Source organism: Bacillus sp. T33-2, assembly GCF_002860205.1.
Classification (GTDB): Bacteria; Bacillota; Bacilli; order Bacillales; family Cytobacillaceae; genus T33-2.
Genome location: NZ_PGVB01000010.1, coordinates 400798 through 516140 on the forward strand (window position 1 = coordinate 400798; position 115343 = coordinate 516140).

Annotated in this window: 104 protein-coding genes, 1 tRNA gene, 1 pseudogene, 1 riboswitch and 1 other annotated feature (1 of these 108 running past the window's edge); of the genes and pseudogenes, 24 read left to right on the forward strand and 82 right to left on the reverse strand. The window is 45.0% G+C overall.

Going from position 1 to position 115343, the window contains the following annotated elements; all coding sequences use genetic code 11:
• Nucleotides 1-481 carry the 3' portion of a ClpXP adapter SpxH family protein gene (locus tag CVD19_RS08970; RefSeq protein WP_257985081.1) on the forward strand. It extends 377 nt beyond the left edge of the window, so only the last 481 of its 858 coding nucleotides appear in the window; the start codon falls outside the window, past its left edge; it ends in the stop codon at nucleotides 479-481.
• 519 nt (nucleotides 482-1000) lie between these two features.
• On the opposite strand, the gene pepF is transcribed toward CVD19_RS08970, so the two are convergent.
• From pepF to CVD19_RS09000, 6 genes are all read right to left on the reverse strand, one after another.
• Entirely contained in the window at nucleotides 1001-2818 is a 1818-nt protein-coding gene (gene pepF, locus CVD19_RS08975) for an oligoendopeptidase F (protein ID WP_101581505.1), read from the reverse strand.
• A gap of 184 nt (nucleotides 2819-3002) precedes the next feature.
• Nucleotides 3003-4199: a competence protein CoiA gene (locus CVD19_RS08980; RefSeq protein WP_101581506.1), complete on the reverse strand. Its 1197-nt coding sequence runs from the start codon at nucleotides 4197-4199 to the stop codon at nucleotides 3003-3005.
• A 110-nt stretch (nucleotides 4200-4309) separates the two neighbouring features.
• Nucleotides 4310-5821, reverse strand: a complete 1512-nt coding sequence (gene cls, locus CVD19_RS08985; protein ID WP_101581651.1) for a cardiolipin synthase — start codon at nucleotides 5819-5821, stop codon at nucleotides 4310-4312.
• A 186-nt stretch (nucleotides 5822-6007) separates the two neighbouring features.
• The gene (mecA, locus tag CVD19_RS08990) at nucleotides 6008-6679 is read right to left on the reverse strand and encodes an adaptor protein MecA (protein ID WP_101581507.1); all 672 of its coding nucleotides are present in this window, start codon (nucleotides 6677-6679) and stop codon (nucleotides 6008-6010) included.
• 352 nt (nucleotides 6680-7031) lie between these two features.
• Nucleotides 7032-7427, reverse strand: a complete 396-nt coding sequence (gene spxA / locus CVD19_RS08995) for a transcriptional regulator SpxA (protein WP_101581508.1) — start codon at nucleotides 7425-7427, stop codon at nucleotides 7032-7034.
• A gap of 430 nt (nucleotides 7428-7857) precedes the next feature.
• Nucleotides 7858-8433, reverse strand: coding sequence for a GNAT family N-acetyltransferase (locus CVD19_RS09000; RefSeq protein WP_101581509.1), 576 nt, complete (start codon nucleotides 8431-8433; stop codon nucleotides 7858-7860).
• Nucleotides 8434-8614: 181 nt separating this feature from the next.
• On the opposite strand from CVD19_RS09000, the gene CVD19_RS09005 reads away from it, so the two are divergent.
• Complete coding sequence (locus CVD19_RS09005; RefSeq protein ID WP_101581510.1) at nucleotides 8615-8800, forward strand: hypothetical protein; 186 nt, start codon at nucleotides 8615-8617, stop codon at nucleotides 8798-8800.
• A gap of 77 nt (nucleotides 8801-8877) precedes the next feature.
• On the opposite strand, the gene CVD19_RS09010 is transcribed toward CVD19_RS09005, so the two are convergent.
• From CVD19_RS09010 to CVD19_RS09035, 6 genes are all read right to left on the reverse strand, one after another.
• On the reverse strand, nucleotides 8878-10077 hold the full coding sequence (locus CVD19_RS09010; protein WP_101581511.1) for a putative glycoside hydrolase: 1200 nt from the start codon (nucleotides 10075-10077) through the stop codon (nucleotides 8878-8880).
• A gap of 176 nt (nucleotides 10078-10253) precedes the next feature.
• Complete coding sequence (locus tag CVD19_RS09015; protein WP_101581512.1) at nucleotides 10254-11189, reverse strand: ABC transporter ATP-binding protein; 936 nt, start codon at nucleotides 11187-11189, stop codon at nucleotides 10254-10256.
• Entirely contained in the window at nucleotides 11189-12256 is a 1068-nt protein-coding gene (locus CVD19_RS09020) for an ABC transporter ATP-binding protein (RefSeq protein ID WP_101581513.1), read from the reverse strand. Before CVD19_RS09020 ends, CVD19_RS09015 begins: the two co-directional genes overlap by 1 nt.
• Before the next feature lie 14 nt (nucleotides 12257-12270).
• The gene (locus tag CVD19_RS09025) at nucleotides 12271-13194 is read right to left on the reverse strand and encodes an ABC transporter permease (protein WP_101581514.1); all 924 of its coding nucleotides are present in this window, start codon (nucleotides 13192-13194) and stop codon (nucleotides 12271-12273) included.
• 2 nt (nucleotides 13195-13196) lie between these two features.
• Nucleotides 13197-14132: an ABC transporter permease gene (locus CVD19_RS09030; protein ID WP_101581515.1), complete on the reverse strand. Its 936-nt coding sequence runs from the start codon at nucleotides 14130-14132 to the stop codon at nucleotides 13197-13199.
• Between the two features lie 103 nt (nucleotides 14133-14235).
• A complete protein-coding gene (locus tag CVD19_RS09035; RefSeq protein ID WP_101581516.1) occupies nucleotides 14236-15882 on the reverse strand; it encodes a peptide ABC transporter substrate-binding protein in 1647 nt (548 codons plus the stop codon).
• Nucleotides 15883-16378: 496 nt separating this feature from the next.
• Nucleotides 16379-16619 (forward strand) — a binding site (T-box leader).
• 91 nt (nucleotides 16620-16710) lie between these two features.
• Between CVD19_RS09035 and trpS the strand changes: the two genes are divergently transcribed.
• Complete coding sequence (trpS, locus tag CVD19_RS09040) at nucleotides 16711-17700, forward strand: tryptophan--tRNA ligase (RefSeq protein ID WP_101581517.1); 990 nt, start codon at nucleotides 16711-16713, stop codon at nucleotides 17698-17700.
• Between the two features lie 42 nt (nucleotides 17701-17742).
• Here the strand turns inward: trpS and CVD19_RS09045 are convergent, their stop codons facing one another.
• The 5 genes from CVD19_RS09045 to CVD19_RS09065 form a co-directional block, all read right to left on the reverse strand.
• Complete coding sequence (locus CVD19_RS09045; RefSeq protein ID WP_101581518.1) at nucleotides 17743-18489, reverse strand: YjbA family protein; 747 nt, start codon at nucleotides 18487-18489, stop codon at nucleotides 17743-17745.
• A gap of 94 nt (nucleotides 18490-18583) precedes the next feature.
• Nucleotides 18584-18796, reverse strand: a complete 213-nt coding sequence (locus CVD19_RS09050; RefSeq protein ID WP_101581652.1) for a hypothetical protein — start codon at nucleotides 18794-18796, stop codon at nucleotides 18584-18586.
• A 231-nt stretch (nucleotides 18797-19027) separates the two neighbouring features.
• Entirely contained in the window at nucleotides 19028-19789 is a 762-nt protein-coding gene (locus CVD19_RS09055) for a DUF2268 domain-containing protein (protein ID WP_257985067.1), read from the reverse strand.
• Between the two features lie 490 nt (nucleotides 19790-20279).
• On the reverse strand, nucleotides 20280-21518 hold the full coding sequence (gene fabF, locus CVD19_RS09060) for a beta-ketoacyl-ACP synthase II (RefSeq protein ID WP_101581654.1): 1239 nt from the start codon (nucleotides 21516-21518) through the stop codon (nucleotides 20280-20282).
• A 32-nt stretch (nucleotides 21519-21550) separates the two neighbouring features.
• Nucleotides 21551-22483, reverse strand: a complete 933-nt coding sequence (locus CVD19_RS09065; RefSeq protein WP_101581519.1) for a beta-ketoacyl-ACP synthase III — start codon at nucleotides 22481-22483, stop codon at nucleotides 21551-21553.
• A 217-nt stretch (nucleotides 22484-22700) separates the two neighbouring features.
• Between CVD19_RS09065 and CVD19_RS09070 the strand changes: the two genes are divergently transcribed.
• Nucleotides 22701-22976, forward strand: a complete 276-nt coding sequence (locus CVD19_RS09070) for a hypothetical protein (RefSeq protein ID WP_101581520.1) — start codon at nucleotides 22701-22703, stop codon at nucleotides 22974-22976.
• Between the two features lie 54 nt (nucleotides 22977-23030).
• Here CVD19_RS09070 and CVD19_RS09075 read toward each other — a convergent pair whose 3' ends face one another.
• The 4 genes from CVD19_RS09075 to CVD19_RS09090 form a co-directional block, all read right to left on the reverse strand.
• The gene (locus tag CVD19_RS09075) at nucleotides 23031-23231 is read right to left on the reverse strand and encodes a ComZ family protein (protein WP_101581521.1); all 201 of its coding nucleotides are present in this window, start codon (nucleotides 23229-23231) and stop codon (nucleotides 23031-23033) included.
• 14 nt (nucleotides 23232-23245) lie between these two features.
• Entirely contained in the window at nucleotides 23246-24202 is a 957-nt protein-coding gene (locus tag CVD19_RS09080; RefSeq protein WP_101581522.1) for a BMP family ABC transporter substrate-binding protein, read from the reverse strand.
• Between the two features lie 138 nt (nucleotides 24203-24340).
• Complete coding sequence (locus CVD19_RS09085; RefSeq protein ID WP_101581523.1) at nucleotides 24341-25183, reverse strand: hypothetical protein; 843 nt, start codon at nucleotides 25181-25183, stop codon at nucleotides 24341-24343.
• A gap of 103 nt (nucleotides 25184-25286) precedes the next feature.
• Entirely contained in the window at nucleotides 25287-26024 is a 738-nt protein-coding gene (locus CVD19_RS09090; RefSeq protein WP_101581524.1) for a hydrolase, read from the reverse strand.
• Between the two features lie 306 nt (nucleotides 26025-26330).
• Between CVD19_RS09090 and CVD19_RS09095 the strand changes: the two genes are divergently transcribed.
• The gene (locus tag CVD19_RS09095) at nucleotides 26331-26522 is read left to right on the forward strand and encodes a YjzD family protein (RefSeq protein WP_101581525.1); all 192 of its coding nucleotides are present in this window, start codon (nucleotides 26331-26333) and stop codon (nucleotides 26520-26522) included.
• A 52-nt stretch (nucleotides 26523-26574) separates the two neighbouring features.
• Here the strand turns inward: CVD19_RS09095 and clpB are convergent, their stop codons facing one another.
• The 15 genes from clpB to CVD19_RS09170 form a co-directional block, all read right to left on the reverse strand.
• Complete coding sequence (clpB, locus tag CVD19_RS09100; RefSeq protein WP_101581655.1) at nucleotides 26575-29169, reverse strand: ATP-dependent chaperone ClpB; 2595 nt, start codon at nucleotides 29167-29169, stop codon at nucleotides 26575-26577.
• Between the two features lie 138 nt (nucleotides 29170-29307).
• Nucleotides 29308-29487: a YjzC family protein gene (locus tag CVD19_RS09105; protein ID WP_101581526.1), complete on the reverse strand. Its 180-nt coding sequence runs from the start codon at nucleotides 29485-29487 to the stop codon at nucleotides 29308-29310.
• A gap of 87 nt (nucleotides 29488-29574) precedes the next feature.
• Nucleotides 29575-30534 (reverse strand): ornithine carbamoyltransferase, encoded by a 960-nt coding sequence (gene argF, locus CVD19_RS09110; protein WP_101581527.1) that lies wholly within the window; start codon nucleotides 30532-30534, stop codon nucleotides 29575-29577.
• Complete coding sequence (locus tag CVD19_RS09115) at nucleotides 30531-33644, reverse strand: carbamoyl phosphate synthase large subunit (protein ID WP_101581528.1); 3114 nt, start codon at nucleotides 33642-33644, stop codon at nucleotides 30531-30533. The genes argF and CVD19_RS09115 overlap by 4 nt, the downstream gene beginning before the upstream one ends.
• On the reverse strand, nucleotides 33637-34716 hold the full coding sequence (locus tag CVD19_RS09120; protein ID WP_101581529.1) for a carbamoyl phosphate synthase small subunit: 1080 nt from the start codon (nucleotides 34714-34716) through the stop codon (nucleotides 33637-33639). Before CVD19_RS09120 ends, CVD19_RS09115 begins: the two co-directional genes overlap by 8 nt.
• 75 nt (nucleotides 34717-34791) lie before the next feature.
• The gene (locus CVD19_RS09125; protein ID WP_101581530.1) at nucleotides 34792-35949 is read right to left on the reverse strand and encodes an acetylornithine transaminase; all 1158 of its coding nucleotides are present in this window, start codon (nucleotides 35947-35949) and stop codon (nucleotides 34792-34794) included.
• Nucleotides 35949-36719: an acetylglutamate kinase gene (argB, locus tag CVD19_RS09130; RefSeq protein WP_101581531.1), complete on the reverse strand. Its 771-nt coding sequence runs from the start codon at nucleotides 36717-36719 to the stop codon at nucleotides 35949-35951. Before argB ends, CVD19_RS09125 begins: the two co-directional genes overlap by 1 nt.
• Before the next feature lie 61 nt (nucleotides 36720-36780).
• A complete protein-coding gene (gene argJ, locus CVD19_RS09135) occupies nucleotides 36781-38016 on the reverse strand; it encodes a bifunctional ornithine acetyltransferase/N-acetylglutamate synthase (RefSeq protein ID WP_101581532.1) in 1236 nt (411 codons plus the stop codon).
• Nucleotides 38017-38171: 155 nt separating this feature from the next.
• Nucleotides 38172-39206, reverse strand: a complete 1035-nt coding sequence (gene argC / locus CVD19_RS09140; protein ID WP_101581533.1) for an N-acetyl-gamma-glutamyl-phosphate reductase — start codon at nucleotides 39204-39206, stop codon at nucleotides 38172-38174.
• Nucleotides 39207-39597: 391 nt separating this feature from the next.
• Entirely contained in the window at nucleotides 39598-41022 is a 1425-nt protein-coding gene (locus CVD19_RS09145; protein WP_101581534.1) for a sigma-54 interaction domain-containing protein, read from the reverse strand.
• 315 nt (nucleotides 41023-41337) lie between these two features.
• Nucleotides 41338-42123: a 3-hydroxybutyrate dehydrogenase gene (locus CVD19_RS09150; protein ID WP_101581535.1), complete on the reverse strand. Its 786-nt coding sequence runs from the start codon at nucleotides 42121-42123 to the stop codon at nucleotides 41338-41340.
• 49 nt (nucleotides 42124-42172) lie between these two features.
• Nucleotides 42173-42844, reverse strand: coding sequence for a 3-oxoacid CoA-transferase subunit B (locus tag CVD19_RS09155; RefSeq protein WP_101581536.1), 672 nt, complete (start codon nucleotides 42842-42844; stop codon nucleotides 42173-42175).
• An 18-nt stretch (nucleotides 42845-42862) separates the two neighbouring features.
• Nucleotides 42863-43564, reverse strand: a complete 702-nt coding sequence (locus tag CVD19_RS09160) for a CoA transferase subunit A (protein ID WP_101581537.1) — start codon at nucleotides 43562-43564, stop codon at nucleotides 42863-42865.
• Between the two features lie 37 nt (nucleotides 43565-43601).
• A complete protein-coding gene (locus tag CVD19_RS09165) occupies nucleotides 43602-45044 on the reverse strand; it encodes a GntP family permease (RefSeq protein WP_101581538.1) in 1443 nt (480 codons plus the stop codon).
• Nucleotides 45045-45414: 370 nt separating this feature from the next.
• A complete protein-coding gene (locus CVD19_RS09170) occupies nucleotides 45415-46134 on the reverse strand; it encodes a YwiC-like family protein (RefSeq protein WP_101581539.1) in 720 nt (239 codons plus the stop codon).
• Nucleotides 46135-46363: 229 nt separating this feature from the next.
• Nucleotides 46364-46470: riboswitch (SAM riboswitch) on the forward strand.
• A gap of 136 nt (nucleotides 46471-46606) precedes the next feature.
• Here CVD19_RS09170 and CVD19_RS09175 point away from each other — a divergent pair.
• Together CVD19_RS09175 and CVD19_RS09180 are read left to right on the forward strand one after the other, a co-directional pair.
• Nucleotides 46607-47665 carry an LLM class flavin-dependent oxidoreductase gene (locus tag CVD19_RS09175; protein ID WP_101581540.1) on the forward strand — a complete coding sequence of 353 codons (1059 nt, stop codon included), beginning with the start codon at nucleotides 46607-46609 and terminating at the stop codon, nucleotides 47663-47665.
• A 17-nt stretch (nucleotides 47666-47682) separates the two neighbouring features.
• Entirely contained in the window at nucleotides 47683-48633 is a 951-nt protein-coding gene (locus CVD19_RS09180) for an ATP-grasp domain-containing protein (RefSeq protein ID WP_101581541.1), read from the forward strand.
• A gap of 58 nt (nucleotides 48634-48691) precedes the next feature.
• Here the strand turns inward: CVD19_RS09180 and CVD19_RS09185 are convergent, their stop codons facing one another.
• The 3 genes from CVD19_RS09185 to CVD19_RS09195 form a co-directional block, all read right to left on the reverse strand.
• A complete protein-coding gene (locus CVD19_RS09185; RefSeq protein ID WP_101581542.1) occupies nucleotides 48692-49129 on the reverse strand; it encodes a respiratory nitrate reductase subunit gamma in 438 nt (145 codons plus the stop codon).
• Between the two features lie 133 nt (nucleotides 49130-49262).
• Complete coding sequence (gene mobB / locus CVD19_RS09190; RefSeq protein WP_257985068.1) at nucleotides 49263-49817, reverse strand: molybdopterin-guanine dinucleotide biosynthesis protein B; 555 nt, start codon at nucleotides 49815-49817, stop codon at nucleotides 49263-49265.
• The gene (locus CVD19_RS09195) at nucleotides 49805-51070 is read right to left on the reverse strand and encodes a molybdopterin molybdotransferase MoeA (protein ID WP_101581543.1); all 1266 of its coding nucleotides are present in this window, start codon (nucleotides 51068-51070) and stop codon (nucleotides 49805-49807) included. Before CVD19_RS09195 ends, mobB begins: the two co-directional genes overlap by 13 nt.
• Before the next feature lie 230 nt (nucleotides 51071-51300).
• Between CVD19_RS09195 and ric the strand changes: the two genes are divergently transcribed.
• Nucleotides 51301-52008: an iron-sulfur cluster repair di-iron protein gene (ric, locus tag CVD19_RS09200; RefSeq protein WP_101581544.1), complete on the forward strand. Its 708-nt coding sequence runs from the start codon at nucleotides 51301-51303 to the stop codon at nucleotides 52006-52008.
• Between the two features lie 300 nt (nucleotides 52009-52308).
• On the opposite strand, the gene aroD is transcribed toward ric, so the two are convergent.
• From aroD to CVD19_RS09225, 5 genes are all read right to left on the reverse strand, one after another.
• Complete coding sequence (gene aroD, locus CVD19_RS09205; protein ID WP_101581657.1) at nucleotides 52309-53079, reverse strand: type I 3-dehydroquinate dehydratase; 771 nt, start codon at nucleotides 53077-53079, stop codon at nucleotides 52309-52311.
• Nucleotides 53080-53085: 6 nt separating this feature from the next.
• Entirely contained in the window at nucleotides 53086-53595 is a 510-nt protein-coding gene (locus CVD19_RS09210) for a shikimate kinase (protein ID WP_257985082.1), read from the reverse strand.
• 408 nt (nucleotides 53596-54003) lie between these two features.
• Nucleotides 54004-54077, reverse strand: a tRNA-Arg gene (locus tag CVD19_RS09215).
• A 277-nt stretch (nucleotides 54078-54354) separates the two neighbouring features.
• On the reverse strand, nucleotides 54355-55371 hold the full coding sequence (gene moaA, locus CVD19_RS09220) for a GTP 3',8-cyclase MoaA (protein ID WP_101581546.1): 1017 nt from the start codon (nucleotides 55369-55371) through the stop codon (nucleotides 54355-54357).
• A 291-nt stretch (nucleotides 55372-55662) separates the two neighbouring features.
• Nucleotides 55663-57183, reverse strand: a complete 1521-nt coding sequence (locus tag CVD19_RS09225; RefSeq protein ID WP_101581547.1) for a nitrate/nitrite transporter — start codon at nucleotides 57181-57183, stop codon at nucleotides 55663-55665.
• Nucleotides 57184-57551: 368 nt separating this feature from the next.
• Here CVD19_RS09225 and CVD19_RS09230 point away from each other — a divergent pair, with 368 nt between their 5' ends.
• Nucleotides 57552-58250 (forward strand): Crp/Fnr family transcriptional regulator, encoded by a 699-nt coding sequence (locus CVD19_RS09230; protein WP_101581548.1) that lies wholly within the window; start codon nucleotides 57552-57554, stop codon nucleotides 58248-58250.
• 56 nt (nucleotides 58251-58306) lie between these two features.
• Here CVD19_RS09230 and CVD19_RS09235 read toward each other — a convergent pair whose 3' ends face one another.
• The 3 genes from CVD19_RS09235 to CVD19_RS09245 form a co-directional block, all read right to left on the reverse strand.
• Complete coding sequence (locus tag CVD19_RS09235; protein WP_101581549.1) at nucleotides 58307-59428, reverse strand: TIGR04053 family radical SAM/SPASM domain-containing protein; 1122 nt, start codon at nucleotides 59426-59428, stop codon at nucleotides 58307-58309.
• 226 nt (nucleotides 59429-59654) lie between these two features.
• Nucleotides 59655-59966 (reverse strand): metal-sulfur cluster assembly factor, encoded by a 312-nt coding sequence (locus tag CVD19_RS09240; RefSeq protein ID WP_101581550.1) that lies wholly within the window; start codon nucleotides 59964-59966, stop codon nucleotides 59655-59657.
• 78 nt (nucleotides 59967-60044) lie between these two features.
• Nucleotides 60045-60812 (reverse strand): alpha/beta fold hydrolase, encoded by a 768-nt coding sequence (locus CVD19_RS09245; RefSeq protein ID WP_101581551.1) that lies wholly within the window; start codon nucleotides 60810-60812, stop codon nucleotides 60045-60047.
• Between the two features lie 205 nt (nucleotides 60813-61017).
• Here CVD19_RS09245 and CVD19_RS09250 point away from each other — a divergent pair, with 205 nt between their 5' ends.
• Nucleotides 61018-61836, forward strand: coding sequence for a Cof-type HAD-IIB family hydrolase (locus CVD19_RS09250; RefSeq protein WP_101581552.1), 819 nt, complete (start codon nucleotides 61018-61020; stop codon nucleotides 61834-61836).
• Between the two features lie 284 nt (nucleotides 61837-62120).
• Nucleotides 62121-62312 carry a DUF3813 domain-containing protein gene (locus CVD19_RS09255; protein WP_101581553.1) on the forward strand — a complete coding sequence of 64 codons (192 nt, stop codon included), beginning with the start codon at nucleotides 62121-62123 and terminating at the stop codon, nucleotides 62310-62312.
• Nucleotides 62313-62409: 97 nt separating this feature from the next.
• Here CVD19_RS09255 and CVD19_RS09260 read toward each other — a convergent pair whose 3' ends face one another.
• Both CVD19_RS09260 and CVD19_RS09265 read right to left on the reverse strand, forming a co-directional pair.
• Entirely contained in the window at nucleotides 62410-63180 is a 771-nt protein-coding gene (locus CVD19_RS09260) for a BsuPI-related putative proteinase inhibitor (RefSeq protein ID WP_180953562.1), read from the reverse strand.
• A 27-nt stretch (nucleotides 63181-63207) separates the two neighbouring features.
• Nucleotides 63208-64050 (reverse strand): YitT family protein, encoded by an 843-nt coding sequence (locus CVD19_RS09265; protein ID WP_101581555.1) that lies wholly within the window; start codon nucleotides 64048-64050, stop codon nucleotides 63208-63210.
• A gap of 124 nt (nucleotides 64051-64174) precedes the next feature.
• Here CVD19_RS09265 and CVD19_RS09270 point away from each other — a divergent pair, with 124 nt between their 5' ends.
• The gene (locus CVD19_RS09270; RefSeq protein WP_101581556.1) at nucleotides 64175-65035 is read left to right on the forward strand and encodes a DegV family protein; all 861 of its coding nucleotides are present in this window, start codon (nucleotides 64175-64177) and stop codon (nucleotides 65033-65035) included.
• A gap of 88 nt (nucleotides 65036-65123) precedes the next feature.
• On the opposite strand, the gene CVD19_RS09275 is transcribed toward CVD19_RS09270, so the two are convergent.
• Nucleotides 65124-65987 (reverse strand): CvfB family protein, encoded by an 864-nt coding sequence (locus tag CVD19_RS09275; RefSeq protein WP_101581557.1) that lies wholly within the window; start codon nucleotides 65985-65987, stop codon nucleotides 65124-65126.
• A 158-nt stretch (nucleotides 65988-66145) separates the two neighbouring features.
• Here CVD19_RS09275 and CVD19_RS09280 point away from each other — a divergent pair, with 158 nt between their 5' ends.
• Complete coding sequence (locus CVD19_RS09280; RefSeq protein ID WP_101581558.1) at nucleotides 66146-66637, forward strand: YajQ family cyclic di-GMP-binding protein; 492 nt, start codon at nucleotides 66146-66148, stop codon at nucleotides 66635-66637.
• A 147-nt stretch (nucleotides 66638-66784) separates the two neighbouring features.
• Nucleotides 66785-67654: an SDR family oxidoreductase gene (locus CVD19_RS09285; protein WP_101581559.1), complete on the forward strand. Its 870-nt coding sequence runs from the start codon at nucleotides 66785-66787 to the stop codon at nucleotides 67652-67654.
• A gap of 208 nt (nucleotides 67655-67862) precedes the next feature.
• Here CVD19_RS09285 and CVD19_RS09290 read toward each other — a convergent pair whose 3' ends face one another.
• The 6 genes from CVD19_RS09290 to CVD19_RS09315 form a co-directional block, all read right to left on the reverse strand.
• Nucleotides 67863-68891: a LacI family DNA-binding transcriptional regulator gene (locus CVD19_RS09290; RefSeq protein ID WP_101581560.1), complete on the reverse strand. Its 1029-nt coding sequence runs from the start codon at nucleotides 68889-68891 to the stop codon at nucleotides 67863-67865.
• Nucleotides 68892-68930: 39 nt separating this feature from the next.
• On the reverse strand, nucleotides 68931-71291 hold the full coding sequence (locus CVD19_RS09295) for a glycoside hydrolase family 31 protein (RefSeq protein ID WP_180953563.1): 2361 nt from the start codon (nucleotides 71289-71291) through the stop codon (nucleotides 68931-68933).
• A gap of 14 nt (nucleotides 71292-71305) precedes the next feature.
• Complete coding sequence (locus CVD19_RS09300) at nucleotides 71306-72847, reverse strand: alpha-amylase family glycosyl hydrolase (protein ID WP_101581561.1); 1542 nt, start codon at nucleotides 72845-72847, stop codon at nucleotides 71306-71308.
• 71 nt (nucleotides 72848-72918) lie between these two features.
• Nucleotides 72919-73761: a sugar ABC transporter permease gene (locus CVD19_RS09305; protein WP_101581562.1), complete on the reverse strand. Its 843-nt coding sequence runs from the start codon at nucleotides 73759-73761 to the stop codon at nucleotides 72919-72921.
• Nucleotide 73762: 1 nt separating this feature from the next.
• Entirely contained in the window at nucleotides 73763-75046 is a 1284-nt protein-coding gene (locus CVD19_RS09310) for a carbohydrate ABC transporter permease (protein WP_101581563.1), read from the reverse strand.
• 134 nt (nucleotides 75047-75180) lie between these two features.
• A complete protein-coding gene (locus CVD19_RS09315; protein ID WP_101581564.1) occupies nucleotides 75181-76446 on the reverse strand; it encodes a sugar ABC transporter substrate-binding protein in 1266 nt (421 codons plus the stop codon).
• A gap of 270 nt (nucleotides 76447-76716) precedes the next feature.
• On the opposite strand from CVD19_RS09315, the gene CVD19_RS09320 reads away from it, so the two are divergent.
• Nucleotides 76717-78474, forward strand: a complete 1758-nt coding sequence (locus tag CVD19_RS09320) for an alpha-glycosidase (RefSeq protein ID WP_101581659.1) — start codon at nucleotides 76717-76719, stop codon at nucleotides 78472-78474.
• 122 nt (nucleotides 78475-78596) lie between these two features.
• Here CVD19_RS09320 and asnB read toward each other — a convergent pair whose 3' ends face one another.
• Nucleotides 78597-80444, reverse strand: a complete 1848-nt coding sequence (asnB, locus tag CVD19_RS09325; protein ID WP_101581565.1) for an asparagine synthase (glutamine-hydrolyzing) — start codon at nucleotides 80442-80444, stop codon at nucleotides 78597-78599.
• A 169-nt stretch (nucleotides 80445-80613) separates the two neighbouring features.
• On the opposite strand from asnB, the gene CVD19_RS09330 reads away from it, so the two are divergent.
• On the forward strand, nucleotides 80614-81174 hold the full coding sequence (locus CVD19_RS09330) for a DUF2777 domain-containing protein (protein ID WP_101581566.1): 561 nt from the start codon (nucleotides 80614-80616) through the stop codon (nucleotides 81172-81174).
• 41 nt (nucleotides 81175-81215) lie between these two features.
• Here the strand turns inward: CVD19_RS09330 and CVD19_RS09335 are convergent, their stop codons facing one another.
• The 4 genes from CVD19_RS09335 to CVD19_RS09350 form a co-directional block, all read right to left on the reverse strand.
• Nucleotides 81216-82940 (reverse strand): putative bifunctional diguanylate cyclase/phosphodiesterase, encoded by a 1725-nt coding sequence (locus CVD19_RS09335; protein ID WP_257985069.1) that lies wholly within the window; start codon nucleotides 82938-82940, stop codon nucleotides 81216-81218.
• Between the two features lie 120 nt (nucleotides 82941-83060).
• Nucleotides 83061-83417, reverse strand: a complete 357-nt coding sequence (locus CVD19_RS09340; RefSeq protein ID WP_101581567.1) for a YisL family protein — start codon at nucleotides 83415-83417, stop codon at nucleotides 83061-83063.
• Nucleotides 83418-83531: 114 nt separating this feature from the next.
• On the reverse strand, nucleotides 83532-84443 hold the full coding sequence (locus tag CVD19_RS09345) for a fumarylacetoacetate hydrolase family protein (RefSeq protein ID WP_101581568.1): 912 nt from the start codon (nucleotides 84441-84443) through the stop codon (nucleotides 83532-83534).
• Between the two features lie 52 nt (nucleotides 84444-84495).
• The gene (locus tag CVD19_RS09350; RefSeq protein ID WP_257985070.1) at nucleotides 84496-85707 is read right to left on the reverse strand and encodes a DUF418 domain-containing protein; all 1212 of its coding nucleotides are present in this window, start codon (nucleotides 85705-85707) and stop codon (nucleotides 84496-84498) included.
• A 142-nt stretch (nucleotides 85708-85849) separates the two neighbouring features.
• On the opposite strand from CVD19_RS09350, the gene CVD19_RS09355 reads away from it, so the two are divergent.
• The 6 genes from CVD19_RS09355 to CVD19_RS09380 all read left to right on the forward strand — a co-directional run bounded on the left by CVD19_RS09355 (nucleotide 85850) and on the right by CVD19_RS09380 (nucleotide 87785).
• Complete coding sequence (locus CVD19_RS09355; protein WP_101581570.1) at nucleotides 85850-86071, forward strand: spore germination protein; 222 nt, start codon at nucleotides 85850-85852, stop codon at nucleotides 86069-86071.
• 18 nt (nucleotides 86072-86089) lie between these two features.
• The gene (locus tag CVD19_RS09360; protein ID WP_101581661.1) at nucleotides 86090-86314 is read left to right on the forward strand and encodes a spore germination protein GerPB; all 225 of its coding nucleotides are present in this window, start codon (nucleotides 86090-86092) and stop codon (nucleotides 86312-86314) included.
• 13 nt (nucleotides 86315-86327) lie between these two features.
• On the forward strand, nucleotides 86328-86942 hold the full coding sequence (gene gerPC / locus CVD19_RS09365) for a spore germination protein GerPC (RefSeq protein WP_257985071.1): 615 nt from the start codon (nucleotides 86328-86330) through the stop codon (nucleotides 86940-86942).
• Entirely contained in the window at nucleotides 86939-87121 is a 183-nt protein-coding gene (locus tag CVD19_RS09370; protein ID WP_101581572.1) for a spore gernimation protein GerPD, read from the forward strand. The genes gerPC and CVD19_RS09370 overlap by 4 nt, the downstream gene beginning before the upstream one ends.
• Complete coding sequence (locus CVD19_RS09375) at nucleotides 87121-87504, forward strand: spore germination protein GerPE (RefSeq protein WP_101581573.1); 384 nt, start codon at nucleotides 87121-87123, stop codon at nucleotides 87502-87504. The genes CVD19_RS09370 and CVD19_RS09375 overlap by 1 nt, the downstream gene beginning before the upstream one ends.
• A 65-nt stretch (nucleotides 87505-87569) precedes the next feature.
• On the forward strand, nucleotides 87570-87785 hold the full coding sequence (locus CVD19_RS09380; RefSeq protein WP_101581574.1) for a spore germination protein: 216 nt from the start codon (nucleotides 87570-87572) through the stop codon (nucleotides 87783-87785).
• Nucleotides 87786-87826: 41 nt separating this feature from the next.
• Here CVD19_RS09380 and addA read toward each other — a convergent pair whose 3' ends face one another.
• Nucleotides 87827-91603: a helicase-exonuclease AddAB subunit AddA gene (addA, locus tag CVD19_RS09385; protein WP_101581575.1), complete on the reverse strand. Its 3777-nt coding sequence runs from the start codon at nucleotides 91601-91603 to the stop codon at nucleotides 87827-87829.
• Nucleotides 91572-95081, reverse strand: a complete 3510-nt coding sequence (gene addB, locus CVD19_RS09390) for a helicase-exonuclease AddAB subunit AddB (protein WP_101581576.1) — start codon at nucleotides 95079-95081, stop codon at nucleotides 91572-91574. The genes addA and addB overlap by 32 nt, the downstream gene beginning before the upstream one ends.
• Before the next feature lie 254 nt (nucleotides 95082-95335).
• Here addB and CVD19_RS09395 point away from each other — a divergent pair, with 254 nt between their 5' ends.
• Complete coding sequence (locus CVD19_RS09395; RefSeq protein WP_257985072.1) at nucleotides 95336-96493, forward strand: MFS transporter; 1158 nt, start codon at nucleotides 95336-95338, stop codon at nucleotides 96491-96493.
• 23 nt (nucleotides 96494-96516) lie between these two features.
• On the opposite strand, the gene CVD19_RS09400 is transcribed toward CVD19_RS09395, so the two are convergent.
• The 17 genes and pseudogenes from CVD19_RS09400 to CVD19_RS09470 form a co-directional block, all read right to left on the reverse strand.
• The gene (locus tag CVD19_RS09400) at nucleotides 96517-96888 is read right to left on the reverse strand and encodes a GNAT family N-acetyltransferase (protein WP_257985073.1); all 372 of its coding nucleotides are present in this window, start codon (nucleotides 96886-96888) and stop codon (nucleotides 96517-96519) included.
• Nucleotides 96878-97057: a hypothetical protein gene (locus tag CVD19_RS25395; protein ID WP_257985074.1), complete on the reverse strand. Its 180-nt coding sequence runs from the start codon at nucleotides 97055-97057 to the stop codon at nucleotides 96878-96880. Before CVD19_RS25395 ends, CVD19_RS09400 begins: the two co-directional genes overlap by 11 nt.
• Before the next feature lie 39 nt (nucleotides 97058-97096).
• Nucleotides 97097-98611 carry an acyl-CoA synthetase gene (locus CVD19_RS09405; protein ID WP_257985075.1) on the reverse strand — a complete coding sequence of 505 codons (1515 nt, stop codon included), beginning with the start codon at nucleotides 98609-98611 and terminating at the stop codon, nucleotides 97097-97099.
• 118 nt (nucleotides 98612-98729) lie between these two features.
• A complete protein-coding gene (locus CVD19_RS09410) occupies nucleotides 98730-99074 on the reverse strand; it encodes a hydrolase (protein WP_101581579.1) in 345 nt (114 codons plus the stop codon).
• Nucleotides 99075-99157: 83 nt separating this feature from the next.
• Nucleotides 99158-100066: an intracellular short-chain-length polyhydroxyalkanoate depolymerase gene (phaZ, locus tag CVD19_RS09415; RefSeq protein WP_101581580.1), complete on the reverse strand. Its 909-nt coding sequence runs from the start codon at nucleotides 100064-100066 to the stop codon at nucleotides 99158-99160.
• Nucleotide 100067: 1 nt separating this feature from the next.
• Nucleotides 100068-101081: a 3-oxoacyl-ACP synthase gene (locus tag CVD19_RS09420; protein ID WP_374702874.1), complete on the reverse strand. Its 1014-nt coding sequence runs from the start codon at nucleotides 101079-101081 to the stop codon at nucleotides 100068-100070.
• A 25-nt stretch (nucleotides 101082-101106) separates the two neighbouring features.
• Nucleotides 101107-101283: a hypothetical protein gene (locus tag CVD19_RS24665; RefSeq protein WP_180953564.1), complete on the reverse strand. Its 177-nt coding sequence runs from the start codon at nucleotides 101281-101283 to the stop codon at nucleotides 101107-101109.
• 2 nt (nucleotides 101284-101285) lie between these two features.
• Entirely contained in the window at nucleotides 101286-102299 is a 1014-nt protein-coding gene (locus CVD19_RS09425; protein WP_101581582.1) for a branched-chain amino acid ABC transporter permease, read from the reverse strand.
• A 5-nt stretch (nucleotides 102300-102304) separates the two neighbouring features.
• A complete protein-coding gene (locus tag CVD19_RS09430) occupies nucleotides 102305-103165 on the reverse strand; it encodes a branched-chain amino acid ABC transporter permease (protein WP_101581583.1) in 861 nt (286 codons plus the stop codon).
• 15 nt (nucleotides 103166-103180) lie between these two features.
• Entirely contained in the window at nucleotides 103181-103888 is a 708-nt protein-coding gene (locus tag CVD19_RS09435) for an ABC transporter ATP-binding protein (protein ID WP_101581584.1), read from the reverse strand.
• The gene (locus tag CVD19_RS09440; protein ID WP_101581585.1) at nucleotides 103866-104639 is read right to left on the reverse strand and encodes an ABC transporter ATP-binding protein; all 774 of its coding nucleotides are present in this window, start codon (nucleotides 104637-104639) and stop codon (nucleotides 103866-103868) included. Before CVD19_RS09440 ends, CVD19_RS09435 begins: the two co-directional genes overlap by 23 nt.
• A 71-nt stretch (nucleotides 104640-104710) precedes the next feature.
• The gene (locus CVD19_RS09445; protein WP_101581586.1) at nucleotides 104711-105946 is read right to left on the reverse strand and encodes a substrate-binding domain-containing protein; all 1236 of its coding nucleotides are present in this window, start codon (nucleotides 105944-105946) and stop codon (nucleotides 104711-104713) included.
• Between the two features lie 158 nt (nucleotides 105947-106104).
• Entirely contained in the window at nucleotides 106105-107106 is a 1002-nt protein-coding gene (locus CVD19_RS09450) for a 3-oxoacyl-ACP synthase (protein WP_101581587.1), read from the reverse strand.
• Nucleotides 107103-107519, reverse strand: a complete 417-nt coding sequence (locus CVD19_RS09455) for a MaoC family dehydratase (protein WP_101581588.1) — start codon at nucleotides 107517-107519, stop codon at nucleotides 107103-107105. Before CVD19_RS09455 ends, CVD19_RS09450 begins: the two co-directional genes overlap by 4 nt.
• Nucleotides 107520-109019: pseudogene (gene menE / locus CVD19_RS09460) on the reverse strand (o-succinylbenzoate--CoA ligase).
• A gap of 19 nt (nucleotides 109020-109038) precedes the next feature.
• The gene (locus CVD19_RS09465) at nucleotides 109039-109635 is read right to left on the reverse strand and encodes a TetR/AcrR family transcriptional regulator (RefSeq protein ID WP_101581589.1); all 597 of its coding nucleotides are present in this window, start codon (nucleotides 109633-109635) and stop codon (nucleotides 109039-109041) included.
• A 127-nt stretch (nucleotides 109636-109762) separates the two neighbouring features.
• Complete coding sequence (locus CVD19_RS09470; protein WP_101581590.1) at nucleotides 109763-110548, reverse strand: TraR/DksA C4-type zinc finger protein; 786 nt, start codon at nucleotides 110546-110548, stop codon at nucleotides 109763-109765.
• A 134-nt stretch (nucleotides 110549-110682) separates the two neighbouring features.
• On the opposite strand from CVD19_RS09470, the gene CVD19_RS09475 reads away from it, so the two are divergent.
• Nucleotides 110683-110892, forward strand: coding sequence for a YozQ family protein (locus CVD19_RS09475; protein WP_101581591.1), 210 nt, complete (start codon nucleotides 110683-110685; stop codon nucleotides 110890-110892).
• Between the two features lie 39 nt (nucleotides 110893-110931).
• Here CVD19_RS09475 and CVD19_RS09480 read toward each other — a convergent pair whose 3' ends face one another.
• Together CVD19_RS09480 and CVD19_RS09485 are read right to left on the reverse strand one after the other, a co-directional pair.
• Nucleotides 110932-111933 carry an LLM class flavin-dependent oxidoreductase gene (locus tag CVD19_RS09480; protein WP_308314863.1) on the reverse strand — a complete coding sequence of 334 codons (1002 nt, stop codon included), beginning with the start codon at nucleotides 111931-111933 and terminating at the stop codon, nucleotides 110932-110934.
• A gap of 117 nt (nucleotides 111934-112050) precedes the next feature.
• Complete coding sequence (locus CVD19_RS09485; protein ID WP_101581593.1) at nucleotides 112051-115314, reverse strand: BTAD domain-containing putative transcriptional regulator; 3264 nt, start codon at nucleotides 115312-115314, stop codon at nucleotides 112051-112053.
• Between the last annotated feature and the right edge of the window lie 29 nt (nucleotides 115315-115343).

Genomic DNA, 115343 nt, shown 5'->3' on the forward strand with positions numbered 1-115343 from the left:
GGAGGCCCTTTTCCTCGAGAAGCAGAATGTCTCAAATTTTGAGGTGCTCAAATCTTGTGCGAGGAGTGTCGGACTGGACATAGAAGAGTTTGTGACAGATATTCACTCTGAAAGTGCGGCAAAAGCATTCCAATGTGATTTAAAAATTACTTCAGAGATGGACGTACAGGAGATTCCTACCCTCGTGTTTTTCAATGCGAATGTGGAAGAAGAGGGCATTAAAATTACAGGAAGCTATCCATACGAGGTTTTTGTGCAAATCCTTGAGGAAATGCTTCCGGAAAAGCCTGTCGCAGCAGACCATCCCCCGCTGGAGGCATTTGTGAAGCACTATAAAATGGTAGCATCCAAGGAAGTCGCCGTTGTATATGACATGACCGTCAGCCAGGCTGAGATGGAAATGAAAAAACTGTTGCTCAAGCAAAAAGTTGAGCAAGTGCCAGCCAAGTATGGAATGTTCTGGAGATACAATCAAATCTGACCCGTGTTGTTCGGAACACGTTTTTCCAAAGTAACAATACAAATACATGAAAAAGGCCCTGCAGCCGTCATGCCGCAGGGCCTTTTTCTTTATTTAATACGAACAAAGGGGATGGGAGAAATTTTTCACGGTCAAACTAAAGGGTATATGTTTGTTTGTGATCAACTTCACGATTTAAATATACCATGATTGTCCCATTATAACAAGAGCTTGTGCGTTATTTCACAATATTGTCAAATCCAGTGCATGTTTGCAGTGATATTGGAATACATATTACTGAACTAATATATATGGAGGGAGTCCGCTTGAAAAAAATACTGGTCATTTTAATGGTCCCATTTGTGCTCTTTTCTTTCTGCCTTTATATTTTCGGGCTGATGCATATAGTCCCGATATTCTTTAGCGCCCCCGTCATGTTTTTTTCGCTGCTGGTGCTTGTAGCATACGTGAACGGCAGAAAAAAGTTTAAGGGGTTTTAAAAAGGATGGAGCCAAGAACCGCTCCATCCTTTGTTCTTTTTTATGACAGCATGCTTTCCATTTCAGACAACTTTTGCTCGAATACCTTGCACGCCTCGGCAATGGGCTCTGAGCTTGTCATATCGACCCCTGCTTTTCTCAGGACTTCGATAGGATAATCGGAGCTGCCTGCTTTTAAGAAATCAATATAACGTTTGACGGCAGGTTCGCCTTCTTCTAGGATTTGCTTGCTCAGCGCGGTTGCAGCGCTGAATCCGGTCGCATACTGATAAACATAGTAGTTGTAGTAAAAATGCGGGATCCTTGACCACTCCAGGCCAATTTCCTTATCGATTTCAATATCCTCTTCCCCAAAATACTTCTTATTCAATGCATAGTACTCATCTGTCAGCACTTCGGCTGTCAATGCTTCATTGTTCTGCACCTTTTGATGAATCAGGTGTTCATATTCCGCAAACATTGTCTGCCTGAACACGGTACCCCGGAAGCCTTCAAGATAGTGGTTCAACAGGTACAGGCGCTTTTGTTCATCGTCTATTGTTTTCAGGAGATAGTCATTCAGCAGTGCCTCATTGCAAGTGGAGGCAACCTCCGCAACGAAAATAGAGTAGTTGCCATAAGGATATGGCTGTGCCTTCCTTGTGTAATAGCTGTGCACTGAATGGCCGAATTCATGGGCAAGGGTGAACAGGTTGTTCACATTATCCTGCCAGTTCATCAGGATGTAAGGGTTTGTTCCATAGGAACCTGATGAGTAAGCACCACTGCGTTTGCCTCTGTTCTCGGGCACATCAACCCAGCGGTTTTCAAACCCTTCCTTCAGGACGCTAATATATTCTTCACCTAAAGGTGCAAGGCCGTTTAAGATAATATCTTGCGCTTCCTCATAAGGAATCTCCATTTTGACGTTTTTTACGAGCGGAGTGTACAGATCATACATATGAAGCCGGTCTACACCGAGGACTTTGCGGCGGAGCTTGACGTACCTGTGCAGCAAAGGCAGATGGTCATTCACAGTATTCACCAGGTTCTCATAGACGCTTTCCGGAATATTGTTCGCGGAAAGGGCCGCGTGCCGGGCCGATTCGTAATGGCGGACCCTCGCATTAAAATTATCCTTTTTCACGTTCCCGCTTAAAGTGCTTGCAAATGTATTCTTAAATTTGCCGTAGGTGTCATAAACACCTTTAAAAGCGTCCTTTCGCACACGGCGGTCCTCACTTTCAAGGAATCTGATATACCGCCCATGGGTGATTTCGACCTCTTCTCCGTTCTCATCCTTGATGGCCGGGAATTCAAGGTCGGCGTTGTTCAGCATCCCAAATGTATTCCCTGGAGAAGCCATTACCTCCGAAGCTTCCGCGAGCAGTGCTTCCTGCTCGGCAGACAGGACATGCGGCCTTTGGAGATTGATCTCTTCAAGCGCATGCTCATATAGCTTCAGATCATTATTTTCATTTAAAAAGCTTTTAATCTTCTGTTCATCAACAGCAAGGATTTCAGGAACAATATAAGCAAGTGCACTGCCGGCCTGGGAGTAGAGGTTTTTAATACGGTCGTCCAAACCCTGATAGAACGAATTGGTCGTATCCTGGTCATACCTCATGTGGGCGTATGTATATAGTTTTCCGAGACGCTCCAGCAATTGATCCTGATACTTGAGGGCATTGAAAAGCTGTCCGGAACTTTCGCCCAGCTTTCCTTCAAATTCCTTGATACCAGGAAGCAGTTGTTTAACCTCATTGAATTCACTTTCCCATGCCTGATCATCAGGGAAAATATCTTCGAGCCTCCAAGTATGTTCAGCTGGCACCTCACTTCGCGCCGGCAGTGTCTTTACCTTTGTTTCATTTGCCATTCCCTTGTCCTCCTTCTTTGTTTCGGTTGGCGAATATATTTAATACAATTCTTTCTTTTTTTCCAAAATCCTGCCCCTGCAGGCAAGAAAGTGGGACTTGCACCAGATGGCGGCTTCCGTTCTTCGGTCAGAAACACCATGTCTATTTTATGCTATTTTCCCGGGATTCATGAATGAAAACGGGTTAATAGGCATTTTCTATGATACTCCCGTATTTTTTGTAAAAATGATCCTCCAGCTCAATTTGCTCAGGGATTGAACCTGGCACTTGAAAGACATTTATAACTTTAAAGGTTGTTTGATTCAGCATCATCAAACAGCCTGTCTGCCCGAGGAGCAGCATATACTCATGGACTGCCCGTACGGCACTTTCGCCTTCAGCCAAGGGTATGGTTCTCAGCTTGATCTGCCGCTGTTTTATCCGGGTTCTAAAGGTTGATAATACATTGTGAAAAGGAACAATGTCTCCCGGTTTACAATATTGGAATATGTCAAAAAAAAGATAGCTTTGCCAGATAAGCGGCGGTGTTTCTATCAATGGATTGCTGGGAATTGGAAGGCCAATTTCAGGGGGAAGGCAGAAGATGTTCAGACGGTTATGGTAAAGTTCCTGCAGGAATAAATCTCTCCTCGTGCCGCGAAAAGCCGCGTATTTAGTTTTGAATTTTGTTAATTCAGTTCTCCATTTTTGAAATAAAGGGAATTTTTTTGCTTGCGGGGCCAGGAGGTCTCGAAGGGAGAGCTGTTTTGGAGTAAAAACCGCAAAACCGGAGATGATCCTGCGAGAAGAAATGGGGACTGTGTTATTCAAAAAAATAAACTGATTGGACTCAGGACAAAAAGCGGGAAGGAACCAGCCTGTATTCATTCGTTTGAGGAACAGGAATTGAAAACTGTTCAGGTCAGCCAGGGTTGCGCCAACCCGCTTAATTTGTTTTCCGCCAAGAATCCAAAGGGGGATGCAGCCGTTCCGCTTATAGTTATTGGTCCTCTTTTCAAAAATTTCTTCGGAAATCGGCGAACATTGGAATTCGACAGCATACCTGCAATCTTTCCTTACAAAGGCAATATCCGGCTTCTGCCGGCATAAAGGGTCAAATTTCTCCAGCACCGGGTTTACTCCCTGATTTATGAGCCATCTGTACATCGCCAGCTTTCCAGCAAGATGGTATTCCGATTCGCGCTCGAACTGCGATTCGCACCAGCTTCCCTGCTGGTGGGCAAAATGCCAGATCCGCTTGCTTCCCAGTTTTAGAACTACTTTTTCACCACATTGAGGGCAAAAAAACGGTTCCGTGTTTCTGCAGGCTGCGAGCACATTCCTGTCCCATTTATCTGCCAGGCACAGCTTTTCGCCATTTTGTCTGTTTGCAACTAACATTCACTTGCCTCCTTTCAATTGCTATATGTATCATTTCGCTATTGCTGAACATAATCCTCCACGAGAAAGAAAAAAAACCTGGCTCACACCGCCAGGTCTTTCAGCTTGGATTATAATAACGGTGACAGCAGCCTTGCCGTTGATTCTATGAGCCGGTAACCGAATCGCCGTGTTTTAAACTGCTCCAGTTCAATTTCTGTAGACACCGTTAAATCCTTTTCGTACTCTGCAACCAGATCACTGGTGCTGCCTGTACGGTAAAGGAAGGCGTTCACTTCAAAGTTTAAATGGAAGCTCCTCATGTCCATATTGGCTGTGCCGATTGATGCAAGTTCGCCGTCGACGATTACAATTTTACTATGCATAAAGCCTTTTTCGTATTCATATACTTTTACGCCGGCCTCAAGCAGCTCCGGAAAATAAGACCGGGACGCGTGGAACACAATGCGCTTATCCGGTTTTTTCGGGACAAGCAATCTCACATCCAAGCCACTTAAAGCTGACACTTTGATTGCGGAAAAAATATCATCATCCGGTATAAAATAAGGAGAAGCGATCCACACGGAGTGCTTGGCAGAAGAAATCATCGACAAAAAGATGTTTTTGATCACACTCCACTCGTTATCAGGTCCCCCTGCAATCAGCTGGACACCTCCATGAATGCTTTCCTCCAATACTGGCGACAGATATTCCGCTGTAATGAAGCTGTGGTTCGACATATAATACCAGTCCTGAAGAAAAATCAGCTGCAGGGTTCGCACTGCCTCGCCTTTCACCAATAAATGGGTGTCCCTCCAGAAACCGAATTTTTTATTCCTGCCAAGATATTCATCACCAATGTTCAGGCCGCCCACAAAACCAGCCGTTCCATCAATCACGATGATTTTCCGGTGATTGCGGAAGTTGAATTTACTATTTAAAAAAGGCAAACGGACAGGGCCGAATGCAACCACTTCAATTCCCGCACTTTTCATGTCATTGATATACTGTTTTGAAAGCTGCCATGATCCTACCGCATCATAAAGGAAACGGACCTTGACCCCCTCTTTTGCTTTAGCAATAAGTATATCTTTAATTTCATTCCCAATTTTACTATCCCGAACGATATAATATTCCAGGTGTATATGGTGGGTAGCTTTTTTTAGTTCCTCTATAATGTGGCTAAAGGTTTCCTGGCCATTGGTCAGCACTTTTGTAGAAGTGGCAAACGATATCGGGCTGTTGCCAAGCTTTTGGGCCAGCCTGAACAGCTTTTGCTGATGCTCGCCAGCTTTGCTTAGCTTCTCTTCATTTGCCTGGCCTCCCTCCCCTTCAATCTTCAGGAAAGCTTGCTTATCGAGAAAGTATTTACGGCGAAACATTTTTTCCTTTCGGTAATTGCGGCCAAATAATATATAAAAAATAAAGCCAAGCAGCGGAAAGCTTCCAAGTACAATCAACCAGGTCAAAGTCTGGGCCGGATGGCGGTTCTCGAGTGAGATCACGAATCCGATAAACACTACGGACAGTGTAATAAATAAACTTCCATATCCAAAAAACCCGCCTTTCAGTTGGCTGTTGAATAAATAATACACGGCTGCAAGAATTGCTATAAAAAGTAAAACTTTGACGGTATTCTTCATGTCTATCACCTGTATTTCTTTTACGGCCTGCATTTTCAGGCTCTCTCTTGGCACTTTTTCGATAAAACTAAAAGCCAAAATTCACCAAACATTAACTATATAATACCTAACTTACGGACGAATTCTCAAAAGGATTCACCTTTATTGCATGAAAAAACCGATTCCACTGCTGAAATCGGTTTTCAATCAAGAGAAGTGTTTTCTTAACACACTGAAAACATCCTGCTCGATTATCTTCTTCCCATACTCTTCAAGGCGGTATATTGTCATTGTCGATTCCTGGCCGTATTCAAGAAGGATGCTTAGAATATTATCTATTTCATCTTCATCCTCGAATGAATCTTCCGGGAACTCAATATATAAATAATACTTGCCATCAAGGTTATGAAGCGCTGTATTTAATGTTTCAAGCCCTGGCCGTTTTGAAAGGGCAATTACATCTTCAAAATCGTTAAAGACAAGAAGAAATTCAAGGCTTTCCTCTTCATCATATATTTCGTCCGCCTCAGCGTTAGGGTTGAAATGTTGGTCGAGCAATTCCTCGATCCGTTCGTCAACGGGAAGATCTTTCAGCTTGTCATCCGGAACGGGCAGCTCAAATTTCTGCCCATCCTTGGATAGCTGGGCCTTTGTCACCAGTACCTCCAGCCCCTTATCAAGAGCCTGGACCTGGATCCAGAGCGGTCCTTCCACAGCGAATTCTTCCTCCTGATGCACTTCATCCATCATTTCCCAGAAAAGTTCTTCGCTTCGTTCACGGTTATACCAGATTTCTTCCCGGTCGAAGCCTCTTTCCTCTATATCAAAATAAGAAATGTAAAACTTGACGGTATTCTCATTAATGCGTTCGATTTCCATTCGTTATCTCTCCCTTCCAGGCAAGAATTGAAGGGACAAAATACCCCCGTAAACAGCTGTATATATATTTGTTACCCTTTCTCCGGCAAAATGAACCAACTATGTTCCCTTTAAAGAAAAGGTAAATTATAATGATTATCTTGTACTTTTATTTTATGATAAATCTGCAATTATGGGAAATAAAATGCAACCTATTTTGCAAAACCATTACATGCCTACCACATAATGAAAGTATTCTACAAATTTTATCAGGTTTAGGCAGAAAACTCAAATTTATTCCCGTTCGTGGAATGTTTAATTATTTCCAAATAAAAAAGCCTTCAATCTAATTTATAATTGAAGGCTGAATTATTTAGTTTACTAAACGCTGTGCTTCCCTTAACTGATAAGTCCGGACTTTTCTTGGAAGGAAACGCCGGATTTCATCCTCGTTATATCCAACCTGCAAACGCTTCTCATCGATGATGATCGGACGGCGGAGCAAGCCTGGGTTTTCCTTGATCAGTTCAAACAAATCCTGGAGAGGCATTGTTTCAAGATTCACATCAAGCTTCTGGAACGTCTTTGAACGTGTAGAAATGATTTCATCTGTTCCATCCTCTGTCATGCGGAGGATTTCTTTAATTTCATCAATAGATAAAGGTTCAGAAAAAATATTTCTCTCACTGTATGGAATCTCATGCTCTTCCAGCCATGATTTCGCTTTTCTGCAAGAAGTACAACTTGGTGAAGTGTATAAAGTGACCATTGACTAATTCACACTCCCTTAATAATAACTTTATATATAATGCCCTGCAGCATTAAAGTGTTATTTAAAATTACTTTAATTTTGTAATTTCTATTAATAATTATACACCATATTGAAAGGATTTGGTATCCCCTTTTTTTAAAAAACTATGTAAGCATTTTTGGCTTTCCAAATAATAAGACGAACTGATTGGCTAAAATTTCATTTTTTATAAACTTTTTCATCGCCCTCTTTCACGGATTGTACAATATCATTCGTTTATATTTACAAATTTCCGACCGTAAGCCATAAAAATCTTTTTTTATAAATAATCTTTTTTTAAATACCCCTGTTATCGATCTTATAAACATAATTTTTAATCTTTTTTCATTCTCATCTGTAATCCTCAAAATGAAAACGTATCCATTATTACAGCGTACTTCGTTCCATCTTAAAGGTCGCGAAGCAAATTCCTGCTTTCCCTGTCCTCATCAAAGGTTAGGACCTCTTCTGCAGGCTGATAACGCTCCCCGTAAAATTGTTGATCTTTATAAGTGTGGATTAAATCGTAGGTTTTCGTCATTGCTTCAAAAACCGCTTGTTCCGTTTCCCCCTCTGGAGCCCAATAAAGAATTTCCATCGCATTTATTTCTTTGGTGGCCAGCGACCTTCGTTCATATCCTATCGCCCTTGCATGCTCGAAACCTTCCCGCTTGTAAAACCGGAGCCGCTTTTCAGTGTCCGAGTCCTGGTAGTTTACGGGTTCAACTTCAAGGATGATGGGCTTCCCTTTCTCCTTGAGCTTATCCAGTAATTGGTGTCCAAGTCCCTGGCCCCTTGCATTTTTTGACACAAACAGGTAATCGATAAAGACAAAGTCATCCAGCTCTGCATACATCAACACGTGGTGGGGACCTTCATCTTTATGGTAAATGTCGGACCTTTCCTTCAGCAGTGTCTCCATATGCTCCTTCGATTTCATTTCTTCAACAGGGAAATATTGATTTAATTTTTCATACCAATGCATGCCATATACTCCTTTTCCATTATTTGAGCAAGCTCATATAAGCTTGGGCCGTCCCTCTTTTGTAAAAAGTATTTGTTCATTTATTTCTTTTAATGCGGCTGAATATCTTTTAAAATATAAGTGTACGGGGATCATGCATTTCTTATCACATTGTTGTGAAATAGACTGATGGAGGGTTATCATGGGTGGCTACATATTGGATTTAACGATAGTTGCTGTGCTCGTTGTCGGAATTACTGCAGTCATGGGAGTGCTGACAAACGGAATCGGGGAAAAGTTCTTTGGCGGTAAACGCAAATCGGAATTTGTTGACCAGTCTGAAAGGGTTCAAACCGGCTGGAAAGCAGTCGGGGGGAACAAGAAATAAATTGCACCACAAGTATATGATACGTATGACAAAGCCTGAGATTCATTTATTCAGGCTTTGTCATTTGTTTCTGTTCTTTATGGCGAGTAATCCACCCCATCGGTGTAATTATTGCTTGCATTCCACAGCAGGAATTCCTTAATGCCCTGCTCGTTCAATGCACGAATCTGTGCTTCCACTTCTGCTTTCCCGTATGGCATGTAATTCCCATTCCCCAGCCAAGATGCGGTGAAGTCCTGGATCCAAGGGCGTGAAACCGGCGGAGACTTTAATTGCGACAGCTTTTCCTTCTCCAGTTTTGCATATTCATGCACTATCCGGTATGGTTGTGTATCAGGTTTCGCAATCCCAAAATAGGAAGTCCAGTGGCTCGGATAGATCATTGATGAAATCACATCAACGTTCTCTGATATTTTGGAAAAGTTTTGTCCGATACCTGGCGCTTCCGGCAAAGTCGCTGTATAGCCAAATATGTCCACCGAAACCTTAACTCCGTACGGCTTAAGCTTTTCCCTCGCATATGCCACAAAATCTGTAACGGCCTGCACACGTTTTTGCACGTTGTCCAGATTCATTTTGTCATAATCCCCACTGGAATATGTCAATGATGTATCCCGATTCTCAAACCCTTCCGGAAACCGGACATAGTCGAATTGAATCTCCTGAAATCCCAGTTTCGCTGCTTCAATCGCTACGCCCACATTATAATCCCATACTTCTTTAACAAACGGATTGACAAATGACTCGCCCCGCCCGTTTTTCCAGACTGCATCGCCTTCCTTGAATGACCATTCCGGTTTGTTGTTTGCCAGGACAGAATCCTTGAACACTACCACTCTTGCAATTGGATAAATTTGCTTATGTTCCAATGTTTTTATCATTTGCCGGGGGTCTTTTATATATGGCTGTGCTATTTGGTTAAATGTTGAAGCTTCTTCCGGGATGTATGTAAGGTTCCCCCTGTCATCTTTAATATCTATGACCATGGCGTTCAGGTCTGTTTGGTCTATCAGGGATGTAAGCCTCGAAAATTTCTCTCCTCCTGCCGAATGACCGGTAACGTATAGACCCCTCACAGCATCTGGATATGTAAAATTAACACCAGGATCGAACTTAAATCTTTCCGTTTGCTTCGGAAGCTCTTTTTCCATTGGCACTGATTCCCGCTTTACCTGCTGACCGGGTTCACTCCGGACCTCACCCTCCGCACCAGCCTGCCGGCAGCCTGATAAGCCAGCCAATAAAATCACTGCCGCCGCCGCATTGTAGAAGTTCATCCACTTGCCCCTTTCCACTGGATCCTTTTTTATAAAAACTCATAATCTCATAATCTATCATACCCACTTTCGACAACTTTAGATATGAAATCATAAATTGGCATATCATTCCATACATTATAAAAATGACCCATAAATGAAAAAAACGATCTCAAATGATTGAGATCGTTCATGAATTAATGTTTATAGCCGGCCTTATACTGCTTTAATTCCTTTTCCGAGCAAAATACAAAGTGTCCCGGGGCGACTTCGCGCATCTCTACTACTTCACCGTCTGCGTACTGGTGTACGTTCGGGTCGTATGATTTTCTCCGGCGCGAGCGTTCAGACTCTGGATCTGGACGGGGGATCGCTGATAATAGTGATTGCGTGTATGGGTGAAGCGGGTTCTTGTACAGAACTTCCGCTGGTGCCAGCTCGACCAGCTTCCCGTAGTACATTACACCAATCCTGTCGCTGATATATTTTACCATCGACAAGTCATGGGCAATGAACAAGTACGTCAATCCTTTTTCACGCTGCAGTTTTTTCATCAGGTTGACAACCTGGGCCTGGATGGACACGTCAAGAGCCGAGATAGGCTCGTCCGCAATGATAAATTCAGGTTCAACGGCAAGCGCACGTGCAATGCCGATACGCTGCCTTTGGCCTCCGGAAAATTCGTGCGGATAACGGTTGGCGTGTTCCTTGTTCAACCCTACAGTTGCGAGAAGTTCATATACCCTTTCCATACGTTCCTTCTTGCTTTTCGCAAGGCCGTGGATATCAATGCCCTCAGCGATAATATCGGCAACCGTCATCCGGGGATTCAGCGAAGCGTAAGGATCCTGGAAAATCATTTGCATCTGGCGGTTGAACTTTTTAAGCTCTTTTTTAGACTTTCTGCCATGCACATTTTCGCCATTTAACAATACTTCGCCGTCTGTAGCATCATAAAGGCGGATGATCGTGCGTCCTGTTGTGGATTTTCCGCAGCCGGACTCACCAACTAAACCGAGCGTTTCCCCTTTATAAATATCAAAAGAGATCCCGTCAACAGCCTTAACCATGTTAGGACGGCCTACATTAAAGTGTTGTTTCAAATTTTTTATTTCAAGCAATTTTTCAGCCATTATTTACCCTCCTTCACTAAAACAGGCTTTTCAAAGGTGGAGGATAGCTTGCGGATACGCCTTTGCACCGCTTCAGGCGGCTCGACTTTAGGCGCATCTGGATGAAGCAGCCATGTCTTTGCAAAATGAGTTTCCGAGATTTGGAACATTGGCGGTTCCTCTTCAAAATCGATTGCCAGTGCATATGGGTTTCTTGCAGCAAAGGCATCCCCTTTTGGCGGATTGGTCAAATCCGGAGGGGTGCCCGGGATTGCCGCAAGCTCAGATTTATCATCATTTTCAAGGCTTGGCATGGATGCAAGAAGGCCCCAGGTATATGGATGGCGGGGATCATAGAAAATCTCGTCTACTGTGCCCATCTCCACGATTTGGCCTGCATACATGACAGCTACACGGTCTGCTACGTTCGCTACAACGCCTAGGTCGTGTGTTATGAATATAATCGATGTATCCATTTTGGCTTGAAGGTCCTTCATCAGCTCGAGAATCTGAGCCTGAATTGTAACGTCAAGCGCAGTTGTAGGCTCATCTGCAATCAACAGCTTAGGATTGGCAGCAAGCGCAATCGCGATCATGACCCGCTGTCTCATACCGCCGGAAAATTCGTGCGGATACTGGTTTACACGCTTCTCAGGCATCGGGATTCCAACGAGGCGGAGAAGTTCAACTGCCCGCTCCTGGGCCGATGCAGTAGACATGTTTTGGTGCTTGATCAGGCCCTCCATAATTTGGCGGCCAACCTTCATTGTAGGATTTAAGGATGTCATAGGATCCTGGAAAATCATGCTGATTTCTTTTCCGCGGACCTTTTCCATTTGTTTATCCGTTTTACGAACGATATCATCCCCATTAAAGAGGATCTGGCCTTTTTTTATTTTGCCAGGCGGCATCGGAATCAGTTTCATGATCGTCTGTGTCGTAACAGATTTACCGGAGCCGGATTCACCAACTATCGCCAAGGTTTCACCTTTATACAGGTCAAAGTTGACACCGCGGACGGCTTTCACTTCTCCACCATATGTTTGGAATGAGACCTCTAAATCTTTTACTTCAAGAATTTTTTCCATTTTCTCTCACTCCCCTATTTCCGTAATCTTGGATCTAATGCATCGCGCATCCCGTCACCAATAACATTAAATGCGAAAATCGTTAAACTGATGAATATCGCCGGGAAGAACAAACGCCATGGATAATACCTGATTGCCGGCAGGCCGTCGGAAGCCATTGAACCCCAGCTCGCCAGTGGAGGAGTCAGCCCGAGGCCGAGGAAGCTTAAGAATGCTTCAGTAAAAATCGCAGATGGCACAGTTAAAGTCATTGTAACAAGAATTGGCCCCATCGTATTTGGGATTAAATGCTTGCTCATGATACGGTTTACGTCTGCCCCCAATGTGCGGGATGCCAAAACATATTCTTGATTTTTCAATGACAGGACTTGTCCACGTACAATCCTTGCCATGTTAATCCAGCCGGTTATGGTCATCGCAAGAATCATGGTTCCCAATCCCTGACCCAATACGACCATTAACAAGATTACTAGTAAAAGATAAGGGACACCCCATAAAATATCGGCAAAACGCATCATGAATTCATCAGTACGTCCGCCTTTGTACCCGGCAATGCCGCCCCATAACACTCCGATTATCAGGTCAGTAAGCGCTGCTGCGACCCCTATGAACAGGGAAATGCGGGCACCATACCAGACGCGGGCAAACACATCGCGCCCGAGGTCATCAGTGCCAAACCAATGTTCACTAGAAGGCGGCTTGTTAGTGTTCGTCAAATCGTTAGCCCTATAGCTGTGCTCGGTCATATATGGTCCAAAGATTGCCATGAAGATAAGGATGAAAAGCAAAACCAAACCAAACATAGCAAGCTTGTTTTTTCGGAATCGAATGGCCACGTCTTTCCAGAATGAAAGACTTGGCTTTGAAATTTTTTCAGCTTCTGAAGCTCTTGCGCCTACAATCTTAAATTTATCATTTGATAGTTGTGGTTGCTGCATGATTATTCTCCTTTCTTTCCGCCAGCCAGCTTAATGCGCGGGTCGATTAAACCATACGCAATGTCGACAAGGAGAATAGAGGCTAACAGGATAATTGAATAGAAAACAGTAACACCCATGATAACTGTGTAATCACGGTTAGCGATACTAAGTACAAAGTGTGATCCTAATCCCGGAATCCCAAAGATTTTTTCGATGACGAAGCTTCCTGTGATGATTCCGGCGGACAATGGCCCCATGTATGAAACAACTGGAAGCAGGGCATTACGGATTGTGTGTTTAACAGTAATCACACCCTGGCTGAGGCCTTTTGATTTTGCTGTCCTGATATAATCGTTGCTTAATACTTCGAGCATGCTGGAGCGGGTCAAACGCGCCACGAATGCCATAGGCGTGGATGCAAGCGCCAACGCCGGCAAAACTGAATGCATGAATGATTCTAATCTCGCAACCGGGAAAAGCCCCAGTTTTATTGCAAGGAAATACTGTAAAAATGTTGCCATGATAAAGCTTGGCACCGATATGCCTAAAACGGCGATGACCATTGCCGTATAATCCTGCCACTTATTGTGCCTTAAAGCAGCTATTACTCCTAGTAATACGCCAAAAGAGACTGCTATCAAAATAGCTTCTAAACCAAGTGCAAGTGAAATCGGAAAACCGTCACTGATTAAGTCATTTACTTCCCGTGATTTATATTTAAATGATGGACCAAAATCAAATTGGGCAACTTTCACCAAGTACTCGCCATACTGGACATACCACGGCTGGTCGAGTCCATAGTGGGCATTTAAGCTTGCCATGATTTCAGCAGACGTTGCCCTTTCTGATGCAAAAGGATTTCCTGGTGCCATTCTCATTAAGAAAAACGTTGCTGTAACAATCAAGTAGAGAGAAATGAGCATGTACAGCAATCGCCTCGCGATATACTTTGCCAATTGACACACCTCCATAACTGGATAAAGCTATAATCAGAAACGAAGGTATATGGGCAGAAAACCCCATATACCTCTGTTTCAAAACATTCAATTATTGCGGCTCTTATTCAATATGAGCCCACTTTAATTGCACATCGCCAAGACCGGATACAACTACATTCTTTACGCTTTCGTTCTGTACCCAAGCGTTAGTGTAGAAGTAAATTGGTGCAACTGGCATTTCATCGACAAAGATCTTTTCAGCGTCTTTCAGCATTTGAAGACGTTTGTCTGGATCACTTTCTTTTTGTGAATCGATCAGAAGCTGTTTGAATTCAGGATGCTCCCATTTAGTATCGTTGTTACCGCCGTCTTTGTCGCGGAACAATTCAAGGAAGTTGATCGGGTCGTTAAAGTCTCCCAACCAGCCCATACGTCCAACCTGGAAGTCACCTTCGTGCAGCTTGCTGATGTAAACCTGCCATTCAGCATTGTCAAGTGAAACTTCTACGCCAAGCTCTTTCTTCCACATATCCTGGATTGCCTGGGCAATCTTCTGGTGTGCTTCGCTTGTGTTGTAAGAAATCTTGATTGGCGGCAGTTCAGAAGCGTCTTTTAGGCCAAGTTCTTTCAAACCTGCGTCAAGGAATTCTTTTGCCTTTGCAGCATCATTATCCTTGAAATAGCCTTTTTCGTTTTCTTTGATCATGGATGGAGGAACAGCAGCCATCGCAGGAATCTGTCCGCCCTGAGTGATATTTTCAACGATTGCCTTACGGTCGATCGCATAAGACAAAGCTTTACGGATATTTTTGTTGTTCAATGGCGGCTTTTCAGTTTGGAACTTGTACCAGTAAGTACCGGCGATTGGTTTGATATTCAGGTTGCCCTGGTCTTTCAACTGTGGAAGGACGTCTGTCGGCAGTGTTCCGAATGGAGAACCAGCCCAGTCCAACTCACCGTTTTCGAACATGGAAAGCTCGGTGTTAGGATCGTTGATCATGAACATTTCTACTTTTTCAAGCTTTACGTTCTTGGCATCCCAATAGTTTTCGTTCTTTTCAATGACGATTTTGTCGCTGTGGGACCATTCAGTCATTTTGAAAGGACCGTTGGAAACATAGTCGTCACCAGCTTCAGTGTGCCATTTTGGATTAGCCTGGGCAACCTTGCTGTTGACTGGGAAATAAGTATAGAAAGCTGTCAGCTCAAGGAAGTAAGGAGTTGGGTTTTCAAGCTCAACTTCCAGAGTTTTGTCATCGATAGCCTTTACGCCAACTTGATCAAGAGGTGCTTTGACTTCAGGATCATTAGCAGCCTGGGCTCCTTTTACATAGTACAGCTGGTAAGCATATTGTGATTCATTTGCCGGGTCAAGGGCCCATTTCCAGGCATATTCAAAATCCTGGGCTGTTACAGGGTCTCCGTTGGACCATTTAGCATCACGAAGTTTGAATGTATATTTCTTCAAGTCTTCTGACGGAGTGATTTCCTCTGCCATCGCTGGCTGCGGCTTTCCGTCCTGGTCAATACGGGTCAAACCTTCAAAAGTTTGTAATAATACACCACCAGAAGTTGCATCATTCGCTAAACCTGGGTTTAATGAAAATGGCTCAGAGTTGATGTTTACGCGCATTTCCTGTGGCTTGGTGCTTTCCTTGCTTCCTTCGCCTTCTCCGCTTTTACCAGCCTCGTCACCTCCGCTGCACGCAGCAAGGAACATGCTGAGAACTAGCAACATGCTGAAGAAGATAGAAAACCTTTTCTTCACGGTATTACCCCCTTATATATTTTTACGCCAAACGAACCACCGTTGTCCATCCTTCCACAAACAACTGTACATCTCAGGTATATTGCTTAAATAATCTGTCAATTTAAGTTATGTGAATTGGCTGACTATTTAAAAGTAACAAAAAAAAATAGGTTTATATTGTTTTTAAATCTCCTAGCAAAATATAAACCTATAATACTTCCTGAGTAATACAGTTTTTTGAGGAAATGTTACAAATACGTTAAGATTCGTTTGTTACGTTTATTATAATGAGTTTAAAAATTTATTGCAAGTAGGATTTTGCGAATAAAATTATAATTTCTGAAAATGATTTTTAATAGAACCCGGCATAATCAGCTTTTAGCCATGAAGTAATCTCTATCACCCTATTCTGAAATAATTTCTGGAACACTTGAAAAGGCAAATTGTCCGTTTTTGCATCGGCTCCTTGATTTTTGGAAAAAAATCGGTTATTTTATTTTATAATAAGTTTAGTAAATCGGCTGAGAGAAAGAGGAGTACATTCGCCCATCGGTTATCAGAGAGTTTGTGGCTGCTGGAAACAAACAACCAGGCGGATGGAATGGACTTTTGAGCTCCAGGGAAGAAAATTTTTTTTTACTGAGTAAGCCCTGGCGTTTAGCCCGCGTTATGAGGCTCCCCTGGCAATGTCCAGTGGAACAGAGTGACTCTTTATGGAGTAATTAGGGTGGCAGCACGGACCATTCGTCCCTATTTAAGCGGGCGGATGGTTTTTTTATTTCACAAAATTACTCTGTCCCGATTCCAAAATCTTGTCTGCCGATATACAACAATAGGAGGATTTAAATGAAGACCATTTTTTCCGGCATCCAGCCCAGCGGCACAATCACACTTGGGAATTATATCGGGGCAATGAAACAGTTTGTCGAGCTGCAGAATGAATACAATTGTTATTTCTGCATTGTTGATGAACATGCGATCACCGTCCCGCAGGACCGGCTCGTTTTACGGAATAATATCCGCAGCCTGGCAGCATTGTATGTTGCGGTTGGAATTGATCCTGAAAGGGCGACCCTGTTCATCCAGTCGGAGGTTCCGGCCCATGCCCAGGCAGGATGGATGATGCAGTGTGTCGCGTATATCGGCGAACTGGAAAGAATGACCCAGTTCAAGGACAAGTCCGCAGGAAAGGAAGCTGTGTCAGCAGGGCTGCTGACGTACCCGCCGTTAATGGCAGCAGATATCCTTCTCTACAGTACAGACCTTGTGCCTGTAGGCGAGGACCAGAAGCAGCATCTTGAGCTCACGAGGGATCTGGCAGAGCGATTCAACAAAAAATATAACGACATTTTCACTATTCCTGATGTACGGATTCCCAAGGAGGGCGCGCGGATCATGTCCCTTCAGGATCCAACGAAAAAAATGAGCAAGTCAGATCCCAACAAAAAAGCCTTTATTAGCATTCTTGATGATCCGAAGACGATTGAAAAGAAAATCAAAAGTGCGGTGACTGATTCTGTCGGCACGATAGCGTTTGACAAAGAAAACAGGCCGGGGATTTCCAACCTTCTCACCATCTATTCAATCATTGCAGGCAAACCGGTTTCCGAACTTGTAAACCAATATGAAGGCAAAGGATACGGGCAGTTTAAAGCAGACATGGCGGAAGCGCTGATCAATGAGTTCCTGCCAATCCAGAACAGATACAATGAATTGATGGAATCCGAAGAATTGGATGAGATTTTGGACCGCGGAGCAGAGAAAGCGAATCGGACAGCGCAAAAAATGCTGAAGAAAATGGAAAATGCCATGGGGCTTGGGAGGAAAAGAAAATAGTGTTTCACAACCAAAAGGAGCTGATCCCAATCAGCTCCTTCTTTAATTCACCTTCGGGCCGTGCTCCATCTCCCATAATTTTTCGAAGAATGGCTGCCCTTTTATTAAGTTTTCGCAGAAGGTGGCGTGTCTTTGGGACCATCCTGACTTTGCATCTGCATATAATTGCTGCCATGCCTCCTCAAAGCTCATCTCCTGGATGTCCCTGTAACGTTCAGGGCTCCATTCGGTATACCAGTACCTTATTTCGGCTACGTTTTTCGACGAATGAAGCTGGTCGAGAGCCATGAATAACAGCTGCTTCAATTGCCGTTCCTTTCTGGTGAGTCCTGACATGAGTCTAGGCTCTGGTGAGAGTATATGGAAATCTTTCGGGGCTGATGCCGGGTTGAATGAATAGCGGGTTTTGTCCTGATTTTCCAGCATTTCATACACCAGTTGTTCCTGCCTGGGAATGAGGCGGCTTTTCCTGATGGGAATATTGTAACCGATTGTATCGACTGCAAGGATTCCAGTCCCGTCCGACGCTACGAAACAATAATCAAGCTGGGTCCGTTCATGATTTTTCCTGAGGTAAGCCTTTTTGTAAATATCATCCAGAAGTTGTTGAGGCAAATCTGCCAGGTCATTCTCAATATAGTTAAATAAAAGGCTGTCAACATGAAGGAGAGGAACCTGGTCCAGAAGTTCTACCCCGTCCTCTTTTCTCCATTCATGAAAATGGCACACATTGTATCCGTTTTCTTCCCCTTCAAACCAGTTCACCCAAACATCATGAAGATATAACATGAATCTAACCCCTCACTTCCAGAAACTGTTTGTCAATCAGTATGGTCAGACGGAAGTAAAATTATTCCTTATTTGAGCGCTTTAAGAATCACTCCTATTGCCGCCGTTTTCCGGAAGGGAAAATGCTCGTCCCAATGATCACAATCCCTGCAGGCAGCGCATAGCACTCAGGTCTTGAGACAATGAATGAAAAAAGCTCCCTAAATTCATGCCCAGCAATGAGAAAGTTTAAATAGGCAATGATGGTAACGCCACCGAATACAGCCACACTAAAGCCGATAAAAAGCATGACAATCCTAAAACCCATGGCTCTTATAATGACGGCAACAGTTTTTAAAATGCCGATACATGTACCCCACTCCAGCCTGTACATTTTTTACATATATATGAAGGATAATTTGATGATATGTATGGGAGTATCGTTCCATGATGACAAACACTATGTTAGGATCCGAAAGAATTGCGGATCTCTGTTTCAATCTGGCCGTGAAGTCCTATCCATCTCTTAAAATAAAAAAAGCCCTTATTTCCGGGCACGCTACAAATTTAATGATTTTATAAACTCGGTTGCAGGGACTAAAAAAGATGCTTTATCTGAAATATTTTCCCGGCGTTTGTATTGCTTCACGATTTCAAAGCCGGCTGCATATCCCAGCAGTTTCGGATAGGTTGCAAGGCCGAAAAGAAGCTCATCATGCAGGCGTGTGTCTTTTTTTACTGACAGATTCGGGGCAAGGTCCTTTCGCCAGTATCGGGCAATCTCTTCCACCGGGATAGAGTCGCACCATTTTGCCTGATATTGTTTCCCGCAGTTTTTTCCTACAGCGTGCTCTGCGAGTCCTTCCATCACCATTGAATCAAGTAGTGTGTAATCACTAATTTCTCTTTTTTGTTTGTTCATACGGCACACATGGTGGTATTCATGCACAAACAGGGCCTCCAGCTCTTTTTCATCCTCAAGCGGTGTTAAAAACAAAAATAATTTATCCTTAAAAGAAACACCTGATTTGCTGTTTCCAGCTTTGACAAGCTGTTTGTTTGATGTGTCCAGCGGAAAAATGTATACAGGTATATCGGGGCCTTTCCATTGTGCCTGATATTTTTTAAAGAGTTTATCGACGGTTTGCCAAATATTGTTCTCTTTCAATTTTTTATAAACTTCCCAGTTGCTCCTGTTCGGCTTGTACATGCCGAATTTGAGCAGCTGGTGATATACAGCGCGCGGATGTTTTTCTTCAAAGCCTTGCATCAGGCTGTTACATATCCTCACCGGATTTTCAAATTGACGGTCCAGCCACAATTCCGTTTCTTCTACCCCAATTTCTTCCCTCCCTTCCCATAATGAATATTTCCATGGATATTTTATGGGATTTTTGCTCGTTTCGTTCTTGCTAAATGGTCAGAAAAAGCTGTCTTCCTCTTTTTCCACAAACAGTGGGGACCTGCTTGAAGGCTGTCAAACTTTTGTGGGATTTTTGGCATAAATCAGCGGAAATTTTGATGTTTTTGCTTAAATAAATTTAGTTGTCAGCAGATTTATGATTATATGCCGCGAAACAGCTACAAATACATCGAAAATTGCATACCTGATTGCACGGTGAAAAATTATTATCCCGGCAACTGCACATTTATTCCCGGTAAATCGCATTATAATCCCGGTAATTTTTTTATAATCCCACTAACTGCTGTTTTATTCCCAGTAGCTGTTTTTATTTGGAACTGAAAGGAAATATTACCATAATTAATACGGCCACAGTACAAATACTGTGGCCGGGAAAGTTATTCTTATTTTATTCATATTTCCGGAATGCAATTGTTGCGTTATGGCCGCCGAATCCAAGGGAATTGCTGATGGCTGCTTTAATTTCCTGCCTCCGGGCTTCGTTCGGCACGTAGTCGAGATCACACTCTGGATCGGGAGTTTCATAATTGATGGTTGGCGGAAGAATTCCTTCTTTTAATGCAAGCACCGTAAAAATGGCCTCGATGCCTCCAGCCGCCCCGAGCAGATGCCCAGTCATCGATTTTGTGGAGCTGACAGCAAGCTTGTAAGCATGTTCACCGAATACGGCCTTAATTGCCATCGTCTCAAATTTATCATTATACTCTGTACTTGTACCGTGGGCATTGATATAGCCAACTTCTTCGGGCTTCATCCCCGCGTCGTCAATCGCCATTTTCATTGCCCTGGCACCACCTTCGCCTTCAGGGGCGGGAGCCGTAATGTGGTAGGCATCGCCAGTTGCTCCGTAGCCTACGATTTCGGCATAAATTTTTGCTCCTCTTGCAAGGGCGTGCTCAAGTTCTTCAAGTACGACGATTCCAGCGCCTTCCCCCATCACGAAGCCATCCCGGTTTTTATCGAACGGGCGGCTCGCCTTTTGCGGGTCGTGATTGGTAGAAAGGGCTGTATTAGCACAAAAACCTGCAAAAGCCATTTTCGTAATCGGAGCTTCTGCACCGCCGGAAATCATCGCATCGGCATCCCCCCGCTGGATAACCTTGAAGGCATCGCCAATGGAATTTGTTCCTGTCGCACATGCTGTAACGGTACATGAGTTGAATCCTTTTGCACCAAGCGTAATTGATACTTGGCCCGCTGCCATATCAGGTATCATCATTGGCACAAAGAATGGGCTGACCCGCCGGTAGCCTCTGTTCAGAAACGTTTCATGCTGCTGCTCGAACGTTTCCATCCCGCCGATTCCAGAGCCGATCCAAACCCCTACCCGGCCGGCATTCTCATCAGTGATTTCAAGGCCTGCATCTTTAACAGCCATCAATGAGGCCGCTATTGCATAATGTGTAAACCGGTCCATTTTTCTTGCTTCTTTTTTTTCTATAAATTGTTCTATATTAAAGTCTTTTATCTCTGCAGCAACTTTTGCCGGATAATCATCGGCATTCAATCTAGTAACAGGCCCGATTCCTGAAACTCCGTTGATCACATTGTTCCAGGCTGTTTCGGCATCATTGCCGACTGGCGAAACTGCCCCGATGCCCGTTATTACAACTCTACGTTTTTCCATTTCCCACATCGTCTCCTTCTCGTGTTCGAGTGTTATTTACCCCATCGCAAAGCTATGGCCCCCCACGTCAAACCGCCGCCAAAGCCTACCATTACAATCAAGTCACCGTCTTTTATCTTGCCTGCTTCCAGTTCTTCCACTATTGATATTGGTATTGATGCAGCAGACGTGTTGCCGTATTTATGGACTGTTTTGGACATTTTTTCAGGCGGCAGTTCCAGCCTTTGCCTGGCAGCTTCCATAATCCGGATGTTCGCCTGGTGAGGAACGAGGAAATCGACGTCTTCTTTTGACAGTCCTGCTTTCTCAAGAACGTTGACGCTGCTTTCTCCCATCTGGCGCACAGCGAATTTAAATACTTCTCGTCCGTTCATTACTATGAATTCGTCCTGGTACAGGTATTTTCCTCCTGAACCGTCTGCACCAAGCTCAAAAGAGAGGATCCCCCTGCCTTCTGCTACGGGCCCGACAATGACTGCACCGGCTCCGTCACCAAATAAGACAGCTGTATTCCTGTCGGTCCAATCAGTGATTTTGGACAATTTTTCTACCCCTACAATTAAAACATATTTATAGGCACCGGTTTCAATAAATTGCTTGGCAGTCACCATGCCGTACATGAAGCCTGCACACGCCGCGCTTAAATCCATCGCAGCCGCTTTCCTGGCGCCAAGCCGGTCCTGAAGCATGCATGACACAGTTGGGAAAGGCGTGTCAGGCGTAACCGTGGAAACCAGGATTAAATCTATTTCTTCAGGTGAAATGTTGGCATTCTCAATCGCTTTTAATGCGGCTTCATAAGCCATGTCAGAAGTGTCCTGGCCTTCTGCAGCAATCCGCCGCTCTTCGATCCCAGTCCTTGTGCGGATCCATTCATCAGAAGTATCCATCTTTTTTTCTAAATCATGGTTTGTAACCACTTTATCGGGCAAGCAACGGCCAATCCCTACAATCCCTGCATTCATGGAGCCATCTCCTTTAATCTTTATGATACCGGGCAAATTTCGCTGCCCAACAATTGTTATCAAATATTATGACTTGGTGCTAATTTTATCAGAAGGAAAGGAAATGATGCAACAGCAAAATTAAATTCCGCTATCCATATACGGCTCTTGTCTAAACAGATATCATCCAAATTTCATACACTGAAACGGGAATGGTCAAAAGAAAGGTGAAAATGAGATGGCAAATGAGGAACGTATAGAATCAGAGAATTCTTCCATGGACAAACATGAAAAATTCCAGGAAACAGACCCTGTCTTCCGCTTTATGTTTGGCGGGCCTAGGGGCACGGGAAACCGCCCTAAAAAGCAAAATACCGGAGTGGAGGGTTTCTTAGAACAGATTGATCTTGAAGAATTGATGGTCCAGATTGATACACTGCTAACATCGGCAAAGGAACTGAAACCGCTTGTAAGTAAAGTCCGTCCGTTTATTGACCAGTTTTTTAGAAAATAAAAAAGCTGTGGCAATCGCTACAGCTTTTCATGCAGGCCATTGGGCGCGGCCAGCCTATTCTCCCTGCAATTCTTTTTTTGCATCTGCTTTCCCCAGCTCATACGCTTCGTTCATTACATTTGTAAAAAGTGACAGAAAAGGCTGGAGCATTACCATCGAAACTTCGATGCCTGCCTGGTCAAGCTGTTGTTTTACTTCCGGAAAATATTTCATTGCTATTTGCATGAATTCCATTGATTTGTCATTGGTTTGCATACTGTTCGCTCCTTTTACTCGATTTCATTCGGCAATTTGCCCGATTTTTCGTATGTATTAATATACTTCTCCAGGGTGGTCCTGAATTTTTCATCTACCTTTGGACTGAATTTGCCCATAGAGATGACACCATCTTTAAAATCAAAAGACAGGTTACCTGATTCCAGCTTTCCTTCGTTAAATCTCTCAGCTGCAAGCTCATAAAGAACATCAACATGCTGGACGGTACTCGTCAGTACAGTCGACTTCCCCAGGTCGGCCTGGTCCGAGATGTAGCCAATTACGTACAATCCGCGCTCTTTCACTTTTTCAATTACAGGTACATTGTATCCATCCCCTGCGGGATATACGACATCCGCACCGCTGTCAAGCACGTTATCCAGCACTTGCAATGCTTTTTCATCGTCATCCCAGTGCCCAATGTACTGGATATCAACTTCAATATCTTTGTTTTCAAAAATGGCGCCTTCATAAAACCCTTCCACTTCAGGCTGCCATTCATATGCGGCAAGGATTGCCACCTTGTTGGACCTGGACATATGCGCGGCAACCATGCCGCCAAAGAATCCCATTGCATAAGATTCAAAATTCAAGCTCGTCGTGTTTTTATTTCTGGCATCTCCATTGAAACTGACAAAGTGAATATGGGGATAGTCTTTCGATAATCGGTTAAAATATTCCGTGTACTCACTTCCGTGTCCAAAGATAAAGTTAACGCCCTTTTCCTCAAATTCTTTTACTGCCTGTGCAACAATCAACTCAGAATTCATGCTTTCTTTATAATAGACATTAACATCATAGTTGCTCTGGATTTTCAGCAAACCGTTATAACCTTTTGTGCCCCAAGTCTGGTCATTGATAGTTTCAGGGACAAGCAGGCCGACCTTTTCGATTTTCTCGGTCGATAGAGGTTGTCCACATCCGCCAAGCAAAAGAAGGCATAAAAATATCAGGCTAAGTCGTTGCAACATTATATGCATCTCCTTATCAAAACACAACAAAGGTAACGAATCTTCGCGCTGTCTTTCTCATTCGTCCCGGTAACTTTCACAATCTTTTATATTTTACTCCGGGGAGCATGGATTTGAAAAGAAATTTCTCCAGTATTTTCAAATATCCATGCCGGCTATTCTTTCAAAATGAGTGATCTGTTTTTCTAAACCGGTAAGGAAATCGGTCTGGCTGGCAACAGCAACGATGTTGATGGACGGACTCCAAACTACATTTTTTTTGTTTGTGTCAGCATTTCCTTCGTAGCCGGGGAGGATAGAACGTGTGCACTTATCCCACAAATTCGTTTCCATGCTTTTTAGCAAAAACCGCCCCGTTTCTGGCTCTTCAATCAATTTTATCAATGAATCGACTGCATCATCAATAAACATGGCATCGCCAGTCCATTCCTTTTCGCTTAAAACCGGTGCATCCAATTTCTGTTTCTCTTGTAAAATTAACTGCTGAAAAAAATATTCCTCAGGCTGCCAAGGCCCGAAAATGGTAGGTAAATAAATTTCCTTATGCTGAATTCTGCTTTCTTTTAAAGATTGGATAAACAGTTCGATAGGAGGCATGTCGGTTTTCCCGTCAAATTGAGCCAATTGTGCCGGCAATAACAACGTCAAATTGCCATTGATGCCGGACCATTCTTTCAATTTGCTGATGATACCCGGTTGTTCCAGCAGCCGATCCTCTGAATTTTTCATATATATATCATAAAATGACAGGATTATAGGAGCTTCTTGTTCAAGATTTTCCCCTTCCAAGAGCCATTGTTCAAATGACATTTCTGAAAAATTGGCATTTCTGCCTATCTCCATGCGCATTTCTTCAAAAAAAGCACCTTGATTTTGCTCTGTTTGATTTACGCCTTTCACCTGTATTCCTCGTTCAAGTAAAGCAGTACAGAGGCTGTAGCCTACAAATCCAAAAACACCCACGATCGTTGCCCTGTCCATCATTTCCCCTCCCTGCAATCTCTTCAGTGTATCCTATGACGGCAAAGGCAAAATTATATTTAACTTTCCAAGGCGATTGTACTTGGTAATCAGCGGGTTTCCCTTACAATATATGTTCATGGCTGTTAAAAAAGCGAATCGCCTGGCTTCCAAGCTGCTGTTTTTTCTCGGGCACCACATAACTTAATGAAACCGGCAGTTTTTGCTGCTCCCAGCGCCTGGATAAATATCTTAAATACTCAGACTGTTTATAGGAACGGTTTCCAGCCAAAACTTGAATCACTTTTACCGGAATTTGCGGATTGAGTTCCGGCCCAGCCGGGGAGCCGGCGAGAACTTCTTCCAGTTCCCGGCCGTCTTCCCTGAACGCATCACCAAGTTCTTTCAATATTTTTTTATAAAAAAACTTATGTTCTTTTTCATGTTCAAGATGCTTCTTCAATGAAAGGACAGGATTGACCAGCAGCATAGAGCGGATATGTAAATCCGGATCGTTCACAAGTTGGAAGGCAGTAAGTGCTCCCATCCCTTCAGCTATTATATGGATTTTATAATTGAGAATTTCGTTTTTGAGGATATGATGGCATAGATGTTTTACAAGTGTTACCGCTTTTTCGCTTCCCCAGTTTCTTCCGTACAGGTTTGAATAAAAAATAGTATAACCCGCGTCTCTTAATTTATTGATGAAGACAAGCTTCCCTTCGTTTTGGATCCAAAAACTGCTCTTTCCATCCACAAAATGCCTTTCGTCCCCAATGATTAAGATACCGAAACCATTTGGCTTCGCAGGATAATGGACCATGTTCCATTCGGTATCCAGTTTGAAGTTTCGGCTCTCCATTCTAAAAACTCCTTTTACCTGAAATTGTTCATATTAATGTATGAAGTTTCACATAAAATGAAAGGGACTTTGCCTATTATGGAACAATAAGCGAATTGGATTATCTGCCCAATGTTTATACAAGCATTATACCAGCGATTATGGATGATGAATAAGCGATATATCGGGCAATCAGTCTTTAAGGAAAACATGCGTATTTCCATGCAGGGCTTTTATGGAATAAATCATTCATGATAAATGCTTTTATTATGTTTGCTTCCTATGATAAGATGAAAAGGGATTCAAATATGTTTGAGGTGAAAATCTATGAAATACTTCTGGACACTGTTTTGGACATTCCTTCTCGTCCAAATGCTGACTTATGTTGCGAGTTCCATGCTCGGAGTTGCATTCGATTTTGAGACAGGCAGCATTCTGGCTATTATCGCTGCGATTCTCATTTTCGCCGTACCTTTTGTCATACCAAATGAACCTTCTGACAAACAAGGATTACACTGAGTAAAGGTAAAAAGTCATCCCGAACGAGGGGATGACTTTTTTGTGCCTACTTTTACTTCAGAGCGATTTTTCCCTCATCAACAACAATTTCAAGCTGGCTTTTTTCTTTTATATTACCGGAAATGATTTCTTTCGCAAGCATTGTCTCAATATTCCTCTGCATATACCGTTTTAGCGGCCTGGCCCCGTATACAGGGTCAAACCCGTTTACCGCAATAAATTGTTTCGCCCCTTCACTGATTGTCAGCCTGATATGCTGTTCAGACAGCCGATTTTGCAGATCGGCCACAAGCCTTGCAACGATTTGTTTGATTTCATCCAGTTCAAGGGGCTTGAACATGATGATTTCGTCTACCCTGTTTAAAAATTCAGGCCTGAAATGGCTGCGCAGCTGTGACATAACCCTTTCTGCCGCGGCATCAGGTATTTTCCCAGGATTATCGTAACCTTCCAATAGAGACTGGGACCCAATATTTGAAGTCATGATGATCACGGTGTTTTTGAAATCGACAACCCTCCCCTGCGAATCTGTGATCCTGCCATCATCAAGCATCTGGAGGAGTATATTAAATACATCCGGATGAGCTTTTTCAATTTCATCAAGCAGTATAACGGAGTAAGGCCTTCTTCTCACAGCTTCGGTCAGCTGGCCGCCCTCCTCGAACCCTACATACCCAGGTGGCGCGCCGATCATTCTTGATACTGCATGCTTTTCCATGTATTCCGACATGTCAATCCGGATCATCTGGTCTTCGCTGTCAAACAATGAATAGGCGAGTGTCTTGGCAAGCTCTGTTTTCCCAACCCCGGTAGGACCAAGAAAGATAAGCGAGCCGATTGGCCTGTTCGGGTCTTTTATTCCGGCACGGGCCCTTAACACAGCATCTGCCACAAGCGATACCGCCTCATCCTGGCCGACAACCCTTTCGTGGAGAATGGACTCAAGGCGAAGCAGCTTTTCACGTTCGCCTTCAACAAGCCTGGACACCGGAATGCCTGTCCATCTGGCTACAATTGAAGCAATCTCCTCTTCGGTGACCTCTTCCCTTAACAGCCTGTCCCCTTCTTTTTCACTTACCTGCAACTCAAGATTGTGTAATTCCTTTTCAACAGAAGGAATTTGGCCATGCCGTAATTCCGCCGCTTTATTTAAATCATAATCATTCTCTGCTTTTTCCAGCTCGCGGCGCAGCCGTTCCAGCAATTCACGATGCTCCCGCACTCTCTGGATCGCTTCTTTTTCAGCCTGCCATCTCGCTTTCATTGAGCTGGCCCGGTCCCGCAGGCTTGCAAGTTCCTTTTGCAAAGATTCAAGCCTTTCCCTGCTGGCTTCGTCTTTTTCTTTCCGAAGGGCGGCTTCCTCAATTTCCAGCTGCATAACCTTCCTGGTCACTTCGTCGAGTTCTGAAGGCATCGAATCAATTTCGGTCCTGATCATCGCGCTTGCTTCATCGACAAGGTCGATCGCCTTGTCCGGCAGAAATCGGTCGGTAATGTATCGGTCAGACAAGGTTGCCGCTGCCACGATGGCCCGGTCATGGATATTGACGCCGTGGTGGATTTCAAATCTTTCTTTTAGGCCACGTAAAATCGAAATCGTATCCTCGACATTGGGCTCCTGCACGAGGACCTGCTGGAACCTCCGTTCAAGCGCAGGGTCCTTTTCAATGTATTTCCGATGTTCATCAAGGGTAGTCGCACCAATGCAGTGCAGCTCGCCGCGGGCAAGCATCGGTTTCAGCATATTGCCGGCGTCCATGGCGCCCTCTGTCTTTCCGGCCCCGACAATCGTATGAAGTTCATCAATAAAAAGCAAAATTTTCCCTTCGCTTTTTTTCACTTCATTTAAAACAGCCTTCAGCCGCTCTTCAAATTCACCGCGAAACTTTGCCCCGGCGACGAGGGCACTCATGTCGAGAGCGAATATTGTCCGGTCCTTCAAGCCTTCCGGGACATCCCGGCGGACGATCCTCTGGGCGAGGCCTTCAACGATGGCTGTCTTTCCAACACCAGGTTCTCCGATGAGAACTGGGTTATTTTTTGTTTTTCTTGAAAGGATGCGGATCACATTCCGAATCTCGCCATCCCTGCCAATGACAGGATCGATTTTTCCTTTTTTAACTTCTTCAACAAGATCCCGTCCATATTTCTTTAATGCGTCGTATGTTGCTTCCGGATTCTGTGAGGTCACCCGCTGATTCCCCCTTATGTCTGTAATGACGGTTAATAGGCTGTTTTTATCCAATCCATGCTTTTTTAAAAGTTTTCCGGCGTCTGTTCCTTCTGTACCGAGCTCAGCCAAAAGAAAATGCTCGACTGACAGGTATTCGTCGTTGAAACGTTGCATTTCCACTTCAGCTCGGGCCAAAACACGCTGAAGCATAGCAGTTATATACAATTTTCCGGTTTCCGCGCCGCTCAGTGTGACCTGAGGCTTTTTTTGCAGAAGTGTCGTCAGTTCGGATGTGATTTCGTTAACATTAATTGCCATTCTTTGAAGGATAGAAGCTGCAAGGCTTTCCTCCGCTGAAAGCAAGGACAGGAAAACATGAATGTCATCCACTTCCTGGTGATTATTCTTTACCGCAAGCGTCTGGGCATCTGCAAATGACTGTTGCATACGCTCCGTCATTTGGTTCAAGTCCATTTTCCCTCTCACCCCTTTGACCTTTTTTGACCATTTAATTAAATTATAGAAATTTTTTACCAAAAAGTAAAGCCATCCAGGTCGGATGGCTTGATTTGTAATTATTTGAATATGCTGCACCGGTCTTTATATAATAATTCACGGTTTTGGCTCGTAAGTCCAGATCCGGTTGTGGTTCGATGTCTCTGGAAACCGGTCACCCGCCTTCATTTCAAGCCGTTTTGGATTGATGACATTGCTGCCGGTTTCCCCGATTTCAATATACACTCCGTTGTTCGGAGCCTTCTGTCCAGGACGAAATTGGCGGTTTTGCCCCATTTCAAATGCCTCCTTAGATTGATGGCCTACATGGGGATATTATTTCCTTTATCATTGAATTTTATCGGGCAGACTTCCTTGTCTGTATCAATCGGCCAGTATTTCCGCCAACAGGGCTTTCTGGGCGTGGAGCCTGTTTCCTGCCTGTTCAAAAACAACAGAATTTGGTCCGTCTATGACAGCTGCAGTTACTTCCTCCCCGCGGTGGGCCGGCAGGCAATGCATGAATAAATAATCTCTTTTTGCAAGCCGGGTCAGGCCATCATTTACCTGGAAATCTTTAAAGGCTTCCAAGCGCACTGCATTTTCCTCTTCCTGGCCCATGCTGGTCCAAACATCCGTATAAATGATATCCGCATCCTTCACTGCGGAATAAGGATCTTCAGTAATTTCAATCTTTGATCCTGTATTTTGGGCAAAAAGCTCCGCCTGTTTTACGATATTCTGATCCGGCCAGTAACTCCCGTGTGCCGCGAGCACCATATCCATACCCGTTTTAGCTGAAGCGATCAACAATGAGTGGGCCACATTGTTGCCGTCGCCTATATATGCCAGTTTAAGCCCCTTAAGCCTTCCCTTATTTTCAATTATTGTTTGCAGATCCGCCAGTGCCTGGCAAGGGTGAAATTTATCTGTCAAGCCGTTAATCACCGGGATGGTCGCATATTCAGCAAGCTCTTCAACTATTGCGTGTGAAAAAGTCCTGATCATGATCGCATCTAAATACTGGGACAATACACGCGCCGTGTCCGCCACCGTTTCACCGCGGCCGATCTGCAGGTCATTGCTGTTCAAATATAAAGCGTGGCCGCCAAGCTGGATCATGCCGGCTTCGAATGATACTCTCGTCCGGGTTGATGGTTTCTCGAAAATCATTCCGAGAGTCTTTCCTTTCAAAGGCTCACTTTTCGTAAATAATGATTTATTTTTCAACTGCCCGGCCTTGTTTAATATGAGTAAAATTTCTTCACTTGAATAATCAGCCAAGGTCAACAAATCTTTGCCTTTTAATCCTTTATCGATCACATTCTGCTGGACGGCGCTCATTTTACCACCACATTTCTTTGTATTTGTTGAAGCCATTCACCCATCGGTTTAACTTCCCAACCCAGAGCCTTGCCGCCTTTCAAGTAGGCAAGAAGGGTTTCTTTCTCAGTGAATACCAGCTTTCTATTTTTAACAGCCCACTCACGCAGGAACAGATCTTTCGCGGAGCTGCCGCAGCAATAAACACCTGAGATTTTTGCAGGATCAAGCCTCTTAACGTCGGCACGGGTAAAATTGATGCCGTCTGCGGGTGACAGGTCCAATATTCCTTCGATATCCCCTTCATTCGTATAAAGAATATCTCTTGTATAATTTTCTCCAGTAACCGAATAGAAAGATTTTTTAAGCGCTTCTCCTTCCGACGCAGCTATGCTTATCCCCTCGCCTGTTGAAATCATCTGCGGACTGGTCTTCAAATCCAGTCCCTTCAATGCAAAATTTGAGAATACCGGATGCTTTATGCAAGTAAATGGAACCTCGTATTCCTGCTGCCATAAAACTTCTGCTTTCGACAAACTATATTTCCCGAGCAATATTTTCGTAGCTTTTTCGACAAGCGGAATGCCGGTAATTTTGCTTACAATCGGCATTGTCCGGCTGGAGCGGGGGTTAACCTCCAGAATGTAAACCTTCTCGCCATCAATGATATATTGAATATTCATGAGTCCCCTGTAACCTATCCCCCTGACAATTTTCCCTGCATACTCCAGCATTTTCGCTTTTGCAGCTGGTGAAAAATTCTTGGCCGGAATGATGCAATAACTGTCGCCGGAATGGACCCCGGTCTTTTCGATATGCTCGATAATGGCTGGAACGAGAATGTTTTCTCCATCTCCTGCAAGATCCAGCTCAGCTTCTTTTGCTTCCAGGTACTGGTCAACCAGTATCGGGAACTGAATGCTTCCACTTTTGAGTACATCCATCAACGTAATTTCGTCTTCGGTGACCATCATGTTCTGTCCGCCAATTACATAGGATGGACGGATAAGGACAGGATAGCCAATCGACCCGGCAGCTGTCACGAGACCACTTTCATCTTCTGCAGTTACACCCTTTACACGCGGAATTTCCAAAGAATCAAGCAGCTGGTAAAAATGATCCCTGTCCTCAAACAGGTCAATCATTTCGGAAGATGTCCCGAGCAGCTTGATGCCATTTTCCTCAAGGCCTTTTGCCAGGTTCAATGCAGTTTGCCCGCCCAGCTGGACGATGGCCTCCTCAATTCCTTCCGCTTCAATGACATTTAATACATCCTCAAGCGTTAATGGTTCAAAATAGAGCCTGTCGGATATCGCAAAATCAGTGCTTACGGTTTCGGGGTTATTGTTGATCATGACAGTTTCAACATTTTCATCCCTGATGGCGAACACACCGTGAACCGCGCAATAATCAAACTCAATGCCCTGGCCGATGCTGATTGGCCCGCTGCCTATGACCAGCACTTTCCGGTTTGCCGTTTTTGGCGCTTCGTTTTCACCGAAAAAACTGGAATAAAAATAGTTTGAACCGGATTCGAACTCCGCAGCGCAGGTATCAACCATTTTATACGCCGGCCTTACTCCATGCTGCTTTCTTAAATTACGAACGTCTGATTCGCTCACTCCCCACTCGCTTGCCAGAAATAAATCGCTGAAGCCTTTTTCCTTTAGTTGAAGGAGCTCGGACGTGGTAATATCGTGCATGCTGGTTGCTGACACTTTCGTTTCTAATACTTGCAATTGTTTAAGCTTTGTCAGGAAAAACATATCTATTTTGGTCAGGTCATGAAGTGAAGCCGGACTTACTCCCCGCCGCAGCAGCTCCATCAGCACAAAAAGCCTTTCGTCCGTCTGTTTTTTTACCAGATTGGTTAACTCTGCAGTTGTTTTGCCTTTCAGTGCCGGTTTGTTCAGGTCCACTGTTTTTATGTTCAAGGAACGGACCGCCTTCAACAGGGCCCTTTCAAAATTGCGGTCAATCCCCATGACTTCGCCTGTAGCCTTCATCTGGGTCCCGAGAGTGCGGTGGATGCCCGGGAATTTATCGAACGGCCATTTTGGTATTTTGACGACTACATAATCAAGGGCCGGTTCAAAGCTGGCAAAGGTATTGCCCGTAACAGGGTTTTTCAATTCCGAAAGTTGATAGCCCACAGCAAGCTTGGCAGCCATGCGCGCAATCGGGTAGCCAGTTGCCTTCGAGGCGAGCGCCGACGACCTGCTGACACGGGGATTGACCTCAATCAAATAGTAATTTTTGCTCTCGGGGTCAAGTGCAAACTGGATATTGCAGCCCCCGACGATCTCGAGCGCGGAAATGATCTTGACCGCGGCTGTCCTCAGCATCTGGTATTCACGGTCAGTAAGTGTCTGCGATGGCGCAACGACAATGGAGTCACCAGTGTGGATGCCAACGGGATCTATGTTTTCCATATTGCAAACCGCAATGCATGTGCCGCTTGAATCTCTCATCATTTCATATTCAATTTCTTTAAAACCGGCGATGCTTTTTTCAATCAGGCACTGGCTGATCGGACTTTCATTCAAGCCGCCACTAACAAGGCTTTTCAATTCTTCCGCCGAGTGTGCAATGCCGCCGCCAGTTCCCCCAAGTGTATAGGCTGGCCGTACGATTACAGGGAATCCCGTATCTTCGGCAAAAATAAGCGCTTCTTCAACAGAGTGGACGATTTCACTTTCAGGCACTGGTTCATTCAGCTCATGCATCAAGCTTCGAAACGCCTCCCTGTCTTCCCCTTTCTTGATTGATCCGATGGAAGTTCCCAGCAGCTTCACTCCATGTTTTGCGAGGATGCCCTGCTCACTAAGTTTTAATGCAAGGTTTAAGCCCACCTGTCCCCCCAGGGTGGCAAGCAGACCATCAGGACGCTCCCTTAAAATGACCTTTTCAACACTTTCAACCGTCATTGGCTCAAAATAAACAGCATCAGCAAATACATCATCAGTCATGACGGTGGCTGGGTTATTATTCATTAAAATGACTCTGTACCCTTCCTCTTTGAGGGCAATGCACGCCTGTGTGCCGGCATAATCAAACTCCGCGGCCTGGCCAATGACGATCGGCCCTGAACCAATGACCAAAACTGTACGGATATTAGTATCTTTAGGCATAATTAACAACTCTCTCGCTTAATGACTTTACATTCTCAATAAATTCAGTAAAAACAAAAGCACTGTCCTCTGGCCCCGGATTAGCTTCAGGATGAAACTGGACTGTGGTCAGCGGAAGTGACGGGTGGGAAAGTCCTTCCACTGAGCCGTCATTGCTGTTGTAAAAACGTATGGATAACCCTGTTTTTTCAAGGCTTCGATCATCAACGACAAAGCTGTGGTTTTGTGATGACATAAACACTCTTCCTGTCGCTTTGTCTGTCACAGGGTGGTTGGCGCCCCTGTGGCCAAATAACATTTTTTTCGTATCGGCCCCAAGTGCAAGGGCAGCCAACTGGTGCCCAAGGCAAATGCCGAGGACGGGATAGCTTTCAATCACTTTTTTGATTGACTTCAATTGTCCTGCGACATCCTTGGGGTCGCCGGGTCCGTTTGAAAGCAGCACACCGTCAGGCTTGAGCGCCGAGATTTGTTCAAATGTTGCGTTGAAGGGCACAACCGTCACCTTACAATCTCTTTTTAGCAGCGATTCAACAATTGATTTTTTACAGCCGTAATCAATGAGGACGATATGGGTACGTCCGGTACCGTACGATATTTGCTGCTTCACTGAAACACGGTTGACTTTCATTTCTTTGACAGGATCAGCAATAAATCCAGCTTCCCTGTCAGATGAAAGGAGAGCAGGCATCGACCCATTTTCACGGATCCGTTTCGTTACTGCTCTTGTGTCAACATGGCACAAAATAGGAATATTCCAGTGTTGTAAATAATCGCAAAACGTCGTCTTTGCTTCATAATGGAACGCAGCCTGGGCACCTTCATAGATAATCACAGCTTTGGCATGCGGCTTTTGGCTTTCAAAATCATCTTTATTAATTCCATAATTCCCGATGAGCGGGTATGTGAATACAATAATCTGGTCTTTGTATGACGGGTCGGTCAAGACTTCCTGATAGCCGGTCATTCCGGTATAAAATACAACCTCTCCTGAAAGTTCGGCTTCAGGCGTATTTCCAAGCCATTTCCCTTGAAATGTTTTTCCGTCAGCCAGATGTAGATATCCTTCCATTTGGCACCTCACAAAAGATGTATATTTATATATATTTATTAATATTTATTCATTAGTCTCGAAAAAAGATACAGCTCAAATCGTTGCAGCTGCAAAATTTTTCATTGTTTGTGCCAGTAATTGAATGGCTTCATTAATCTCTTCTCTTGTAATGTTCAGCGGCGGCAGAAGCCTGATTACATTTTCACCAGCCGGTAATACGAGCAGCCCTTGACTGCGGACCTCCGCAAGTATCGGCATTGCACTGCCGGCTACTTCAATTCCCGCCATCAATCCAAGTCCCCTGATTTCCTTTACATCCTCAAAACCACTGAGGGCCGTTTCGGCCTGTTCAATCAAGTATTCACCACGAGCGGAAACTTCTTTTAGAAAGGATGGCTGAAAAATTGTCTCCATCGTGGCAACTGCGGCTGCAGTGGAGATGGGGTTCCCTCCAAAGGTGGAACCGTGGCTGCCAGGCCCGAATACCTCCCGCAGGCCTGATTTAGCGACGACAGCCCCAATTGGAAGGCCGCTGCCCAACCCCTTGGCGACTGTAATGATGTCGGGGTTGATTCCGAAGTGATGAAAGGCAAAAGGTTTGCCTGTACGCCCGATGCCTGTTTGGATTTCGTCAATGATCAGCAAGGCTCCATTCTGTTTGCATGCTTCTTCAACTGTTTTAAGGAACACCTCACTCGCAACATTGATTCCACCCTCTCCCTGGATTATTTCCAGGATGACCGCAGCGGTGTCTTTGTCGATTTCATCCATTAGTGCCTTCGTATCATTAAATGGAAGATGAATGAATGTTTCCAGCATCGGCCCAAAGCCAGTCTTGATTTTATCCTGCCCGGTTGCAGCCATTGTCGCAAAAGTCCGCCCGTGAAAGGACTTAATGAAAGATATCACCTTTGACCGTCCGGTCGCTTTCCTGGCAAGCTTGAGGGCAGCCTCATTTGCCTCGGCCCCGCTGTTGGCGAAGAATACGCAATCCAGGCCTGCTGCTGTTCCCAGCAATTGTGCGGCTTGCTCCTGCACATGCTGCGGAAACAGGTTGGATACATGCCAGAAGCTGTCCAACTGTTTCGCTACAGCCTCTTCGACTTGTTTAGGCCTGTGCCCGAGATTGCATACTCCGATGCCGGAAGTAAAATCAAGATATTCCTTTCCATCCGTTCCGGTAATCCGGGATCCGGATGCACTTGCCGGCTCAACCTCCCAGCGCTGGTATGTGGGGAATAGGTAGCTCATTATATCACCCTCTCTTTTTGGACAATGGCGGTTCCGGCCCATTTTCCATTTTGATAGAATGCTTTTTTTCCAGAAACGATCATGACTTTGTCCAATCCTGTTTTTAATGCGGAAATCGCTGATTCCACTTTCGGTATCATTCCGCCATATATTTTTCCGGCTGAAATATGCTCATTGATTTCTTCCTGGGTCACTTCCTCCAGTATCTCTCCTTCTATCAAAATACCATCGACATTGGTGACGAACAGGCACCGTTCTGCCCGAAGCGCCTTTGCTACTGCTGCTGCTGCATAGTCGGCATTGATGTTAAGCCTCGCTCCATCAGCAGTTACCGCAACAGGTGTGATAACCGGGATAAATCCTTCCTTTGCGACCATAAATATCATTTCTTTCTCGACAGATGTAATGCTTCCTACATATCCAAGTTGATTTTTATCAATATACTCGGCCTTCAAGCATTCACCGTCACTGCCGTTCAAGCCGAAAACTTTGAATCCTTTTCTGGAAAGGAGTCCGCACAGCTGCCGGTTGGTTTGCCCTGACAGGACCATCTCCACAATTTCCATCGTCTTTTTACACGTGACTCTCAGGCCATTGTGGAATTTAGAAGGGATTTGATGGAGCTCCAGCATCGCATTGATAGCCGGGCCCCCTCCATGGACAATGACCGGGAAGTATCCGTTATCTATAAGGCTATTCAGGCTTGAAATAAATCCGTCTGCCAACTCATCAAGGACACTTCCGCCACATTTAATGACGACGAGTTTCATCAATCTCTCTCCTTGCCTAAACTTTTTGACTTATATTCTGTAGCTTGCATAATTTTTAGATTCATGTCCTGTAGCTTGCATTAATTTTCACGTAATCATATGACAAGTCACAGCCCCAGGCAATTCCTTCCCTTTCGCCTACGTGGAGATCAACCAAAATCTTGACCACTTCATTTTGCAGATAGGTAAATGCTTCCTCTTCGGAGAACGGCACCGGGTTGCTTTGATTTAACATGCTTATCGCTCCCAGATAAACATCTACTGTATCGGGATTAACATAAGCCTGACTCTGGCCGACCGCCCCGATAATTCTTCCCCAGTTGGCATCTGTACCGAATATGGCTGTTTTGACCAGATTCGAGCCGACTACCTGCTTTGCGACAGCCCTTGCCTGCTCGTTATCCACCGCACCTTTTACCTGTACCTCAATCAGCTTTGTGGCACCTTCACCGTCACGTGCTATTTGTTTGGCCAGGCTCTCGCAATTTTCCTTTAATAACTGCACAAACAATTGCCAATCAGGATGATCAGGTGAGAGCGGGTCATTGTTGGCGGCGCCGTTTGCCATTACGAGGACCATGTCATTTGTGGAGGTATCCCCGTCAACGGTAATTTGGTTAAAAGTTATATCCGTTACCTGTTTCAATGCTGTTGCCAAATGTTCGGGGGCCACGGCTGCATCAGTGGTGATGAAGGCCAGCATTGTGGCCATATTTGGATGGATCATCCCCGACCCCTTTGCCGTTCCGCCTACATGCACCAGTTTTCCGCCAATTGTGGCTGCAAAGCAGCTATGCTTCATCACTGTATCGGTCGTTAATATAGCCGTCTGGAAATCCTCTGCATCCATTTGCTGAGTCCCCGGTGCCAGTTGGTTAATTCCTGCTTCAATTTTGTCCATTTGCAGGTATTCCCCGATGACGCCTGTTGATGCAACTGCGACATAGTGTTCTTTTAAGCCGAATTTTTGTGCTGCAAGGGATCTCATTTTCAAAGCGTCCTGCATGCCTCTGGCTCCTGTGCACGCATTTGCGCAAGCACTGTTCACTACCACCGCCTGCAAAAGTCCTTCTTTGGCGATACTTTGCTGTGTCACATGCAAAGGAGGAGCCTGAAAATGGCTTGTTGTATAGACAGCGGCACTGCTTGCAGGTATTTCGCTTAAGATAACACCCAAATCCTGTTTATTATACCTGAGCCCGGCATGGACCCCGTCTGCCTTGAAACCTTTTGGGGTCAAGATTCCCCCGGCCGCAATCTTTTTTATCAGTGCTTTTTCCGTTAACGCCTGTTTCATGTTACCCTCCTTATGCTATGGAAAAGGGGCGAGCGGCTCTGCTGATCACCCACAATCGTGCTTTTTGTAGCCAGGCGGACAGCTTTCCTCATGCCGCCTTCTTTGTTATCGTATCTCCCGAACTACAGTTTTATGGATTTAGCTGCTTAAATTTGCTATGGATATAACGGTATCAGCTTCAGCCCTGCTTTTTCATCCAGGCCGCACATGATGTTTGCATTTTGGACTGCCTGCCCGGCAGCCCCCTTCATTAAGTTGTCGATGACAGAGACAATCGTTAATCTCCCCGTGCGCCTGTCTGCATGCAGCCCAATGTCACAGTAATTTGAACCACTTACTTCTTTAACAGCCGGAAACTGGCCCTCAGGCCTGATTCGTACAAACGGCTCGTTTAAATAGGTTTCCTCATATAGTTGCAACAGCTTCTTGGTATTCAGATCATTTTTCAGCTGGACATAGATGGTGGCCATGATCCCTCTCGTAATCGGAAGAAGGTGGGTGCTGAACGTGATTGCTCCTGCCGCATCATCCCATCTTTTGATCTGCTGTTCGATTTCTGGAATATGCTGATGCTCATTCACTTTGTAAATTTTGAAGTTTTCATTTATTTCGGGAAACAATGTCCCTCTCGAAGGTGACCTGCCAGCACCTGATACACCTGATTTTGCATCTATAATGATAGATTTGGAATCAATCAGTTTTTGTGAAACAACGGGGGCAAGGCCCAGCAACGTTGCTGTCGGATAACAGCCTGGATTTGCGATTAAGTTAGCTGTTGCAATTTGCGTCCTGTTCCATTCACACAATCCGTACACCCCTTGCCCCAGCACGTCCTCATTTACTGGCTCATGGTGATACCATTCACGGTAAATTTCACCATTTTTAAAACGGAGGTCGCCAGAAAGGTCGATAACCTTAATATCCCTTCCTGCAAAAGCTTCCACAAGCTTTCCAGATACGCCGGATGGGGTTGCCAGAAAAACGAGGTCTGCACCCTCGGCAATTTTCTCCACATCCAGTTTTTTCAGTGTCTGTTCAAAAATGCCGGATAGATGAGGGTATTCCTGGCTAATGCGAATTTCATCTCTTGTTGTATGGATTGAATGGATTTGAAACACTGGATGTGAATGCAATATCCTGATTAATTCGCCTCCGCCATAGCCCGTTGTCCCGATAATGGAAACTTTCATTAGTTCCTCCTTCCAGCATAGATGTATATTTACTCATAAATATACATATTTATAAATTCGATTTATCTTATTATAAGAAGCTGTTTTCAGAATTGCAACCCATTTAACAACTTTTTGTGAAATATTTTATTTGATTATGGGTTTCATATAATACATAAAAAACCGGGTCTCACCTCTTCTATTGAATTAAACTACTGTCCAAATTTTGTATGTATTCCAAAAATCTTATGGAGAAGGGACGTTATAGCCATTTCTTATTCCCCGTTTTAAACATGCAATAAACTAAAATCACTAAATGTTATAAATACGTTATATAAAAAAACAATGGCTCTTGTACCAAAAGCCATTGTCTTTGCTATTCATGCCATATAATCAGCTGGTTTTCCACAGGTCATTCTAAGCCAGGGTATGCAATATCATGGATTTTGCATTTTTCGTAAAAACTCGTTTTGCTGATGTGCAGCAATCTTGCTGCCTCCAATTTATTCCCCTTTGTCACACGCAAGGCATGCAGGATGGATTGCTTCTCTACAAGGGCCATCGTTTCTTTTAAAGGCTGCACCTTTATCACGGCTTCATTTTTCGACGAAATAAACTCGCAAATGCTCTCTGTTTCAGTATCCTGGTCCCGAAGATACAGCGGCAAATGGGCTATCCTGACAATATTGCCATCCAATACGTTTATTGCCCTTTCCAATACATTTTCAAGCTCACGAATATTTCCCGGCCAGTTATGCTGCTCCAATTTTTCAATTACTTCTGCTGACAATTCAATTCCCTTGCGGTGAAATTTCCGTTCCAATTTCTTTAATAAGCTCGCAGAAATTAACCCAATATCTCCCCGTCTGTTTCTAAGGGGAGGAATTTCGATTTTAATGACATTTAAACGGTAATATAAGTCCTTGCGGAATTTGCCGTCTTCGACCATTTTTTCCAGGTCTCTGTGCGTTGCCGCGATAACCCTTACATCGACAGGAATGGAATTTTGCCCCCCTATCCGCTGTATTTCTTTTTCCTGAAGGGCCCTCAGCAGTTTACTCTGCATAGAAAGCGGCATGTCCCCTACCTCATCAAGAAAAATGGTCCCACAATTGGCTATTTGAAATTGTCCCTTTTTCCCGCCTTTTTTCGCCCCTGTGAAGGCCCCATCTTCATAGCCAAACAATTCCGATTCCAGTAAATGCTCCGGAATTGATGCGCAGTTAATTGGGACGAATGGAAAAGATGCGCGGGTGCTGTTGTTATGTATGGCATGTGCGAACAGTTCCTTGCCAGTTCCGGACTCGCCAAGCAACAATACGGCAGATTGGCTGCCAGATACCCTTTCTGCCAGGTCTTTCGCAGAGGAGAATGCTGGGCTGTTCCCGATTAAATCATTGAAACTATACTTGCTCTTCAGCTCTTTTTCAAATTTTGTTTTGTAGTACTTAAGCTCTTCTAACAATGGCTGGATTTTTCGTTTGTATTCCCACCAATCTTCGGGATTCCGGAACATTACTGTGCCAAGTGCCCCTACGAGCTGGCCATCAACAATCAGTGGAAAACGGTTGGCAATCATCTCACTCCCGTTGATAGGCTGGACGGATGCCAATTCAGCAAGCCCGGTTTTTGCCACAATATGCATGCGGGTATTTTCTATTACCTCGGTAACATGCCGGCCTATGGCATACTCGACCGTCGTCTTCAAAAACTCGCAGTATGCCTCGTTGATGTAGCGTACAATCCCCCCACGGTCAACCACGACAATCCGCTCCGCTGAAAGATTAATGATTTCCTCAAGCCATTTGTACGGTATATGATCTATTCCAAGCTTCATTGCCATCACCTTTTTAGCCTAGTTACACTCATTATATCAAATTCCTGCTGTTACCTTTAAAAAATTTCCAAAAATTTAAAAAACAGGTTCTTTTGCTTCAGTAATGGTAGGAAGCAGTGTTTGCGCCGTCTCACGATTGGGAATTTTGAATCTATCAATGTTATGATGGACAGTTTCAGCGCACTCGGGAGCATTTTGTCTTTCATAGCCGTTAATGATGTACATATTCCGGCCCTTGGAAGCAAAAAACCCTGTTCGAACATCAAACAGGGTTTAATGACTAATCATTGAACTGCATATCTCTGCAATCAATAATCACTGAATTGTATATCCGCCGTCCAGCACCACAGCCTGGCCGGTAACGCCGCTTGCTTTGTCACTCGCCAGGAAGACGGCATAATCGGCAATCTCGGAAACTGTCAATAACCGTTTCTGCGGGACAAGCGGATAAATGACTTCCTCCAGCACCCGCTCAAGCTGGACATTTCTTGTGGCAGCCAGGTCTTTCAGCTGGTTTCGTACAAGCGGAGTATCTACATACCCCGGACAGAGGGCATTGACGGTAATCCCATGCTCTGCCCCCTCCAATGCTGCAACTTTTGTCAATCCGATGACACCATGCTTCGCACTATTATATGCCGCTTTCCCGGCGAACCCGATCAAACCGTTAATGGATGCCATATTGATCACCCTGCCAAAGCCCTGCTGTTTCATGATTGGAAAGACCGCCTTAATCCCTGTAAACGGTGCGGTAAGCATGACTTTTATTAAAAGCTCGAATTTTTCTGTCGGGAATTCTTCAAGTGGTGAAACATATTGAAGCCCGGCATTGTTTACAAGTATATCCAAACGGCCTAGTGACTGATGGGCTTTTTCAAGGCTGTCCCTGAATGCCTCCTCATCAGTCACATCACATGGCGCACTTAGCGCTTGGAATCCGGCTTCAGTGAGTTCGGCAACCACCTGCTCGCTTTTTTTCGTGTTCAAATCCGAGATGACCACTTTCGCCCCCTCTTCCGCAAAGCCTTTTGCGATTGCCAATCCTATTCCGCTTGCAGATCCTGTAATAAAGGCAGTTTTTCCTTCAAGAAGCTTCCCCATACTATTCCTCCCTGATAAAATCTAATAAAACAATACGATTTTCAATCTATTAATCTTGTATAGCCGGTTCATTTTGGTTAGCCAGCAACCCCGGTGCTATTGTAAAAGCCGCCTCAGTTTTTTCGCGAACCTCCTCAATGGTCGCACCTTCCTGAAGTTCTGTTAAGACCATCCCGCTACTGATAAAATCAAATACAGCCAGGTCCGTTATCAAGCGATGTACAACCCGCTGCCCAGTAAGCGGAAGCGTGCATTGTTTCTTCACTTTTGATTCTCCGTGTTTATTGACATGCTCCATTACTACAATGACTTTTTTCGCACCATTGACAAGGTCCATCGCCCCGCCCATGCCTTTGACCATTTTTCCTGGGATCATCCAGTTGGCAAGGTCCCCGTTTTCGGATACCTCCATCCCGCCCAGGATCGCCAAATCGATGTGCCCGCCGCGAATCATCGCAAATGATTCGGCGCTGTCAAAATATGACGCACCCGGCACCGCTGTAACAGTCTCTTTGCCCGCATTGATCAGGTCTGGGTCTATCTTATGTTCAGTCGGGTATGGCCCGATTCCGAGCAGCCCATTTTCCGACTGAAGCATGACAGTGTAATCCCGTGGTATTTCATTGGCTACGAGAGTGGGCATCCCGATCCCCAGATTCACATTCATTCCATCCTCAATTTCGAAAACGGCCCGCTTGATAATTTTAAGCCGAACATCCATGCTGCTGTTTCCTCCTTTCTACACCTGGGCAACCGTCCGCCGTTCTATTCTCTTTTCGTAGTTTGCACCCACAAGCACCCGCTGTACATAAATGCCCGGAGTATGGATATTGTCCGGGTCGAGTTCCCCGATCCCGAGCATTTCCTCTGCTTCCGCAATCGTTATTTTTCCGGCCATGGCAGCAAGCGGATTGAAATTCCTGGCGGTTTTGTTATATACGAGGTTCCCAAAAGGATCCGCTTTCCACGCCTTCACGAGTGCGAAGTCGCCAACAATTGCTTTTTCGAGGATGTATGTTTTTCCGTCAAACTGTTTATGTTCCTTGCCTTCAGCCACCGGAGTCCCTACACCGGTTTCGGTATAAAATCCTGGAATACCGGCACCCCCGGCACGGATCCGTTCGGCAAGGGTCCCCTGGGGAACGAGTTCCACCTCCAATTCCCCGCTTAAAAATTGCCGTTCAAAAATTTTATTCTCCCCGACATATGAGGAAATCATCTTTTTAATCTGTCTGTTCGCGAGCAAAAGTCCCAATCCCCAATCATCAACACCGCAGTTGTTGCTGACAATCGTCAGGTCCTTTACTCCCTTGTCGCGTAACGCGATGATTGCCTTCTCCGGAATTCCGCAGAGCCCGAAACCGCCAACGATCAGCGTGGCGCCGTCATGGATGTCGTTTATTGCATCCTTAAAAGAAGTTAATACTTTCCCCTGCCTCACTCAAAACTCTCCTTTCAAGCCACATAATGCGGCGTTTTTACACAAGACCGGTCAACGAATAAAGGGCGATGATGAAGAAAACAGCGAGAGTTTTAATTACAGTGATCGCAAAAATATCCTTATATGATTGCCTGTGAGTTAACCCTGTAACCGCAAGGAGAGTAATGACAGCTCCGTTATGCGGGAGTGTATCCATTCCGCCGGATGCCATTGAAATGACTCTGTGCATTACTTCAGGGGGGATATTGGCCGCAGCGATCGCCTTATTGTATGTTTCAGCCATCGCACTTAACGCGATACCCATTCCCCCAGAAGCCGAACCTGTGATACCTGCAAGGGTAGTCGTGGTGACAGCTCCATTGACGAGCGGGTTTGTAAAAGTCCCGGAAATTCCGTTACTGATCAGCGCAAACCCCGGCAATGCAGCAATGACACCGCCAAAACCATATTCTGCCGCAGTATTCATTGTAGCGAGCAACGAACCCCCGATGCTTGTATTCAGGCCCTCTTTAAAGTTTGCCGTCACCCGTTTCCAGTCATATAATATTGTGGCGATGATACCAACAATCAAAGCCATTTCAACTGCCCAGATTGCCGCAAATGCGGAAACATCGACAACACCGAGGGCATCCATTCCTACTTTCGTAAAATCAAAGCCGTCCGGATACCATTGCGGGATATAGGTTACAAAGACTTTATTCATTACCCCAACAAGGATGAGTGGTACAAATGCAAGTATCTGGCGGCTCAGAGGCTGGCTCGTCGACAGGTCAGGGACCGGTTCTTCTTTTGAAGCCAAATTTGGAGCTTCAGCTGCAGCGGCTGTCTCTGAATCAAACCCATAGTAGCCCTCTCCTGCTTTTTGTGCCTTTTTACGGCGGGACTCAAGATAAATCAGGCCAAGAATCAGGACAAAAATCCCGCCAACAATACCCAGTATCGGTGCTGCATAAATATCGGTTTTAAAGAATGAAACAGGAATGACGTTTTGGATTTGCGGCGTGCCCGGCAACGCATCCATGGTAAAGGTGAAGGCTCCCAAGGCAATCGTGCCGGGAATAAGCCGCTTTGGGATGTTTGCTTCTCTGAACAAATGCGCGGCAAATGGATAGATTGCAAAGACTGCTACGAATAAACTTACACCGCTGTATGTGAGTACAGCACCGAGCAGCACGATAGCCAAAATTGCCCGCTTTGCCCCAATCGCGCGTACAATCGTTTTTGCAATCGACTCCGCGAGCCCGGACATTTCTACCACCTTGCCGAAAATCGCCCCTAATAAAAATACTGGGAAATAGTTCTTGATAAATCCGACCATCTTCTCCATGAAGACGCTTGAAAAAAACGGCAATACATGGCTTGGTTCAGTCAATAGAACAGCAAAAAGTGCACAAATCGGCGCGAACAAAATAACAGAAAAACCCCTGTATGCCACAAACATTAATAGGCCAAGTGCCAGCAGAATGACGATTAAATCCATGTAAATCCCCCTTGTTCAACTTTTAATTAAAGTTTCAACTCCTTATAGAAAACGTTTACAAAACTCCACCCTCCTTACTAATCAAATTACTAATACATTTGTATTAAGTTGCAATAACCGTGCCAAAAACGCTTTTTATTCTAAATTATATAAATATTTAATTTAACCCTTGTGCTAATGGAGTTTCTCAGTTTTCAACCGTTTTAATATCAATAATAACGACAATTTACCATTCAATCATTTCCGGGATTCTGGAATTTAACCTGAACTTCATTCCTGAAATGCGGAATATTCCGTATTTCAGGAATGTCAATTTTTTGTGCATGCAAAAAAAATAAGCAGTGCTTGTGAAGACTGCTTAAATATAAATCTATTGAACTATAGCGAATATCATACTGACAAAGAACAATGCTGCGTTGATAATTTCATAAATACCTACCTTCATGATGGAAAGTGGTTTACCGTAAAAAACGAATGCCCTGACGAGACTGGCAACGAAAGCAACTGCGGCAACAGGTTCGCCGAGAAGCAGCCATAGAAGCGGCACCAAGATATGGTACGTCCAGGAAATCCATTTGAATTGCTGATTCTTCTTTTCCCTTATCATTGTTTTTACATAAAATGTACTTCCTGTAAAAAATAACACCGAAGCTGCAAAAACCAGTACAGCCTCTTCCTTCACCTCCGCACCTGGCAAATAGCTGCTCGCCAGTCCTGCAATTCCAAAAACAAAAATGGCACTAAAATCGTTTAATAGGGCACGGTCCCGGTTTTTACTTGAAAAATATGCATTCACGATGAAGAACGGGACCATGGCAAATCCGAAATAAATAATGGATGGAGCCACAAAGAGCGGGAACAACAACAGCAATAGCGCTGGAATTATATAGACCAAAGTCCACTTTCGGTAGAATGGTATCTTTTTCTTTTTAAATGATAGCAGCATTGGGTATGTTGCTAAATATAGTAAAAGCCAGCCAAAAAAGAAGGGTATGTGCACCCATGTGAATTTTGACGCAATCACTCCAAGCCAGAAAGGGATGATCAGCATAGCCCATGCGCCGTGCTGTTTTGGCAGGAATAATTTCATAGTTCTCACTCCTATATATTTTGCCTATCCTCAATATAAACGACTGCACGCTTCAAAAAAGTGAAACACATCACATATTTTAAACTGACAAAAAACCGTAACAAAAAACTAAAGTGCGCTCGCTCCGCTGGTAGTACCATTGTGCCTCCCCTTGAATTTTTTAGGATTGACTTTTACACCAATTTAAAATATTATCACTTTAGCAAACTAAAATTTAATACATATGATCTTCTTATCAAGAGAGGTGGAGGGAAAGGCCCTATGAAACCTCGGCAGCAGGTTCTGTTTGAACACTGTGCCAATTCCTGCAGACCTTTGTGTTTGCAAAGATGGGAAGAGAGTGATAAATAAAACTCTCTTCATCATGAAAGGGAGTTTTTTTGTATATTGAGGATTATAGAAATATCTTTTAGTAATACACCAACTTAATTGCTTGGAAAAGTTGCAATAATTTAGCGGAGGAGAAAACAAAATGAAGTATGGATTTTGGCTGCCGATCTTCGGCGGATGGCTGCGGAATATAGAGGATGAAAATATGCCCCCCACTTTCGAATATGCGAGGAAGGTGACCCAGTCGGCTGAAGAATGGGGCTACTCGACCACGTTAATTGCTGAATTGTATTTGAATGACATTAAAGGACCCGAGCAGGATTCACTTGAAGCATGGACAACCGCGGCGGCACTTGCTGCGGTGACTGATAAAATCGAAATCATGACAGCGGTCCGTCCCGGCTTCCATAATCCAGCCATCACAGCGAAGATGGCAGCAAATATTGACCAACTGAGCAATGGCAGGTTCACACTTAATGTCGTGTCTGCCTGGTGGGAGGAAGAAGCGCGCCAATACGGAGGCATTTTTACCGAACATGATGAGCGCTATGACCGCACTCGGGAATTTATCGATGTGTTAAAGGGCCTTTGGAATGAAGAAAGCTTCTCTTATGAGGGGAAATTTTATCAGCTGAAGGACACAAAGCTGTTCCCTAAACCTTTCCAGCGTCCGAATCCCATCCTTTACGCCGGTGGCGAAAGTGAAAAAGGAAAACAGACGATCGTGGACAAATGCGATGCCTATGTCATGCATGGCGGCACTGTTGAAGAAATAGAAACAAAAATAGCGGGCATGAAGGCGCGCCGTGCCGGCACTGGCAATCCGGAACTGGCTGAATTCGGAATGGCTGCCTATGTCATATGCCGCGATTCACCGGAGGAAGCTTTTGCGGAGCTCGAGAGAATCACTAATGTAAAAGAATCCAGCGCATATGCCGGATTCAAGGATTTTACAAGCAAGTCGCAGCTCGAGCAGCAACTCCAGCTTCAGGATTATTCAGTATCAAACCGGGGCTTGCGCCCTAATCTGGTAGGGACGCCGGAGCAGATTGCCGACCAGATTTTGAAATATGAAGAGGCGGGACTAGGGCTGCTTCTGCTCCAGTTTTCTCCACAGCTCGAAGAAATGGAGCGGTTCGCGAAACAAGTCATGCCGCTCGTTGAAGAAAAAAGAAATCAGCAGCATGGTGTTGCCCTCTAACGAAAGGTGTGAAGAATATGAGTAAAATTTATATTATCCACGAAAATAGTGAATGGACCATCCACTTGACAAAGCGCCTTGAAGAATTGGGGCTCCCGTTTGAAGAGTGGCATCTTGATGAAGGATTGCTGAATCTGGGGCAGGAACCGCCGGAAGGTATATTTTATAGCAGAATGAGCGCTTCATCCCACACAAGGGGGCACCGTTTTGCCCCCGAATATACAACCCAGGTCCTGGCATGGCTTGAGGGCCATGGCCGCAAGGTGTTTAACGGATCGCGCCCACTCGAATTAGAGATAAGCAAAGTCAAGCAATACTTAGAGCTTAATAAGCATGGTGTCAAAACACCACAGACGATTGCTGCGGTTGGGACAGCCCAAATATTGGACGCAGCCAGGGAGTTCGACGGAAAACCATTCATCACAAAGCATAACCGTGCCGGAAAAGGGCTCGGAGTCCAATTATTCTATTCTGTTGAGGCATTGAAGGAGTATGTCGAAGGCCCAGATTTTGAGGAACCGGTCGATGGCATTACCTTAATCCAGGAATACATCCAGTCCCCGGAAAGTTATATAACACGATGCGAGTTTGTCGGCGGGAAGTTTGTGTACGCAGTCAAGGTTGATACTTCGGAAGGCTTTGAATTATGCCCGGCAGATGCCTGCCAGATTGGCGACCTGTTCTGCCCGGTTGGTGAGGAAGTTGAAGAAAAGCCAAAATTCCAGGTTATCGAAGGTTTCAGCGATCCGATACTTGAAAAATATGAGAAAGTGCTCCAGGCAAACAACATCCATGTGGCCGGAATCGAATTTATCCGCAATGCTGATGGAGAAATCTTTACCTATGATATCAACACGAACACAAACTATAATTCAGATGCCGAAGCAAAGGCTGGTAAATATGGCATGCTTGAATTAGCAAAATTTTTAGGCGAAAAGTTGAAACAAGAGGAATTAAAACTAGGTTAAGACTAGGTTAAAAAACCCCGAATAAGGACATTTAAATGCCGTCCTTATTCGGGGTTTACTATGCCCTTTTGGCATATTGGATTTTTATCAATAATTTTTTTACATATTCATGGGGCTTCAAAAGGTACGATACTTTATTGGTAAAAGCCAATCCCATTAAAAAAGAAAGCGCGATGATGAAATGGGCTTGAGAAAGAATGGAAATATTTGAAACCAACTCCATGTCCGGCTTCAGTTGAACCAGGCTCAGCACCCAGCGCAAGATCCGGACCGGCTCATCTGCGATGCTCCCAAACAACAGCATCCCCATTCCAGTCAGTGTACTAAGAATCAACAAGGCTTTAACTGCATTCACCAAAATCCGGCGAGCTTTGGTAATCACGTCAGGCTCATCGAATTCCTTCGCAGGATCATATTGCCAGACGAGTCCCATTACGACAGTCGCCGCAACAGTATATGGGTATATAATCCATATAAATATTTGAAGCATTCCCATTCTTTTCCCACCTCAAGCCCATCGATATCAAACATTAACCCCATAAATATTTTAACGTCGGGGTCGGGCGTCCACAGTGACAAAAGTCGCTCTTTTACCTGATTTGCGACTTTTTATACATTCTATGTCCAAATTAAGAAAAATCATTCTGTTCACAATCTTTCCACTTGCCTTTTAAATACTCAACTATCCACATGCATCCTTGCTCATCGTCCGCAAAAAAAACAGGTTGCTCCTGCCATGACTGTAGCTTTTCAGTCAGATCACTGTCACGGCATAAAACCACCTCGATCTGCTGTAATTCTTCAAGCAGCTTAAGATCTTCTTCTCCCCTGATCAATACAGCTTTTGGATAGTTCTCATATTTATAGCCTTCTATTAAAATCAGATCAGGTTTAAAAAATGACATCAAGCTTATCTTTTCCTCGAGCGTCCAATCATCCTTTTCTGCCTGGAGGAGTATCCTCCCTTCCCCTTCAACAAGGGAGGCAGCAGCTCCGGCGGCGACATGGCGGCCTGAATCCTTTTTTAATGGCAGGTCAGGCTGCCCGCCGTGGCCATGGTGCTTTATTGTAGCCGTCTTGATGTTCATATATGACAGTCTTTTGATGAGATCAAGGATAAGTGTCGTCTTGCCGCTGTTTTGGAAGCCTGAAACTTGAAAGACTAGTGGCTTCACCAAGGCCATTCACTGCCATCCTGGTCCTCAAGCATCAAAACGTCGACTTCCATCCCCTGCTCAAATCCCCTGGTCCCGCCAGGCAAAATCATCAATGAATTTGCACCAGCCAGGCTCATGATGATATTGGATTTATCGAGTCCGCTTGGAGATGCAACAAGCCTTCCATCTTCAACCTTTAGGGAACTTCTCACAAACCGGGTAAAAGGGTTGGCCTTTGGAAAGTCGGCTTTCAGGATAGCTTTTTCCTTTCGCAAATGCGGTTTTGCTGAAAACAGCATTTTGCGGATAACAGGCCTGGCGAACAGCTCAAAACCTACATAGCACGCAGACGGATTGCCCGATAGGCCAAACAACAGCTTTCCATCAAGCTGTGCCACAGTTGTCACACTGCCCGGCCGCATCGCTACTTTATTGAATAGCACTTCCGCTCCGAGCTTTTCATAAATCGCAGGCAGATAGTCAAAATCCCCTACTGAAACACCTCCTGTTGTAATAAACAAATCAACTTCACCTATTGCCTTCTGTACGGCCTCGAAGCATGTGTCAAAATCATCAGGCAACTGGCCAAAATACCTCACCTCGGCCCCGGCCCTGAGAATTTGTGCAGCGATCATATGTGAATTGCTGTTCCGGATTTTTCCCGGAACAAGGGGTTCATCCACATCAAGCAATTCGGTACCAGTTGCGTACAGACCGATTACTGGTTTTCTTGCAGCAGGCACTTCACCATAACCAAAAGTTGCCAGCATCGCCTGGATTCCAGGGTTGATGAGGGTCCCCCTTTGGACTAGAATTTCTCCTTCTTTTGCATCTTCACCACGGAAAGAAACATTCTCCCCTTGTTTATGCCGCCTTTTTGTAGTCATAAAGTTTTTTCCGTCCCGCTCCGACTGTCTGGCCAATTCAAGCATGACGACAGCATCAGAGCCCTCAGGCATCAGGGCGCCTGTCATGATCCGGACTGCCTGGAACGGGCCGACAATTTTATCCGAAACCGCACCGGCTCCAATATGGTCGATTACTTCAAATTCAACAGGATTTATTTGTGAAGCCCCGGACGTATCTTCAGCCCTTACTGCATAACCATCGTAAGGCGCACGGTCAAAATGTGGCACATCACTTGTCGCCGTCAAGTCCTCCGCAAGAAAGCGCCCATAGCTTTTATCTATAGAGACGAACTCTGTCGATCCTGGTCTTATGAATTGCATCACCTTTTCAACTGCTTCACCAACTGGAATTGGTGTTCTTTTTTCAAGCATTTAATCAGCTCCTTGCACTGCTCTCAAGTATGTATCTGCTTTACATTATAAGAGTATATTAATCGGCCCAACATGACAAACATCAGAAAATCGGAAACAGTAAGTTCACAAAAAGTATATATCTAAAAAAAACACATCCAAAGTGTGATGCAAATCACCAACTCTTTAGTCCCTTTCCTTTAAGATATGCTTATAAACAGCCATAAGGCTAAATAAAGGAGGATTTTCAAATGACTCTGCCATTTAATGAAGCTTCGTTAGTTAAAGATATTGTAAATATTTTCCCGAAATCCAGTGACCTGTTTAAAAGGAACCGAATCGACTTTTGCTGTGGAGGGAACCGTCCGCTTGCAGAAGCAGCGGCTGAAAGGGAAATTAATATACAAGATTTCATGGCCGAACTCACCGGGTTATACGAAAAAAATGCAAGTATTCCTGAAGATATGGAAGTATGGACTGATTCTGATTCAGTGATCCTGGTCAACCATATAAAAGAAAAGTACCACCGCACTCTTGAAGAGGAACTTGGACTGTTAAGCCCGTACATCACCAAGGTAGCCAAGGTGCACGGCGACCGGCATCCAGAGCTTTTAAAGGTTTATGATTTGTTCTATGAACTGAAAAAAGACCTGCTAGAGCACACTGAAAAGGAAGAAGAAAGTGTATTCCCGCTGCTTCTCCAACTCGAAAATGCAGATGCCCAAAAACGCGGGGAAATAGTAAACCACATCCGCGAGCTCGAAAAAGAGCATGACCATGCCGGTTCTATCCTTAAAGAACTTCGCAACATAACATCAGATTTCGTTCCGCCGCTGGATGCATGCGGAACATACCGTCTCGTCTATAAGCGCCTGGAAATGCTTGAAGAACATACTTTCATGCATGTTCACCTGGAAAATAACATCCTGTTCCCTAGATATATTGAAGCAACAGCATAAGAACTGATTATAAACAGGCCTCCAATGAGAGGACTTTTCTTCATTTCCAGGGGAATGCTGGATTTGTTATTTATATTTTTACGATTGATACCTGTCTATTGGACAATATCGAGGGCCTGCTTTCCGTAAAGTCCATTAGAACCCTTCTATTGGGCATAATTCAAAGCTTCCTCTAGTCCATTAGATTCGCTTTATTGGACAAAATAAAGGATTTCCTTTCACTAAAGTCCTTTAGAACTGCTCTGCAGAAAAAGAAGGCATCTATGTTGGTCCTCCCAACAAAGGTGCCTTCTTGATCTATTATTTTGATAAATTTTTGTGCACCAGAGATATTACATTCCTCAGTTCTGTAATGTCCAACTGGCCTGGGGCGGACGCTTTCTTAGCCGCTCCAAACGTAATTGCCGAGCCAAACACCTCACCTGCAATACGGCTGATGACACCCTTTCCGGCCATCGACATCGTAATGATTGGCCGGTCAGCGTACAGCTCAGACATTGTATAGGTTGCTTCCAATAAAGTCAGCACGTCTGCAGTATTGGCTGGCATTACAGCAATTTTCGGCAAGTCTCCGCCAAGTTCTTGGGCTCTGCGGAGCCGGGAAATGATTTCTTCTTTTGAAGGTGTCTTTTGAAAATCGTGATTGGAAATGATTACATGCACTTTATTGGCATGCGCTGCTTCCACTAATGTTTTCACATCTTTTTCATCATTGAAAAGCTCAACATCGATGATATCGGCCTGGCCGGTTTCAGCAATAGCCTTGTTCAATTGCACGTAATACGTCGTGCTAACTTCCCGTTCACCGCCTTCTCTTGCACTGCGAAACGTAAATATAAGGGGAGTTTGCGGTAGCATCCTACGGATTTCTTCCAGGGTGGCTGTCACTTTGTCAATATCTGTCACATTTTGAAAAAAATCAGATCGCCATTCTACAATATCGAAGTCGAGATTACGCAAATACGAGGTTTCTTCTACTATTTGCTCCAGCGTTTCTCCGGCAATGGGAACGCAGATTTTCGGAGCACCTTCTCCGATTATTATGTTTTTAACCTTGACAGTTTTTTTCACGCCCACTCACCACTCATTCTTTTCTTCATCCTTTATTACAGGCTGCTTCAATAAATGAATAATACATTCGGCAACTTCACACGCATCCCGATTGTCAGTTTGTACTTTCAAATGATGGTGGGAGTAAATCTCCTGCCTGTCATCGAAAAGCTGTTTTATTTCTCCGGCAGACTTTCCTTGTAAAACAGGGCGGCTGTCAATGAGAAGGCTTATACGTTCTTTCCAGTTCTCCCAGGATATATCGAGAAACAAGACGATACAGGAGGACAAACAGATTTTCCTGATTTCGTCTTGCAGGAAAGCTCCTCCTCCCAATGATATGACGAGTGATTTGTTTCGGGATATTTTTGTTATGAAATCTTTTTCTTTTTCCCTAAAGGCTTTTTCACCAATTTGAGAAAATATTTGTGAAACCGGCATATTATATTCCTTTTCAATTTCTGCATCTACATCAATGAACTTTCTGTTTATTTTTTGTGCTATAAGTTCACCTACAGTTGTTTTGCCGGCACCCATAAAACCAATCAATATGATACTTTTTTCATCTATACAAATACCTTGGTCCACTGCAAAATATCCCCCTAAGCTCAGAACGTACATGGAATACTCAATTTTCCAGCATTTTTAACAATAACTTGTTATCATTATAAAACTTCTTTCTTAGTAGTTGAATATATATCCTTTACTTAATAGAAGACGTATTCGAACAATGCTACGAGGCACATCCGGCTTTTGCCTTGATCAACGCTGTGAACGCATTAAAGTAATGAAGCTGAAAAAGCGGAGAAATTTTTTCTCCGCTTTTTTGTTTATATTACTCTTATTTACGCTTTGTTCAGCTTAAAATTTACAGTGCTCAAAACCTGCCCAAGTGTCATCTTCTAACTTTGACAAAAAAACCTTGAATGATCAAGGTTTTCAGAGCGTCCCAGAAGAGATTCGAACTCCCGACCTACAGTTTAGGAAACTGTTGCTCTATCCTACTGAGCTACTGGGACATATATTTTAAAAAATATAAATTGTACACACACATTCAGTGCTACCGTCCTGATTTCAGAAAGTTCATTCAAGGAGCGGCTCGACCAGTACGCTGATACCTTTGCTTCCCAGCTTATTCGATCGTACTGAGCTACTGGGACAAATATGCGACTTACATATTATATGCCGGATCAATATAAATTTCAAGTACTTCCTTAAAAATTTTGTTCTATGTGCTTAACCCCATAACAGGCTGCTTAATATAAGAGCAGAAAAGGCTCCCAAAGAAGCCTCAACTTAACCGCCGATATATGACATTTCGATCTTTTTCCGGTGAGCCGCTGTTTCGGCAGTCCTTTCCTCTGAATAGCGGTCGTTTCTGCCATTCCAAATATTAACTACTTTGGCCCTGATGTCTTCATCCGAAGCACCATTTCTCATGAAATCACGAATATCGTGGCCGTTGCCGTTGAACAGGCAGGTGAATATTTGTCCGTTTGCAGAAAGACGTGATCTTGTGCAGCTTGAGCAAAACGACTCGGACACCGAAGCAATAAACCCGACATCTGTGTCTGTTCCTTTATAACGGTATCTTTTGGCAACTTCGCCAAAATACGCAGGTTCAACTTGCTCCAATTCATAATGCTCGTTGATGATATCGTAAATCTGCTTTTTGGTGATCACGTCGTCCATTTTCCAGCCATTTGTACTGCCGACGTCCATAAACTCGATATACCTGAGTTCAAGACCTTCCTGTTTGCAAAACTCTGCCATCGGCAGAATTTCTGAATCGTTGAGGCCTTTTTTGACAACCATGTTTATTTTTACCCCGAAACCAGCCCGTTTTGCGGCTTCAATCCCTGCCATGACCGGTTTCACACCGACTTTACGACCGTTTATCTGGCCAAAAAGTTCATCATTCAGGCTATCCAGGCTGATGTTGACACGTTTTAATCCTGCTTCCTTTAGCTGGTCGGCCAATCTTGGCAACAGGACGCCGTTTGTCGTCAAAGCAATGTCCTTCAAGCCTTCAATGTTGGAAAGCATTTCGACAAGCAGCGGAAGGTCTTTGCGGAGCAGCGGTTCTCCTCCGGTAAGGCGGATTTTTTCCACCCCCATCCCGACGAAAATTTTGGCAAGCCTTTCAATTTCCTCATAAGTGAGAAGCTGGCTTTTTGGCAGGAACGCAAAATCGGGTCCAAAGATTTCTGCCGGCATGCAGTATTGGCACCGGAAATTGCAGCGGTCAATGACCGAAATCCTTAAATCCCGGAGAGGCCTGTTCAATTGGTCTTTAACAATTTGTTTATCCATCATCGTCAACTCCATTTAAAGAAGTCCTGTTATTGACATTGTAACAATTAACATATCTCGGAACTGTTAATATTCTCGCACTTATTTTACAGGCAACATAAACTGATCATTACTGTGGGCATTTTATTAATTGTACCATAACATCGAACAATAATTATACAGCTGCTTCCTACATTACAACATAAAAACAGCATCGATAGTGTTATTTATCCTGATTGTCATGATGTTGTCAAAAAATAAAAATACTGCATTCCATCTATTTGAAATGCAGTATTTTTGGGGTTTTATTTTTCAGCTTGAGCGCTTGTTGTTCATCTGTTTATTCTTGGGAATCTCACTGAACATGCCGACATAGTTTTTTACTTCTCCAGCCTCGTTCTTGACGGGGCTGATTGTCAGCCAATCCGGATAGATTTCGCCAGTTTTCTTCTTGTTCCAGATTTCTCCCTGCCAACACCCGTTCTCTTTAATTGCTTTCCACATGTCCGAATAAAATTCTTCCTCATGTTCACCGGATCTCAACACACTTGGATTCTTTCCAATGACCTCCTCTGGGCTGTAGCCTGTTACCGTTGTAAAGGCAGGATTGACCTTTTCGATATTTCCTTTGATGTCAGTAACCATAATGCCTTCTACAGTGTGGTCTATTATGTTTGATGCAAGGCTCAATTTTTCCTGATAAAACATCCAGATAACAATGATCAAGCTGGCCAGTGCCACTTCTGACAGCGCCATAAATCCAATTGCATAATGTCCTGTCAAATTGAAAAGGACTGACAGCATCAATGGCGGGAAGAAACCGCCCAGGCCGCCCATGGCGGCGACTATGCCGTTTACGATACCAGCCTGTTTCGAGAAATACAACGGAACGAGTTTGAAAATTGCCCCGTTACCGGTACCTGCACATACAGCAACGGTTAAACAGCCAACGGTATATACATTTAAATCCGGCGTGAACGAAAGCAGGATGCCGGAGATTGCCAGTCCGGCAAACACGAACATCAAAATGATAAACGAGTTGAATTTGTCACCGAGCCAGCCGCCAATTGGCCTAAAAAAGGTAGCCAGGGCAATGAAGCCTGCTGTCCTTAAACCTGCATCCACTTTTTCCAACCCAAAATGAGATACGAGGAAGTTTGGCAAATAAATCGTGAACGCTACAAACGCCCCGAATGTCAGGAAGTAAAACAAACATAAAGCCCAGAGTTTTTGATTTTTATATACGCTCTTAATTTGATCCTTCAAAGGTGTGATCACTTTTGGTTCATGCCTGTCGCCTAAAAAGAAATTCAGTAAAGCAAAAACGAGCAGCAGCACGAGGTAAAGCTTTACAGCGAGCTGCCAGCCAAACTGAGTTGCGACTACCGGGGCAGAAAATGTAGAGATGGCAGTCCCTAAATTACCTACGCCATAAATTCCGTTTACAAATCCATGACGTTCTTTCGGGTAATATTTAGGCAATGATGTGACACCAACCGAGAATACCGCCCCGCCAATCCCGACAAGCAATCCGCCCAGCAAAAGGTCTGAATAACTGTCTGCCAGACTGATATAATACACCGGGAATAACAATAGCAAAAAGCTGATGAAAAATAATTTTCTTGCGCCGAATCTGTTGGTCCAATATCCAATTGGGATCCTCAGCAGCGACCCGAGCACAACCGGGATGGCCGTTGCCATTGCTACCTGGTTTGCGGACAGTTGTATATCTTCTTTTATAAACGGCATCAATGATGACAAAATCACCCAAACCATAAAACCTGCAATCAGACTGAGGGTTTGCAGTAGAAGCTGAAGCTTTTGTACCTTCATCAATTATTCTCCTCCCAACCATTTATTCGTATTGAACCGCCATGTGTTCTTTGTGTAAGGCGTTTCCTTTGGCTACATAGTAAAAAATATCTCACCGAATAGATGTGAGGTACGTCACACCTAAACTGAAGTTCAAAAATCCGTCACACAATGATCGCTGAATATGAATAACTGCCCGAAAAGAAAATATACAGTAATGTGCAGATGTGTTTACTTACAATAAGTTACGAAAATGTGAACAATTGCGGCTAAAAAGGTGACAACATTTCAACAAGTGTCGGCTGCTCATACATTAAACACTATGATGGTGTTATTATTGGGGAAGCAAAAAGGATTCGGCCAACTTTTATTAAAGGGTGATGATTAAAATGCCAGCAACAAATAAAGCCACTCATTCAATCGAAATAAGAGAATTGCTGCAATTCGCAGACCGGAAAATACACGCGGAAAAGGGAACATATCTGTTTCAGGAAGGAATGGAAGCTGAGGAGCTTTACCTTATCCTTTCAGGTAAAGTGCAGATAAGCAAGGTGACAAAAGACGGGCGGGAGTTGGCACTCAGGATTTGCGGACAAAATGATATCTGCGGAGAATTGACTCTCTTCACAGACTCACCAAAATACTTGTTAAGCGCCTTTGTGATTGAAGGCGCTGAAATTGCCGTTATTAAAAAAGATGTGATTGAGAAGGAAATTTTCCAAAATCCTGCCCTTGCTTTTGAATTCATGAAGTGGATGAGCGACCATTTCCGCAAAACACAGACGAAGTTCCGGGATCTTGTCTTGAACGGAAAAAGAGGGGCACTTTTTTCAACCTTGATTCGGATGACCAACAGTTATGGCGCCCAAAAACAGGACGGGATCCTTATCGATCTCCCGCTTACAAACCAGGAACTGGCCAACTTTTGTGGCACTTCCCGTGAAAGCACGAACAGAATTTTGAATGAATTAAAGCGAGAACATGTCATCTCCATAAAAAAAGGCAAAATCATCGTGCATGACCTTGACTTTTTACGGGATGAAATCGGCTGCGAAAACTGTCCGGCAGTATTTTGCAGCATTGATTAATAAGCATTTCTTTAATGAGAGTGAAACCGCAACAGAGTTTCACTCCCTTTTTATTGTTATGCCTGTTTTTGTTTTCGCATTGCTTTTGGAATGTACATACAGAATGGCTCGCTTTCAAGGTAATCTCCGGTCATGGCATAAGCACGTGAACGGGATCCGCCGCAAACATACCGGAATTCGCACAGGCCACATTTCCCCTTGTAACCATCCGGATTTCTCAGTGCCTTGAACACTGGTGATTCACGGTAAATCTCAGAAAGCGGCTGCTCCTTCACGTTTCCTGCTTTTACAGGAAGAAGCCCGCTCGGATAAACATCACCGATATGGGAAATGAACAAAAATCCGTTTCCATCATTGACGCCTTTTGGCGCGCGGCCAAGCCCGTCGATTGAGCCGGTGAGCCCTTGCTGTGTCAGTGCATCTAAATACTGGATTTCGTCGAGATGCTCTTTAGTTTCCCGCATTTTTTGCTGGATGACCACCCGGCGGTAATGCTGTGCGGCAGTCGTTTTGATGTCAAAACTTACCCGCTTGCTCAATTCGTACAGCCATGTAAAGACTTTTTCATGCTCTACAGGGGAAATCATGTCCTTTTCCTGTCCTCTTCCGGTTGGGACGAGGAAAAACACGCTCCACAGAACACAGTTCAATTCTTCAATCAGCTTAGCCATTTCATCCAGGTAGCCAATGTTGTAACGGGAAATGACCGTGTTTATTTGAATTGGTATTTCGAGTTCGTGCAGATACTTAATTCTTTCGATCGTCAAGTCGAAAGACCCCGCCGTTCCGCGGAAGTGATCATGGATTTCAGCGGTCGGACCGTCAAGGCTGAATGCCCACCGTGACAATCCCACTTCTTTAGCCTTCTCAATGGCTTCCTTTGTCACATTGGGAGTGGCACTTGGTGTCATCGATACACGGACACCCTTTTTAACCGCGTACGCAGCTATGTCAAAAACATCCTCCCTCATTAAAGGGTCCCCGCCCGTAAACACAAGCATTGGATTATTCATTTCATATATCTGGTCGATCAGCGCTTTTCCCTCTTGAAAGGAAAGCTCTCTCGGGTCTCTTCTGTACTGTGCTTCGGCGCGGCAATGCAAACATTTCAGTTGGCAGGCTCTAGTCAATTCCCAGATCACAATGAACGGGTCTTTATTAAAATCACTCGAAAACATCCTTCATGCGCCTCCTAAAAAACATCATCTCTTATGTAAAAGTATAGGAGGGTTTTCATCATAATGAAGTGAACTACCTCACAAACAATCAAGTTTAATTGACAAATTTGTGAAGGGAGCCAGTTCCCTGAAAAAAGATAAAAACAGCAGAAGCCTGCTGTTTTGTGGTTAAGATATCGTTATGACCTCATATTCGGAAGTGAGTTCAATTTTTTTGACCTCCGCGTTAGTCCCTGACGCCAAGGGCGATTTTAGCATAGCGGGACATTCTGTCCTTTGACCAGGGCGGGTTAAAAACAATGTTTACCTCTGTATCCTTGACCTCTGGCAGGTCGGCGAGCGCTGTCTTGACCTGGTCTACGATTGTGCCGGCAAGCGGGCATCCCATCGACGTGAGCGTCATTGTCACTGTCACAATCCCATCTTCGTCCATTTCCACGTCATAAACCAATCCCAGATTGACAACATCGATGCCAAGTTCCGGATCAACTACCATTTCGAGTGCACCCATGATACTGTCTTTTAATTCCTGGTCCATTTTTGTTTCCTCCTTTTTGATTCGCTAATCTCAGTGAATAGCATAGCAATGAAAATTTCTTTTTTAAAGTAAATCCCCCTACAAATGCTTTTCAAACCATTCTACAGTGCTGTAAACCCCTTCCTGGGATACTTTATGGCCCGCTTTATGGTCTGAAATGAAATGAAGCTTGTCAGGATTGCCTTCATAGAGCGGCCTGATTTTTTCGTAAAATTGATGCGCCTGCCAGTATGGCACGACGGGATCCAATTCTCCATGCCAGAATAATAATGGGCGGTTTTCAAGCTTTTCCGGGTGAAGGCTTAAATCGTATTCCCTCAGTTGATGAAGCAATTTGGATATTTCACCTTCAGAAAAAGGAAGCTGGAAGCCCCTCTGATGCACTTCCTCAATCTGAAGCCGGGCGTATTCCTCATACGCAGGGTTTCCCATCAGGCTGACTGCAGCCTTGATCCATGGATATTTTGTCAAGGCTCCAAGTGTGACAATGCCTCCCATTGAAGTGCCTGCAACACCGATGCGTCCAGGATCGGCAAGGTCCTCCCCAGTAAAATGCTCTTTTACGAGTTTCAGTTCCCTTATAGTCGATAATACAATTTCCCAAAAGCGAAAGCTTAATTCCCTTTCGCCCATGCCTTGCCTGCGTTCCCCGTGGTGCTTTGCATCCGGCAGCACAACGCGGAATCCTTTTTCAGCCATGAGATAGGCATAATGCATGTTGTTTTCCTTGGCGCTAGTGAAGCCGTGGATGAAAATGATGAGCGGAAGTTTTTCAGACAGAAGATCCTGTTTTGCCATGTGCAGCACGGGAATATCTATTATTTGTTGATTTTCTATACAAATCAAGCCTTTTACCTCCTGTTGTACGCAAGTGCATTCAAATGATTTTTTTACAATAAATATGTAAAATAGATAACATAGTAATAATAAGATGTACTTATGCAACATATAACAAGGAATAGTCATCCTGTATAAAGTCTACCAAATTGACCCTTGTTTTCCTAAAGGTTTACACTGAAACACTAAATAAATTGCTGACGAAGGAGTATTTATGACAGAGAAACATTTAATTGCATTGGATTTGGATGGAACATTATTAACAGACGACAAAACCGTTTCGGAAACCAATAAACGGGTGCTCCGAAAGGCCAGGGAACAAGGGCATGTCGTCATGATTGCGACCGGACGGCCGTTCCGGTCAAGTGAAATGTATTACCATGAACTGGAGCTTGATACCCCGATTGTCAATTTTAATGGGGCATTCATCCACCATCCCCTTGACCAGAAATGGGGCGTCCATCATTCACCATTGGCGATCGAAGTGGCCAGGGATGTCGTGGAAGCACTCCACGATTTCCATTTCCACAATATCATTGCCGAAGTCATTGATGACGTGTATTTACACTATCATGACGAAAAGCTGCTGGACATTTTCAGCTTCGGCAACCCGAATATTACAACGGGCGACTTAAGGAAATACTTAAAGGAGTCCCCTACAAGCATGCTGATCCATACTGACGAACAGCATGTAAAAGAAATCCGAAACCATCTTTCCGAAGTTCATGCAGAGGTAATCGACCACCGCAGCTGGGCTGCACCGTGGCATGTCATCGAGATTGTTAAATATGGCTTAAACAAAGCGGTTGGATTGAAAAAAGCATCTGAATATTTTCAAATTCCTCCCGAACGGATCATTGCGTTCGGTGACGAAGACAACGACCTTGATATGCTCGAATATGCCGGGCGAGGAATTGCCATGGGCAATGCGATAGACGAGGTTAAAGCGATTGCCAATGAAGTGACTCTTTCAAACGAAGAGGACGGAATCGCCGTGTATCTTAACGACGTTCTTAATTTGAAGGCACTATAAATAACGCCGTTTATGTTATGTTTCGCCTTTTTGCGGCTGGGGATACAGACTTAATCCGCGGCAAATAGAGCATACTACAGGGGAAGCAGGACAACTGTTTCAAATCACAGCTCGCATATGGAGGGATTTCAATGGGTAAACGGAACAAATCCAAACGTTTTGTGCAACAGGGTGTAGACACTGTGACCATGCACGACCAACGTATCCCCTACCACACGACATATGCCGAAGCAGAAGCACGGAGACTGGATAAAGTACGCGATTCCTCATTGGGGGGGATATAAATGGCGAACAGGCTGTTCCGGGAAGCGAAACGATTTGTTGAAATCGCCGGAGAAGCTGAGCCTGTGGACCAGCGGAAAGCCGTGTACCGCGCTAAGAATTCCCTTTCTTCCGCGTATGCCAATTCCACCACCGCAGAGAAAGAACAGCTTCGGATATATCAAAACGAGCTTGATTCCCTTAAAAAACGTTGAACAAAATTATGAGCTGGCACGATAATGTGCCAGCTCTATTCATTTTTTTCAAAAAATCTTCTTTTTTCAGTTTTTCCAAAAAAACCCCATTAATATATTAATAAAATCTTTCAAGTACCACCGGATAGGTATGAATAATCTTTCCGTTTTCCTTGCTGCGCTCGTAAAGGTTAAACATAAGTGTTCCATTTTGCGGAAGCTTGTCCTCAGGAATGGTGAGTTGAATCGTAAAAGGGCTCCACCCAGCCTGTGTCGCCACCTTCACTTCTGCCTCTTGTATTTGTTCATTATGCCCGTCCTCGACAGTAAAATAAATTGCACCAGCTTCAGGCCTTGCTTCACCAGTAACCTTGTATGTCCCTTTTTCCCCTTCCGATTTTACATTCCGAAAGAATGGATTGGCAGCGGGAATATGCATCTTTTTCACGTCGGTCAGCTTTTTCATCGGTTTGCCATTCGCCATGCTGGCCTTCAGCTCAGCATAAACCGTATATTCCCCCTGTTTTAAGCGTGTTCCGCCTTGAATGTAATCCCATTCTTCCTTCCAGGTTATATCCTCACCTGGTCGAAGGGTCAAAGAACCCAATACTTGTGCGAACGCTTTTCCTTCCGAAAATTGAAAAACTCTGTTGCCAGTTTCATCTTTAACGACAATCTCATATCTTTGTGAAGTTGGAAATTGTAATTCAATGCTATTCTGTCCATCGCTCCTTAAAGTCAGGTCAAACTGAGCCTTATCTGGACCAGCGATTGGATCCACGATAAATATAATTTCCTCTTTAACTGGCACCGGGCGTTCCTCTCCCATCGCAAATACGGATGTTATGGCGAATCCAAGCAAAAGAATTGAAAGCAACAGTTTTTTCATTTGCATACCTCTTTTTCATTCCCGGCGTCATTCACGCCGGAAAAATCCGAATACCCCGGTTGTCTGCACAATGTTGGTAAACGCTTTTGGATCAACTTCTTTTATGATCCGCTCCAAATCAAATAACTCGTACCGGGTAATGACAATCATCATCACTTCCTTTGGCTCATTCGTAAACGCTCCCTTCGCTGGTATCGTCGTTATGCCCCGAACGAGCCGTGAATGTATCGCTTCTTTCATTTCTTCTGCCTTCCGGGTGATGATCATTGCGGTCAGTTTTTGATGCCTTGTATGGATCGAATCAATGACTCTTGTGGACGCATACAGAGCCACAAGGGTATACAAGGCATTTTCCCATCCGTACAGATAGCCTGCAGTGATGATAATGATTGCGTTCAGTGTGAAGAAATATGTACCTACAGGCCTGTCCTTCATTCTTGAAAGCACCATCGCAACGATATCCATCCCCCCGGTCGATGCCCCCCATTTTAAGGTTATGCCGACACCTACTGCTGCTATGACCCCGCCGAACACAGCGTTCAGCAAAATATCCCTGGAGACCCTTTCAATTGGTACAACCTCAAGGAAAAAAGACATCAGCAACACGGAAATAAAACTGTAGAATGTGAAGGATTTCCCGACCTTTTTCCAGGCGAGAATTGTAACAGGGATATTTAAAAGAAGCAGCAGCACCCCGGTGGAAATATTCACAGGTGTGTATTCGCCCAGCACCCGCGAAAGCAGCTGGGCCGCTCCGGTAAATCCGCTCGCATATACATTTGCCGGGATTAAAAAGAAATTCATGGCTATGGCATTTAAGAGTGCGCCAATGATGATAATGATGATTTTCTTGGAGTGAAGCCAGACCATAAAAAACCCCCTCGCGTTCTCTATTATCCATACCCTTTTTTGTCGAATATCAGTACTGCTAATTGTTTTTTTATATTGAAACAGCTAAACTTATAGCATAAGTTGGTGAAAGCGGGTGAATTTAATGCCAGTTAAAATTTTGGCGGATAGTGCTTGTGATTTGCCTCTCAGTTTTTATGAAAACAATAATGTCACGTTCTTTCCTTTAAAAGTTCAAATTGGTGGGAAAGAGTTTGATGATCTTCAAACCATCCAGCCGAAAGAGGTTTATAATTTCATCAGAGGCGGTCAGCGGCCCACAACCTCCCAGGTGTCTCCTGCCGGTTTTAAAGAGGTGTTTACCGAGATGGCCAGGAACGGTGAAGAAGGTATTTACATAGCTTTCTCTTCAGAACTATCCGGAACATACCAGACGTCGGTCATGATTTTGGAACAGGTGAAAGAAGAGTATCCTGATTTTAACCTTTCGATCGTGGACACGAAAGGCGCATCATTGGGGTATGGGCTCGTCGTCATGGAAGCGGCCAAGCTCGCAAACGACAATATGTCAAAGGAAGAAATCCTTGAGGATGTACGCTTCCGTTCCAGCCATATGGAACATTTATTTACAGTGGATGATCTGGATTATCTCGCCAAAGGTGGCCGTGTCACAAGAACATCGGCATTCCTCGGCGGATTGCTTAACATCAAGCCTCTGTTAAATGTGGAAGATGGAAAATTGGTTCCGATTGAAAAAATCCGGGGAAGGAAAAAACTTCTGCGGAGGATCATTGAAGTGATGAAGGAACGGGGTGCCCGCCTGGAAGACCAAAACATTGGCATCAGCCATGCGGACGATGAGGACACAGCTTCGGAAATGAAAAACTTGATCGAGGAAGCGTTCAATCCACGTGAGATCACAATCACCCCTATTGGCGCGGCAATCGGCTCCCACACAGGGCCCGGCACTATCGCCATTTTCTTTTTAAACAAAATGCCATCATGATTATTTTATCTTAAGCGGCTATTCTTCTGTTTTGAAGGATAGCCGCTTTATTTTGATAAAGGAGAGCTGGCGTCTTTTAACGCTCGCTCTACTGCTGCTTTTTATAGGTCCAGCCTTCCTCCTGATATACTTTGCCCTCTTTCATCAGCCTGCCAAGCGCCCTTTTAAATGAGCTTTTGCTCATCCCAAACCTTTCATTGATGTCCTCGGCCATGCTTTTATCACTGAATGGCATGGCACCGTTCCTTGCATCCAAATAGGCGAGGATTTTTTCAGCATCTTCATCGAGTGCCTCTTGCTTCCTAGGCAGCAACGAAATATTAACAGATCCGTCTTCTTTTACATCAATGATCCTGCCCTCTACCTTTTGGCCGATTCGTGGTTCCCTGTTCCGCTGCGACTCGTGGATAAACCCTTTGAATCCTTCAGCAGTATAAACCCAGCTTCCAACTCTTGCAGTGCGGTAAATGTATCCGTGGACATTTTTATTAGAATCTTTCCTCGTGGCCGGGACAGCTATTTCGTTGATGACTGGGTCTGTCGCCATCCTCACAAAAATTCTGTTATTCCTGTTTACCCTCAGTGTGACATACAGCAAATCACCTTCTTGCGGCCAAACTGACTTGAGGGCGGGCAAGTCTTCCTCACCGAGCAGGACATGTTTATTAATTCCGATGTCCAGGAAATACCCGATTCCAGGCTTATAATCAACGACTGGCACCCAGTCATACTTCCCAACCACAACTGTCGGGATCGTGGTGGTTGCAGCGAGCCTTCCATGTGAATCCACATAAAGAAACACCTTTACCGGTTCATCTACCTCTAAAATTTTATCCGTATCATTTGAATGCAACAGGACATCTTCGTTCCCATCTGTCAGGAAATATCCGAACTCTGTCTGTCTTGCGACGGTAAGTTCGATTTCCTTCCCTGTATAATCTATTAGGGGCATGTTTTTCCTCCTGGACTAATTATTATGATTTGAACTGGATTTTTCCGAAAAGTTGTTTGGACTGCTACATTTTACTATAATGAATGCATAAAGTGAACCATCCGGCAGTGTAAGTTTTCCCGCCGGCTGGCCAAATACTGATGTTTCGGAGGTTGTATATGTCAAAAGAGAGCTCATTTGATATTGTATCCAAAGTTGATCTTGCGGAAGTCACAAATGCGATCAATATTGCAATGAAAGAAATCCAGACCCGCTATGATTTTAAAGGAAGCAAAAGTGATATTTCACTGGACAAGGAAGAGCTTGTACTGGTTTCTGACGATGAATATAAGCTTGATCAGTTAAAGGATGTCTTGCTCGGCAAGCTGATTAAAAGAGGCGTGCCAGTTAAAAATCTCGACTACGGAAAAATTGAAAAAGCATCGGGTGGCACCGTCAGGCAGCGCGCTAAGCTTGTCCAGGGAATCGACAAGGAAAATGCCAAAAAAATCAACACCCTCATCAAAAATTCCGGATTAAAGGTGAAAAGCCAGGTCCAGGATGACCAGGTGCGAGTAACTGGCAAAAACAGAGATGATCTCCAGAAGATTATTTCTGCCGTCCGCGACGCAGATTTGACGGTTGATGTTCAATTTGTGAATTACAGGTAAGCTAAATAAAAAAGTAACGGACAGAGCACCTGGTTCTGTCCGTTTTTTCATGGTAAGGATCCCCTGCTTCTAATTTTTCCCATGTTTTGTCTTAGTGAATTTATGGAATTTAAGTAGTGTTGGAAAATATGACGGGAGTGATCAGATATGAGTAATGAACAGGAAAACAAAAAAGGATTTCCTCCCCAGCATCAGGACCATCAGCCAGGAACAGAGGACGAAATGAAACCGGAGCCGGTTTCGGTTGATAAAAATTATCAGGGATCAGGAAAACTTAAGGGGAAAGTAGCCTTAATCACTGGCGGTGACAGCGGAATCGGGAAGTCGATCGCTATTTATTTTGCCAGAGAAGGTGCCGATGTGGCGATCGTCTATCTAGAGGAAAATGAGGACGCTCAGGAAACAAAACAGTTGATTGAGGCAGAAGGAAGCACTTGCCTGTTAATGTCAGGCGATGTAGGCAGTGAGCTGTTCTGTATGGAAGCTGTGGAAAAAACGATTGAACGGTTCGGTAAAATTGACATTCTTATTAATAATGCCGCCGAGCAGCATCCACAGAAGAGCCTGCTTGATATTACCTCAGAGCAGCTTGAAAAGACATTCCGGACTAATATATTCTCAATGTTCTATTTGACGAAGGCCGTTCTGCCGCATCTGCAAAAAGGGAGCTCCATCATCAATACCTCATCGATTACGGCTTACAAGGGTAATGAGCAGTTAATTGACTACTCATCGACAAAAGGAGCGATTGTGACCTTCACCCGTTCGCTGGCAATGTCACTCGCCAGCCAGGGTATCCGGGTGAACAGTGTAGCACCCGGTCCTATTTGGACGCCGCTCATTCCATCTACTTTTTCAGCGGAACAGGTTGCCAAGTTTGGCAAAGATACACCAATGGGACGCGCAGGGCAGCCATATGAACTCGCCGGAGCTTACGTCTACCTTGCAAGCGAAGATTCAACATATGTAAGCGGACAGACGATCCACGTTAATGGCGGGACGATTGTTAATGGTTAAACGTGCAGCAATACGAAAAGGCAAAGCAGAGAGACCACTCTGCTTTGCCTTTTTATGAAGGACAGTTTTAACACTCTAGTCAGGAATTTTGTCCTTTAGACGATATATGAAGGACACTTTTTTACGCAAACTTCCAGAATTCTGTCCTTAAGAACCCTTATGAAGGACACTTTTTACGCTTGCTTCCAGAATTTTGTCCTTCAGACTGTTATTTTGCGGATGCTTCTTGGCAGGAGTACCTTTTTACGATTTGGAAAGGGACAATGATCCGTTTGGTTGGTTCTTTTGGGTTTTCGATTTTTTGAATCAGGCTTTTGGCTGCTTCATAGCCAAGGTCGAAGATATTGATATCTACAGACGTTAGCGGCGGGCGGGCCATTTCGGCAATCAGCACATTGTTGAAGCTGACGACCGAAATGTCTGCAGGAACAGCAATGCCCATTTCATCAAGTGTATTTAACACCCCGAGGGCCATCAAATCATCCGAAACAACCATAGCAGTCGGCGGGATTTCAAGGGAGAGGAGTTCCTGTACCGCACCCTGGCCCCCCTCCCGAAGGAATTCGTCGTGGATGATATATTCATCAACCAAATGAATTCCCGCTTTCCGAAGCGCTTTTTCATAGCCGAGCAGCCTTTCGACCGTCACAACGAGGTCCAGACTTCCTCCGATGAAACCAATCCGCTTGTGGCCAAGCCCGATTAAATATTCCGTGACTTCTTTTGAAGCCTTAAAATTGTCATTGTCAACATGGGTGATTTCTTCGACATGCTTAAAGGGCTTTCCTATCACGACAAACGGGAATTCCCGCTCCCGCAGGTATTCGAGCACCTTGTCTTCAATCTTGGAATAAAGCAGGACGACACCATCGACTCTCCCGCCCTGTACCATTGCAACAACACCGTCGAAGATTTCGGCTTCCGTCTTGCCAGTTGTCATATGAAGGGCATATTGCTTTGCATTTGCACCTTCACTTAATCCCCTGAGGACAGTCGGAAAGAAGGGGTTTTGGAACACCACATCTGTCGAACTCGGCATGACTAGCCCTATCGCCCTGGTGGACTGGCTCGCGAGGCTTCGCGCGATAAAATTCGGGTGGTAACCAAGCTGGTCCATCACTTCCCTTACCCGCTCTTTTGTTTTTTCACTGATCCTCGGGCTGTTGGCAATAACCCGGGAGACCGTTGAAGGTGCTACCTTGGCAATTTTCGCAACATCTTTGATTGTTACAGCCATAAATTCCCCTCCCCTCATATTTATAGGTCATAACTCTTATTATAAAATAATTGCCAACTTGTTATTGGGTGTTTTATGGATTTTTCTTGCTTCTCCATTTACCTTCACTTGTGTATCAGCCGGCGCTCCGTGAATGACCAGTTCCAGCTCTGTCCACTCAGGCCTATAATCCCCTCTCAATTCAATAGACACTATAATATCCTTATTGGAGGACTGTATCTGAACTGCATGTTCCAGAAACTCGCCGTTTTCATATGCGAATGTTTTACCATCGTCATCATACATTTTAAAGGCAAAAGAATCTCCTTCAGAGAAATAATAATGGATGGTCCGCTTGCTATCAATTGCTTCTGTTGACTCCCGTACTTCAGAGTGCACAATCATCGAGCCTTGTTTGATGAAAATTGGAAGCGTCTCCAGATCGGCATGGACCATATGGTGCTTTCCGCCCTCATAAACTTCTTCTGTCCAATAAGAGACCCAGTTTCCTTCTGGTAAATAGACAACTCTGTGTTCAACGGATGGCTGCATGATCGGGGCAATGATGACATTATCACCGATCATATACTGGTCTGAGAGATTATAGGTTTTTTCATCATCAGGGTATTCCATCAATAATGGGCGCACAACCGGGATTCCGCTCCTGTACGCTTCAGCAAAAAGTGTATACAGATGCGGCAGCCATTTATAACGAAGCTCGATATATTTTTTGATGACCTTTTCGTACTTCTCGCCAAATGACCATGGTTCCTGCCGCACGAAACCGATTGCACTATGGTTTCTGAAGTAAGGCGTAAAGGCACCGACCTGGGTCCAGCGTGCCAGCAGTTCCCCATTTGAATCATGGGCGAAACCGCCGACATCCGGCCCCGCAAAGCTGACCCCAGACATTCCAAGGTTCATGACCATAGGGAGCGACATTTGCAAATGCTCCCAAAAGCTCCGGTTATCACCAGTCCAGACAGCAGAAAAGCGCTGGACCCCGGAAAAGCCTGCCCTGGTCAGTAAGAACGGCCGCTTGCCGCCAAGCTGCTTTTTCATTCCGTTGTAAGTGGCATCACCCATCATAAGGCCGTAAATATTATGGAGTTCCCTATGGCTGCGGGGATCGCCATCATTTTCATGCATAACCTTTAGATCCATCGTTTTCGTCTCGTTAAAAACAGCCGGTTCATTCATGTCGTTCCAGATGCCCTCAATTCCAAGATCAGTATAAAACTTATGCTTCTCCCCCCACCATTCACGAACTTTATCGGAGGTGAAATCAGGGAACGCACTGTTGCCGGGCCAAACATCCCCGTAGTAAATATTGCCTTCGATATATTTGCTGAAGTGGTTGCCATAGATGCCTTCCTGGTAAATCTGGTATTCCGGATCCTCTTTTACACCGGGGTCGACAATCGGCACAATGCGGATCCCCTGTTCTTTTAAATCCGCAACCAGCTTTTTTGCATCTGGAAACCGTTCACGGTCAAAAGTAAAAACGCGGTATTCATCCATATAGTGTATATCCAGGTAAATAACGTCAAGCGGGATTCCCTTCTCTTTGAAGATCGCCGCAAGTTCCCGTACTTCCTGTTCTGTTTCATAGCTGTAGCGGGACTGATGGTAGCCGATTGCCCACTTTGGCGGAATGGGTGCCCTTCCGGTTAAATGGGTATATTGCTCAAGGACCTCCTTCGGGCCCGGACCTGCCATCACATAGAAGTCCATTTGGCCGCCTTCAGCACCGAACGAATAATGATCGGTATCTGACCGGAAATCGAATGTCGATTTAAACGTATTGTCAAAAAAGATTCCATGTGCCTTCCCGTCCCGCAATGTCATGTAGTATGGAATTGATTGGTACAATGCGTCGGTTTCAGGATTGTGGGGAGCATAGACGTCCGTGTTCCACATTGTCATTTTCTCGCCGCGCTTATCCAGAAAGCCTGATTTTTCCCCAAAACCATAAAAATGGTCGGATTCATTCATTTCATTCACACAGATTACTTCTCCGGAATGCTTAAAGCCGATGCCCTTGGTATTCTGGCGGATAATCACTCTGCCGTTTTTGTCGGTCACTGTAATCCTGGCAGGGGCCTTGCTGATTGCCACCGTTAATATGGAAGACGAAAGTGAGACTAAATCATCGCCTTCTGAAATGGAAACTTCAACCGCCGCAGCAGAGGCTATAAGTGCCGGACTGCTTTTCAGACTCGTTTCACCGGAAGGCTTAACCACAAAACGCACGATGTCATCACGATAAAAAACAACCTTCAGTATTCCCTTTTCGGCCGACAGGGCAGCACCATTTTCTATCAACTGAACATCGTTTACATTTCCGATATCAAGATATTCATGTACATCTTTTCCACTTTTTTTGCCTGGATGTATGGCAAAGCTAGTATCTTCCAACATATCCATTCCCCTTATCAAGTCTCGGAGTTTTTTCGTTTTGCTTTTTTCCAGATCAAGAAAATAAAAATGAAGAAGGCAGCATATATAGAACCCATGACGCTTAGATAGCGGATATTTAATCCTGTTTTGTCAGCCAGCACATAAATTTCGGCATCTTCGCGTTCTAATGTGAGGGTGTACTCATTATCCCCGCTTCTGGCCAAATCGTCAGACAACAGTCCCCGCAGTTCCTTGCCTCCTTCTAAATGCTCGGCAGTCAATTTGATATTCTGCGTTTTAGAAGTGTTGTTAATCGCGATGACGGAAGTTTCATCTTCATATCCCCGCTTATAAACTGCCATCCCATTTTCTTCAAACAGTTTTTCAAAATTCCCTCTCGTTAATGAAGGAAGCTGCCCACGAAGTTCTCCCAGTTTTGTAATATAATCAATTAAATCCTTGTCAGCCCGGAAGTCCATTTGCCTGCGGTTGTCCGGGTCTTCTCCGCCGTTAAGGGCAATTTCACTGCCATAATAGACAATTGGAATCCCCGGAGCCGTATATAAATATGTAAGGGCAAGCTTCCATCTTGTTCCGGGATGCTGGTTGTTTGCGACCGCATCCCTTGTGAACCTCGGTGTGTCGTGGTTATCCATGAAGGTGCCCATCAAGTATGGATCTTCATAAATTGCCTCGTTCCTCTCACTCACTGTAAACAGCCAGTCCAGTGTCTGGTCAGGCTTTGCAAATGCTGTGCGAAGATGCTCATTCAAAGGATAATCCACAAATCCGTCTATCCCGGCTTTATCGTATTCAGCTATATAATTTGGATCATTTGACCAGACTTCGCCGATCAGGTAAAAATCTTTCTTGACACTTTTTACTTCTTTTGAAAAGTCGGTCCAGAAATCAACCGGCACATGCCTGACTGTATCCAGCCGATACCCGTCAACGTCCGTTTCAGTTATCCACCATTTTGCTGCATCAAGCAGGTATTTTTTCACTTCAGGGTTTTCTGTTGCGAAATCAGGCAGGCCGTACAGCCAATTGTTTTCAAGTTCCTCCTGGCTGTTCCAGTTCACGATATCCTGCCGTGGATGGAACCAGTCTTTCTTTGCCGGGTCCTCCAGCCACGGATGCCCGGGTGCGGTATGGTTTACAACAAAATCCAGAATGACCTTGATGTCTTTTTTGTGGGCTTCTTTTACAAGCTTTTTAAAGTCCTCCATGCTGCCAAAGTGTTCCTCGGTTTTATAAAAATCGGTAATCCAGTATCCGTGGTATCCTTTTTCGGCGTTGTCAAAAACCGGGGTCAGCCATATCGCTGTAAAACCCATATCTTTAATATAATCCAGCTTATCAGTGATCCCCTGGAAATCACCGCCATGATAAGCTTTAGGATCCTTGGTATCGACTTTAAAATCATTTTTTGTATCTCCGTTATTGAAACGGTCGACCATTAGAAAATAAATCGTTTCATCCTGCCATTTGCGCTCTTCTTTTTCTGCTGCTCCCGCAGGGAGGGCGTAAAAAAGAAGAAACGGAATTAAGATGAAAGTGATCAGCCTTTTTTTCATCTCCGCTCCTCCTAAAAAATTTCAAGCAAAGGCAACGAACACCTTTGCTTAAAAGTATTTGCCCTTTTAGATTAGCCCTTTGTTCCGCCCGCCGTCAATCCGGATACGAAATAACGCTGGAACGACAAGAACAGGATGGCAATCGGAACCGCGATCAGTACTGCCCCCGCTGCGAAAGTCGTAAACTCTGCACCAAATTGTTTAGCAACCATATCATACAGGCCGACAGCCAGCGTGTATTTCTTTTCATGTCTCAGCAAGATGCTTGCGATGATGAAATCCGCAAATGGAGCAATAAAGGCAAATAAAGCAACTACTGCGATGATTGGTGTCGCCAGCGGCATGACGATTTGGAAAAAAATCCGGAAGTGGCCTGCGCCATCAATTTTAGCAGACTCATCCAGCTCTTTTGGAATGGTGTCAAGATATCCTTTCATCAGCCACGTATTCATTGGAATCTGGCCGCCTACATAGACAAGGATGAGTCCCAGATGCGTATCCAGCAAGCCTGTAAGGAGAGCCAGGATGAATATCGCAATCAACGCAGCAAAGTTAGGGATCATTTGCAGGATTAAAAATGTCATCAAACTATTTTTTCTGCCCACGAAACGATACCTGGAAAAAGAGTAAGCAGTTAAACTGACTAAAATAACTGTCAATATCATTGTCAGCACACTGACTTTGAGCGAATTCCAATACCAGTGCAAATAATTGCTGCGGTCAAGGTCAAACAATTCTTTATAGTGTGCAAGAGTTGCATTTTTTGGAATGATGCTTGAACCTGATAAACTTTGGCCCGGGTTAAAAGATGAACCGATAATCCATGCGAGCGGATAAAGAATGATGGCAAACATGGCCAAAATAACAAGGTATGTCAGCGTTAGTCTGATAAATTTCTGTCTCTTTATGCTCATATCACATCATATCCTCTTCCTGGAATGATTTCGTCCGCTTGAACTGCCATAGCGCAACGCCGATTACGACAAGTGACAGCAGCATGGTAATCGCGGCTGCTTTTGAATATTGGGCAGATACCATGGTGAGGCGGTAAATCCATGATATCAGGATATCTGTTCCGCCGGCATTTGATCCTGGCACCGCAGGACCGCCATTATTAAATAGATAGATAATGTTAAAGTTATTGAAGTTGAATGTGTATTGTGTAATTAATATCGGTGCTGTCGCAAACAAGACTAGCGGGAGAGTAATGCTTTTGAACTTCTGAAAATTGGAAGCTCCGTCTACTGTTGCAGCTTCATAGAGTTCATCAGGGATCGACTGCAGGACACCGGTGGTCATCGCAAAAATAAACGGAAAACCGAGCCATGTCTGGATCATGATCAAAGCGATTTTTGTATACACTGCCTTCGTCATCCATGGAATGTTTTCAATTCCAAAAAACGCGAGGATATCACGGTTTATGGTGCCGAACGTTTCGTTAAACATCCCGGCAAATACAAGGATCGAAACGAACGATGGGACCGCCCAGGGAAGGATGAAAACTGTACGGATGATTGCTTTTCCTTTAACATCCTTCTGGTTCACAATAATGGCCAGGATGATTCCAAGCGCCACCTGAAAAGTGGTTGCCGCAAACGTCCAGACAATCGTCCACGATAATACTGAGAAAAATGTTTGGCGCCATATATCTATTTCAAAAATATCTGTAAAGGTCTTGAATCCAACCCAGTCAACGAGCTTGGCCGGAGGGGAATGGTAAAGGTCATAGTTTGTAAACGCAAGTAAAACAACAAATATGATAGGAAAAATAACGACGAACACCAGCAGCAAAAAGCCGGGTGACATGATCAGATAAGGAAAACCGTTATCTATCAGGTTGCGGTACTGCTCTTTCAAACTGTTGAGATTTTCTCCCAGATCCCTTTTCACGCCGTTTTTGTAGGCATCCCGTAAATTAAAAAGGTAGAAACCAATTCCGAACACAACGACGATAACTGCCAAAATCCCTTGAACTAATAGAAAAATCGAGTGGTCCCGGGGTGTTTCTTCTCCTAATGTGAAAATCCCCCACAAACCCATATTTAACAGATCAGCAAACACGTAGAAAAAGGAAGAGGCTAAAACAAGGAACGAAGCCCCTTTTAAGTACTGCTTGTGATACAGCTGGCCGAGCCCCGGAATGATAGACAGGGCAAGTGCGGTTCTGCGATGTTTCGTTTGATAGGATTTGTCAGCCATCCTATATTCGCCTCTCTCTCTATATTTTCAAAGCATCAGATGCTTTATGAAGAAGAAAAAGCTTTTCCCCTTCATGAAGCACCTGATTTATGTATGGCAGTACCCCATTAAAAGAGGTACTGCCATGCATTGGATTATTTTGAATGATTTGCTTCAATGTTCTGGCCGATTTGCTTTACAGCAGAATCAAGCGCTGCTTTCGGCTCTGCCTTGCCTGTTACGACAGTCTGAAGCGCGTCGGCCATTGGCTTCCAAACCTCAGCCATTTCTGGAACGTTCGGCATTGGGACTGCATCCTGTGTCTGGAGGGCAACTGCTTTGGCACCTTCATTTTCAGCGATGGCTGGATCTTCTATCAATGCAACGTTAGTAGGAACCTCTTTCGTTTTTTCGAAGCGAATCTTGGAGTTCTCGTCATTTGTGATAAACTCTACGAACTTGGTTGCCAGTTCCTGATTTTTGGAGAAAGCAGAGACATGGTAGCCTTTTACTCCCATGAATGTCTTCATTGGAGTTCCATCAGCAAACTTCGGCAGCGGGGCAACACCGTAATCAATTCCTGCTTCTTCCATAGCTCCGAAAGCCCAAGGACCATTCATAACAGAAGCAACTTTCCCTTCGTTGAATAATCCATCCATTGCAGAACCGCCGTTTTCTCCAACAATGCCTTTAGGGAACAATCCTTCTGTATACCATTTTTGAATAAATTCAGTACCTTTTACAGCACCTTCATTATTTAAGCCAACATCTTTAGGGTCCAACGTTCCATTGTCTTCTTTGAATACATAACCGCCATTCCCTCCGATTGGGGCATGAGCAAAATAGTAGTTATCAAAAAGCGCAAGGAATCCGTAGCTTTCGCCTTTTGTATTTTCTTTTGCAAAAGTATATAAATCTTCCATTGTTTTAGGAACTTCTTTCATAAGCGCTTTGTTATAAATGAATACAGGGGTTTCAGCTGATTTTGGAAGTCCATATAATTTGCCATCAAAAGTCTGTGCAGCAATGGAAGTTTCAGAGAATAGTTCCTTAGTTTCGCCGCTCACTTTAAGTTCTGCAATAAGTCCTTCTGTTGCAACCTGGCCGATCTGGTCATGAGGCAAAGTGATGACGTCCGGGCCTGTGCCTGCAGGCCCGTCAAGGCGCAGCTGGTCGCGCATTTTGTCAGCCATTGGAACTTCTTTGATTTCGACTTTTACACCGTGTTCTTTTTCAAATTCGCCGACTACATCCTTAAGCCATACTGATTTATCTTTGTCTTCCCAGACTACAAGCTTATCGCCTTTTTCTTCTTTTTTTCCGCCAGTGCTTGAGCCACCGCTCTCTTCTTTAGGCCCGCACGCAGCAAGAGCACCGATCATCAAGACCAGCATCATAAAAACGGATACAACCTTTTTCATATTTGTCCCCTCCTAAAATAGGTTTTACTTATAATTGCGCAACTGTCAACCCTTAGTGCAAACGTTTGTTTTACGTTGCATACTCTATGAAAACGATTGCACAACCTTAATTCCTATTATAAAGTGTATTTTGGGTTTGACAACTAGTTTTTGTGATTTTTTTGATTTAGTCCTGAAAATTATCAGAGAGCAGGGTTTATGATTGACATTCAAATAGTGGTATTCTACCCTTATTGTAATTATATTTTTATAGAAAGGAAAGTGAATGGGTTGATCAAAGAAGCCATTTACCACCGTCCTAAAGATAATTATGCATACGCTTGCACAAACGAGGAGCTGCACATTCGGATCAGAACAAAAAAAAATGACATGTGTGAAGTAACTTTAGTCCACGGGGATCCGTACGAATGGATCGACAAACACTGGATAGCAGCAACTGTCCCAATGGTAAAAAGCGGCTCTGACGAATTGTTCGACTATTGGTCCGTGAAAGTGCGTCCGCCACATAAGAGGCTTCGCTACGGTTTTATCTTAAATGATGGGACCCAGTCTGTTTGCCTGACGGAAAAAGGCTTTTACAGCGAGCCGCCACTGGATGATACGGCCTATTATTACAGTTTTCCATTTTTGAATGACGCCGATGTCTTTAAGGCACCAGAATGGGTTAAAGACACTGTATGGTATCAAATATTCCCAGAACGGTTTGCAAATGGAGATCCTGCCACAAACCCGGAAAACACACTTCCATGGGGCAGCGAAGACCCGACTCCTACGAATTTTTTTGGCGGGGACATCGAAGGTGTCATCCAGAATATCGGGTACCTGAAGAACCTCGGTATAACTGGGATCTATTTCACACCGATTTTTAAGGCGTATTCCAACCATAAATACGATACAATCGATTACCTTGAAATTGATCCGCAGTTCGGCGACAAGGAAACCTTGAAGCGTTTGATTGACACATGCCATGAGCACGGAATTAAGGTAATGCTTGACGCAGTGTTTAACCACAGCGGCTTTTATTTCCCGCAATTCCAAGATGTCTTGAAAAATGGCGAGAATTCCCCCTACAAGGAGTGGTTTCATACTAGGGAGTTTCCGCTGCTGACGGAGCCGCTGCCAAACTACCACACGTTTTCCTTTGTGGCACAAATGCCTAAGCTGAATACAGAAAACGAGGAAGTAAAAAAGTATTTACTGGAAGTCGGCCGCTATTGGGTTCGCGAATTTGATATCGACGGCTGGCGTCTGGATGTCGCCAATGAAGTTGACCATGCTTTCTGGCGTGACTTCAGGAGAGAGGTTAAAGCGATAAAGCCAGACCTTTATATTCTCGGGGAAATCTGGCACGATTCCATGCCATGGCTGAGAGGCGACCAATTCGACGCGGTCATGAACTACCCGTTCACCACCAATATATTGAATCTGTTTGCAAGGGACAAAATTACGGTAAAACAATTTATCGAGAATATGACAAATGTCCTCCATATGTATCCAAAGAATGTTAACGAGGCGGCATTCAACCTCGTGGGAAGTCATGACACGCCAAGGATTTTGACAGAGTGTGGTGGAGATATCGAAAAAGTGAAACAAATATATACGGTGCTGCTAACGTTTGTCGGAACCCCGTGCATCTATTATGGCGACGAAATCGGCATGGCTGGCGGAGCGGACCCGGGCTGCAGGCATTGTATGGTCTGGGACGAAGATAAACAAAACAAGGACTTGTTCGGCCATATTGAGCGACTGATCACGTTGCGAAGGGATTACCCGCTGCTTGCCAATGAAGGAGACCTATATTTTCTCCCATCTCACCATGAAACCTGCTTTGCCTATTCAAAAACAAACGGAGAGAAAACCATTGTTATCATTATCAACATGGACAGCCAACAAACTGAATATCCGCTTCCTTTCAATTTAGAAGGAAAGAAAATCACGAACCTCTGGAGCGGAGAGGAATACGCCTTGGAGAGCGATGATCTGAAAGCCATAATTGATGGCAATGGATTTGCAATTCTTGAGTTTTAAAACAAAGATGAAACCTAGGAATAATAGAACCTCCTACTGGTTTTAAGGCCGAAAGCCGCTTAGTTTGCTAAGCGGCTCTCCTCATGCCTTGCGATTCTTCGTATCCTCAAGGATGGAATCTGTCATTCGGCAATATTAATATTGTAATCCCTGAACCAGATATGGATTTGCGCCAGATGGGCCAGGAGCTGCGGCCCTGTCATGAGCTGGCCGAACCATGGCACTTTAAAAGAAGCACCTTCTGTTTCAATCATCGTGTGCAGGCGTTCTCTGTCAAAAAATTCGTGCAGGGCACTGTTAGGATCAGCCAGACAATCGGATAGCATCGACTGGATTGCCCGCGAATACGCCGGATTATGAGTTTTCGGATACGGACTTTTCTTGCGGTAAAGAACCTCTTCCGGCAGCATGCCTTCAAGTGCTTTCCGGAGTATCCCTTTTTCCCTGTTCCCAAGCATTTTCATGTCCCATGGGATGTTCCATACATATTCCACAAGGCGGTGGTCTGCAAATGGGACGCGCACCTCAAGGCTCGCTCCCATGCTCATCCGGTCCTTGCGGTCAAGCAGCGTTGTCATGAACCAGATCATATTTAAATAAAACATTTCCCTTCTCTTTGTTGCGTCTTCAGGCTCACCGTCGAGGCGCGGGACTTCAGAAAGGGTTTCATTATATTTTTCCATTACATAGTCTTCAAGCTTCAGTTTTTTTCGCCAATGGTCCCTGAGCAGGCCTTGCCTCGATTCGACAGACCTCATCCATGGAAAACCTCGCCGGTTGAGGTCTTCACTGCGGTGAAACCATGGGTACCCTCCAAAGATCTCATCCGCGCACTCACCCGACAGGCTGACAACATAATCCTTCTTGATTTCCCGGCAAAACCATAGCAGGGAAGAGTCAATATCAGCCATGCCTGGCAGGTCACGGACATGCACTGCTTCAGTTAAATAGGCGGCCAGGTCGAATTGGCTGATGATGCAGCTATGGTGTACTGTATCGAATTCGTCGGACATCTTTTTGATCCAGGCTTCATCAGAATTCGGCTGGAATTCATTTTCTTTAAAGAATTGGTCATTTCCTTCGTAATCGATAGAATAAGTATGGAGGCTTCCCTTCCCTTCCTCACTAAATTGATTCGCAGCGATTGCTGTAATGGCGCTGGAATCAACGCCGCCAGAAAGGAAGGTGCAAAGCGGCACATCAGACACAAGCTGGCGCTTTACCGCATCAGTTACCAGGAAACGTACTTTTTCGGTGGTTTCTTCCAGATTATCTGTATGTGTTTGGCTTTTCACATTCCAGTACCGCCAGATTTTCAGTCCGCTCCGGGAAAAGGTAAGTGCATGGCCAGGCCGCAATTCCTTTAATCCTTTAAAAATGCCAGTACCCGGAGAACGTGACGGCCCTAACCCAAATATTTCTGAAAGGCCTTCCCTGTTCACTTCAGTCTTCACAGATGGGTGCGCGAGGATTGCTTTTTGTTCTGAGCCAAAAACAAATCCAGTATTGAGTTCTGAAAAGAACAGCGGTTTTACCCCGAGACGGTCCCTCCCGATGAACAGCTGCTCTTTCTGCGCGTCCCAGACCGCAAAGGCAAATATTCCATTTAAAAATTCCACGCAGTTTTCTTCCCATTCCATATAGGCGGTTAGGAGAACTTCAGTATCAGAATGGCTGTTAAAGGAATATCCTTTTAATAGTAGTGCCTTTCTAAGGTCTTCGGTATTATACAATTCACCGTTATAGCAAATGGTATAATGGTTTCCCGCTTTTTGTTTTGACATCGGCTGCTTTCCCCCCTCAGGGTCAACCACAACGAGGCGTTTATGCCCCAGCGCCGTATGGGTATCAAGCCAGACATTCGTAGCGTCAGGTCCTCTCTTGGAGAGTGTCCCTGTCATTTTTGTTATGGTCTGCAGCTCATTTCTGAGGTCTTTTTTAAAATCGATCCAGCCAGTTATTCCACACATAATCTTCACCCTTTCAAAGCGGAACTTTCCTTAGACGGCAAAAAACATAATTTATTCTTATGCATTGCGCCTAAATATGGTTAATTGTCCCGAAGTTATCAAATCCGGTTATAAATCAGCAGGAAACTGTCTAAAAAGGATGGTGAGCGATTATTTACGGAGGTCAATGATGAACCAACAGCAGAGATTAAAGCTTTTAGAGTACCAGCAAAGAGCCTTCAATACAGGAGCTATCGAATATATAAATAAACAGTGGGTATTTTTTGATGAAGAAACCGAAGAAGCTGTCCTTCTTGAGGATTTGATTCATCAGGAAATCGAGGTGATGCGCCAAAATAAGTGGCAAAAAGGGTATTATCTTGGAGAAGGAACTGTGCAGGATGGCAGTGATATCATTCAACTGGAGGACCGGGAAACAATAAAGATCAAAAAACAGCTTGTATATTCTCTTGAACGATTGTTGAGCGAGATAAACGGTGATACATTTGTCCACTTTCTTACAACACTGAATTCACTGAACTTTTCTATATACGATTGCATCTATTGCTACAACCACCTCACATTTCAGGAAAACGCCGACGGAATCAGCGGCGTCAATTTTATCATTTTCGACAATGAGGAGATGATTTGCAGTGTCCAGCACCACTTTGATTACTATGAACACGGATCAGACCGGTTTGAATTTACGCTAAGCAGCGGGAAACGTACTGTGATTGAGAAGATATTGTAAAACCAATAAAGTCTGCCAGGACGGCAGACTTTATTATTCGGTCAATGGGTATATACTGTACCGGATGGAGATAAAAAGCCCTCTTCAAATTCTTCCGACGCCAGTGGCTTGTGGATGAAAAATCCCTGAGCATAGTGGCAATCCAATTCCTTCAGCAGTTCGATCTGTTCCCTCTTTTCGACCCCTTCAGCGACAACTTTTACAGAAAGTCCGTGCCCCATTGTTATAATTGCTTTGACGATGGCGATGTCGGAAGGTTCAGCATGAAGATTATTGATAAACGAACGGTCGATTTTGAGCGTATTTATCGGAAGGTTCCTTAAGTAGCTTAACGATGAATACCCAGTGCCGAAATCATCGATCGAAACGTTCACACCTGCTTCCTGCAGGGCCTTCATGACAAATATGCTGTTATCAATATTCCGCAGCATGGTGCTTTCGGTCAATTCAAGCGTCAAATGGCGGGGTTTAAGCCCGGATAGCTCCAGGGCGTGCTTCACCTTGTCCAAAAAATCCGGCTGCTGGAACTGATAAGCGGAAACATTTACAGATACCCCCAAATCGGTGAGCCCTTTTAATTGCCATTCCCTTGTCTGCATACAGGCAGTGTTTAATACCCATGCTCCGATTTCATGGATAATGCCTGTTTCCTCGGCCAGAGGGATAAAATCCACCGGTGACACGATTCCGAGATTCGGATGGTTCCAACGGATGAGTGCCTCTGTCCCGGAAATATTCCCATTACTAAGGTCAAGCAAAGGCTGATAACAAAGGTAAAATTCATTTTTTTGCAGGGCTTTGCGCAAATAACTTTCAAATTCAAGACGAACCATTGCCTGTTCGTTCATTTCTGTGGAAAAGAACGTAATGCGGTTTCCACCCTGGTTTTTTGAACGGTTCATGGCAATATCGGCGTTTTTTTGCAGTATGTTCTCACCAATTCCATCTCCCGGAAAAAGGCTGATCCCGATGCTCGCAGTCAAGACGAACTCCTGGGTTTCATAAAAAAGTGGCTGGGCAATATGATCGAGAATTTTTTTTGCCGTCTTCCTAGTGCCGTCGATGGTTACATCCCTCGTCAACATCACTGTAAACTTGTCTCCGCTGAACCTTCCAAAGTATGATCCGGCAGGTAGCGCAGAATCTATCCTGTCAGCAAGGTCTCTCAATACTGAGTCTCCTGCATAATGGCCGAGGCTGTCATTGATGATTTTAAACCGGTCGATATCAATGATCAAAACAGCGACCATCCTTTGTTTTTCTCTGGCCCGCTTCAGCATTTCCTCAAGCTGCTCAGTGAACTTCATCCGGTTTGGCAGCCCGGTTTCGCGGTCGAAATACGCAAGCTCGATGATTTTATCTTCAATGGCTTTAACATTGAAGTTCGCCAATTGCTCTGCCAGATTCATTCCTTTTTCATAGCTGCTGCGTTTCTCTGGCTGTGAAATTATCAATGGGCTGATTTCTGTTTGTTCAAAAATTGTAAAGTAAAGGACCGTTTCCCATTCCTGAATATTGCCAAGGAGAAATTCACCGGCAGCGGCACAGCCCAGTACAGCAGCCGCAGGCAGGTTTTGGTTAAGAAATCTTTGTATATCCCTGAAAGCACCCCTGTCCGGCTCCCGGGAAAAAGCTTGTACTAGCAGATTAGGATAGTGATGTAATTTGTGGTCTCTCAGAAAGCTATTCAATTGGTTTTCGTTCTTATAAACGCAGCAAATTGTATTAGCCATTGTAATCTCCATTGATTGTTTGTATTTCTCCAATATCCCTCATCCTAAAAATACCACAATACTTTCATGGAGGATATGACAAAAATCGAAAAAGCTGCCAGTAAAGGCAGCTTTTTCGACTTTTTTTGACACTGGTTTCATCCTGTCGGGAGACTAAAATCTAAAAACCCCGAGTGGGAGCCTGAAACCTAAAAAAAGGACAAGGACAAGGGCAATAATAAACTGTACCCAGAGCACTGATGTTTTTGTGCGTGTCTTAGTCTTATTGAGTATTAGTTCCATCATCACGATCACCCATAGGCCGACCGCTGTTTTGAGAATATAGAGCATACTGATTTTATAGAGATCAAACAGAATCATAAAACCTGTTGCCAGGACCAGCAGATACAGCACCCTGAGGATCATATGTGTTACTTTAAAGCCTTTTTCTTTTCCGCTCTTATGTAATCCGAGAGCTACAAAAAATAAGATCAATGCCAAAACCCAGGCAGTAATATGGGCATGTGTCAAAAATCCCCGCCTCCTTATTGTCAAATTCCAAAACATCATATCATATTCATGGGGAAAATTCTAAAATTATGGCACTAATGCAGGAAAGATGCCAGACAAGGCATCTTTTTCCATTTACATATTTTCCACCGTATTACTTAATGTTCCAATTTGACCGACCGAGATTTCAATCGTATCCCCCGGCTCAAGGAAGCGTGGCGGTTTAAATCCTTTTCCCACTCCTGCAGGCGTGCCTGTCGCAATTACATCTCCAGGTTCAAGGGTCATACCCCTGGAGAGGACTTCAATTATCTCTTCAACAGGGAAAATAAAATTTTCGGTATTTGAACTTTGCCTGATTTCACCGTTCACTTTTGTTTCAATGTTTAACCTGTTCGGATTTTCAATCACTGATGAATGGACGATCCATGGCCCCATTGGGCAGGTTGTATCGAGGCTTTTGCCAATAAAAAATTGTTTATGCCGGGACTGTAAATCCCTTGCGGTTACATCATTAATGATCGTGTACCCAAAAACATGCTTAAGTGCATCTTCCCGTTTGATCCCACGGCCTCTTTTGCCGATGATAACAGCCAGTTCTCCTTCATAGTCCAGTTCGTCTGTAATTCCGCGGTGGCGCAATATTGTCTCTTCGTGCCCGATTACCGATGTCGGAGCCTTGGTAAACACCATTACATGCTCCGGAATATCTTCTCTACTGCCCATTTCAATGGCATGCTCCGCGTAGTTTTTTCCGACACAGAAAATATTTTTAGCTGGCCGTGGTATCGGAGCAAGAAGAGTGAGGGATTCAATCGGGAAAAACCATTCTTCCTCCTGCCCGTTATCTGCCGCCCATGCGGCAACTTCCCTGGCCTTTTCCACAAATTCCTCACCCAAAGCTATGCAATCAATCATTGAAGCTGGGATGCTGCTGGTTCCTGTCTTCTTCTGTTCAGCTTTTGCCAGATGAAGAACTCTGTCACCTGTTTCATTGACCAGTCCTACAAAGAACCCCTGCCCGTCTTTAGCTGTTACAAACCTCATCCGAAAACACCTCTTTTATGTTTGCTCCTTTAATGTAGTTCGTGACTGACACTCAAAACCCTTTTTTATCACCCCAGGTTTGTTTTTGAAGCCTGCTCCGCTTCCATTTTGGCCGCCTCATATAAGTAACAGCCCTCCACAGCCATTCTACGGGGCCGTAATAATATCTGGACACCCACCATCTGCTTGCGGCAACCTGAATACCAAAAAAAACGATGGCTAGCATTGTTCCGGTAAATATCGAAACCTTTCCATATAACCCGAGACCATAATTGTAAAATATGAGCGTGCACAAAACTGACTGGAATAAATAATTGCTGATCGAAAGCCGACCGACAGCGGCAAGCGGCAGCAAAACCGTCCTTGCCCTATGCCTCCTGGCAAGAAGTGCGATGAAAATCCCATAGGAAGCAGCAAGCATGGGACCGCCGAGAAAATCCTGGGCGTAATCTGTTGCGACATTCCCGGCTGCCACATACGGAAGAAGTTTAATAACCAAACCAGCGATGAATAATACCGTCCCAACAACTGCCATAGATTTTCGAAATGGGGCGATATTTTCAAACCACTTTTTCTTGGCCGCCCCTGCCCCGATAAAAAATAACGGCAGGATCGTAAAGAAATAAATAATGAAGAAACCATTCACTTCATACCATTCTCTGAATCTAGCCCGGGTAATATCTGAAAAACTCCCAGTCTGGTAAGCAGACATGGATGCCCTGGCAGCTTCACTGTCAGCGAGCTGCAAAGCTTCCCCAGGGCTGAAGAATATTGATGCTGTTAATAACGCCACCAGTAAAATATTAGGAATCAAGTAAACCAGCAAGCCTGAATACAACAATCCATTAGCTGACAGCCGCATAAACAACAAGAATACAAAACCGCAAACTGCATACGTGATCAAAATATCTCCGTGCCACACTAAAAAGGCGTGGATGACGCCAATAAGGAGCAATAATGACAGCCTCCTGACTGCAAGGATAGTGAAATTCTGATTTCTCATAAGCATCCTGTCTCTCAGGATGACAAGACCGTATCCAAATAGCATGGCAAACAGCGGATAAAAGCTTGCCTGTAAAAAGATATCAATCACAATATAAGTTATCCGGTTTAACGGGCCCGGCCACCATTCCAACGGTTCAATATATAAAAACGGCGAATGAAAGAACATCATGTTCACGAGAAAAATGCCTAAAATGGCTGCCCCTCTCATCATATCAATCGAAACGATCCTGTTTTGATCTGTCAATGCATCTCCTACCAACGATGGCACCTCCTTTTCTGTAAATTTTAACAAAAAATATCGACCCATGGCTTACTGTTTAATAAAAAATTGGGCGTATTAATCACAATCCAGCGCCCAATACATAGGATGTTAAAGAAATTAGCATAAAAGGGTGTTGCCGATGCCGGCCATTGTGGGCGCAGTGCAGGTAATTTCAATTGGAAGCAGCTCAGTTTTTAATATAGGTGACGTATATCAAATTACCCCTGTTTCAAACGCCAAGACATTTTCTGGCGCCGGCTCTTTCAATACTGGCGACAGGATGACAGTGAATAACCACCAGAGTTCCACTAACACTTTAGACAGTGACGGAATTGACCAGCCGAATTTTTTGAATGCCTAATTGCAGGTGAATAATATGGTGAATTTTTATATACAGCAGTCTATTAATATTAATTTTATAAAAATTGATGGATTAACAAATTCGTCTGTCCTTCAAATCGGGAGTGCCGGAATCATTAAGCCAGCCTCTTACCTCTACAACACCGGAGGATTCATAAAACCTGCTCCCGAGCCTCGGCCGCCAGGCACCGGGCCTGTCAGTGATGTCGAAGCACCTGCTGTTCCATTGCAGTCTCCAACTTGATCCTGGATTCGAGGTGAGTCCTTTGAACACGGAAATCTTTCAGTATGTAAACTGGCTCCATTCATTTGTAGACCAGCAAAGCCGGACATTGACTGGACTGGAGAGCATGGTCAAACAGCTGCAGGAAGAAGTCGCCCGCTTGAAAGAACGGCCCCCGGTCCAAATCGGAACCATTCAATACAGTTTTGACCAACTTAAGGTGGAGACCCTTGAAGGCACCTTAAACATTGGAGTGAATCCGGCTGATCTTGAGGGAATAAGCGACTTTGCTGTCGGGAACAACGACATAAATGCCCCTGTTTCTCCTAAACATCATTTCCAAAGAACGGTGGAAATTGAAACGGCCATCCAGGGATACCTTGAAACCGAACTGCCGGATATTTTCCGGACAGCACAGGAACAGTTGAACATGACTGTCGATGAATCCTATTTCACTTTTATAAAGGAAGATATTAAAAAGCAGCTTTCAAACCGGATAGCTGCCCATCTGAAAGAATCTGCCTCTGGTGAAAGAAACGATGATCCTAGTGGTGGGATTATCGAAAAAATAAAACAGGAAATAAAAAATGGCGTGTACGTGTTTTTGCAGCAGCTTCCTGATCATGTGAAGGGAATGAAATCAGAATGAACTTTTATGTATATAACCGTGATATTTGGGTGGGGAAAATCGATATACTTGGTATCTCCAGTTCTTCCATGCTGCTTGTCGGGGATGCAGAGACGATTCAGCTGGCGGCCACGTTCGACACCCCAGCCGAATCACTCATAGTTGGTCCATTTGTTCCTTTGACCCCGGAAACATCATAATGCTGTCCAGAACTTCCGTTGTCGACGAAATCAAAATCAGCACCTTGTCTTTTTCGTCCATTTTCCAAATCGGCGATGCGGAGATTACAAATGGCTTTTCAAGAGCCATAGCCGTCCAAAGGGAGGCCGAGACCTTTTTCGGCAATGAAGGAAATTTTGCGGCCTTTCCGATTTTTTCAGAGCCTATTCCTATCCCACCCATCGAAGAGGAGCTCTCGTTTATAAAAGAGCATATTAATCCTGTTATCAAGGTCAACAATATTATTGTTACCGGGGTATCTTCTTCCTCAGTCGTCCAACTCGGCAGCACCCGGAGCATTTCAATGGAGGCACGAGTGAAACACATCCGGCAGCTGCTGCCGCGGGAGGAAGATGAGTTATAGCATTGCCATGCCACTTCCGGAAACTCAAACTGCTATGGCATAAAAGATTATAGGGGATGTTTTAAATGCCAGCAATTATAGGTCCTGTACAGATTAATAATGTCACCGGGGGAAATGTCCATTTTGGGGATACGCTCTATATATCGCCGAAAAGCAATTCTAAAACATACTCCGGGCAAGGGTCGCAAAATACCGGGGCCTTGATTGTCACAAACAACGGCATCAGCTCTACCGGTGTCCTTGACAGCAATCTTGTCGACCAGCCCACGGTTGGCAGTTAGAAAGCCGATACGGAACATGCCCGTATCGGCTTTTAAATGGTCTATTCCATCTTCAAAAGATGGCCGCCGTCAAAAAAGAATAAATAGCTTTCATCGACTTTTCTTTTCCAGATTTGTTCAAGAGCCCTGGCGTACAGGCCAACCTGGATGCGATAGCGGTCTTCGAGCATCGGCCGCGCCTGCTCAAAGCCTCCTTTAAAACGGCCGAATATTGCATCTGTCTTAAAATCGAGCAGCACCATTCCCTCTTCGTCTTCAAAAACGCAGTCAACGACACCCTGGATGAAAATTTGTTCATTGCTTCCGTTCCACTCCGGGTAAACCTCAGTGGCCGGCAGGGACAAATAAAACGGCACTTCCCTGCTAACCCTTTTAGCATTGAGGAGCCGCTGCCCCGTTGTGGAATCAAAGAAGTCCAGAATCCATTCCGGTTCTATCGCTTCCCGCTGTTCAGGCAACAGCAGTTCTTTTTCGACCATTTCATCCAACTGCTCTTTTAGGGACTGTGCATTGATTGGTTTAGAAAGATCAACATGCTGCATCACCATGTGCATGGCTGTCCCTTTTTCCGCAGGAGTCAGCTTTTTCTCCTGCATAAACCTTGGGCGGTTCAGGAGCGGCTTCGTAAACGTACGCAAAATGTCTGTCCCGCTTTCATCGTCCCTTGTCTCATGGTTTCTTTTCAACTCTGAAACGGATTGCTTGGAACGGTGGCTTTTCGCGTCCGAATAGGAGTAGCGCCAGGACAGATTCCCTTCTACCATTCCCTTCAGAGGAGTTCCCACGTTTACTGGTTTGCCTTCAGCAACTTTCATCAGCCTGTCGTCCTTTTCCAATGCAGCTTCATCAACCAAGGACGCGACTTCCTCAGCCTTGTTGACTTCAATCCTCCAGCGTGAAGTATGACCAGTAATTTCAGAAGGAATGAGAGGATTCAGCTCCGTTTGATCCTTCCTCAAAGGGTACGACTCAGCGTGGCGGATGATGGCAGGACCGATCCATTCCAGATAGCTGTCAGCCGATGCACGCTGGAATTCATCCAAAAGCCAGCTGGATTGATCGGCGGCGCTGACCCATTTTTCTGCAGATTTGCCTGCATCTTTTACAGACCCGGTTAAATACAGCTTTTCTTTAGCCCTCGTCAGCGCGACATAAAGCACCCTCATCTCTTCCGCTAGCATCTCCATTTTCTTTTTCCTTTTAAAAGCTTGCTGTGGCAGGGAAGGATAGGAAATCCGCTTTTCAGCGTTGACGTATTTGGCGGCAAATCCATACTCTTTATCGAGCATATAGAACTTCTTAAGGTCCAAAGTATTGAATTTGCGGGCAAGCCCAGCGACAAAAACAACCGGAAATTCAAGCCCTTTGCTGCTGTGGATTGTCATAATCCGGACAACATCCTCCTGCTCGCCCAGCGCCCGTGCCGCGCCGAGGTCATCACCCCGCTCGCGCATCCGCTCGATAAACCGCAGGAAACGGAACAATCCCCGGAAGGTAGTCGCCTCATACTGTCGTGCCCGGTCATAAAGAGCCCGGAGATTGGCCTGCCTCTGTTTTCCACCGGGCATCCCGCCGGCAAAATCATAAAATTTCGTGTCCCTGAACAGCTGCCAGATTAAATCGGACACTGGCCCCTGGCGTGCTTTCGAGCGCCACTCTTTAAGGCGGTCAAAGAAAGGCCTTACCTTATAATACAAAGCCTCTGTATCCGGTCCGGGATTTTTCCGGCAGAATTCAGCGAGCGCTTCGTAATAAGCTCCGCGTTTTTTTGCTATACGGATGATCCCCAGCTCTTCCTCGTTGAGCCCGACAATTGGCGACCGCAGCACAGATGCAAGCGGAATGTCCTGGAATGGATTGTCGATCACCTTTAATAGTGACAGCATCACTGCGACTTCAGTAGCTTCGAAATAGCCTGTCGACAGATTAGCATAAATCGGGATGCCCTGTTGCTTGAATTCTTCCATGATTTGCGGTGCCCATGTCATCGACCTGAGCAGAATGACGATATCCCTGTACCTGACCTGGCTGCCCGCTTTGATTTTCGGATTATAGACCTGCCGTCCTTCGGATATCATTTCTTTTATCTTGCTTGCCATGAGACGTGCTTCGAGCTGTGATTGCTCGATATCAAACGCATCGTACTCTGATGGGCCAGCTTCATTTTGTTCGTCCGACGACTCTTCGGACATCTCACCTGCCGTTTCAACTAGAAGCAATTCTATTGGGAATGGGTCCTCCCCAGGATATGGGGCCCCTTTTTTTAATTCTGCGGCTTCATCATAATCAATTTCTCCGACTTTTGCTCCCATGATTTGTTTAAACAAATAGTTTGTTCCATCCAGCACTTCAGCGCGGCTCCTGAAATTCCGGGCGAGGTCGATCCGCAGTCCCGAGCCTTCACCATCCGGTGTAAAACGGCCATACTTGCCTAAAAATAAATTCGGCTCGGCAAGACGGAAGCGATAAATCGATTGCTTGACGTCCCCCACCATGAACAGGTTCCCGTCTATTTCTCCATCGGCGGTTACCAATTGAAGGATCGCTTCCTGCACCATGTTTGTGTCCTGGTATTCATCGACAAGGACTTCCCTGAATTTGTTCCTGTAGGAAAGCGCTGCTTCGGAAGGAGTCAATGCTCCGCTCTCTTCATCACGGTTTCCGAGAATTTCAAGGCAGTAATGCTCCAGGTCGGAAAAGTCGACAAGCCCTTTTTCCTGTTTTATTTCCCCAAATCTGGCGCCAAACGTTTTGACAAGGCCCACCAGGGTTTCAATCAGGGGTTTCATTTCCTTCATGTCCTTCAGGAAACTCTCGGGCCTTCTTGAGAAAAGTTCGGTCTGGATACCCTGGACGATTTTTTTCGCTTTATCCCTCAGTTTTTGCGATTGCTCAAGCAGGTTTTTGTCAAAATCGTCGCCCCTGCATGCTTTTGCCCTTCCAAAAGATACATTTTGCATGGCCGAGTGCAGCATTGCCCATGATTCATTTTTAGTAGCCAGAAGAGTGTCGACTAAATGGATATCTTCTGTGAAGTTCGCCGCCCGTGGTGCAGGTCCTCCCGGCAGCCCTGTCAAATCAAGACCGGAAAGGAGGATTTTCCTTGCCCCCTGAAGCTGCAGCTCCACATCATATAATAGTGCCTTTGCAAACGGCAGTTCCTCGATCTGGGTGGATTCGTCCACGTCATACATCGAAATGATGGATTCCAGATAGGATTCCGGGTCAGGGTTGGATCTAGCAAAATCATATAAATCAAGAATGATATCTTTTAAGGCATCATCAGAGCGGTCATTTGTAAAGGAATCTACCAGCGTGAAAAATGCCTGGTTGTCTTTCTCACCGTATTGTTCTTCAAAAATGTCATCTATGACCTCATCCCGTAACAGCTGCCCTTCTGTTTCATCAGCAATGCGGAAGCCAGGGTCAATTTCAATGCGGTAATAATATTTCCTGATTACATCAAGGCAAAAGGAATGCAGTGTGGAAATGGATGCCCTGTTCAGCAGGCTTAGCTGCTTTCTTAAATGTGTTGATTTCGGATCTGCATCGATCGCTTTTTCTAGCGCCTCCCCGATCCTGTGGCGCATTTCAGCCGCAGATGCGTTTGTAAAGGTCACCACAAGGAGCTCATCGACGTCAATTGGATCGGTATCCGAAATGATCTTGTTGATAATCCTTTCTACCAGGACAGCTGTTTTTCCTGAGCCTGCCGCAGCAGCAACAAGAATGTCCTGGCCTTTCGCCATGATCGCTTTCCACTGGTCATCGGTCCAGGTGGCATGCTCAGGCTTTGGCGGTATTATTGCTTTCACCAATTTCCCCTCCTTCCATCCTTATCGATTCAAGCACGTCTTCTTTATTCTTTGGAGCAAGCTTCACATAGTCGTTCGTTTCAATGCCCCGGTCGAACTGGCAGACAGATTTGAACGAACAGAAGGTACAGGGCGTCCTGTCTTTCAATTTATATGGAGTTATATCGACAACTCCGCTAATGATCTCATTTCCTGTTTGTATATATTTGTTACGGACAAACTGCCTTAAATTCTCAAAGTCTGCACGGCTTGCAACCTTGGATCTTTTCGTAAGCGAGCCGTCTTTTTTAATGCCTGCCGAGATGATTTGCGAATCACCAGTCCCAAGCCCCTGGTCCATAAGGCGGATGACATTTTGGTCAGCCAGGAGCAGCCCGTTCATTTTGAACCGCTTGATGATTTCCTGTTCGATTTCATCCATGGACAGCATCTTTGAAGCGTTTATCATCGGGTTATGGACATGGAAATAAAGGACTCCCGCAGGATCCGCAGGCCTGCCGACCAGCTGCTGCGAATAGGTGATGATGATGTCAAGATAAGTCAGCATCTGCAGGGAAACTCCGTAATACACCTCTGTAAGGTTGAGGTCTTTGTCACTTGATTTATAGTCGATGACTCTCAAATACAGGCCACTATCATCTTCCGCTTTATCGACCCGGTCGACCCGTCCGATCAGTTCCATCTTTGTGCCATTCCGTAAAGTAAATGACAGAGGCGGAAGCTTTCCTTTTCTCCCGAAGCCAAGTTCAAGGCCGATTGGGGAAAACCCGCTTGTCTTGGCATGCTCACTTAATACAAGTGAAGCCCTGCTGATGATGCTTTCAAGCTTTTGCTTGATATAGTAATGCCGGTTTGAACTGAGCAGGATTTCGTTTTGCAGGCGGGGTGCGAACCTTTCGACTGCATCCCTCGCAAGCCTTTCTGTCTGTGTCCTTGTGAGGGACGCCCATGACAGGTTCTCCTGCATGACTGTTTCGGCAATATGCTTTAAGGCTGCATGGAACAGTTCGCCTATGTCCGGCGCCTCAAGCCGGAATATTTGCCGTTCCCTCAGCTTCAGCCCATGCTGGGCAAAATGGGAAAAAGGACAGCTGTTGAACAGCTCCATCCGCGAAACGCTGGCTTCGATTTTTTCTCCATAAAGTTCTTCACTTACTTTTTCAGTCAGCCTTTTAGTGCGGTTCTCATAAAACAGGCTGGAAAGGACCTTCCGGGCATCATCCCTCCAGCGGTGGTCATTGATGTAATAATCATAAACATCCCACCAAAAATCATGGACGGGGTAATTCCGTTTCCTCAACTGAAGCTGGGAGGTCAAATACGAGAGGGCCGTATGTTCATTTGCTGCGTATTCCAGCTGTTCATGTTCCGGTAATTCGGACGGGTCCGCTACGAAATACTGCATCTGAAGATCAGAAAATAAGTCTTGCATTCTTTTAATGTATGTGGAAGGTATTAACGCTTTTCCCTCCTCATTAGCGATCGGATAGCACAGGTAAAGGAGATCCGAAGGAGTTGTAAAAGCTTTATATGCAATAAAATTTTCATCAAGCAGGCGGGTGCGGCTCCCCGGGGCCATCTTTATTCCCCTTGACATCAAAGCTTCCCTGTCTTCATCACCAAGGATGCCTTCATCGGCAATTTTTGCCGGCAGGACTCCTTCGTTCAAGCCAATCACAAAAGCAACCTTGATATCAGCAAGCCTTGAACGTTCAAGGTCGGCTACGAGCACCTGGTCGATCGCAGGCGGAATAAGGGAAAATTCCAGGGACTCAAATCCGGCGTCCAAAATGGCGGCAAATTGTTTTGCGGTCAGTTTTTCATCGCCAAGCATTTCAACATACTGGTCCAACAGGTCAATCACCGCGTTCCACGCCTGGTCATGTTCACGCGCCTGGACAAGACTACCTTGTTTCTCCGCACTGATTTTCCATGCTTCAAGCTTCGCAGGGATATCAAGCTCTTCGATGAAAAGGTAAACAGCTTCACACAGCTTCCTGCCACTGTCCGCCCTCTTTATGCGCCTTGCCATTTTCAGGAGCGGCGCGGTAATGATGAGGCGCAGATTGTTCAGTTCCTGCTCGATTTCCATTTCTGCATCAGTCTGGCCGACATCTTCAAGCTCCAGCCCTTTGATCCTGCGGTATATCCAGCGCTCTTTTTTTGTCCATTTCTGCCCCTGGATGCCATATGCCAAGACGTAATTTTCCAACACGTCCATTTGTTCACGCGCACGGTCAATGTTGGCATTTAACGGAAACAATAAGTCGGTTTTAACCGCCCGGAAAATCGGTTCGTAGCGCCAGTTCGTGAGCACGGTTTCAAGTGACGAACGAATCAGTTCAATCAAAGGGTGATTCAGCATCGTTCTTTTTTGGTCAATAAACACCGGAATTTCATAGTCTTCAAAAACGGTTTCCAAGATATCACGGTACTCATTGCCATTTCTCATCAGAACAGCGATATCACGGTACCTGTAACCCTTGTCCCTAACCAATTTTTGAATATTTCTCGAAACCCCTTCAATTTCTGCCCTGCGATTTGCCGCCTCGCAAATTTGAAGAGCGGCAATGCCTTCGTACCTTGGAGCCGGACGGGTGTCAAACTCTAATTCCAGATGCATCAAGGAAGATTCATTCCACCTTTTTTGCCCGGTTAAAACAATTTCATCCTCAAGCGTAAACCCATTTGCCGAGATCATTTCATACAGGCTGCTGCATGTTTCGCCAGTCATCCGGAATATATGGAGTTCATCTGGCGGTGCGTTTTTGAAGGGCCGGTCCAACGGCAGCGCGATGGTAACCCTCCTGCAGTGTCTGATCAGCTGCGCAATGATCATATATTCAAGCGGGGTGAAGCTGTAAAAACCGTCAATATACACTTCTGCATCCTTCAAAGATTGTGAGGCAGGAATTTTTTCAGCCAGAAGGCGGAAATAATCCTCGGAATCGATATACTTGCCAAGCAGTTCGTCTTCGAATTGCCGGTAGATGAGGTCGAGGTCATGGATTTTTTCTGCCAATGCTTTTTGGCCCTGCCCGCCTTCTGGAAACTGTTGGGACAGTTCCTCGGGCTTGATCGAATACCGCTTGAATTCTGCCAGCATTTGTTCCATTTGCTGAATGAAGCCGCTTTTGTCCGCGGCCCGCTGGAAGATTTTCAGCTCGTCTTTCTTATCTTCAATAATCTTCCTGATCATCATGCTGATCCCGACGCTTGTTAAATGGTAGCGGCTGAAGCCCCCGGTTTCCTGCAAAACCCTCCAGGCAAGCCGCGGCAGGCTGTACACCTGTGCCCTGATCATTCCTCCGAGCCCCGGTGTCGTCGACAACCGGTACTCTGACAGAAATGACATTTGTTCCGGAACAAGATAGAGGATCGGGCTGCCTTCTGGATCCGCAGCCAGCCTGTCCCTGATTTCCTGTAAACAAAGCTCCGTCTTGCCGCTGCCGGAGCGCCCAAATATGAAACGAACGGACATATGTAACCCCTCTTCCTGATACGCGTTAATCTATTATTTTGATATTATCATAGTGTCACTTTACCAACAGGAAAAAAGACGCAGTTTTGCGCCTTTGTGCTCTTATAAACAATTTGGGATAAGACTACAAACTTGCATGGTTATTATACCTTATTTTTACAATTTAAGCTAATCTTTAGGCTCGCTAATTTTTGCCAGAACAACCTGCAAAACCTCTGCAATGTGCATATGGTGATGGGGGCAGGTGATTTATTTTGCATTCTTCTTTAAAGTACCGGAGGATATTATTTATACTCACTATCATAGCCATTTTCATGGCGAGCAACATTTATACGCTCATACCAATTTACGCAGTCGTTGCCAACAGTCTGGATATGCCTGAAGGCTCGGTGGTCCTTGCGGGGAGCTTATTTACCATGTTCTACGGGTTCGGGCTTTTGTCTTTAGGCCCTGTATCTGATTACACGGGCCGGAAAAAGATCATGATTTTTGGGCTCCTTGCATCGGCTGTGACAACGATGGCCGTCGGTATTTCCTCCGGGCCTTTGAGCCTTTGGTTAAGCAGGTCTGCACAAGGATTCACGATCGCTTCATTCGCTTCAGTTGCTTTTGCCTATGCTTATGATTTGTTTCCTTTTAAACAGAGAACCTTACTGGTCGTGTTGATCAATACCGGATTTCTGGTTGCCGGCATTTTTGGGCAAGTTGCAAGCTCCATCATTACTCTCTTTTTTTCCTGGAATACTGTGTACACTTTTTTCGCCGTCACCTATGTAATCCTGTTCGCTGCCGCACTGATTGTTTTGCCTGATTCGAAGCCACGGCTCCGGAATGGTGCACCGCTCAGGAAAGTTTTCTGGACTTTATTGACCCACGGAAGCCTCGCAAAATGCTATTTGATTGCATTTACGCTGCTGTTTTCGGTCGTGGCCTTCTACGATTCACTTGGCAGGTCGTTTTCAGGGACGGATTATGAATTGTTCACAATCCGGATGGTGGGGCTGATTGGAGCAATTGTCTCGTTGTTCACTGGAAAGTTGATAGAAAAATACGGCGAGGTGAAAACAGTCATTTCAGGGCTGGTCATGGGGGCAACAAGCACGATATTGATATTGTTGATTGACTCACAAGTTGCTCTCGTCCTTTTTTCGATCCTGTTTGTCTCGTCCATTTCGCTGTTGATTCCGACAGTCATCACGATGATCGGAACATTTGCCGGGGATGAGCGGGCCAAAGCCCTGTCGCTTTATTCATTTGTGCTGCTGACAGGTGCCAGCCTTGCCCCGCCAATTGTGTCTCTTGTTACTTTTCAAGCCATTCTTCTTCTGTTGTCTGTCCTGTACAGTGTCAACCTGGTGCTTTGTCTGCTCCTGTCAAAAGAACGAAAAGCGGAAATGGTTAAAGAAGCATAGCTTAAGGGCCATGCTTCTTTTTGCTATGATTTCCATTCCGGGCGGAGCATTCCGTACAAATACATATTATGCCGTCTGCCGTTTCTTTCGGTAAATTCCCGATAGGTTCCTTCCTTTTTGAATCCAAGCTTTTCATATAGATTTATCGCCGCGATATTGTATGAAAAAACCGTCAGCTGGACGCGATGCAGGTTGAGTTCATGAAAGCAATGATTCAACAGACAAACCATAGCTTCTTCTGCAAGCCCCTTGCCGTGGGCGCTTTCTTCTCCTATACCAATCGCGACCCACCCTGTTCGATGTGTCCAGAGATTCACATCCACCTCGGCAAACCCGATTAATCCGTTCGTTTCCTTCATCCGGACAGCAAAACGGAACAGCCGGTCAAGAATCATCCTCCATCCATTTTCTGATGTCTTCTTCACGTTTAGGCTTTAACGGCTGGGCATCCAGGTGACGGGCATAGTATTCATCGAACTGCCAGCCAATCACCTTCTCGACATCCGATACCCTAAAAGGATTCAGGGAAATCCGTTTCCCGCAAAGCAAGTTGTTCTTAAACATGGGCTTCACCTCCAGGGATGATTTCTCCCCCGGCAGGCATTATTCCTGCTTTTCCGTCCCGGCCATGGCATAATCCTTCAATTGTTTTTTATCAATTTTTCCAACCGGGGTTTTCGGCAGTTCCTCAAGAAAATAAATCCTTTTCGGAATTTTATAGCCTGCAAGCTTATCCCGGCAAAATTCTTTTATCTCATCGGCCGTAATGGTGCCAGAGGTCGCCAATACCACAAACGCGGTCACAGCTTCACCCCACTTTTCGTCAGGCAAACCGATTACGGCCGTTTCATTCACGCCCGGGTGGGAGCAGATCCAGTGTTCAATCTCAAGCGGGTAAATATTTTCCCCGCCGGATATGATCATTTCCTTTTTCCGGCCGACAATGTAATAGAACCCTTCTTCATCACTCTTGGCCAGGTCACCCGTATGAAGCCAGCCAGCATTTAATGCATCCATTGTTGCTTGTTTATTTTTCCAGTAGTAAGAAAAGCAATGTTTGCCCTGGATCAGCAGCTCGCCCACTTCCCCAGCCAGGGCATTTGAACCATCTTCTTTTAAGATTACGGCTGAATTAAAGAGCATCGGTTTCCCGATTGAACCCCTTTTCCGCCAAGCGTCCCCGGGATCAATGTAAAAATTATTCGGACCGGCTTCAGTCAGCCCATAGCCCTCTTTAAAAGCAAGTCCTTTTTTGCGGAACTCATCATATATTTCCAACGGGCAGGGTGCGCCTCCGGAAAGAAAAACTTTCATCGCCGGGAAATCAGATTTCTGAAAAGCGTTTGTCTTGACCATCATGTGGTACATCGTCGGAACAAACAGTGCAACTGTACAATAAAATGAATTCAGGTATTCTACAGCTTTTTCCGGTTGAAAATCATTTGCGATGACAACCTTTCCCCCGGCAACGAGGAGCGGTATTGACAAGGCATTCAGCCCGCCTGTGTGGAACATTGGCAAATAAGTAATCGATATATCCGAATTCGTTAAATTCCAGCTAAGCACTGTGTTTACTCCATTCCATAAAATGGCGCGGTGCGAAAGGACCACCCCTTTCGGTTCCCCGGTGGTGCCGCCCGTGTAAATGATTTCGAGGGGATCCTCCCATCCCAGATCAACCGGCACTGAAATGAACGCTCCCGAATTGGTGATGATATCATACTCTTCATTATCTACATTAAAAGTGCTGCCCAGCTCACAAAATTGGGTAACCATGTGTTCCATGTCCGAATGGAATCCAACCAGCTTTGGGGATGCATCACTGAATATATATTTAAGTTCTTTAATCGACAATCGCCAGTTAAGCGGTACAAAGATAGCTCCAATTTTTCCGCAGGCGAACAACAGGTCGAAATAACAAATATTATTCGGCGACAGTAATGCGACCCGGTCACCTTTTTGAATTCCCCTGGCCACGAGCCAGGCTGCAACTGCCTCTGCCCGCTTATCAATTTGGCTATAGCTCCAAATTTGGTCTGTTTTTGCATCGGCAATTGCTTCAGCCTCCGGAGCGAGCCGTGCCCTGTTCTTAAGCCAATCGAGTTCCCACCCCAACATAATCTCTCCTTCTCTCTTCCTTGGTGACTCAATTGTAAAAATGAAAAGTTACAGGGGAGTTACAGTCTAGTTTTTCCGCTGAAAAAACCAGCAACCGCAAATGGGTGCTGGTTTTAGATTAACGTTCCTGGCTTTTTTTCAACAAGCTTTCGTCAAGGATGCCCATGTTCCTTATATGGTCCCTGGCCTCCTGATCACCTAGTTCATAAATTAACGCGTAGACTTCATCCATGGTCTTATCGTATTTTACGTCTTCTTTGTCCTTGTGGTATTCCTTAAAAGGAATATGGGATCTTACAAAGGTCTGTAAATCGGCTTTATAGTTCTCATTCATAAACTCCCGCAGATGTTTAACCTCTTCACCGGTCGCATTTATTTTAAAATATCCCTGAAGTTCGGCTGGCTCTTCCAATACTTCTCCGCTTTCTATGCTTACATAATAGGTGCGCTTTTCATCGTGCATGTTTTCAGCTCCTGTTCCTTTTTGTTATTGTTTACCACCCTGGAACAGAAGTTAATCTTTATCAACCTTGATTATGGATTGCATTATCCTAAAAACTCGGTAATCACGTTGCGAAGCTGATCTAAATCATCTACAAGCGGGGAATGGCCGCAATCTTTCAATTCTACAAACCTGGCCCTGCCATCAAAATCCTCGATAATTTCATCGGCCATTTCTTTTGTTATTACCAGGTCCCGCTCGCCTCTTAGTACTAACACAGGAATGTCAATGTCTTGGACCTGGTTGGTGCCTTTAAGCAATCCATTGTGCGCGCCGCTTATGTTGAATGTGTTCAGAGAATGGTAGACTTCCGCAAGGTTTCGCTGGGTCATCATATCGTCAACATATTCTTCGTAGTGGGCAGGTTCAGGCTGGTTATGAGTATAGATCAGGGTGTTCCAGACTGCTTTCAGCAAATCGCGGTTTCCTGTGTCATAGGCTGATTGGATGGCTGCAGTCCTGCTTTGGTCTCCCTTGATATCTTCATATGATTTATAGCGGTCGTTTAAATCGGGGACGCCCTCCGCAGTAGTTCCGTAGAATGGATATCCTCTTGTGGAGGCAGAGGCAAGCAGCACGAGTTTATCACAATAGCCTGGATGATCAGCTGCAAACTGCATGGCGACAGCCCCGCCGGTCGACCAGCCAATTGCTGCAAAGCCCTGCAGACCGATGGCGTCCACAAACATCCTTACATCATCCGCAAAATCTTTGATGGAAAGTACTGGCACATCGTAGCTGGATTCCCCGAAGCCACGCATATCCAGCGCGAAAATCTTGTACTCAGCGTCCATCGCGTCTATGAGCAAATCCCAATGCTTTGATGACGTCATGTTACCGTGGATGAGCAACACCTTTTTCTCACCGCCCGCGCGCTTCCGGTAAGCTATTGTTTCCCCGTTAGGCAGGTCAACCTTTTTAATCACGACTCTTTCAGTTTGTAACTCTTCCATTCTATTCACCCTTTCCCCATCGAATTGTTGTTGCTCCCCAGGCATAACCGATGCCTGCACTGACCAGAACTGTTACATCACCATCCTTTAATTTACCGGCCTGTTGTGCAAGTTCAAGGGAAAGTATCTGGTCAATCTGGCCGATATGTCCATACTCTTCTAAATAAATCGAGTTGTGTCCATCGAGGCCAAGCTCTTTTAATACATATTCGTGGGCCGACCTTTTCATGTGGAGCATGGCGACATATGAAATGTGTGATTTCGCATACCCACTGTTTTCGACAGACGCGTTTATTACCGCCAAAAAATTGTCCATTGATTTTTGCTCAAGGCGCCGCTTCATTCCTTCAGGATCCAGCACATCAAGCTGGAACAGCCCCTTCTCAAGCGCGTCGGCTGTCAGCGGATTCTTCGTTCCGCCGGCGACAACCACGACATCCTCGGAAAAGGAACCATCGGTAATTAAGGCTGTGTCGAGCAGCAGATTCTGTCTGAGCCCTTTCTTTAACAGAATCGCCCCTCCCCCCGCACCAAGGTTGAACATGAAGCGGGTTCTCCCATTCTTGTAATCAATTAAATCGCCGTTTCTGTACCCTCCCGCAAGGAGAACTGTGTTAATCGAACCATCTGTCAACATCAGGCTCTTTGCCAGTTTTAACGCCATGACCGTCGTACCGCACCTGAGCGCCGTATCGAACGCCCAGGCTTTGCGGGCACCGATTTCCTCCTGCAGCTTGATCCCTGCTGTCCATAACGGGTACTCCTTGTATTCTTCACCGATGTAAATGACGAGGTCGATCTCAAGTGGATCGATGCCTGCTTTTTCAATGGCGGTCCGGGCTGCCTTTATGCCCATTTCACATGTATGGTCTTCAGGGCCGGGAACAGGCTTTTGTATGATTCCCATTTTTTCTTCTACTATTTTTATAGGAAGTCCCGTCTGTTGGGCAATTTCCTCTCCGGAAATGTAATTTCCCGGGATATACGTCCCTGTGCTTAAGATTCCGATATCCAAATGCTCCATCTCCCTGCAAAACCTGTCATGTTTCTACTACACTTTTTATAAAGGCCAAAGCCTCGTCACATGACTCAAATAACGTCTCCCTGTCTTCCTGGATATGGGTCACTTTCACACGCCAGCACTTTTTCCTCGTATCTTGTTCGATTTCTGCCAGCTGGAAACGGACAACAAAGGAAGCAATTTGTGTTGTATCCACAGTCACTCCCCCTGACTGACAGGTTTTTGTTTGGCACTGAGAGTCTCAGGCTGTTTTTTATTCCGCTTAAAATTAATATTTTTTAATGTACCGACAATGCCTTGCGGGAAGAACATCACGGCGAGAATATAGACAATTCCAAAGAATATGATCCAGCGCTCAAAAATCCAGTGGACCTTCGCGAGCTCTGTCAGCCAGTGATGGGCGAATTCAATGATACCAGCCCCTAAAATCGCGCCAACCAGCGTCCCGACCCCGCCGATAATCGTCATCAACAGCGCATCAAGCGTAATATCCATCGTAAACACGCTCGTGTTGACAAATCTCAATGATACTGCGTACAAAATGCCCGCTATTCCGGCCAGCACGCCGGAAATGACACTCGCGATGATTTTATACTGCAAAATACTGTAACCTAATGATTCTGTCCTCTGCTCATTCTCCCTGATCGCCTGAAGCACTTTTCCAAGCGGAGAGTTCGTGAACCTTTTCAAAATTAAGAATACGGCCACCATCACCGCAAGGCAGATAAGATAAAAATCAGCACGGTCCTTCAGGAAATCAGGCACCCGGAAGGTAAAACCATCATTACCATATGTGATGGTCCGCCATTTTTCGGCAAGCACCAGGAACAGCCCTGCGAACGCCATGGTGAGCATCGCGTAAAAGTGGCTTTTCAGCCGCAATGTCAGCAGGCCAACGATATAGCTGATGATTGCTGTCAAAAAGATGGTCACCAGGACGGCGAGCAGGAAATAGCTTGTTTCCGGTTCATACCGTTTCATAAAAACGCCGACAGTATAGGCCCCGATCCCAAAGAACATCGCATGGCCGAACGAGACGATGCCTGTGTAGCCCAGCAGGATATCATAGCTCATTGCAAAGACGGCAAAAATGAACACTTGTGATAAAAGGATGAGCATGCTCCGTGAATCATACACAAACGGCAACGCTGTGAGGAAAGTCGCAACGATTAGATAAAACATATTGACACGATGGTTTGACAGCCATTTCATCCCGCTCACCCCTTTGCCCCGAACAAGCCCTGAGGCCTGAATATCAGCACGGCCGCCATCAGCAGCATATTTCCGGCCAACGCCAGGTCCGGCACATAATAAGCCATGAATGACCCGGACAAACCAACCAGAATGGCAGCAAGGATGGACCCTGAAAAGCTTCCCATGCCGCCGATTACGACTACGATAAAGGCAAGTATTGCAAACTCCATACCCATGTCGGCATAAATGACCCCCGAATATGGACCAAGGAGCATCCCGCCTAGTGCGGCCATGGCGGAGCCAATCATGAACACAAACATAAACACCCGTTGGATGTTAATCCCCAGCGCCTGGACCATTTCTTTATTCATGACGCCAGCCCGGACGACGAGCCCGATTTTCGTCTTCTTCAGCACAAACTGGACAAGCAGGAATACAAGCAGCCCGATGGCAATAATAAACACCCTGTATTTAATGATGGTGACACCGCCTGCTTCCCAGCTTCCCGCGAGGTAGTCCGGAACGGCAGCAGATATCTGGTTCGGCCCCCAAACGACTTTTAAAAGCTCAGATAATACAAGCATAAAACCAAGAGTGATAAGGATTTGCTGTACGTGGTTCCCATAGACAGGCTTGATGATCCATTGTTCGGTTAGAATCCCCAGGATTAAACCAGCTGCGATGGCACCAATGATACCCGCCACAAAGCTGCCGGTTGAAGAATAAACCCAGATGCCGCTGTACGCTCCCCAGGCAAACAGGCCGCCGTGGGCAAAATTAAGCACATCCATCAAGCCAAAAATCAAGGTTAGTCCGGCAGCGAGGAGGAATACGAGCATCCCTGTTGCCAGGCCGTTCAAAGCAAGATTCAACAAAACTTCCATCGATATTCCTCCCTTCTAAGCGATGCCGAGGTATTTTCTCCTCATTTCCTCATCTTCTTTGAGAAGATGCATCGGACCATTCGATACGGTTTTTCCGTCGTCAATAATGTAGAACCGGTCCCCGATTGTACTTGCCATCATAAAGTTCTGCTCAACAAGGATAATGGTGGTTTTCTCTTTCATCTGCCTGATCGATTCCATTACCTTTTCAACTACGATCGGCGCAAGGCCTTTGCTCGGCTCATCGATTAGCAGCAGGTCATTTTCATTTACATAGGCACGGGCGATAGAAAGCATCTGTTTTTGCCCCCCGCTCAACAATCCGCCTGGCTTTTTCCAAAATCTTTTTAAATCCGGAAACAGTTCCAGTATCCAGTCTAGACGCCGCGATGTTTCTTCATTTTCTTTTTTCATGGCGACTTTTATATTCTCTCCTACCGTCAAATCGGCAAATATCCCCTGATCCTCGGGAACATAGCCAATGCCTTTCCTCGCTATTGTATGGGTTGGCAGGTTTTGAATTTGTTCCCCGCGGTATTGGACGGTGCCTTTTGCCGGGGGATTGAGCCCCATGACCGTCCTTAACGTAGTAGTCTTGCCGGCACCGTTGCGGCCCAGCAATACCGTTACCTCACCCTTTGGGACCTCAAACGAGACACCCTGCAGGATGTGGTACTGGCCGATATAGGTTTCGATTTGGTCAAGCTTCAGCAGCATGTTCATTATGCAGCCCTCCCAGGTATGCAGATTGGACGGTCTCATTTTTCATGATTTCCTCCGGGGTGCCGTCTGCCAAAAGCTTTCCGTTGAACAGCACCATGACCGAATCGGACAGATCCATGATCATATCCATTTTGTGTTCGATCAAAATGATGGTCCTGTCGCCTGCCTGCTTTATTTTACGGATGACTTCAAGAATGGCGGGCACTTCTTCCAACGACATGCCGGCAGTCGGCTCATCCAGCAGCAGGACTTCTGTGTTCAACGCCAGGAGCATTGCAATCTCCAGCTTCCTTTTTTCCCCATGGGCAAGATTTCGGGCGAGTGCAGAGTGTTTATCATTCAGCAGCACAAGTTTCAGCCATTCAACAGCCTGTTCCTCAAATTGCCTGAACCTTTCATAGTGGCTCACCATTTTATAACGGACACCGGCCTGTGACTGTACTGCAAGCCGGACATTTTCGAGCACTGTCAGGTTCGGGAATACGTTTGTTATTTGAAAGGAACGCCCTATGCCAGCCCGTGTCCGTTTCGTAGGGGACAATTTTGTAATTTCATTTCCTTTGAAAAATATTTGTCCGTTTGTCGGGATTAGCTGGCCGCTCAGCAAATTAAAAAATGTCGTTTTTCCGGCGCCGTTCGGGCCGATAATCGATTTAAAATGATTGTCCGGCACTGAAATGGAGACTGAATCAACCGCCGTGTGGCCGCCAAAGGAAATGGATAAATCTTTCGTCTCTAACAATGCAGCCAAATATATTCACCACCCTGGATAATTTTGAACAAGAATGAACTTCGGCAACGCACCGAAGTTCATTATGAAGATTAATTGCGTACAGGAGGTTCTGTTTCTTCAGGCTTCAATTCCCGGATCAGGACAGGAACAGGGTAATCAACACCATCCTTGTTCACAAGCTTAACTGCATATAAAGATTGCAGGGCCTGATGGTCTTCCGGCCGGAAGGTCATTTTTCCTTTTGGCGAGTCAAAGCTCATTCCTTCCATTGTTTCGATCAGCTTGTCAACATCGGTGTCTCCTTTTGTTTTCTTCAAGGCCTCAACAATTGCGATCGCAGCACTCATCCCGCCTGGTGTAAACAGATCTGGCACCTCGCCGTTAAACCGTTTTTTATGTTCCTCAACAAGCCAGTCATTTACATCATTCTTCGGAAGGTCATGATAATAGACCGTAAATCCTTCCATGCCAACTAATGGTTTCATTGTGGGCAATGTGGCAATATCGGCAACACCGGTTGAAATTTTGATTCCTTTTTCCTGGACTTTCATATCCTGGATCTGGTTCCATGGAGTGTTGGCGCCGGCCCAGATGACATATAAATAGTCAGGCTTTTTATCGATGATCTTTTGAATATTTGATGTGAAATCAGTTGCAGCAGGGTCTGCATATTCTTCGTGGGTAATTTCGGCACCGAGCTTCTTGGCTGCTTCTTTAAATGCAGCAACCCCATCGCGGCCAAAGGAGTAATCCGGCGCAAGTGTTGCAATTTTCACGCCTTTTTTTGCGATTGCCGCGGCTCCAGCTACTGCATCCTGTGATGAGTTGCGTGCCGTCCGGAAAATATAGTCATTAAATTCAGATCCGGTAATGCTGTCGGCTACAGCCGGCTCGACGACCATGATCTTTTCATACTCTTCGGCAAGTGGCAAAACAGCAAGTGTATCTCCAGAACTTGAAGAACCGACAAGGAAATCTACTTCGTCCTCCTCAAGCAGCTTTGTCGCTTTTTGGACTGCCACCTCCGGCTTAGTCTCGGTATCTTCTTTAATGAACTCAATCTTGCGGCCGGCGACTTCCATTTTTCCATCGGTTGCATATTCAAGCCCAAGCTCGAAACCACGGAGCGTCTGTTTTCCATAGGATTCCAGGCCGCCCGTCAGTGATGCAAGCACGCCGATTTTAATCGGCTCACTGTTCGCTTCCTTGCCTCCATCTTCTTTTCCGCCTGCACTTCCTGTTTTATCTGAGTTGCACGCACTTGCAAATACCACCAAAAAAACTAGCAAGCTTACAAAGGCAAAGTTCCTTGTTAACGCTTTCATTTACTTTCCCCCTTAAAAAATTCGATTCATAAAGCATCACCAGGCTTTGGTACCATCATAAAATCATCTAGTTACAAAATAGTTACAAAGACAAAAAGCGGAAAGCTCCTTGCCCTATCACTTTCAAAGGCTTTGATGAGTTTACAGGTTACTGCGCACTAATCCTGTACCTTCTTCAAAGTGGTGGCTGCCCATGTATATCCGGTGCCGGCACTGACCGCCACGATGACATCACCTTTTTTAAGCTTTTTGTGGGATTCGGCAAAGTCCAATGCTATACAAGGGTCAAGCGCCGACATATGGCCATGGTGGTCAAGATATACTGCTTTCTCCTCGGTCAGGTGCAGGCCGGCAAGAAGTTCAAGGAACATCGACCTTTTTGTATGCAGGGGGAGCAGCATATCGATGTCATGGATGGTATAGCCGCTTTTTTCAAGCGACTCCGAGACAACTTTAATAAAATTGGCAACAGATACAGGATCAAGCCTGGTTTTCATATCTGAGGGGTCTTTTACATCGATGAAATGGAGGTTGTTTTCGACTGTTTGATGTGAGGCAGGCATTGCGGATCCGCCCGCTGGGACTTTGATGTCGTCATGAAATGAACCATCTGTGCAAATCGCAGACTCTAGTATAGCGAATTTCCCGTTATTTCTTGACAGCAGTGCGGCTGCCCCTCCATCTGCAAAATTGAACATAAATCTTGAGCGTGGGTTCTCGTAATCTATTATTTGTGATTCCTTGCAGCCTCCGGCAAGCAGAATATTGTTTACTGTCCGGTCAGACGTTAAAATATCCTTTGCAACTTTAAGTGCAATTGGAAAACAAGAACTTACGTTCATCATTTCAAAAGCGTACGCATTTTTTGCACCGAGCTCGTATTGAATTTTCGGGGCACAAGACCATACCTGGTACTCCTTGAATGGACTTCCAAAGTAGATTATCACATCTATGTTTTGCGGGCCGGCCAATTCCACCAATGGTTGGGCAGCCTTTACCGCCATGTCTGATGCATGCATGGCGGTAAAGGCAACATGCTTTTCGAACAGCCCGAACTTTTCCTTGATAATGTTCTCTGGAATGCCAGTTTTCGCCTCAAGATCTGCCGCTGTTTCAACCCCTGCGGGAAAATAGCTGCTTGTCCTGACAATCTGTATCATATCTTTGCTCCTTCCCTGGGGACCATCATACGGGCTTCACCATGTAAAACAATTACGTCATCCTGGTTACAGCATGCCGTTTGCAGCGTCAGAATTCCCCGATCATGGTCAATGTCAACGATCTTGGCTGTAGCCGTGACTGTATCTCCGATAAAAACAGGCTTTTTAAACTTCAATGATTGTTCAAGATAAATTGCTCCCTTGCCAGGCAGCTCCATACCGAGCAATCTGGAGAAAAACGCCGCAGTCAGCATGCCATGGGCAATACGGCCCTCAAAGCGGGTCCCAGCCGCATATTGGTTATCCATGTGTACTGGATTGTAATCACCGCTCAAGCCGGCAAACATGACGATATCTGTTTCTGTGACTGTTCTGCTAAAGCTTGCCGTCTGGCCAACGTAAAAGTCTGTCATTTAAATCACCTCCTGTTCCCAATAGATTTTTTTCAAGGTGGCTTTATCAATTTTTCCGGTTGCATTTTTAGGTAAAGCGCTTACATTTTTGAATGAACCGGGTACCTTATACCGTGCCAGCCTTCCACTGCAAAATGCCTTCAATTCTTCTTCTGAAAGGATTGCCCCTGCCTTCAGGACTATGATGGCCAGAGGCGTTTCCCCCCATTTTTCATGGGGGACGCCAATCACAGCTGCCTCTTCTATATCAGGATGTTCGTAAATCACTTTTTCCACCTCAAGAGGATAGATGTTTTCTCCCCCGGATATAATCATTTCCTTTTTTCGCCCGGCAATATAAACAAACCCTTCCTCATCCTGTGTAACGATATCTCCAGTTGCAAACCATCCATTCTGCAAGGATTTCTGTGTAGCTTCTGGCAGCCCCCAATATTCTTTCATCACATTCGGCCCCTTTACTAGCAATTCCCCAAACCCGCCACGTGGTACATCCATCCCTTCTTCATCAACAATGCGGATGTCTGTGAACAAAGCTGGTTTTCCGATTGAGCCGACTTTCCGCCGGTGATCATCCTCGGTCAGCATGAATACCGTCGGTGATGTTTCTGTCAGTCCGTACCCCTGGCCAAATTTTACACCCCTGGCGAGGAACGCACGGATCAGCTCCTCAGGGCACGGGGCACCGCCGCTGTAAAACCAACGGACCGATTGGAGGTTAGCCGTTTCGAAGTATGGTGCCTTCCTGATTGCATCATGTATGGTCGGCACCGCCATAATGATCGTCACGCCATATTGTTCAATCATATGAAGGGCTTCGACCGGGTCAAATCTTTCCGGAACCATGACTGTGCCACCGGCCAATAATACCGGCAGCGTAAATAGCCCTATCCCCCCGATATGAAATAATGGCAATAACGTTATGCTTTTGTCTTTAGAAGTGATATCGATTGCCAGTGTGTTATTTAGCGCGTTCCAAAACATATTTTCCTGTGTGAGCACCGCCCCTTTAGGCCTGCCTGTTGTGCCTGATGTATAACAGATAATAAAAGGAGCTTCAGTGTCAACTTCGTCCACAGTGATGGCAGTTGGCGGCTCTGAACAACCTAGATCTTTGAATGCTACAAGGTTTTGATAGCCGGTCCCCTCTCTTAATTCCAGTCCCTTATGATAGTGCCCATCGTCAACTATCACAGTCTGAAGGCCGCTGTCTTTTACCTGGAATTCCAGCTCCTCGACTGTCAATCTGATATTTAACGGGACAACTACCGCATTCAGTTTTGCGGCCGAAAACAGAACAATAATAAATTAAATACTGTTTTTAGAAAGGATTCCGATCCTGTCGCCTTTTTTTATGTAATACCTGGACTGCAGCGCGAATGCAACATCATTTATCAGGCGGCTCATTTCTAAATAAGTGAGATTCCTGCCTTCATCAGCCAAAGCGGTCCTTCCTGGCGTCATCAGCGCACGTTTGTCAATCCAATATGATATGCCCTTCAATTCGACATCACTCCACCCATTATTTTTTTAACCCGTTAAAAATGAATGCTATCGCATCTTCCAATAGAGCTTCGGGAACGTTCTGGTTTTCCCAGTAAATCCACCTCATCCCGAGAAATTGGCTAATTCCCATCAGGCAGTACGCGATTGTTTCAGTGTCATACTGTTTGATTTCCTCTATTCCCATTGCTTCTTCTAGGCCCTTGATGTAACCAGACGCCAGGCGCTCATAATACCAGCGGTAAAGCTGTTCATCTACGAGAACGGTTTGCTGTACAATGCTGTACAAGTTCCGGTGATCCTTCACCCAGGCAAAAAAGGTTTTAAATCCTATTCTCTGTGATTCTTCAAAACTCTTAGCCGCCTTGATTGCGTTCCGGATTTCACTGCGAAAAATTTGGCTCATGTTTCTCACGAGCTCTTCAAAAATCGCCTGTTTTGATGGAAAGTAATTATAAAATGTTCCCTGGGCCACTTTTGCCTGCTGGGTGATATCGACAATCGATGCGTTGAAGTAACCTTTTTCTCCAAAAACTTGTTCCGCGATAGCAAGCAGATGCTGCCTTGTTTTCTCCCCCTTTTTTGTTAAAGGGATCGTGTTTGGTATTTCTGACATATGAATCACCTCTCAGTTTTTATAATATATATAATTTTCTTAAAATTTAATATAAAAATTTCTTTTCCAACAAAAAAATGCATCCGCTGTGCTGGACGCATTTTTTCATTATCTAATGGGCTATTTTTTAACCGCCGCCTTCTTCTCCATTTTCTGCAGCTTCTTCAGTATAAGGGTCGTGTTCAAAGGCAGGAAGGTCCCCGAAAGGTGTCATGAGCCCTTCTTCATCGAGCTGTTCCTCATACTGAAGATGCTGGACATTTGGGTACACGACAACCTCGTTGCCGTACATATCATTGGCGGCGAAGTTTTCGTACGCCTCCACATAACCAATCTTGTCTTCAGCCTCGATATACCAGTCATTGCGATGGTCGCGGCCATCCGTGTAGAAAAAATCGGATGCTGTTTCTGATGTGCCAAACGATGCGACCGCCTGCCAAAAATCCTCGGCATCCGTGACAACATTCTCATCTTTTTCATCTTTGTCCCATTTGCCAAATGGCGGCAAAAGGACTCCTTCCTCGATCGGACGGTTCGGCGGGATGGTCCTTTCCGGTGTATGTTTTATACAAAAGGTAGTTTCCGGAACGGCCTGTAATCGTTCGAGCGGTATTTCTTCTCCGCACTCCTCACACTTGCCGTATGTCCCGTTATCAATTGCCTGGATTGCCCTGTCTGCATTTTCTATCCTGAAGGCTAAATGCTGGTTCAAGGCTAAATCTTTTTCCCTTTCAAACAGTTCCGTCCCTTCGTCACCCGGATGGTTATCATAGGCAGAAAGCTCAATGGAAGTTTCACGGTTTAATGAGCTGTTCAAATTAAAGTGGTCATTAACGTCAAAAGTGCCTTCAAAGTCTTTTTTCATTTTCACGAGTTCAGCCCGGAAGGCTGCCAGTTGTTCATTTGTAAGCAAAATCAGGCGCTCCTTTCGTTCCTGCTTTTTATATTATTTAACAAAACAGCTCCTTTAATAAAAGGTAAAAAGTGTAATTGAATGAATTTCGGCAGTTTGAAGAAAAATACTGATTGAGGTGAAAGGAGGCCACCATGCAGAAGGACAAAAATAAAGAAAGTGTAAAGATAGCCGGCAGATTTTTCGATGTTGCGGATTATAATCGGGATGACCAGGTTTCAAGGGGATTGGCGATCACCCATGAACAAGTGAGTGATAATTATATGGGTGAAGAGGCAGCTCCTCCTGTCAGAAACAATCCCGAAGATAATCCCTCCATTCCAAGAAATAATACTGAACGCTGAATAATCAAAAAGGCAGCAATTTTCGGCTGCCTTTTTGCATTATATTATTCCAAATTCTTTTGCCAGAAGCTCGTACGAACGAACTCTTGCAGCCATATCAAAAACATTTGTAACGATGATGAATTCATCCGTTTTGTAGTCTTCATTCAGTTGAAGAAGCCCCCGTTTTACTTTTTGGGGAGTTCCTATTATCATGCGCTTGCGGTTTTGTCCGATTTTTTCCTGGTCCTCTGCTGACAAAAAAGCGGATCGGGCCTCCGATAATGAAGGGATGCGGGTATCCAGGCCTTTTTCAACGTTCAAAAGCCAAATATCCTGGCTCAATGCAAGACTCTCTGCTTCTGCTTCAGTATCCGCACATACCACAAAGATACAGACATTCCATATTGGCTTTTCGAGTGAGGGTGACGGCTGGAAACCATTTTTGTACTCCTCAATGGCTCTTTTCCCATTTACAGGATTAATGAAGTGTCCATATGTAAATCCCACCCCGTGTTCACCTGCAACCCGGGCTCCGCGATGGGAAATGCCTAAATTCCACAATTGTGGTACAGTTTCTGTCAGCGGGGTAGCTTTTACCGATTCAAATGGATGGCCATTGGGCAGGCTGTCGTGAAGGAACCCTTGTAAATTACTTAGCTGGCGTGGAAATTCATTTAAGCTTTTCCTTATCCCATCAGTAAGGGCCAGCCTCGTTTCCGGGGAACCGCCTGGAGACCGGCCAATCCCCAAATCAACCCTGCCGGGAAATAAGGCCTCAAGCGTCTTAAAATTTTCTGCAACCTTGTACGGGCTGTATTGGGGCAGCAATACTCCCCCCGATCCCACTCTGATTCTGGAAGTGTTTGACGCAATATGGGCAATTATCACTTCCGGCGAGGAGCTTGCAAGCCCATTCGTATTATGATGCTCGGCAAGCCAAAAACGTGTATATCCCAATTTTTCTGCTGCCTTTGCCAAATTCAGGCTATTGTGTAAAGCGATACTGGCGTTAGAGCCTTTCGGTATCGGTGACTGGTCAAGAACACTTAGCTGCAAAATCAATGACTCCTTTCAGATGATACCTGCACCTTTATAGTATGTCATTTCAGGAAAGATATCGAACCGGCTGCTTAAAAGGTCATAAATTCCGCTTCAAGTAAAAAATCCAGCAGATTTTCAAAGCTGCTGGATTTTCTCTGAAACCAGGCTTGATTCGATAACCATTCGATACATATGCCGTGTTTGTTCCAGCGGGGAAACGCCCAGTTCATCCTCCAGGGTTTTACAGCATTTTTTGTACCACTTAATCGCCTGGGGCCTGTTATTCTTCCGGTAATAGCAAAAAATGAGCAGCCTGTACGCTTCTTCCCATGTCCGGTCTTTCTGGAGGATTTGCAGGCACCAGTGGATGGCGGAGTCATAGTTTTCAGTTCTGACATTTAATTGGGCCAATTTTTCCGCGCTTCTCAAAAAACAGACGAGCAGCCTCTCCCGTTCATTAATGCACCAGTCTTCATATTTCCTGTCCGGCAAATAATCGCCTTTGTAAAGGTGAAGGCTTTTTCCAAGAAGACGGGCTGCTTGTTCCCTTTGATTTTCTTCAAGTCCGGAAACGGCCCACTCTTCAAACCAGCTGGCATCAATTTCTATCGCCGCGTTTGGGTTCAAGCCATAAGCGGGCCCGTCCCGAATGATAAAAAACGAGTTGGCCCTTGCTTTTCTGTTTGGCTCAAGGACATTATTCAGTGCATTAAGCGCCACTTTGAAGTCTCTGGCTGCATGGTTTTCATCATGTCCAGCCCAAAGCATTTCATATATATCTTCCTTTAATAGCATATTCCTCCGGTTGGTGACAAACAGCTGAAACAGCTCTTTCGCTTTTCCCCTTTGCCAGTCCCTGTCCTCCACCTCTTTATTTCCAATCCAGACCCGAAACTGGCCGAGCGTCTGGATCTTGAGGGTATATCCCGGGTGCGAACTGAGCCTGGACAGCTTAAGATCCTGTAAAAGCTTTGCAACGCAGGCTGGAGAAACTGACAGCTTTTGAGCCTTTATTAACAGAGGTGCGAATACTTGCAAATCACTTGGGCCAAATGTAGTCCTTTTTTTGAGAAAGAATTCATACCTCCCGGATTCCATCCGTTCCAGAAAAGATCCAAAACGAAGTTTGAACTCCCCCTCATTATCGGCCAGGTAATTAAAGTACGAAAGCCAAAAGGCAGAAAGCATCCTCCCGAACTCATCACCGCATTGTGCAAATAGGTCCTCTGCGCGGAGGAAATGGTTTTCGGCCTCAGCCAGGCGGCCATTGTAAAGCGACGCAATACCAACACAAAGGGTGATCAATGAAGAAAGCCAGGTGTCCTTCACTCGTTCTGTCTCTTTTAAGCCCAGTTCGCCTGCTTCAATTGCCCTTTCATAATCACCCCTGACTGCGTAAAGTAAACACAGCCCCATCAAGGGTTCAGCCTTGCCGCGTTCCACCCTGATCCGCTCCATTATTTCAAGAGCCGTTTCATAACACTGTTCTGCCAGGCCCGCGTCATATTCGTCATTTAACAGCACCGCGTGACCCATCCGGATCCAGCCGCATGCTTCCACGAATGGTGCCTGGACTCTAATTCCGTACTGGATCGCGTCCTGGGCAAGGATTTTTGACTGTAATCCATTACCCGTGAATGCTTCAATCAAAGCGAGAAGCAGGTCTGTCTCCCGATGTGATTGGGGCAGGGTATGTTTTCTCATATCAGCCAGCTCATCATCTTTTGCCTTTAAGAATCTTCTTGCCTGATCGAATCTCCCTGTACGTAAATACAATCTGGCCTCCAGATTTCCATCCTGGATTGGAACCTGCATCGCTCTTGCCCTGGATATCCATTTTTCGGCCTTGAGCGCCTGCCCCGAATTAATCAGGTTTTCTGCGAGCAGCCTGTACAGCTCCCCGGTTTGTCCGCCCATCTGGCCCGGCATCCGTTTTTCCCGGAGTTCAATGGCCTTGGATAAGAATCTTTCAGCCTTCAGCGGCTGGATTGTATCGAGATAAATGCGTGCTTTTCCTTCAAGCGCCCGGCTTTTCCATTCCATGTCATCCTTGGCCCCAGCTGCGGACAGAGCCCTGTCATAGCAAGCTTCTGCTTCTTTATATAAGGAACGGTATCTGAGCACCTCTCCTTCGAGGAACCAAAGGGTGTAAAATGCGTTTTTCTCTCCCACCGGGATTTTGGAAAGCCTGTCATAAAGGCTTTCAAGCTTTCCATTTTCCAATAGCGTTGCACCCTGGTCATGCATGATGGATGCAACGGCATCAAACCGGTTTATTTTTTCATAACAGGCAAGCGCCTCATCCCATCTTTCCGTTGATTCATAGTAACGGGCACTCCTTTCCCTCAACAACCGGTAGTTTTCTGGCTGCCCTGCCTTCATTCTGTTTTCCAACAGTTCCTTGAACAAAGCATGGTAACGATATTGGTTGCCGCCAACCTGGTGGATAAATAAGTTTTTGTCAGTCAGATGCTTAAGCATGGTGCCCGAACCGCTGATTCCGAGGATCTTGTCGCAGGCCTCGTCATTTATTTCCTCAAGAATGCAGGTCTGTTCGAGGAACTGCTGAATCATTGGCGGCTGTTTTGAAAATACCTCCAAGACGAGGTATTGGAACAGATCCTCCAGCGATCCGGAAGGCTGTTGAAACAAATCCATCAAACCAGCCTTGTGGGGCAGCTGCTGGGCTATCATCCCGATTGCAATCACCCACCCTTCAGTGATGCCCAAAAGGATGTTAAGTTCCTCCTCAGTTATTTCTGCATCATAGTTATCTGAAATAAGCAGCTCGATTTCTTCCTTGTTGAATACTAAATCTTCTTTTGTCAGTTCATTAAGGAGACCGGATACTTTCATTTTCGTCAGTATTTTCCAGCCCGGCCGGCTTCTGGTCGAGATGACAAGATGGAGGTTTTCCGGGATATGTTCAAGCAATTTTTCCATCCATATATTTATGTTATATGAATGTTCGACTGCATGAAAATCATCGAGAACGACCGTGACAGGTTCCCCTATTTCCATGATCTCATTGATAAACAGGGAACGCAGGTTTTCAAGTTCCTCTTCCCTGATATATCTGTCCATTCCCGTCATGAACCGGCTTACATCTTTTCCAAAACCGGAATGAATCTGTTTGATGGCAGCTGTCAAGTGCGCCAGAAAAGGGAGAATATCATCATCAGATGCAGAAATTGTATACCAGCAGCACGGACACTGCTCATCTTTCACAAACAGCGCTAAAGCCGTACTTTTGCCGTAACCTGCACCTGCCTGAACCAACGTTAACGGATGCCAGGCAATGTTCTTCATTTTCCTGGAAAGCTTCGCGCGGCGAATCCATTGTTCTTTAACATTTGGCACGATCAATTTCGTTTTCATCAACGGAAGCGTACCATCCATCATTCTCCCACCTAATTTTCTTAATATTT

What these genes read in the sequence shown, in the direction of transcription:
- CVD19_RS09050 (WP_101581652.1), bottom strand. Translation starts at nt 18,796, where the DNA reads ATGGGTTTTAGGATTGTCATGCTTTTTATCGGCTTTAGTGTGGCTGTA.
- CVD19_RS09475 (WP_101581591.1), top strand. Translation starts at nt 110,683, where the DNA reads ATGCAGAAGGACAAAAATAAAGAAAGTGTAAAGATAGCCGGCAGATTT.
- CVD19_RS09255 (WP_101581553.1), top strand. Translation starts at nt 62,121, where the DNA reads ATGGCGAACAGGCTGTTCCGGGAAGCGAAACGATTTGTTGAAATCGCC.
- argB (WP_101581531.1), bottom strand. Translation starts at nt 36,719, where the DNA reads ATGAAACTCGTCGTCATTAAATGTGGCGGAAGTGTCCTTGATGAGTTG.
- CVD19_RS09400 (WP_257985073.1), bottom strand. Translation starts at nt 96,888, where the DNA reads ATGATTCTTGACCGGCTGTTCCGTTTTGCTGTCCGGATGAAGGAAACG.
- CVD19_RS09300 (WP_101581561.1), bottom strand. Translation starts at nt 72,847, where the DNA reads ATGAAAAAAAGGCTGATCACTTTCATCTTAATTCCGTTTCTTCTTTTT.
- CVD19_RS09020 (WP_101581513.1), bottom strand. Translation starts at nt 12,256, where the DNA reads ATGGAAAAAATTCTTGAAGTAAAAGATTTAGAGGTCTCATTCCAAACA.
- CVD19_RS09265 (WP_101581555.1), bottom strand. Translation starts at nt 64,050, where the DNA reads ATGGTCTGGCTTCACTCCAAGAAAATCATCATTATCATCATTGGCGCA.
- CVD19_RS09435 (WP_101581584.1), bottom strand. Translation starts at nt 103,888, where the DNA reads ATGAACATGCTGCTGAAGCTTGACCAAATCGAAACCTATATCGGCCAG.
- CVD19_RS09080 (WP_101581522.1), bottom strand. Translation starts at nt 24,202, where the DNA reads ATGTTGCAACGACTTAGCCTGATATTTTTATGCCTTCTTTTGCTTGGC.
- clpB (WP_101581655.1), bottom strand. Translation starts at nt 29,169, where the DNA reads ATGGACTTGAACCAAATGACGGAGCGTATGCAACAGTCATTTGCAGAT.
- ric (WP_101581544.1), top strand. Translation starts at nt 51,301, where the DNA reads ATGACTCTGCCATTTAATGAAGCTTCGTTAGTTAAAGATATTGTAAAT.
- CVD19_RS09450 (WP_101581587.1), bottom strand. Translation starts at nt 107,106, where the DNA reads ATGATACAGATTGTCAGGACAAGCAGCTATTTTCCCGCAGGGGTTGAA.
- CVD19_RS09275 (WP_101581557.1), bottom strand. Translation starts at nt 65,987, where the DNA reads ATGCCCCTAATAGATTATACAGGGAAGGAAATCGAACTTACCGTCGCA.
- CVD19_RS09285 (WP_101581559.1), top strand. Translation starts at nt 66,785, where the DNA reads ATGAGTAATGAACAGGAAAACAAAAAAGGATTTCCTCCCCAGCATCAG.
- CVD19_RS09155 (WP_101581536.1), bottom strand. Translation starts at nt 42,844, where the DNA reads ATGGATGTTCGGCTTAAAATTATCAAGCGGGCCGTTTTCGAAATTGAG.
- CVD19_RS09465 (WP_101581589.1), bottom strand. Translation starts at nt 109,635, where the DNA reads ATGTCAGAAATACCAAACACGATCCCTTTAACAAAAAAGGGGGAGAAA.
- CVD19_RS09445 (WP_101581586.1), bottom strand. Translation starts at nt 105,946, where the DNA reads ATGAAAGCGTTAACAAGGAACTTTGCCTTTGTAAGCTTGCTAGTTTTT.
- fabF (WP_101581654.1), bottom strand. Translation starts at nt 21,518, where the DNA reads ATGGAAAAACGTAGAGTTGTAATAACGGGCATCGGGGCAGTTTCGCCA.
- spxA (WP_101581508.1), bottom strand. Translation starts at nt 7,427, where the DNA reads ATGGTCACTTTATACACTTCACCAAGTTGTACTTCTTGCAGAAAAGCG.
- mecA (WP_101581507.1), bottom strand. Translation starts at nt 6,679, where the DNA reads ATGGAAATCGAACGCATTAATGAGAATACCGTCAAGTTTTACATTTCT.
- CVD19_RS09295 (WP_180953563.1), bottom strand. Translation starts at nt 71,291, where the DNA reads ATGTTGGAAGATACTAGCTTTGCCATACATCCAGGCAAAAAAAGTGGA.
- CVD19_RS09375 (WP_101581573.1), top strand. Translation starts at nt 87,121, where the DNA reads ATGCTGTCCAGAACTTCCGTTGTCGACGAAATCAAAATCAGCACCTTG.
- CVD19_RS09185 (WP_101581542.1), bottom strand. Translation starts at nt 49,129, where the DNA reads ATGGGAATGCTTCAAATATTTATATGGATTATATACCCATATACTGTT.
- CVD19_RS09105 (WP_101581526.1), bottom strand. Translation starts at nt 29,487, where the DNA reads ATGGGGCAAAACCGCCAATTTCGTCCTGGACAGAAGGCTCCGAACAAC.
- CVD19_RS09095 (WP_101581525.1), top strand. Translation starts at nt 26,331, where the DNA reads ATGAAATACTTCTGGACACTGTTTTGGACATTCCTTCTCGTCCAAATG.
- CVD19_RS09280 (WP_101581558.1), top strand. Translation starts at nt 66,146, where the DNA reads ATGTCAAAAGAGAGCTCATTTGATATTGTATCCAAAGTTGATCTTGCG.
- CVD19_RS09175 (WP_101581540.1), top strand. Translation starts at nt 46,607, where the DNA reads ATGAAGTATGGATTTTGGCTGCCGATCTTCGGCGGATGGCTGCGGAAT.
- CVD19_RS09290 (WP_101581560.1), bottom strand. Translation starts at nt 68,891, where the DNA reads ATGGCTGTAACAATCAAAGATGTTGCGAAAATTGCCAAGGTAGCACCT.
- CVD19_RS09195 (WP_101581543.1), bottom strand. Translation starts at nt 51,070, where the DNA reads ATGCTTGAAAAAAGAACACCAATTCCAGTTGGTGAAGCAGTTGAAAAG.
- CVD19_RS09380 (WP_101581574.1), top strand. Translation starts at nt 87,570, where the DNA reads ATGCCAGCAATTATAGGTCCTGTACAGATTAATAATGTCACCGGGGGA.
- CVD19_RS09065 (WP_101581519.1), bottom strand. Translation starts at nt 22,483, where the DNA reads ATGAATGCAGGGATTGTAGGGATTGGCCGTTGCTTGCCCGATAAAGTG.
- CVD19_RS09145 (WP_101581534.1), bottom strand. Translation starts at nt 41,022, where the DNA reads ATGAAGCTTGGAATAGATCATATACCGTACAAATGGCTTGAGGAAATC.
- CVD19_RS09045 (WP_101581518.1), bottom strand. Translation starts at nt 18,489, where the DNA reads ATGTTATATCTTCATGATGTTTGGGTGAACTGGTTTGAAGGGGAAGAA.
- CVD19_RS09170 (WP_101581539.1), bottom strand. Translation starts at nt 46,134, where the DNA reads ATGAAATTATTCCTGCCAAAACAGCACGGCGCATGGGCTATGCTGATC.
- CVD19_RS09085 (WP_101581523.1), bottom strand. Translation starts at nt 25,183, where the DNA reads ATGGACAGGGCAACGATCGTGGGTGTTTTTGGATTTGTAGGCTACAGC.
- CVD19_RS09455 (WP_101581588.1), bottom strand. Translation starts at nt 107,519, where the DNA reads ATGACAGACTTTTACGTTGGCCAGACGGCAAGCTTTAGCAGAACAGTC.
- CVD19_RS09225 (WP_101581547.1), bottom strand. Translation starts at nt 57,183, where the DNA reads ATGAAGGTACAAAAGCTTCAGCTTCTACTGCAAACCCTCAGTCTGATT.
- CVD19_RS09210 (WP_257985082.1), bottom strand. Translation starts at nt 53,595, where the DNA reads ATGGGTGCCGGCAAAACAACTGTAGGTGAACTTATAGCACAAAAAATA.
- CVD19_RS08980 (WP_101581506.1), bottom strand. Translation starts at nt 4,199, where the DNA reads ATGTTAGTTGCAAACAGACAAAATGGCGAAAAGCTGTGCCTGGCAGAT.
- CVD19_RS09305 (WP_101581562.1), bottom strand. Translation starts at nt 73,761, where the DNA reads ATGAGCATAAAGAGACAGAAATTTATCAGACTAACGCTGACATACCTT.
- CVD19_RS09240 (WP_101581550.1), bottom strand. Translation starts at nt 59,966, where the DNA reads ATGGACCAGGAATTAAAAGACAGTATCATGGGTGCACTCGAAATGGTA.
- CVD19_RS09235 (WP_101581549.1), bottom strand. Translation starts at nt 59,428, where the DNA reads ATGTTTTCGAGTGATTTTAATAAAGACCCGTTCATTGTGATCTGGGAA.
- CVD19_RS09355 (WP_101581570.1), top strand. Translation starts at nt 85,850, where the DNA reads ATGCCGGCCATTGTGGGCGCAGTGCAGGTAATTTCAATTGGAAGCAGC.
- argF (WP_101581527.1), bottom strand. Translation starts at nt 30,534, where the DNA reads ATGAGCGCCGTCCAGCAGAATGTGATCGATAAAGGATTAAAAGGCAAA.
- CVD19_RS09250 (WP_101581552.1), top strand. Translation starts at nt 61,018, where the DNA reads ATGACAGAGAAACATTTAATTGCATTGGATTTGGATGGAACATTATTA.
- CVD19_RS09370 (WP_101581572.1), top strand. Translation starts at nt 86,939, where the DNA reads ATGAACTTTTATGTATATAACCGTGATATTTGGGTGGGGAAAATCGAT.
- CVD19_RS09025 (WP_101581514.1), bottom strand. Translation starts at nt 13,194, where the DNA reads ATGCAGCAACCACAACTATCAAATGATAAATTTAAGATTGTAGGCGCA.
- CVD19_RS09125 (WP_101581530.1), bottom strand. Translation starts at nt 35,949, where the DNA reads ATGAGCTACCTATTCCCCACATACCAGCGCTGGGAGGTTGAGCCGGCA.
- trpS (WP_101581517.1), top strand. Translation starts at nt 16,711, where the DNA reads ATGAAGACCATTTTTTCCGGCATCCAGCCCAGCGGCACAATCACACTT.
- addB (WP_101581576.1), bottom strand. Translation starts at nt 95,081, where the DNA reads ATGTCCGTTCGTTTCATATTTGGGCGCTCCGGCAGCGGCAAGACGGAG.
- pepF (WP_101581505.1), bottom strand. Translation starts at nt 2,818, where the DNA reads ATGGCAAATGAAACAAAGGTAAAGACACTGCCGGCGCGAAGTGAGGTG.
- CVD19_RS09015 (WP_101581512.1), bottom strand. Translation starts at nt 11,189, where the DNA reads ATGGCTGAAAAATTGCTTGAAATAAAAAATTTGAAACAACACTTTAAT.
- CVD19_RS09345 (WP_101581568.1), bottom strand. Translation starts at nt 84,443, where the DNA reads ATGAGGTTTGTAACAGCTAAAGACGGGCAGGGGTTCTTTGTAGGACTG.
- moaA (WP_101581546.1), bottom strand. Translation starts at nt 55,371, where the DNA reads ATGGATAAACAAATTGTTAAAGACCAATTGAACAGGCCTCTCCGGGAT.
- phaZ (WP_101581580.1), bottom strand. Translation starts at nt 100,066, where the DNA reads ATGGAAGAGTTACAAACTGAAAGAGTCGTGATTAAAAAGGTTGACCTG.
- CVD19_RS09230 (WP_101581548.1), top strand. Translation starts at nt 57,552, where the DNA reads ATGCCAGCAACAAATAAAGCCACTCATTCAATCGAAATAAGAGAATTG.
- argJ (WP_101581532.1), bottom strand. Translation starts at nt 38,016, where the DNA reads ATGAAACAGGCGTTAACGGAAAAAGCACTGATAAAAAAGATTGCGGCC.
- CVD19_RS09405 (WP_257985075.1), bottom strand. Translation starts at nt 98,611, where the DNA reads ATGTTGGGGTGGGAACTCGATTGGCTTAAGAACAGGGCACGGCTCGCT.
- mobB (WP_257985068.1), bottom strand. Translation starts at nt 49,817, where the DNA reads ATGGCCTTGGTGAAGCCACTAGTCTTTCAAGTTTCAGGCTTCCAAAAC.
- CVD19_RS09005 (WP_101581510.1), top strand. Translation starts at nt 8,615, where the DNA reads ATGGGTGGCTACATATTGGATTTAACGATAGTTGCTGTGCTCGTTGTC.
- CVD19_RS09430 (WP_101581583.1), bottom strand. Translation starts at nt 103,165, where the DNA reads ATGGAAGTTTTGTTGAATCTTGCTTTGAACGGCCTGGCAACAGGGATG.
- CVD19_RS09425 (WP_101581582.1), bottom strand. Translation starts at nt 102,299, where the DNA reads ATGAAATGGCTGTCAAACCATCGTGTCAATATGTTTTATCTAATCGTT.
- argC (WP_101581533.1), bottom strand. Translation starts at nt 39,206, where the DNA reads ATGAAAGTTTCCATTATCGGGACAACGGGCTATGGCGGAGGCGAATTA.
- cls (WP_101581651.1), bottom strand. Translation starts at nt 5,821, where the DNA reads ATGAAGAATACCGTCAAAGTTTTACTTTTTATAGCAATTCTTGCAGCC.
- CVD19_RS09270 (WP_101581556.1), top strand. Translation starts at nt 64,175, where the DNA reads ATGCCAGTTAAAATTTTGGCGGATAGTGCTTGTGATTTGCCTCTCAGT.
- CVD19_RS25395 (WP_257985074.1), bottom strand. Translation starts at nt 97,057, where the DNA reads ATGTTTAAGAACAACTTGCTTTGCGGGAAACGGATTTCCCTGAATCCT.
- CVD19_RS09075 (WP_101581521.1), bottom strand. Translation starts at nt 23,231, where the DNA reads ATGCAAACCAATGACAAATCAATGGAATTCATGCAAATAGCAATGAAA.
- CVD19_RS09090 (WP_101581524.1), bottom strand. Translation starts at nt 26,024, where the DNA reads ATGGAGAGCCGAAACTTCAAACTGGATACCGAATGGAACATGGTCCAT.
- CVD19_RS09330 (WP_101581566.1), top strand. Translation starts at nt 80,614, where the DNA reads ATGAACCAACAGCAGAGATTAAAGCTTTTAGAGTACCAGCAAAGAGCC.
- CVD19_RS09315 (WP_101581564.1), bottom strand. Translation starts at nt 76,446, where the DNA reads ATGAAAAAGGTTGTATCCGTTTTTATGATGCTGGTCTTGATGATCGGT.
- CVD19_RS09165 (WP_101581538.1), bottom strand. Translation starts at nt 45,044, where the DNA reads ATGGATTTAATCGTCATTCTGCTGGCACTTGGCCTATTAATGTTTGTG.
- CVD19_RS09115 (WP_101581528.1), bottom strand. Translation starts at nt 33,644, where the DNA reads ATGCCTAAAGATACTAATATCCGTACAGTTTTGGTCATTGGTTCAGGG.
- CVD19_RS09120 (WP_101581529.1), bottom strand. Translation starts at nt 34,716, where the DNA reads ATGGAAGGATATCTACATCTGGCTGACGGAAAAACATTTCAAGGGAAA.
- CVD19_RS09000 (WP_101581509.1), bottom strand. Translation starts at nt 8,433, where the DNA reads ATGCATTGGTATGAAAAATTAAATCAATATTTCCCTGTTGAAGAAATG.
- CVD19_RS09070 (WP_101581520.1), top strand. Translation starts at nt 22,701, where the DNA reads ATGGCAAATGAGGAACGTATAGAATCAGAGAATTCTTCCATGGACAAA.
- CVD19_RS09410 (WP_101581579.1), bottom strand. Translation starts at nt 99,074, where the DNA reads ATGCACGATGAAAAGCGCACCTATTATGTAAGCATAGAAAGCGGAGAA.
- CVD19_RS09010 (WP_101581511.1), bottom strand. Translation starts at nt 10,077, where the DNA reads ATGAACTTCTACAATGCGGCGGCGGCAGTGATTTTATTGGCTGGCTTA.
- CVD19_RS09180 (WP_101581541.1), top strand. Translation starts at nt 47,683, where the DNA reads ATGAGTAAAATTTATATTATCCACGAAAATAGTGAATGGACCATCCAC.
- CVD19_RS09310 (WP_101581563.1), bottom strand. Translation starts at nt 75,046, where the DNA reads ATGGCTGACAAATCCTATCAAACGAAACATCGCAGAACCGCACTTGCC.
- asnB (WP_101581565.1), bottom strand. Translation starts at nt 80,444, where the DNA reads ATGTGTGGAATAACTGGCTGGATCGATTTTAAAAAAGACCTCAGAAAT.
- CVD19_RS09260 (WP_180953562.1), bottom strand. Translation starts at nt 63,180, where the DNA reads ATGAAAAAACTGTTGCTTTCAATTCTTTTGCTTGGATTCGCCATAACA.
- CVD19_RS09150 (WP_101581535.1), bottom strand. Translation starts at nt 42,123, where the DNA reads ATGGGGAAGCTTCTTGAAGGAAAAACTGCCTTTATTACAGGATCTGCA.
- CVD19_RS09485 (WP_101581593.1), bottom strand. Translation starts at nt 115,314, where the DNA reads ATGGATGGTACGCTTCCGTTGATGAAAACGAAATTGATCGTGCCAAAT.